The organism is Variovorax sp. KBS0712, assembly GCF_006323185.2.
GTDB classification, from domain to species: domain Bacteria; phylum Pseudomonadota; class Gammaproteobacteria; order Burkholderiales; family Burkholderiaceae_C; genus Variovorax; species Variovorax boronicumulans.
The window spans coordinates 279,612-390,880 of sequence record NZ_VCCD02000005.1; the positions used below are offsets into that span (position 1 = coordinate 279,612).

Consider the following 111,269-nt stretch of genomic DNA (forward strand, 5'->3'; position numbering starts at 1 on the left):
GTGCGCCGCCAGCTCGACCGCCACCGACGGGCTGTGCGTGACCACCGTGGCCTGCAGCGCGAGCGGCAGGTGGCGCGCCAGCTGCACGGCGGTGGTGCCGCCGTCGATGAACACCACCTGCCCCGGTTTCACGAGGCGCGCGGCGGCACGGCCGATGGCCACCTTCTCGTCGGGCGCGAGCTGCTGGCGCCCGCTGAAGTCGGCCTCGGCCGCCGCGACCGGCAGCGCGCCGCCGTGCACGCGCTGCAGCAGCCCTTCGGCCGCGAGCTCGCGCAGGTCGCGGCGGATGGTGTCTTCGGACAGGGCCAGTTCCTCGCTGAGCGCCTTGGCGACGACCTGGCCGTCGCGCCGCAGGACCGAGAGGATGTGTTGCTTGCGCGGTCGGGTGAGCATGGGTCGATGGTAACGTGTTTGCACGTTATTGCACGAATATTCTTGATATTGCACGAACTCGCGCCTATGCTCGCCGCCATGACCATTCACGACCGCGTCCGGGTGCACGAAGTCACCCTCCTGTCCGACAACTGGTACACGCTGCGCACCACCGCCTTCGACTGGCGGCGCAATGACGGCGAGTGGCAGCGCATGCACCGCGAGACCTACGACCGCGGCAACGGCGCCACGCTGCTGCCCTACCACCTGGGCCAGCGCACGGTGCTGCTCACGCGGCAGTTCCGCTACCCGGCCTTCGTCAACGGCCACGACGACTTGCTGATCGAGGCGGCTGCGGGCCTGCTGGACAACGCGGCACCCGAGGAACGCATCCGCGCCGAGGTGGAAGAAGAGCTGGGCTACCGGCTCGGCACCGTGCAGAAGGTGTTCGAGAGCTTCATGAGCCCGGGCTCGGTGACCGAGAAGCTGCACTTCTTCGTCGCGCCCTACGAGGCCTCGATGCGCGTCGGCGCAGGCGGCGGGCTGGCGGAGGAGGGCGAGGACATCGAGGTGCTCGAGCTGGGCATCGACGAGGCGCTGGCCATGGTGGCCGACGGCCGCATCGCCGACGCCAAGACGATCATGCTGCTGTACCACGCGAAGCTGCACGTTTTCGCGCCGGGATAATCCGCGGATGCCTCTTGCCTTCCGCCCTGCGCCCCTCGCACTGACCCTCGCCCTGCTGGCCCCGGCCGGCGCCCTCGCCCAGCAAGCCCTTCCGCCTCAAGTCGATGCCGCCCTCGCGCGCGCCAAGGTGTCGCGCGAGGCCGTGACCCTGCTCGTGGCCGATGCCGACGCGGGCCGCGCGCCGCGCCTGGCCTGGCGCTCGCAGGTGCCGGTGAACCCGGCCTCGATCATGAAGCTGGTGACCACCTACGCGGCGCTCGACCTGCTCGGCCCGGCCTACAGCTGGAACACGCCGGTCTACGTCGAGGGCTCGGTGGCCAACGGCGTGCTCAACGGCAACCTCTACATCAAGGGCCAGGGCGATCCCAAGCTGGTGCTGGAGCGCGTGTGGCTGCTGCTGCGCCACGTGCAGGGCCTGGGCATCACCACCGTGAGCGGCGACATCGTGATCGACCGCAGCGCCTTCGAGACCACGGTCGAGAACGACCCGGCCGCCTTCGACGGCGAGCCGCTGCGCCCCTACAACGCCTCGCCCGATGCGCTGCTGGTGAACTTCAAGTCGGTGAACATGACCTTCGCGCCCGACCGCGCGGGCCAGCTCGCGCGCGTGAGCTACGAGCCCCCGCTGGCCAGCGTGGCGATGCCGCCCACGGTGCCGCTGGCGCCCGGCGAATGCGGCGACTGGCGCGGCGCGCTCAAGCCCGACTTCAGCGACGTGAACCGCATCCGCTTCAACGGCGGCTTTCCCACCGGCTGCGGTGAGAAGAGCTGGGCCGTAGCGTACGCCGATCCGCGCACCTACAGCCTGCGCGCCATCGGCGGCATGTGGGCCGAGATGGGCGGGCGCGTGGGCGGCCAGATGCGCGAGGGCCGCGTGCCCGCGGGCCTGAAGCCGGCCTTCGACTTCGAATCGCCGCCGCTGGCCGAGGTGGTGCGCGACATCAACAAGTACAGCAACAACGTGATGGCGCAGCAGGTGTTCCTCACGCTGGGCCTCACGCAGAAGCAGCGCGGCACCTTCGAGGCCTCGCGCAGCGCGCTGGGCCAGTGGTGGCGCGAGCGCATCGGCACCGGCGAGGCGTCGCCGGTGTTCGAGAACGGCTCGGGCCTGTCGCGCGACGAGCGCATCAGCGCCGCCGCGCTCGGCAAGATGCTGCAGGTGGCGTGGCGCTCGCCCGTGATGCCCGAGCTGGTGGCCTCGCTGCCCGCGATGGGCGTGGACGGCACGCTGAAACGGCGCACGCTGCGCTCGGGCGGCGCGGCGCACCTGAAGACCGGCACGCTGCGCGACGCCTCGGGCGTGGCCGGCTACGTGCACGGCGCGAGCGGCCGGCGCTACGTGCTGGTGGCCATCGCCAACGGCGAGAACGCCGGCGCCGCGCGCGCCGCCTTCGATGCGCTGATCGACTGGACCGCGCAGGACCAGTGACTCGGACGGGGCCCGAGCCGCCCCGCTACTGAATAGGTTCTGCTCGCAAACGCTGCTTGCGCGCGGCCATGGCGCTGCCCAGAATCGGACGCTCGTTCGTTTTCGATACAACTCCAGGAGACGCGCCTTGACCTTGCAGCACCCACGGCATTCACAGCCCTCGTCCTTCCCGGCCCGCCAGGTCACCGCCACGGCGACGCTCGTCGGCGCCACGCTGTTGCTCGCCGCCTGCGGCGGAGGCGGCGGGGGTGGGGGTGGTATCGGCATCGGCTTTCCGCCGCCGGGCGGCGGCAGCGACACCGGGCGCGGCTCGGTCGTCACCAGCCCGCCCGAGCAGGGCACCAAGCTCACGGCCGACCAGTTCAGGGCCAGCCTGCAGGCCTCCGACCAGGGCAAGGCGCTGCTGCAGGTCACCGGCGCGCCCAAGTGCGGCGTCGACATGCGCTACCTCGAGTACCGCACCGTCGGCGGCAAGAACGAAGCCACCAACGCCACCGCCGCGATCATGGTGCCCTCGGGTTCCGACGTCGCCTGCAGCGGCGCGCGCCCCGTGGTGCTGTACGCGCACGGCACCACGCCGGCGCGCAACTACAACCTCGCCAAGTGGACCGACACCACCCAGCCGGCCGCCGGCGAGGGCCTGATGGTGGCCGCCATGTTCGCGGCGCAGGGCTACATCGTGGTGGCGCCCAACTATGCGGGCTACGACAAGTCGACGCTGCCCTACCACCCCTACCTCAACGGCGAGCAGCAGGGCAAGGACATGGTCGATGCGCTCACCGCGGCGCGCAAGACCTTCTCGGACATCGGCGCGAACGACGCCGGCTCGCTGTTCATCACCGGCTATTCGCAGGGCGGCTACGTGGCGATGGCCGCGCACCGCGAGATGCAGGCCACCGGCAAGATGGTGACGGCCTCGGCCCCGCTGGCCGCGCCCTCGGCCATCAGCCTCTTGACCGACTACACCTACCTGGGCTGGCCGGCGCTGGGCGCCACGCTGTTCGTGCCGCTGCTGTCGACGAGCTGGCAGCAGCAGTTCGGCAACGTCTACAACAGCACCAGCGACGTCTACGAAGCGCAGTACGCCACCGGCATCGACACGCTGCTGCCCACCCTCACGCCGGGCACGCTGTTCTCCAGCGGCAAGCTGCCGCAGCTGGCGCTGTTCCCGGCCGACGGCAAGCCGGGCCCGGTGAGCCCCGAGCTGGCGATCTTCTATGGGGCCAACAACCTCATCAAGCAGAGCTTCCTCACGCAGGCGGCCACCGACATCCAGTCGGCCCCCTGCCCCGGCAACGCGCTGCCGGCCACGGCCGCGTCGCTCGGCTCGGCCACGCCGCTGGACTGCAAGCCCGCCACGGGCTTCCGCAAGGCGGCCATCGCCAACGACCTGCGCAACTGGGTGCCGACCAAGCCGATGCTGCTGTGCAGCGGCGCGAACGACCCGACCGTGAACTTCCTGAGCACGCGCGCCACCGCCGGCTACTTCCGCGCCAAGGGCATGCCCGCCGCCGCGCTCGCGGTGGTCGACCTGGAAGACCGCGGCACCACCGACAGCTACTCGGCGGCACGCGCCGGCTTCGCGCAGGCCAAGGACCTGCTGGCACAGAGCACGCCGGGCAGCGCCACCGACAAGGCGCGCGCCGTGACCGCGGCCTACCACGGCACGCTGGCGCCGCCGTTCTGCCTGGCGGCAGCGCGCGGGTTCTTCCAGGGTGTGCTGGCGGCCGGAGGCTGAGCCCCGCAGCCTGAGAGGCGTTGATCAGGCCGCTGCAGCGCGCTGCAAGCGGTCCTTGACGCCTTCCCACTCGGGCGTGTCGGGCGGCGTCTCGACCCAGATCAGCTTCACGCCCTGCGCGTCGAACTCGCGCAGCACCGCGAACAGCTGCTGCGCGGTGGCTGCGGCGTCGTCGGGCATGCGCCGCAGCAGCACGCGCTGCGAGCGGCTGCGCACGCTGCTGCGCGTCCACACGGCGATGTGCGCGGCGTTGGCACCGAGCACATCGAGGCCGGTCTGGATGGCCTTGGGGTCCATCAGCCGCACCTTGGCGTCGGGCGCGTAGTGCGCCTCCAGCGTGCCCGAGGCGCGCGGGTCAGGCGTGTCGAGCACCTCGCGGTCGCGCAGCGGCTCGCCGACGGCGGCCTCGATCTGGTCGCGCGTGATGAGGCCCGGGCGCAGCAGCACGGGCGCGCCGCGGCTGCAGTCGACGATGGTCGATTCGATGCCCACTTCGCAGGCGCCGCCGTCGACGACGAGCAGCGCGTCGCCGAATTCGTCGTGCACGTGCTGCGCCGTGGTCGGGCTGACGCGGCCGAAGCGGTTGGCGCTGGGCCCCGCCAGGCCGGGCACGCCCTGCTCGGCGCAGGCTTCGAGCAGCGCCTGCGCCACCGGGTGCGCGGGGCAGCGCAGGCCGATGGTGTCCTGCCCGCCGGCCGCCGCCGTGCCCACGCCGGGCTGGCGCGTGACGATCAGCGTGAGCGGGCCGGGCCAGAAGGCCTGCACGAGCTTCTGCGCGAAAGGCGGCAGCGGCTGGGCGAAGCGCGACAGCGCCTGCGCGCCCTTGGCGCCCGCCGCCACATGGACGATCAGCGGATGGTCGGCCGGCCGGCCCTTGGCCGCGAAGATGCCGGCGACGGCGGTGTCGCTGCTGGCGTCGGCGCCCAGGCCGTAGACGGTCTCGGTCGGGAAGGCGACCAGCCCGCCCGCGCGCAGCACGCGCGCGGCCTCGGCGATGGCGTCGGGAGCGTGGCCGTCGAGGATCATGCGAGCGCCGGCAGGCCCAGCAGCAGCGCGGCCTGCGAGGCATTGGCGCGCACGCTCTCGAGCGTGGCGCCGGTGAGGGTCAGGTGGCCCATCTTGCGGCCGCGGCGCGGCGCCAGCTTGCCGTACAGGTGCAGATGGGTGCCGGGCAGGGCGAGCACCTCGCTCCAGCGCGGCGCGACCGGCTTGGCGCCGTCGCCTTCGCCGCCCGGGAACCAGAGGTCGCCCAGCAGGTTGAGCATGACGGCGGGGCTGTGCTGGCGCGGCGCGGTCAGCGGCAGGCCGGCGAGGGTGCGCACCTGCAGCTCGAACTGCGACACGTCGCAGGCTTCCATCGTGTAGTGGCCGCTGTTGTGCGGACGCGGCGCCATTTCGTTGACCACCAGCGAGCCGTCGGCCAGCGCGAAGAACTCGACGCACAGCACGCCCACGTAGTCCAGGCCGCTGGCGATGCTCTTGGCGGAATTGACCGCGCCCTGCGCCACGGTCTTGGGCATGTTCTGCGGGTGCACCTCGGTCACGGCGAGGATGCCGTCGCGGTGCAGGTTGCGCTGCGGCGGGAAGTGCACGATCTGGCCGTCGCGGCCGCGCGCCAGGATCACCGAGCACTCGAACTCGAGCGGCAGCATCTTCTCGAGCACGCAGGGCACGCAGCCGGCGGCCTGCCAGGCCTCGACCAGCTCGGCGCGCGTCTTCACGCGCTGCTGGCCCTTGCCGTCGTAGCCCAGGCGGGCGGTCTTGAGGATGCCGGGCAGCAGCTGGTCATCGACGGCGGCCAGTTGCTCCGCCGTCTCGATGACGGCGTAGGGCGCGCAGGGCACGCCGCAGCGCGTGAAGTGCGCCTTCTCGGCGATGCGGTCCTGCGCGATGGCGATGGCCGAGGCGGCGGGCGACACCGGCCGCGCCACCGCCAGGTGCTCCAGCGAGGGCGCGGGCACGTTCTCGAACTCGGTGGTCACCGCGTCGGCCAGGCCGGCGAGGCGGGCCAGGCCGTCGACGTCGGCGTAGTCGGTGTGGATGTGGTGGTGGCTCACGCGGCCGGCGGGGCTGTCGGCGTCGGGGTCGAGCACCGCAGTGAAGTAGCCCATGCGCTGGGCCGCGTGCGCGAACATGCGCCCGAGCTGGCCGCCGCCGAGCACGCCGAGCGTGGCGCCCGGGAGGATGGGCAGGTCACCCGAATGGCCGGTGCTCACAGCGCACCCCCGCCTTGCGGCGAGAAGGGCGACACCGCCGCGCCCGCTTCGGGCGGCGGCAGCACCATGGCCTCCGCGGCGGCGGTCTGGGCCGTGCGGAAGGCGTCGAGTTGGGCGCGCAGCGCCGGGTTGTTCACCGCCAGCATCGCCACGGCGAACAGCGCCGCGTTGGCCGCGCCGGCGGTGCCGATGGCAAAGGTGGCCACGGGCACGCCCTTGGGCATCTGCACGATGCTGTAGAGGGAATCGACGCCCTGCAGGTGGCGGCTGGCCACCGGCACGCCGAGCACCGGCACCGTGGTTTTCGACGCCAGCATGCCCGGCAAGTGGGCCGCGCCGCCCGCCCCGGCGACGATCGCCGTGAGCCCGCGCCCGGCGGCGCTTTCGGCGTACGCGAACAGCGCATCGGGCATCCGGTGGGCCGAGACCACCTTCGCTTCGTGGCTGATTCCGAATTGCTGGAGAATCTCGACCGCGTGGCGCATCGTCTCCCAATCGGAGTTCGAGCCCATCACTACACCGACCTGAATGGTTTCGTTCATGGTTTCAATTTTACGTTTCACCCCCAGCTGTTCCCGATGATCGACATCACTCTCGAAAATTTCCAGGCCGAGCTGATCGAAGGCTCGGTCGCCACGCCGGTGCTGCTGGACATCTGGGCCGAATGGTGCGGCCCCTGCAAACAGCTCGGCCCGGTGCTCGAAAAGCTCGAAACCGAGTACGCCGGCCGCTTCACGCTGGCCAAGCTGGACGCCGACAAGGTGCCGCAGATTTCCTCGCAGCTGTCCGAGATGTTCGGCGTGCGCAGCATCCCGTTCTGCGTGATGTTCAAGGACGGCCAGCCGGTGGACGGCTTCGTGGGCGCCATTCCGGCCGAGAAGATCCGCGAATTCCTCGACAAGCACGTGCCGGGCGCGGACGAGGCCGAAGCGGCGTCGGAAGGCGCCGCCGCGCAGGAAGCGCTGGCCGAGGGCGACACCCTGGGCGCGCTCGAGAAGCTGCAGCACGCGGTGGCCACCGACCCGGCCAACGACGACGCGCGCTTCGACTACATCAAGCTGCTGCTGCAGGAAGGCCGCGTGGACGACGCCAAGGTCGCCTTTGCCCCGGTGATCGCCAAGACCACGCTGGTGCGCCGCTTCGATTCGCTGCAGCGCTGGATGGACGCCATCGATTTCGCCGCACCGGTCACCGGCTCGGCGCCGACGCTGGGCGACTTCGACGACAAGATCGCGGCCAACAAGCGCGACTTCGACGCCCGCTTCAACCGCGCTCGCCTGCTGATGGCTGCCCAGCGCTGGACCGACGCGATGGACGAACTGCTCGACATCCTCATGCGCGACAAGACCTGGAGCGAAGACCTCGCGCGCAAGACCTACATCGCGATCCTCGACGTGATCGAGCCGCCGAAGGTGAAGGTCGCCGACGGGCAGATTCCGCCGGACGATCCGGTCGTTGCGACGTACCGTCGCCGCCTGAGCAGCGTGGTGCTGAGCTGAGCGGCTGAACGACGCATTGCGCCTTTCAGTGCGCAATTGAACAAAAAAGCGACCTGTGGGTCGCTTTTTTTGTTGCCGCCACCACCTCATATAGATAGCATTGCTACTCAATTTCCGATAGAAGCGTATTGCAATGCTCCAACTGACCGAAGAACTCGAAAAAGCCCGCAAGGCCGGCGGCCTGAGCCAGGAGGCGCTGGCCACGCGCGCCGGGCTGTCGCGCATGACGGTGCAGCGCATCGAAAGCGGGCAGATCGATCCGCGCCTGTCGACGCTGCTCGAAATGGCGCGCGTGCTGGGGCTCGAGCTGATGCCCGTGCCCGCCAGCCTGCGCCCGCAACTCGAAGACTTCGTGCGCTCGGGCGGCCGCCTGCTCGGCCAGCCGGCGGGCGTGGGCGCGCCGCCGTCCATCGCGCAGAGCCTGGCCGACGAGAGCCGGTGAGGCGGTGAGCACGCGCGCCGCCTTCAACACGGGCATCCGCTACCTGCGGATGCACTTGCACCTGCCCGGTGGCGGGCGGCGCGCCATCGGTTACCTCTCGCAGTACGGCGACATCCTGCGCGTGTCCTTCGACGAGGCCTACATCGCCGATGCGGGCCGGCCCACGCTGTCCCTCGCGTACCGCGGCGCCGACGAGACCGCCACGCGGGCGATCCTGGCGTCGGCGCGCGACGCCCGCGTCTCGCGCAGCGACGGCCGCTGGCCCAGCTACTTCCAGAACCTGCTGCCCGAGGGCCACAACCGCGAGCGCCTCGCGCAGCAGCGCGGTTGCGCAGCCGACGACGAGTTCGAGCTGCTGGCCGCCGCCGGCCACGACCTCATGGGCGCGCTCGAGGTCGAGCCCGTGCCCACGTCCGAGGGCATTCCCGACACCGTGCGCCACTGGCACACGGCGCTGGGGCTCGACGTGCTCGAACCCGGCTTCGTCGAGATGCCCGTGGAAGACGCCGCCGCCATCCCCGGCGTGGTGACCAAGTTCTCGGCGGTGCAGGACGGGCGGCGCTACGTGGTCAAGCGCCACGGCGCGGCGGGCTCGTTCATCCTCAAGCTGCCGAGCACGCGCCACCCCGACCTGGTCGCCAACGAATACACCGGCTACCGCCTGTGCGGCGCGCTCGGGCTCGACTGCGCGCAGGCCCACGTGATCGACCGCGCCGACGCCGACCTGCCCGAGCAGGTGCCCTTCGCGCAGATCCTGGCGGTGCGCCGCTTCGACCGCACGCCCGAGGGCGGGCGCATCCACATGGAAGAGTTCGCGCAGGTGCTGCAGTACGAGCCGCGCCAGAAGTACGGCCGCGGCCTGGCCACCGACTGGCCCGCCATGCTGCGCGTGCTCGACCGCCTGTCGCCGAACCCAGTGGCCGACGTGCGCGAGTGCGTGCGCCGCCTGGTCGCTTTCATCCTGCTGGGCAACAGCGACGCGCACCTGAAGAACTGGGCGCTGCGCTACCCCGACGGCGTGGCGCCGGTGCTCGCGCCGCTGTACGACCCAGTCTGCGTGGCCGCCTTCTTCGAGGACGTGCCGGCGCGCGACTACGGCGTCAACCGCGCCATCGACGCCACGCTGCGCGCCTTCGACGGGGCGGCGCTGGAGGCGCTGCTGCGCGCGGCCGGGCTGCTGCGGCCGGCGCGCCTGATGGCCATCGCGCGCGACACGGTGCGCCAGGCCCAGGCCGAGTGGCCCGCGCTGCTGGCGCAGGACGGCACGCCGGCCAGCGTGCGCCGCTGCGTCGAGGCGCGCCTCGCGGGCGGCGTGGCCCTGGCGGCCCTCGGGGCCTGAAGAAGCCCGGATGCGCCATCGGGCCTGTCTTCGCACCGGCCACGGCGTCGCATACGATGGCGCCGGTTTTAACTTGTTGCAGATTGAAAAGGAAAATTGGCCATGCGTTCCTTCGCCCGCCGTACCGCGCTCCCCGCCGTTGCCTCGGCCGCGCTGCTGCTGACCGCCCTGACCGGTTGCGGCAGCGGCATCAGCCTCGACGAGCCGATCGAAGGGCCGGTGTGGCGCCTGGTGCAGCTGGGCGACGAGCCCATCGCGCCCGGCGGCGATGCGCAGCTGCAGTTCGATCGCAACAGCGGACGGGTCAGTGGTTCAGGCGGCTGCAACCGCGTCACGGGATCGTTCACGCGCGCGGGCGTGTCGCTCAAGCTCGGCCAGATGGCCGCGACCCGCATGGCCTGCGCGGACCCGGTGCGCGGCGCCAACGAGGCGCAGTTCCTGTCGGCGCTGCAGAACACGGCCAGCTACCGGCTGGCGCCGGGGCGGCTCGCGCTGCTCGATGGCAGCGGCCGCACGGTCGCGCTGCTCAGCAGCGGCAACAGGTAGGAACTCCCCCAGGCTTCGCGCACTTCGTGTCGCTACGCCAACCCCCTCACCGGGGGCGACACCTGCGGCCCGGCGAAGCCGGTTCCGCGGTGTCTCGCGAAAGGCTCACTCCCCTTGATGCATCGGGGGCGTGCACAGCGCCGTGAGCCATGGGGAAAGAGCGACCTGAATCAGGTCAGCCGTGGGTGAGGCGGTCCAGCGCCTCGCGGTACTTGGCGGCCGTCTTCTCGATGACTTCGGCCGGCAGGCGCGGCGCCGGGGGCGTCTTGTCCCAGGGCTTGCCGTTGATCTTGGTGGCTTCGAGCCAGTCGCGCACGAACTGCTTGTCGTAGCTCGGCGGGTTGGTGCCGGCGGCCAGCGCGGCCTCGTAGCCCTCGACCGGCCAGTAGCGCGAGCTGTCGGGCGTGAGCACCTCGTCCATCAGCACCAGCGTGTCGTTCTCGTCCAGGCCGAACTCGAACTTGGTGTCGGCAATGATCATCCCCTTGGCGAGCGCGATCTGGGCCGCCGCCTCGTAGATGGCGATGCTGACCTCGCGGATCTGCTGGGCCAGCTTGGGGCCGACGACCTCGACCACGCGCTCGTAGCTGATGTTCTCGTCGTGCTCGCCAGCCGCGGCCTTGGCTGCGGGCGTGAAGATCGGGCGCGGCAGCTTGCTGGCGTTGGTCAGGCCCTCGGGCAGCGGCACGCCGCAGACGGCGCGGTTGTCCTGGTATTCCTTCCAGCCGCTGCCGGCCAGGTAGCCGCGCACCACGGCCTCGACCGGGATCGGACGCAGGCGCTTGACCAGCATCGAGCGGCCCGTGACCTGCGCCACCTCGTCGGGCTGCACCACGCTCTCGGGCGCTTCGCCCGTCAGGTGATTGGGGCACAGCGCGCCCAGGCGGTCGAACCACCACAGCGCCATCTTGGTGAGGATCTCGCCCTTGCCGGGGATGGGCTCGCCCATGATCACGTCGAAGGCGCTGAGCCGGTCGCTCGCGACCATCAGGATGCGGTCTTCGCCGACGGCGTAGTTGTCGCGCACCTTGCCGCGCGCAAGCAGGGGCAGGCTCTGGATGGAAGAGGTGTGAACGGTGGTCATGGACGGATGCTCGGCTGGGAAACGGTGACGGGAAAAGCGGATTGTGCGCGCAGAAAAAAGCCACCGCGAGCGGTGGCCTGCGGCGCGCAGTCGGTCTTCGTTAGATGACTTGCTGCGCCAGGTCGCCCTTGGCGTACTTGGCGGCAACGACCTGCAGCGTGTCGCCCTTGATCTTGGCGCCCTGGCCTTCGCAGCCGAATTCGATGTAGCGCTGCTTGCAGATCTGCTTGGCGGCTTCGCGCGCGGGCTTGAGCCACTCGCGGGCGTCGAACTTCTCGGGGTTCTCGGCCAGGAACTTGCGCACCGCGCCGGTCATCGCCAGGCGGATGTCGGTGTCGATGTTGATCTTGCGCACGCCGTACTTGATGGCTTCCTGGATTTCCTCGACGGGCACGCCGTAGGTTTCCTTCATGTTGCCGCCGTATTTGCGGATGATTTCCAGCAGGTCTTGCGGCACCGACGACGAGCCGTGCATCACCAGGTGGGTGTTGGGCAGGCGGGCGTGGATTTCCTTCACGCGCTGGATCGACAGGATGTCGCCCGTGGGCTTGCGCGTGAACTTGTAGGCGCCGTGGCTGGTGCCGATGGCGATGGCCAGCGCGTCCAGCTGCGTGGCCTTCACGAACTGCGCGGCTTCTTCGGGGTCGGTGAGCAGCGACGCGTGGTCGAGCACGCCTTCGGCGCCGATGCCGTCTTCTTCACCGGCCATGCCGGTTTCGAGCGAGCCCAGGCAACCCAGCTCGCCTTCGACCGTGACGCCGACCTTGTGGGCCAGCTCGACCACCTTGCGGGTCACGTCGACGTTGTAGTCGAACGAGGCGGGCGTCTTGCCGTCTTCGTGCAGCGAGCCGTCCATCATCACGGACGAGAAGCCCAGGTCGATGGCGCCCTGGCAGATGGCCGGGCTCTGGCCGTGGTCCTGGTGCATCACCAGCGGGATGTTCGGGTACTGCTCGATGGCGGCCTGGATCAGGTGCTTGATGAAGGCTTCACCCGCGTATTTGCGGGCGCCGGCGCTGGCCTGCAGGATGACGGGCGCGCCGGTTTCCTTGGCAGCCTCCATGACGGCCTGGACCTGTTCGAGGTTGTTGACGTTGAAGGCCGGAATGCCGTAGCCGTTGGCGGCGGCGTGGTCCAGCAGTTCGCGCATCGAGACGAGTGCCATGGGAAATACCTCGTGGGAATAGAAAAAGACGGGAAAAAGAGAAGGCGGAAAGTCGGGAGAAAACTACCCCGATTCTACCGAGCCCCCTTGTGGGACAGGGCCGACGCCACCCCGGGCGCCACGGGTACTGGCGCGCAGCTCTTTTTCAACTTTTTCAGATCGGCAACTGCGTGGTCGACAGCACCTGCTTGAGCACCACGAAGGTCCGGATCTGCCGCACGCCCGGCAGGTACAGCAGCTGCTCGGCGTGCAGGCGGTTGAAGCTGTCGTTGTCGCGGGTGCGCACGAGCATGAAGTAGTCGAATTCGCCCGTGACGACGTGGCATTCGAGGCAGCCCGACACCTTCTGCGCCGCCTTCTCGAAATCGGCGAAGGAGTCGGGCGTGGAGCGGTCGAGCACCACGCCGATCATCACAAGCATGCCGACCTCGAGCGCGTCGGGGTCCAGCAGGGCGACCACGCCCTTGATGAAGCCCGCGGCCCGCAGCCGCTCGACCCGCCGCAGGCAGGCCGGCGCGCTGAGGTTCACCTTGGCGGCCAGCGCCACGTTCGACACCGAGGCGTCGCGCTGCAGGGCGCGCAGGATGGCGCGGTCGGTGCGGTCGAGCTCCGTCGGGGCCCGCAACTTTGTTGTGCTCATGGCTTCCTTTCCGGATGAAAAGCCTTCTGTATGGCGATCCTGCCTTCTTTTGAGCGACGAAGCCAGCCAACTTCGCAAGCACATTGCAAAGCCTTCTTCCTACGATCGACAGCTTCAACCCTCACCGCTTTTGGAGCTGCGTCGATGAACCTGAAGAAATTCCCCCGCCACGCCCTGACCTTCGGCCCCACGCCGATCCAGCCGCTGAAGCGCCTGAGCGCCCACCTGGGCGGCAAGGTCGACCTCTACGCCAAGCGCGAGGACTGCAACAGCGGCCTGGCCTTCGGCGGCAACAAGACGCGCAAGCTGGAGTACCTGATCCCCGAGGCGCTTGAAGGCGGCTACGACACGCTGGTGTCGATCGGCGGCATCCAGTCGAACCAGACGCGCCAGGTGGCGGCCGTGGCCGCGCATCTGGGCCTGAAGTGCGTGCTGGTGCAGGAGAACTGGGTCAGCTACTCCGACGCGGTGTACGACCGGGTCGGCAACATCGAGATGTCGCGCATCCTCGGCGCCGACGTGCGGCTGGACGCGGCGGGCTTCGACATCGGCATCCGCCAGAGCTGGGAACAGGCGATGGCCGACGTGCGCGCGGCCGGCGGCAAGCCCTTCCCGATCCCGGCGGGCTGCTCGGAGCACCCGCGCGGCGGCCTGGGCTTCGTGGGCTTTGCCGAGGAAGTGCGCCAGCAAGAGGCCGAGCTCGGCTTCAAGTTCGACTACATCGTGGTCTGCTCGGTCACGGGCAGCACGCAAGCCGGCATGGTGGTGGGCTTCGCGGCCGACGGCCGGGCCGACCGCGTGATCGGCATCGACGCCTCGGCCAAGCCGCAGCAGACCTACGAGCAGATCCTGCGCATCGCCAGGAACACGGCCGAGCTGGTCGAGCTGGTCGAGCTGGGCCGCGACATCACGGAGAAGGACGTGGTGCTCGACCGCCGCTTCGGCGGGCCCGAGTACGGGCTGCCGAACGAAGGCACGCTGGAGGCGATCCGGTTGAGCGCGCGCTTCGAGGGCATGCTGACCGACCCGGTGTACGAGGGCAAGTCGATGCACGGGATGATCGAGAAGGTGCGGCTGGGCGAATTCCCGGCGGGCTCGAAGGTGCTGTATGCGCACCTGGGCGGTGTGCCCGCGCTGAACGCCTACAGCTTCCTGTTCCGCAACGGCTGAACCAGACGGCGCAATGAAAAAGGCCGGCATGTGCCGGCCTTTGCTTTGCTGCGAACGATCTCAGCTCGCGCGGCAGATCTTGAGCATGTTGGTGCCGCCCGGCGCGCCCATCGGCTCGCCGCAGGTGATGGCGTACACATCGCCGCTTTGCACGATGCCGCGCTTCTTCAGATGGCTCTCAGCTTGGCGCAGCGCGGTGTCGCGGTCGCTTTCCGAATCCATGAGCAGCGGGCGCACGTTGCGGTACAGCGCCAGCTTGCGCTGCGTGGCCAGGCGCGAGGTCAGGGCGTACATGGGAATGTGCGCGCGGTGGCGGCTCATCCACAGGATGGTCGAGCCCGACTCGGTCAGCGCCACGATGGCCTTGGCGCCCAGGTGGTGCGCCGTGAACAGCGCGCCCATCGCGATCGACTGGTCGATGCGGCTGTAGGTCTTGCCGCTGAAGTCGGCGTCGAGCGTCTTGTCTTCGGCGGCCTCGGCGGCTTCGCAGATGCGGCTCATTTCCTGGACGGTCTCGAGCGGGTAGCGGCCCGAGGCGGTTTCAGCGGAGAGCATCACGGCGTCGGTGCCGTCGAGCACGGCGTTGGCCACGTCGCTCACCTCGGCGCGGGTGGGCACGGGGTTGGTGATCATCGACTCCATCATCTGGGTCGCGGTGATGACCACCTTGTCCATGTCGCGCGCCATGCGGATCATCTTTTTCTGCAGCGCCGGCACGGCGGCGTTGCCCACTTCCACGGCGAGGTCGCCGCGGGCGACCATGATGCCGTCGCTGGCGCGCAGGATTTCTTCCAGCTTCGGAATGGCCTCGGCACGCTCGATCTTGGCGATCATGCCGGGCTTGTGGCCGTACTCGGCGGCCGCCACGTTGCACAGCTGGCGCGCCATTTCCATGTCGGTGGCGTTCTTGGGGAAGCTCACGGCCACGTAGTCGGCCTGGAAGCTCATCGCGGTCTTGATGTCTTCCATGTCCTTGGCCGTCAGCGCGGGCGCCGTGAGGCCGCCGCCCTGCTTGTTGATGCCCTTGTTGTTCGACAGCTCGCCGCCCAGCTTGACGGTAGTGTGCACCGCTTCGCCCTTGACGCCGTCGACCGTGAGCACGATCAGGCCGTCGTTCAGCAGCAGCTTGTCGCCGGGCTTCACGTCGCGCGGCAGGTCCTTGTAGTCGAGGCCCACAGCGTCGACGTCGCCCAGCTCGGTGCGCGAGGCGTCGAGCACGAACTTGGCGCCCGGCTCCAGCCAGATCTTGCCCTGCGCGAACTTGCCGACGCGGATCTTCGGACCCTGCAGGTCGGCCATGATGGCCACTTCCCGGCCGGCCTTGCGGGCCGCCTCACGCACCATGGTGGCGCGGTCGATGTGGTCCTGCGCCGTGCCGTGGCTGAAGTTCAGCCGCACCACGCTGACCTTGGCCAGGATCATCTGTTCCAGCAATTCCGGCGTGCTGGAGGCGGGGCCGAGGGTGGCGACGATCTTGGTGGCGTGGCGGGGGATGCGGTCCGAGCTCATGAAGGGGGTCTCCGTTTTGTATTCGCTACTGTATACACTTTGTGTGTCGAACGGAAGTCAGTCGCCACGGGGGATTTCCCTCCCGTGGCCGGACCGCCGCCGGAATCAGCCCGCCGCGCGCTTGGCCAGGATCTCGAAGGCCGGCAGGGTCTTGCCCTCCAGCACCTCGAGGAAGGCACCGCCGCCGGTCGAGATGTAACCGACCTGCTTTTCGATGCCGTACTTGGCGATGGCCGCCAGGGTGTCGCCGCCGCCGGCGATCGAGAAGGCGCTGCTTTCGGCAATGGCTTGCGCGATGGCCTTCGTGCCGCCCGCGAAGGCGTCGAACTCGAACACGCCCACGGGGCCGTTCCAGACGATGGTGCCGGCTTCGCGCAGCTGCGCGGCCAGGATGGCGGCCGTCTTCGGGCCGATGTCCAGGATCAGGTCGTCCTCGGCCACGTCGGTGGCGGCCTTGACGGTGGCGGGTGCGTCGGCCGCGAAGGTCTTGGCCGTGACCACGTCGACCGGAATCGGCACGTCGGCGCCGCGCGCACGCATGGCGTCGATGACGGCCTTGGCCTGGTCGAGCAGGTCGGGCTCGGCCAGCGACTTGCCGATCGACAGGCCCGCGGCCAGCATGAAGGTGTTGGCGATGCCGCCGCCGACGATCAGCTGGTCGACGTTGGCCGACAGGCTCTTGAGGATGGTGAGCTTGGTGCTGACCTTCGAGCCCGCCACGATGGCGACCAGCGGGCGCTTGGGCTGGGCCAGTGCCTTGGTGATGGCGTCGATCTCGGCCGCCAGCAGCGGGCCGGCCGCGGCCACCTTGGCGAACTGGGCGATGCCGTAGGTGGTGGCTTCGGCGCGGTGGGCGGTGCCGAAGGCGTCGTTCACGTAGATGTCGGTGAGCGCGGCCAGCTTGCGGGCCAGCGCTTCGTCGTTCTTCTTCTCACCCTTGTTGACGCGGCAGTTCTCCAGCAGCACGACCTGGCCGGGCTTGACGTCGACGCCGTCGACCCAGTTGGCCACCAGCGGAACCTCACGGCCCAGCAGCTCGCCCAGGCGCTGGGCGACGGGCGCCAGCGAGTCTTCGGGCTTGAACTCGCCTTCGGTCGGGCGACCCAGGTGCGAGGTGACCATCACGGCCGCGCCGGCATCGAGCGCCAGCTGGATGCAGGGCACGGAGGCGCGGATGCGCGTGTCTTCGGTGATGCGGCCGGCATCGTCCTGCGGCACGTTGAGGTCGGCACGGATGAAGACGCGCTGGCCGGCGGCCTTGCCTTGCGCACAGAGGTCGGTGAATCGAATGACGTTCATGGGTCTGAGGATGGTGAAAGACGGGACTGCCCGCATTGTAGTTTTCGCCCTCTGGCGCCCCTGCGCGTCTCTTGCGGGGCGCCGATGCTTTTTCAGGCCTTCGGCTGCGCGGTCGCGAACTGCTCCAGGATGCCGACGAAGCTCGCCGCCGCGGGCGACAGCGAGCGCCGCGCCGCGCTGTACACGCAGACCTCGCGGTGGAAGTCGGGCGACTCGAGCCGCACCATCTGCAGCCCGTGCGCGCGCACCAGCGACGCCGAGTAGGTCGGGCACACGGTCAGCCCCAGCCCCGAGGCCACCATGCCCAGCGCGGTGGTCATGTACGACACCTCCTGCGCGCCCGGCCGCATCAGGAAGGCGCGCTCCTCGGCCCCCAGCTCGGGCAGCACGCGCTGGCGGAAGTCGCGCGTGGGCGCGATGAAGGTGTAGGGCCCCAGCTCGTGCCAGCGCACCTTGCGGCGCTTGGCAAAGGCGTGGCCGGGCGGGCAGATCAGCCAGTGGCGGTCGCGGAACAGCGTGCGGCGTTCGATGGCGGCGGCGTCCACCGCCACGTCCTGGCCCACGGCCAGCTCGACGTCGCCGGCCGCCACGCCCAGCAGCAGGTGCTCGGGCAGCGTGTCGGCCAGGCGCACGTCCACGTCGGGGTACGCCTCGCGGTAGGCGGCGATCACGCGCGGCATCAGCGTGCAGGCCATGAGCTGCGGCGCTGCAAGCCGCAACAGCCCTTTCTTCTTGTCACGCAAATCGGTCACGCCCGCGACCGCGCTCGTGAGGTCGCCGAGCAGCCGGTGCACCGACGGCAGGAACTCGCGCCCCGCCTCCGACAGCTGCACGCGCCGCGTGTTGCGGTCGAGCAGCTGCACGCCCATCTCGCGCTCGAGCTCGCGCACCAGCACGCTGAGCGCCGACTGCGTGAGGTGCAGCTGCCCGGCGGCGGTGGTGAAGCTGCCGGTTTCGGCCACGGCGGCGAAGGCGCGCAGCTGGCGCAGGGTGAGGTTCATATATATGGTTATTTCATCAATCGATGAATTAATTTCGATTGCATCATAAGACGCGGCATTGCCCAATCGCGGCCTCAACGGAGACACGACATGCCGACGACCGCCACCCCCACGGCGCCCCCACCCATTCGCGGGCTGCACCATTTCGCCTGGCGCTGCCGCGACAGCGAGGAAACCCGCCACTTCTACGAAGACCTGCTGGGCCTGCCGCTGGCCCACGTCATCAAGAACGACCACGTGCCGAGCACGGGCGAGTACTGCCCCTACGTGCACATCTTTTTCCAGATGCGCGACGGCGCGTACATCGCCTTCTTTGACCTGGGCGACGACACCGCCGCGCTGCCCTCGCCCAACACGCCTTCGTGGGTGAACCACATCGCGCTGCGCGTCGACTCGGTGGCCGACCTGCTGGCCGCCAAGGCGCGGCTCGAAGGCGCGGGCGTCGAGGTGCTGGGCGTGACCGACCACCACATCATCGAGTCGATCTACTTCTTCGATCCCAACGGCATCCGCGTGGAACTCACCACGCCGACCGTGCCGCAAACCGAGATGGACGCGCACGCGCGCCATGCCCATGCCGACCTCGACGCGTGGACCGCGCGCAAGGCGGCGCTTCGCGCAGCGAAAGGCGCGTCGCATGTCTGAGCTGCAACTCGCCGTCATCGACGTGAAGCCAGGCGCGGCCATGGACAGCCAGTCGGGCCTGCAGCTGCTGCGCCCGCGCATCTACGGCGCCTTCCGCGCGCCGCCGGGGCCCAAGAAGATCGCGGCCATCGTGATGCACCCGACCAGCAACTTCATGGGCCACTACCTCATCGGCCCGCTGGCCGAGCGCGGCATCTGCTGCATGGGCCTGAACTCGCGCTTCGTCGGCAACGACACGGTGCTGCTGATGGAGCGTGCGATTCAGGACCTGGGCGCCGGCGTGCAGTACCTGCGCGCGGCCGGCTACGAGAAGGTGTTCCTGGTCGGTAACTCGGGCGGCGCCGCGCTCTCGGCCTTCTACCAGGCGCAGGCCGAGCAGCTCACGGCCACGCACCTGCCCGACGGCGACCCGACCCATCTGCACCCCAGTGACCTGCCGCCCGTGGACGGCCTCGCGCTGTGCGCCGCACACCTGGGCCGCACGCGGCTCATGCGCGACTGGATCGACCCCTCGGTCACCGACGAGCACGACCCGCTCTCGGTCGACCCCGAGCTCGACATGTACGACCCGCGCCACCGCGTGCCCTACGAGGCCGACTTTCTCGCACGTTTCAGCGCGGCGCAGAAGGCGCGGCTGGACCGCATCGAGCAGTGGTGCCTCGAACGCCTCGCGCTGCTGCGCGGCACACCCGGCGCGCCGCGCGACCAGACCTTCGTCGTCTACCGCACGCACGCCGATCCGCGCTGCGTCGACCTGTCGCTCGATGCGAACGCGCGCCTGCCCGGCAGCGTCTGGGGCGATGCGCGGCAGGTGAACTATGCGGCCAACGCGATGGGCCGCACCACCTCGCTCACCGCCTTCCTCTCGCAGTGGTCGTCGCGCTCGCAGGCCGACGGGCCCACCAACCTCGCGCGCACCACGGTGCCCCAACTGCTGCTGACCTACACCGGCGACCAGTCGACCTTCCCGAGCACGCGCGACGCCTGGATGGCCGCGGGCGGCGCGCGCATCCGCAACGTCGACATCGTCGGCGGCAACCACTACCTGGCGGGCCAACCCGAGCTGATTCCGCAGGCGGCCGACGCCATCGCCGAGTTCGCACACGCGCTGTAGAAGAGCCATGGAAAACTTTGCATTCGCACCGGCCTACGAGTTGCCGGTCTGGCCCTTCACGCCACCGCCCGAGCTGAACGGCACGACCGTCGTGCGCCACCCGGTCGTGATCGTCGGCGCCGGCCCCTCGGGCCTCACGCTGGCCTGCGACCTCGCGCAACGCGGCGTGCGCGCCGTGCTGCTCGACGAGGACGACACCGTGGGCGTGCGCGGCGCCTCGTCGCGCGGCATCTGCTATGCGCAAAAGAGCCTGGAGATCTTCGCGCGCCTGGGCATCTGCGAACGCATCGCGGCCAAGGGCGTCACCTGGTCGTTCGGGCGCACCTTCTCGGGCGACGAAGAGGTCTACAACTTCAACCTGCAGGCCAACAGCGTCTCGACGCAGCCGCCGTTCATCAACCTGCAGCAGTTCTACATCGAGTGGTTCCTGGTCGATCGCCTCCTCGAACTCGGCGTGACCGACCTGCGCTGGAAGAGCCGCGTGACGCGCGTCGAGCCGCTGGCCGACGGCGTGCGCATCGACATCGAGACGCCCGCCGGCAGCTACACGATCGAGGCCGACCACCTGATCGACGCCACGGGCGCAAACAGCCCGATCCGCACGCAGCTCGGCGTGGCTTCGCACGCCTCGCGCAGCACCGACCGCTGGTGCATCAGCGACGTGCGCTTCGAAAAACCGTTGCCCACTGAGCGCTGGACCTGGGTCGATGCGCCCTTCAACGAAGGCCGCGGCGTGTGGCAGCACCTGATGGCCGACGGCGTGTGGCGCATCGACTACCAGATGCCAGAAGACTGCGACCCGGCCGAGATCAGCCGCCCCGAGGTGGCCGGCGCGCGGCTGCGCGAACAGCTCGGGCCCGACGTGGCCTTCGAGTTCGTGTGGATCGGCCCGTACGGCTACCGCGACCACCTGCTGGAGCGCTTTCGCCACGGCCGCGTGTGCTTCATCGGCGATGCCGCGCACGTGGTGAGCCCCTTCGGCGCGCGCGGCGGCAACACCGGCATCCAGGACGCGGCCAACCTCGGCTGGAAGCTCGCGCTGGTCGCGCAAGGGAGGGCCGGCGATGCGCTGCTCGACAGCTACGACGCCGAGCGCCGTCCGGCCGCGCAGGAGAACCTGACGGTCACGAGCCGATCGGCGCGCTTCCTCGCGCCGCGCTCGCCGGCCGAGCACACGCTGCGCCGCGCCGTGGTGGCGCTGGCCAAGCGCCACACCTTCGCGCGGGCGCTGGTCAACACGGGCCGCATGTCGGTCTCCAACGACTACCCCGCCGCGCCGCTGCTGCCCGAAGGCGGGCGCACGGTGCAGAACCTGCCGCTGCGCTGGGCCGACGGGCGCCAGACCACGCTGATGCAGCTGCTGGCCGAGGGCACGCAGTGCCTGGGCCTGTGGTTCGCGCCGACGCGCGCACAGGCGCAGGCCGCGAGCGATGCCACGGCCGCACTGCCGCTGCGCCTGCTGGCCGTCGGCGGCGACAGCGGCCTGCCTACCTTGCAGGCCGACGAGACGCTGGCACGCCACCTCGGCATCGACCCCAGTGCAGCGGGCGGCTTCGTGCTCGTGCGCCCCGATGCCTACCGCGCTGCGCTCCTTGTGCAACCCACCCCCGACACGGTCACCGCCGCCGTCCGCACGGCGCTCGCACTCCCCGCTTCGTCCTCATGATCACCGAGCCCCGCATCCCCGACCCCGACGGCTTCTACGCCGCGCTGCTGGCTGCGCACGAAGGCCGCACCGAGGCGCAGAGCGCCGACCTCAACGCCCGCCTCGTGCTGCTGCTGGCCAACCAGTGCGCCGACCAGGCCGTGCTGCTCGCCTGCATCCGCGCGGCGGCCGAGGCCGACGACGACATCCCCACGACCACGACAACACCTCCATGACCGCCACCGTCTCTTTCGCTTCCGCCTCCGACACCCGCGAGCAGAAGCCCCGGCTGCAGGAACTCGCCCCTGGCGCCTACGGCTACATCAGCGACTTCGATCCCAACTGCGGCTTCGTCGTCGGCGACGAGCAGGTGGTGCTGATCGACACCCGCCCCACGCCGCGCATGGCGCGCGACTTTCTCGCGGCGATCCGCAGCGTGACCGACAAGCCGATCCGCACCATCGTGCTCACGCACTACCACGCGGTGCGCGTGATGGGCGCGAGCGCCTTCGACGAGGTGCAGGAGATCGTCGCCAGCAACGGCACGCTCGACTGGATCCGCACGCGCGGCCAGGCCGACTTCGAATCGGAAGTCGGCCGCTTTCCTCGCCTGTTCGCGGGCGTGGAAGAGATTCCGGGCCTGACCTTCCCGACCACGGTCTTCGAGCGCGAGATGACGCTGCCGCTCGGCGGTGGCCGTGAACTGCGGCTCATGGCGCTGGGCCGCGGCCATTCGGGCGGCGACACCGTGGCCTGGCTGCCCGACAGCGGCGTGCTGTTTGCGGGCGACGTGGTCGAGAACCACTGCGGCGTGTACGCGGGCGACGCCTACATCGGCGACTGGGCCGGCACGCTCGACGCGGTGCGCGCGCTGCAACCGCGCGTGCTGGTGCCCGGGCGCGGCGCGGTGCTGCAAGGCGAAGCCGCCTGCGCCGAGGCGATCGGGCTCACGAAAGACTTTCTCTCGACGCTGCTCGACAGAGTGCGCGCGGGCATCGCCGCGGGCGAGACGCTCAAGGGATGCTTCGCGCGCGCCGAGGCGGCCATGACGCCGCACTTCGGCGGCTGGCCGGTGTTCCAGCACGTGCTGCCCTTCGACGTCTCGCGCGCGTACGACGAGCTGCGCGGCATCGAGCACCCGGTCGTGTGGACCGCCGAGCGCGACCGCGAGCTCTGGCAGGTCCTGCGCGGCACCTGAGCCGCCCCCTTTTTCAACAAAGCAACGGAGACAACAAACGATGAAACGCTTCCTTCCCCTGCTGGCCGCGACCCTCGCGCTCGCCGCCGCACCCTTCGCGTCGGCGCAACTGGCGGCCTACCCGAGTCAGCCCGTGAAATGGATCGTGCCCTACGTGGCCGGCGGCGGCACCGACAACCTCGCGCGCTCGCTGGCCGAGGCCATGCAGCCCTCGCTCGGCCAGCCGCTGATCATCGACAACCGCCCCGGCGCGTCGACCAACATCGGCGTGTCGGTGATGATGCAGGCCAAGCCCGACGGCTACACGATCATGCAGGCCGAAAACGCGGCGCTGCTGTTCAACGAGCACATGTTCGCCAAGCTGCCCTACAAGCCGGCGACCGACTTCACCTACATCGGCACCATCGGGCGCTTCCCGGTGGCGCTGGTCGTGCACCCCGACTTTCCCGCGAAGAACGTGGCCGAGTTCGTGCGCTACGTGAAGGCCAACCCCGACAAGGTGAGCTACGCCTCGCCCGGCAACGGCTCGCCGCACCACATGGCGATGGAGCTGTTCAAGCAGAAGGCGGGCCTCACGATCACCCACGTGCCGTACAAGGGCGCCGCGCCCGCCATGACCGACGTGATGGGCGGCCAGGTGCCGACGATGATGCTCGACCTGGCCTCGGGCCTGCCGATCATCAAGTCGGGCAAGGTGCGCGTGCTGGCCATCGCGCTGCCGCAGCGCGCCAGTGCGTTGCCCGAGGTGCCGACCTTCGTCGAGGCCGGCTTCAGCGACGTCAACGCCTACGCCTTCCACGGCCTGATCGGCCCGGCCGGCATGCCGCCCGAGGCCGTGGCGCGCATCAACACCGAGCTGCACAAGGCGATGAAGGCACCGAAGGTGGTGAAGCTGTTTGCGGAGTTCGGCTTCGAGGCGCTGCCCGGCACGCCGCAGGACTTCTACAAGCTCTCGCGCGCAGAAAGCGAGCGCTGGGGCAACATCATCAAGACCGCCGGCGTGAAGCTCGACTAGTCTGAGCCGATCACCAGCCCAGGCCGAGGTGCAGGGGCAGGTAGACGGCCATGCCGGCCAGCATCGTGCCGAGCACGCCGCGCCGCCAGAAGTAGTAGGCGCCGCCGACGATCGCCGCGTAGAGGCGGGCGTCGTGCAGCGTGGTGATCAGGTGGCCCTGCGTCATCACGATCTCGGGCGCGATCACGCCGGCCAGCGCGGCGGCCGGCGCGTAGTGCAGCGCGCGGTGCGCCCACTCGGGCAGGCCCCAGGGCCGGTCGAGGATGAAGAAGAAGCAGCGCGTGAGCACGGTGACGCCGGCGAGGCCGGCGATCACGGCCAAAGACCACCAGTCGGTGCCGCCGCTCACTTGTCGTCCTCCGCGTCGGGGTCGAGCCCGAACTGCTTTTCGAGCCAGAAGCACAGCAGCACGGCCACGCCGATCGCGACCACGATGTTGAGCTTGAGCGGCAGCGCGTAGGCCGCGACCGCCGTGGCGCCCGCGATGAGGGCGGCCAGCACGCGCAGCCGCGTCGTCGCCATCGAGCAGACGATGGCCACCAGGCTCAGCACGCCTGCAAAGCCCAGGCCCCAGGTCTGCGGAATGAAATTGGCCAGCGCGATGCCCAGCAGGCTCATGCCCATCCACGCGCACCAGGTCACGAAGTAGTTGCCGGTGAGGTAGGCCTCTTGCGACAGCCGCTCGACGGACGTGGTCGGCGGGGCCGTGTACTGCTTCGTGAAGAGCGCGTAGCTCAGGTCGGCCGTCAGGTAGCCGTGCAGCAGGCGGCGCCAGCGCGGCATGTGCATGAGGTAAGGCCGCAGGTGCAGGCTGAACACCACGAAGCGCAGGTTGACGCAGAAGCCCGTCGCCAGGATCACCCAGGCCGGCGCGCCCGCGGCCAGCAGCGGGATGGCGGCCAGCTGCGAGCTGCCGGCGTAGACGAACAGGGTCATCGCCACGGCCTCGAGCACGCTCATGTCCGACTTGACCATGGCCACGCCGGTCATCAGGCCCCAGGCGCCGATGCCGAGCGCGGCCGAGGCCATGTCGCGCATGCCGGCGCGGAACTCGGGCTGGCGGCGCAGCGTGGGCGAGAGGAACATCAGCCGAAGACCTGGCCGGCCTTCAGGTCGAAGCCGCGCAGGAAATCGGCCGCGGGCAGGCGCTTGCCGCCCGGGCGTTGCAGTTCGGTGAGCACCACGGTCGCATCGGCGGCCGCCACGGCGACACCGGTAGCGTCGGCCGAGACGACGGTGCCGGGCGCGGCGCCTGCAGGGCCGGGCGCCACGTGCGCGGCCCAGAGCTTGACCGTCTCGCCGCCGAGCGGACTGTTGGCACCGGGGAACGGATCGAAGGCCAGCACGCGGCGCACGATGGCCGCGGCCGGCTGCGTCCAGTCGATCAGCGCTTCGTGCTTCTCGACCTTGTGGGCGTAGGTGATGCCTTCGGTGGGCTGCGGCGTGCGGTTGAGTTGCCCGATCTGCGCCAGCGCCTCGACCACCATGCGGCCGCCGAGCGCGGCCAGGCGGTCGTGCAGGCGGGCGGTGTTCTCGCCGGGTGCGATGTCGATCGCCTCGCGCAGCAGCATGTCGCCGGTGTCCAGGCCCGCGTCCATCTGCATGATGGTGATGCCGGTCTGTGCGTCGCCGGCCTCGATGGCGCGGTGGATCGGCGCCGCGCCGCGCCAGCGCGGCAGCAGGCTGGCGTGGATGTTGAGGCAGCCGTGCGTCGGCAGGTCGAGCACCCACTGCGGCAGGATCAGCCCGTAGGCCGCGACCACCATCACGTCGGGCTGCCACGCGAGCAGCGTGTCGCGCGCGGCCGTGGCCTCGTCGGGGTACTTGCCGTCGAGCCGCAGGCTGCGCGGCTGGGCCACGGGCCAGTTGTGGGTCACGGCGCACTGCTTGACGGGCGACGCCTGCAGCTTCATGCCGCGACCGGCGGGCCGGTCGGGCTGGCTCATCACGCCGACGATGTCATGGCCGGCGGCGGCGATGGCCTCCAGGGCGACGCGCGCGAACTCGGGCGTGCCCGCAAAAACGACTTTCAACGCGCTCAATCCCGGATCCGTTCGAATTCGAGGTCATCCCCCGTGTGGTACCGGCGCACCACGCCGGTGGGGTCAATGTAGATATAGAGCATGCGGCGCTCGTTGATGGCCTTGTAGCGCCAGGTCCAGACGGTGCCGTCGAAGGAGCTGACGCGGCTGATTTCGTAGGGCTTGCCGTAGAAGGCCAGCACCTCGTTCTGGCGCCAGCGGTCGACCTGGATGTCGTGGCCGAAGCGCGCCTCGGTCAGCACCTGGGTCACCGAGACGACCTTGCCGGAGGCGTCGAGGTCGATGTCGACCACCTCGAAGCCGGCCGGCATGCGCGAATACTGCAGGCGCTCGCCGCCGCCGTTGAGCGGGTAGCGACCGGTGGGCGCGCCCAGGCGCTGCAGGGTTTCGGCGGCGGAGGTGCCGGGCTGGATGCGCGTGGGTTCGCTGACGCAACCCGCCAGGAACAACAGTCCGGCGGCGGCCAGCGAGGACCACGCAGCCCGGTGGCTCATGCCCGTGCTTCTTTCATGTCCTCGCGCTGCTGCTTGAGGAGCTTGCTCTTGATGCGGTTGCGCTTCAGGGGCGACAGGTATTCGACGAACACCTTGCCCATGAGGTGGTCGAGCTCGTGCTGAATGCACACGGCCAGCAGGCCGTCGGCCTCGATGGTGTGGGTGTTGCCGTCGGCGTCGAGCGCCTGGACCTTCACCGAGGTGGAACGCATCACGCCGTCGTAGATGCCGGGCACCGAGAGACAGCCCTCTTCATTCAGCACTTTTTCGTCGCTGGCCCAGGTGATTTCGGGGTTGATGAGCACGATCGGCTCGTTGCGCTCTTCGGAGACGTCGATCACGACCACGCGCTCGTGCACGTCGATCTGGGTCGCGGCCAGGCCGATGCCGCTCGCGTCGTACATGGTTTCCAGCATGTCGGCGACCAGCGTCTTGATGCGCGCGTCCACGCCCTGCACCGGCTTGGCCACCGTGTGCAGGCGCTTGTCGGGGTAACTCAGAATGATTCGTTTGGCCATGAAATCGGGGGGAAGTTGTGGCTATTTTCGCCAATTCCGCGACGCGTCGCGGCGCATTGGCGCGAAAACGTTGCCCTTGCAAGGGCTTCGGGCGCAGAATTCGTAGCAAATTGTGAGATTCGTATGCGCCACGATACTTCGTGCGCTCACCCATCCAGACATGACACAGCCCAGCTCCACCGAACACCAGCGCCCGACCCTTTTTGCCTTCTGGACGGCCGCCCTGGCAGTGGCCGGCAGTTGCGGCGCCACGGCGGCCTGGGCGCAGACGACCTACCCGGTCACGCCCCAGCAGCGCGCCACCGCCCAGCAGACCGCCCAGGCCGGCGTGCCGCTGAGCGAGCTGTCGCCGAAGGCGCCCGACGAGTACACCGTCAAGCCCGGTGACACGCTCTGGGCCATCTCGCGCCTGTACCTGCTGCGCCCCTGGCGCTGGCCGGAGCTGTGGGGCATGAACATCAACGAGATCCAGGACCCGCACCGCATCTACCCGGGCCAGGTGCTGTACCTGGACAAGAGCGGCGGCCGCGCGCGCCTGACCACCCGCCGCAGCGTGGGCGGTGTCGACGGCGGCACCATCAAGCTGTCGCCGCGCACGCGCTTCGACTCGCTCGCGGGCATGGCCCTGCCCACGCTCAACCCGAGCCTGATCGAGCCCTTCCTCAGCGAACCCATCGTGGTCGATGCCAACACGCTCGACGCCGCGCCGCGCATCGTGGCCGGCAACGACAGCCGCGTGCTGCTGTCGCGCGGCGACCGCGCCTATGCGCGCGGCAATGCCGAATCGCCGCTGGTCGAGAAGCCGGGCCCGGTGCAGCACTACCGCATCTTCCGCAGCGCCACGCCGCTGAAAGACCCCGGCACCGGCGAGATCCTCGGCTACGAGGCGCAGTACCTGGGCAAGGCGCAGCTGCAGCGCGGCGAATCGACCACCATCGAGACGACCGGCGACAAGGACGTCATCACGGTCGTGCCGGCCAGCATCGACATCATTGCGTCGCGCGAGGAAATGCGCGCCGGCGACCGCCTGCTGCCCGAGCCGCCGCGCCAGCTGCTGAGCTACGCACCGCGCGCGCCCTCCACCCAGGTGGATGGCCGTATCGTGTCGGTCTACGGCAATGCCGTGCAGTACGCGGCGCAGAACCAGGTCGTGGCCATCAACAAGGGCACGCGCGACGGCGTCGACAACGGCCATGTGCTGGCCATCTTGAAGAACGGCGAGACCATCCTCGACCGCACCGGCGCACGCAAGGAAACCATCAAGCTGCCGAACGAACGCATCGGCCTGCTGATGGTGTTCCGCACCTTCGAGAAAGTCTCGTACGCACTCGTGCTCGAAATCAACGACACTCCCCGCGCCGGCGACTTCCTCGTCAATCCCTGACACGCGCCTGAGGCTTCTTTCTCGCACACTCGTTTGGAACGCGCAGAACTCGCAGGCTGGCTGCGACTTTCACTGACCCCAGGCGTCGGCGACGGCGCCGCACGCCGCCTGCTCGCGGCCTTCGGGCTGCCTGACGCGATCTTCGCGCAGCCCGAGGCAACGCTGTGCGAAGTCGTCAGCACCGCCCAGGCCGCCGCGCTCAAGCAGCCGCCCTCCGGCCTGCAGGCGCAGGTCGACCAGACCTGGCAATGGCTGCACCCCGCAGACGACCCCACCGGCGGCGCCATCACGCGCCGCGTCGTGACGCTCGGCGACGCCGGCTACCCGGGTTCGCTGCTCGAAATGGTCGACCCGCCGTTGATGCTCTACGTGCTCGGCGCCGCCGCCTTCGACCTCACGCAACTCGGCCGCAGCCTTGCCGTGGTCGGCAGCCGCAACCCCACGCCGCAGGGCGCCAGCCATGCGCGCGCCTTCGCACGGGCGCTGGGCGAAGCGGGCCTGCCCGTGGTCTCGGGGCTGGCGCTCGGCATCGACGGCGCGGCGCACCTGGGCGCGCTCGACGCGGCGGGCGACGCACCGGTACTCGCCACGGTGGCGGTGGTCGGCACCGGCCTGGACCGCGTGTACCCCGCGCGGCACCGCGACCTGGCGCACCGCATCACGCTGCAGGGGCTGATCGTGAGCGAGCTGCCGTTGGGCACGCCGCCGCTCACGCAGAACTTTCCCAAGCGCAACCGCCTCATCGCGGGCCTGGCGCGCGGCACGCTGGTGGTCGAGGCGGCACTGGCCTCGGGCTCGCTCATCACCGCGCGGCTCACGTCGGAGCAGGGCAAGGAAGTGTTCGCGATCCCGGGCTCGATCCACTCGCCGCAATCGCGCGGCTGCCACGCGCTGATCCGCCAGGGCGCAAAGCTGGTCGAGTCGGTGAACGACATCCTCGAAGAGCTTCCGCCGCTGGCACCGGCCGCTCGCACGCCTTCCACCGACACGCCTTCGCCGGCCCCGGAGCATCCGCTGCTCGATGCCCTCGGCTTCGACCCGGTGAGCCTCGATGCGCTGAGCGCACGCACCGGCTGGAGCGCGGCCCAGCTGCAGGCGAAGATGCTCGAGCTCGAGCTCGACGGGCATGTCTCGCGGTTGCCCGGCGGCCTGTTTCAAAGAGCAGCCGTCGGCTGACGCACGAAGTGCACGAAAGCCTGGGGACACACGACAGATTCCTCGGCTATATTGGGCCCATGTTCGAAGTGCTCGTGTTTGTGTATGAAAACTACTGGCGCGGCGATGCCTGCCCCGAACCCGAACAGCTGGGCCGCAAGCTCAGTGCGCACGGTTTCGAGGCGGACGAAATACGCGACGCCCTGCAGTGGCTCGACGGCCTGAGCCTTGCCACGCAAGGCCTGCAGTTTGAGCACCAGGCCAGTGAAGGCGATGACGACAACGCCATCACCACTGCCCGCGTCACGCTGGGCGGCGCGCCCGATGCGGCGCTGCCCCAGTCGAGCCAGTCGATGCGCGTGTACTCGCCGTCGGAACAGGAGCACCTCGGCGCCGAGTGCCTCGGCTTCATCCGCTTTCTCGAACTGTCGAACGTGCTGCCCTGCGGCCTGCGCGAGATCGTCGTCGAGCGCGCGATGGCCGCACCGGGTGACCCGGTGGCATTGGACGAACTCAAGATCATCGTGCTGATGGTGCACTGGAGCACCGGCATCGAGCCCGATGCGCTGGTGCTCGACGAGCTTTGCGAGAGCCGCGAAGGCCGTACGGCACACTGAGCTCGCCTCCGAGCTGCGCGCACTTCCCCACAGACGAGAACAGCCGCGCGGCTGACTAGTTCAGCAGTCGCTCGGGATTCGCGTCAAGCTTCGCCAGCGCCTCTCGCGTGGCGCGCGCGGTGAGCGTCTCTTCCTCGGCCGGCACCAGCAGGCCGGCCTGCAGGTACATCGCCAGCCGTCCGGCCTGGATGAGGAAGCTACGGCCGTCGGCCGAGGCGAACAGGTGCAGCTGCTTGCGGTCGCTGCGCCAGACGAACTGGACCTGCGTGACGCGGTCGTTGTGGTCCAGCATGAACCAGTTGCCGACCTGCAGCTCGTGGGTCCACGCGAGCATGTCCTCGGCCACCTTGACGCCGGCGGTGTCGGAAATGACCTCGATCGCGGTCGCGTCCACGCCGAGCAGCAGCTCGATGCTCTGCGCGTCCAGCGGCAGGCTGGCGGCGCTGCCGTCGTCGGTCACGAAGTCTTCCAGGTGCGCCAGCCGCTCGGCCATGGCCTCGATCTTGGCCTGGGGAATGGCCTCGGTCTTCGACATGAAGGCGTCGGTGAGCGTGGCGCCGATGGTCTTGATGTGTCCTTCCTGCGGCTCACCGACGATGCCCAGCAGGTCCATGCCCTGACGCAGGCGCTGCAGCAGCTGCGGCAGGTCCTGGATCACGCGGGCGCGGTCGGCGCGGTTGGGCTTGGCGCTCGCGGCCCAGACCAGCTCGGAGGCCACGCGCTTGAGCATCACGGTGTGCTCGCCCTGTGCGCCGTAGCGCAGCGCGGCGATGGCCAGCACCTCGGCCCAGACCTTGAACAGGAACTCGCGGATCTCGTCGCGCACCGGCATGTCGTTGAGCATCTTGCGCAACTCGATGGTGTACTGGATCGCCATCGTCTCCTTCTGCTCGACCTGCTGCGCCACGCTCATGACGCGCTGCGTGGCGTCGCTCTGCGTGAGGTAGCGGCTGAGAAAAGCGACGAACTCGTCGAACACCAGCTTGAACACGCGCTGGCCGGTCTCGGGGTACTGCTCGATCACCTGCACCACGCGCTTGATCTCGTTTTCGAGCGCGCTGCCGGTGATGGCGGCGGCGTCGAAACCCATCACGCACGAGCCCATGCGGTCGATCAGCATGCGCGCGGGGTGCTGCAGGGTGCCGAAGAATTCGGGCTCGGCGATGGCCACGCGCAGCACGGGCATCTGCAGCCGCGCGAACCACACGCGGGCGGAGAACGGAATGCGTTCTTCCGCGAGGATGGCCTGGAACATCAGCGCCACGATCTCGACCGTGGCCTTGTCGGCCGTGGTGGGCGCGCGCTTCTTGAGTTCGGCGGTGCGCCGGCGCAGGTCGACGGCGGTCTGCTGGATCAGCGTGGCCTGCTCGCCGCCGCCATCGATGTACTGCGTGGCCGCCATGCGGTAGGCGACCTCGGCATCGGCGATGGCGCCGGCAAAGGTGCGTGAAAACACGCGGGGCGCGGCCACGCCGCCACCTGTGCCGGTCGTGCCCCCGCCCGGTTGCGAGGCGCCGGCCTCGCCGCCGATGCGCGCGGCGACAAAGCGCTTGAGGCTCAGCAGCGCGGTCTGCGCGCGCTGCCGCGCGAAGGCGAGCGGCGAGCTGCCCATCATCGAGCTGGAGGCCGGCCCCGACGACGGCACGGACGCCGCATGCGAGGCCTGGAAAGCGAAGCCCGGACGCTGCTGCTGCTGCGATGGCTGCTGGCCGTGCGGCACCGCCGCACCCGCCGGCGCGCCCTGCCCCATCGGCATGCTCGACGACACCGGCATGCCCATGGACGACGGGCCGCCGCCCGAATCGCCCGTGCGGCGCACGAAGCTCTTGAGGTCGATTTCGGGCATCACGCCCTGCGCGATCAGGAAGGCGTTGGCGCTTTCGTAGGCCTTCACGACCACATCCGCCAGGGCCTGCTGCGCCGTGCCCTGCACGCGGCCCCAGGCCTCGCGGCTCAGGCCGGCGGCCAGCCACTGCTCCACCAGCAGCTTGGCCAGGGTCTCGGGTTTCAGCACGTCCCGGGCGTCGAACTCGTGCGTGCCTTCGAGGTGCTGGATGCGCAGGCGCAGGTCGCTGAGTTCGAAGCTGGCCTTGTCGTGGATGGTCTGTGCCAGGCGCGAGGCGAGGATGTTGCTCTCGACCACCTCGTCGCCGATGAGCTCCAGCCGCAGCGCCGCGGGGGCCGACGAAGTGGCACCCACCGGGCCCGTGCCCAGCGCCTTGCGCCAGCCGGTCTGCGCCAGCGACACCCACTGCGAGGCATGGCCCTGGAACGCCACGAGGTCGTCGCGGCTTTCCTGCATGGTGCGCGCGCTGCCGACATCGGAGGCCACCGCGGTCAGCCGGTCGCGAATGGCCTGGGCCAGCGGAGCGATCGCACCTTCCGTGGCCGCCACGAAACGCTCACGCGCCTCGCGTGCGAGCTGCAGGGAAGAAGCGGACCGCGCAGTGCTCATTGATGGATCGGAAAGGCCGGAGAGAACGGTTCATCGGCGACAGCCCCGAGCTTGCATCGGGATGCGCCACCGCACAAGTGCGGGTGACGCGAAGCTGGCGCCGAAGTATCCCTCAGACGACGGCGCCGGCGTTCGGGTCGTCGCCGCCGGAGTCGCCGTCGCGCTTGACCGGCGGGCCCTTGATCAGGTCCTCGCGCTTCACGCCCAGCCACATCGCGATCGCGGCGGCCACGAAGCACGATGAGTAGATGCCGAAGCAGATGCCGATGGTCAGCGCCAGCGCAAAGTAGTGCAGCGTGGGGCCGCCGAAGAAGAACATCGACAGCACCACGAGTTGCGTGGAGCCGTGGGTGATGATCGTGCGGCTGATGGTCGAGGTGATCGCGTTATCGATGACTTCGGTGGTCGTCATCTTGCGGTAACGGCGGAAGTTCTCGCGCACGCGGTCGAAGATCACGACCGACTCGTTCACCGAGTAGCCCAGCACCGCCAACACCGCCGCCAGCACCGCCAGCGAGAACTCCCACTGGAAGAAGGCGAAGAAGCCCAGGATGATCACCACGTCGTGCAGGTTGGCCAGCACGGTGGACAGCGCGAACTTCCACTCGAAGCGGAACGCCAGGTAGATCATGATGCCGATCACCACCATGGCCAGCGCCTTGATGCCGTTGGAGGTCAGCTCGTCGCCGACCTGCGGCCCGACGACCTCGATGCCGCGCTGCGTGGCCGACGGGTCGACCGACTTCAGCGCCTGCATGACCTGCGCGCTCTGCTGGTCGGAGCTCATGCCCTTCTGGGTGGGCAGGCGGATCTGCACGTCGCGCGAGGTGCCGTAGTTCTGCACCTGCACTTCGGGATATCCGAGCTTGGTGACGGCCTCGCGCACCTTGCCGATGTCGGCCGATTGCTCGTAGGCCACTTCCATCACCGTGCCGCCGGTGAACTCCACCGACAGGTGCAGTCCGCGGTGGAACAGGAAGAACAGCGCCAGCGCAAAGGTCGCGAAGGAAATGATGTTCAGCACCAGGGCATGGCGCATGAACGGGATGGTCTTGTGGATGCGGAAGAATTCCATGGCGATGGTCCTCGGCCGTTACTTGGTGTCGACCACGGCCGTGCCGTCGGTCTTGGGCCGCCAGACGGTGCCGATCGACACAGACTTGAGCTTCTTCTTCTGGCCGTACCAGAAGTTCACGAGGCCACGCGAGAAGAACACGGCGGAGAACATCGAGGTGACGATGCCGATGCAGTGCACCACCGCGAAGCCGCGCACCGGGCCCGAGCCGAAGGCCAGCAGCGCGATGCCCGCGATCAGCGTGGTCACGTTGGAGTCGAGAATCGTGCCCCAGGCGCGGTCGTAGCCCGCGTGGATGGCGGCCTGCGGCGAGGCGCCGTTGCGCAATTCTTCGCGCACGCGCTCGTTGATCAGCACGTTGGAGTCGATGGCCACGCCGATGGCCAGCGCCATGGCCGCGATGCCGGGCAGCGTGAGCGTGGCCTGCAGCATCGAGAGAATGGCGACCAGCAGCATCAGGTTCACGGCCAGCGCGATCGACGAGAACAGGCCGAACAGCGCGTAGTAGGCACACATGAAGACCATGATGGCCAGGAAGCCGTACATCACGCTCTTGAAGCCTTTTTCGATGTTGTCGGCGCCGAGCGTCGGGCCGATCGTGCGCTCCTGGATGATCTCCATGGGCGCGGCCAGCGAGCCGGCGCGCAGCAGCAGGGCCAGGTCGCTGGCTTCGGCCACCGTCATCGAACCCGAGACCTGGAAGCGGTTGCCCAGTTCGCCGTTGATCGACGGGGCCGTGAGCACTTCGCCCTTGCCCTTCTCGAAGATCAGCATGGCCATGCGCTTCTTGTAGTTCTCGCGGCTGACGTCACGCATGATGCGACCGCCCTTGGCGTCCATGGTCAGGTCGACCTTGGGCTGGTTGCTCTGCTGGTCGAAGCCGGGCTGGGCGTCGGTGAGGTTCTCGCCGGTGACGAGCACCTGCTTCTTCACGATCACCGGGCGGCCACCGCGGTCGAGGAATTTCTCGGAGCCGAAGGGCACGGGCGCGCCGCTCAGTTCGGCCGCGCGGCCTTCGGAGCTTTCGTCCACCATGCGCATTTCGAGCGTGGCGGTGCGGCCCAGGATTTCCTTGGCCTTGGCCGTGTCCTGCACGCCGGGCAGCTGCACGACGATGCGGTCCAGGCCCTGCTGCTGGATCACCGGCTCGGCCACGCCGAGTTCGTTGATCCGGTTGTGCAGGGTCGTGATGTTCTGCTTGAGCGCGGCGTCCTGCAGGCGGCGGGCCGCCTCGGGCTTGATGGTGGCGGTCAGGCGCCAGTTGGTGCCGTCTTGCGTGTCGGTGGTGCTGAGGTCGGGGAACTGGTCCACGATCAGGCGCTTGGCGGTCTCGAGCGAGGCCGCGTCGCGGAAGGTCACCTCGACGGTCTGGCCGTTGCGGCTGACCTGGGTGCCGCGGATGCTCTTGTCGCGGAAGGTGGTGCGCAGGTCGCTCGCGAACGATTCGGCCTTCTTGTCGATGGCGCCCTTCATGTCGACCTGCAGCAGGAAGTCGACGCCGCCGCGCAGGTCCAGGCCCAGGTACATCGGGAACGCATGCAGCGACGTGAGCCACTTGGGCGAGCGCGACAGCAGGTTCAGCGCCACCGTGTAGGGCGGATCGCTGGCGTCGGGCACCAGGGCGCGCTGCACGACGTCGCGCGCCTTGAGCTGGTCGTCGGTGGTGGTGAAGCGGGCGCGCAGCGAACCAGCGTCCAGCGTCACCAGGTCGGGCGTCAGGCCGGCCGCCTTCAGCGCCTCCTCGACCCGGGTCTGGGTGGCGGCATCGACCTTGACGGTCGTCTTGGCCGCGGACACCTGCACCGCGGGCGCCTCGCCGAAGAAATTGGGCAGGGCGTAGATGAGCCCCACGAGCAGCACGATCACGATGATCGTGTACTTCCAGACCGGGTAACGGTTCATGAGAAGGCGCTTTTCACAAGCGTTTCAGAAATGGAACACGGCGTGACTTGGGGCCCTGCGCCCTGAAGCGCAAGGTTCAGCTCACGCTTTTATTGCTTGACGGCGCCCTTGGGCAGCACCTGGACCACCGCGCTGCGCTGGATCTTGATCTCGACGCCGTTGGCGATTTCCAGGCCGAGGTACTGGTCGTTCAGCGAGGTGATCTTGCCGAGCACGCCGCCGGCCGTGGCGACTTCGTCACCCTTGGCCAGGGCTTCGATCATGGCGCGGGCCTCTTTCTGGCGCTTCATTTGCGGGCGGATCATGACGAAATACAGCACCACGAACATCAGCACCAGCGGCAGCATGCTGCCCAGCGAAGACAACATGTCGCCACCACCGGCGGCTGCGGGCGCGGTTTGAGCGAAAGCAGAGGAAATGAACAAGAGAGTCTCCAGCAGAGGGAAGAGAGAAGAAAAAGACTTCAGATGCGCGGGCCGGGCCCGCGGTTCCGCGCCCACGAGGGATGCGGGCCGCAAGTCAAAGGCTCGGCGGGGGAGGCCGCGCGCAGTCGGGCATTGTATTCGGCGCGGATGGCCGTTTCGCGCCCTTATCCGGCGCACCCCCGAGGGCTTTCAGCTATGGTTTAAATAGCAAAGAGCGCCGCAGGGGCGCTCTTTGTCAGGGGAAACGGGCCTGGCGGATCAGGCCGCCGCGCGCTGCACCTGGGGGTTGCGCCACTTGCCCATCAGCTCGGTCCAGCGGGTGCGGGCCGCCGCGAGGTTGCGCTCCTTGACGTGGCCGTAGCCGCGGATCTGCTCGGGCAGGCTCGCGATCTCCAGCGCCAGCGCGTGGTTGTCGGCGCGCAGGCCCTTGAGCACTTCCTCGATGCTGGCGCGGTACTCGCCGATGAGGGCGCGCTCGGTCTTGCGCTCTTCGGTGCGGCCGAAGACGTCGAGCGCCGTGCCGCGCAGGCCCTTGAGCTTCGCCAGGAAGCGGAAGCCCGTGAGCATCCAGGGGCCGAACTTCTGCTTCTGCAGCTGGCCCTTGGTGTTCTTCTTGGCCAGCAGCGGCGGCGCCAGGTGGTAGTTGAGCTTGTAGTCGCCTTCGAACATGCCCTCGACGCGGTCCAGGAAGGTGCGGTCGGTGTGCAGGCGGGCGACTTCGTACTCGTCCTTGTAGGCCATGAGCTTGAACAGGTAGCGCGCCACCGTTTCGGCCAGGCCCGTGCTCTTGCCGACGGCCGACTCGACCTGCTGCACGCGGCCGACGAAGGCCTTGTATTCCTCGGCGTAGGCGGCGTTCTGGTAGCCGGTCAGGAATTCGGCGCGACGAGCGACGAGGGCCTCGACCGTCTCGCGCTTCTTGAACTCGATGACCTGGCCCGGGCGCACGCGCTTTTGCAGCTCGTCCGGACGCACGGCGGCCTGGCGGCCCCACTCGAAGGCGGTCTTGTTGTTCTCGATGGCCACGGCGTTCAGCTCGATGGCGCGCATCAGCGACTCGTGCGCCAGCGGCACCCAGCCCTTCTGCCAGGCGTAGCCCAGGATCATCGGGTTGACGTAGATGGTGTCGCCCATCAGCGCGGTGGCGGCGGCATCGGCGTCGAAGGCGCCCAGGCCGTCGATGCCCACGGCGCGTGCAATTTCAGCGGCGCAGGCGTCTTCGGGGTTCTGCCAGTTGGCGTTGCGCACGAAGGCAGCCGTGGGCGCGCTGTGGCTGTTGAGCGCCACGTGCGTGCGCCCTTCGCGCATGCGCGCCATGGTCTCGGCGTTGATCGTGACGAGCGGGTCGCAGGCCAGGATCAGGTCGGCCGCTGCGGTGCCCACGCGGGTGGTGCGGATGTCGTCCTGCGTGTCGCCGATGAGCACGTGGCTCCAGGTGGCGCCGCCCTTTTGCGCCAGGCCCGCCGCGTCCTGCGTGACGATGCCCTTGGCCTCGATGTGCGCGGCCATGCCCAGCAGCTGGCCGATGGTGATCACGCCCGTGCCGCCAACGCCGGCCACCACCACACCCCAGACCTTGCCGCCCGCGAGCGACGGAATGGCGGGCTCGGCCAGCAGGCCGAACTCGGCCGGCGTGGCCGCCTTGTTCTTGCCCTTCTTCTTGAGCTGGCCGCCCTCGACGGTGACGAAGCTCGGGCAGAAGCCCTTCAGGCAGCTCATGTCCTTGTTGCAGCTGCTCTGGTTGATGGTGCGCTTGCGGCCGAATTCGGTCTCCAGCGGCTCCACCGAGAGGCAGTTGCTCTGCACGCTGCAGTCGCCGCAGCCTTCGCAGACCAGCTCGTTGATGACCACGCGCTTGGCCGGATCGACGGCCGTGCCGCGCTTGCGGCGGCGGCGCTTCTCGGTGGCGCAGGTCTGGTCGTAGATGATGGCCGTGGTGCCGGCCATGGCGCGGAACTCGCGCTGGATGTCGTCGAGCAGGTCGCGGTGCTTCACCTGCACGTGGTCGCCCGGAATCGAGACGCCCTCGTACTTCTCGGGCTCGTCGGTGACGATGACGACCTTCTTGGCGCCTTCGGCGTGCAGGCTCTCGGCAATCTGCAGCACCGAGTGGCCCTCAGGGCGCTCGCCGACCTGCTGGCCGCCGGTCATGGCGACCGCGTCGTTGTAGAGGATCTTGTAGGTGATGTTCACGCCCGCCGCGATGCTCTGGCGGATGGCCAGCAGGCCGCTGTGGAAGTACGTGCCGTCGCCCAGGTTGGCGAAGATGTGCTGGTCGGTCGTGAAGGGCTGCTGGCCGACCCATGGCACGCCCTCGCCGCCCATCTGCGTGAAGCCGATGGTGGAGCGGTCCATCCAGGTCGCCATGAAGTGGCAGCCGATGCCGCCCATCGCGCGCGAGCCTTCAGGCACGACGGTGCTGGTGTTGTGCGGGCAGCCCGAGCAGAACCAGGGCTGGCGCGTGGCGTCGGCCACGCTGGTGGAGGCCTGCTGCACCACCATCGCGCGCTCCTTGGCCTCGAGGATGGCCAGCTGCGCGTCGATGCGGGCGGCCATGTCGGCGCCGGCGGCAGCCAGCAGGCCGGTCTTCTTCAGGCGCGCGGCGATGGCCTTGGCGATGAGCGCCGGGTTCAGGTCGGCGTTGGCGCGCAGCAGCGTGTGCGAGGTCGGGTTGGGCATCGACCATTCGCCGCCGGAGTAGCCGTCGTCCGTGGAGCTGGCGCCTTCGTCGAACTTGCCGACCACGTTGGGGCGCACGTCGGAGCGCCAGTTGTAGAGCTCTTCCTTGAGCTGGTATTCGATGACCTGGCGCTTTTCCTCGACCACCAGGATTTCCTGCAGGCCGGTGGCGAATTCGCGCGTGAGCTGCGCTTCGAGCGGCCACACCACGCCCACCTTGTGCAGGCGGATGCCCAGCTGGCGGCAGGCCGCGTCGTCCAGGCCCAGGTCGATGAGCGCCTGGCGCGTGTCGTTGTAGGCCTTGCCGCTGGCCATGATGCCGAAGCGGTCGTTCGGGCCTTCGATCACGTTGTGGTTCAGGCGGTTGGCGCGGATGTAGGCCAGCGCGGCGTACCACTTGTAGTGCATGAGCCGGGCTTCCTGCTCCAGCGCATGGTCGGGCCAGCGGATGTGCAGGCCGCCGGGCGGCATCTCGAAGTCGGTGGGAATGACGATGTCGACGCGCTCGGGGTCGATCATGGCCGTGGCGCTGGACTCGACGATCTCCTGGATCGTCTTCATGCCCGACCACACGCCCGAGAAACGGCTCAGCGCGAAGGCGTGGATGCCCAGGTCGAGGATTTCCTGCACGTTGGCCGGGAAGAACACCGGCGTGCCGCAGGCCTTGAAGATGTGGTCGCTCTGGTGCGCGGCCGTGCTGCTCTTGGAGATGTGGTCGTCGCCGGCCACCGCGATCACGCCGCCCCAGGCGGTGGTGCCGGCCATGTTGGCGTGCTTGAACACGTCGGAGCAGCGGTCCACGCCCGGGCCCTTGCCGTACCAGATGCCGAAGACGCCGTCGAACTTGTTGGTGCCCTGGGGCGAGAAGCCCAGTTGCTGCGTGCCCCACAGCGCCGTGGCCGCGAGCTCTTCGTTCACGCCGGGCTGGAAGACGATGTTCTGTTCCTTGAGGAACTTGCTGGCCTTCCACAGCGCCTGGTCGTAGCCGCCGAGCGGGGAGCCGCGGTAGCCGCTGATGAAGCCGGCGGTGTTCTTGCCGACCTGCTTGTCGCGCAGGCGTTGCAGCATCGGCAGCTTGACCAGGGCCTGCACGCCACTCATGAAGGCGCGCCCGTAGTCGAGGCTGTATTTGTCGTCGAGCGTGACGGTTTCTAGCGCGCGGCGAATGTGCTCGGGCAGCGGGGCGTTCATGTTCTCTGTCTCCGTATTGGCAGGGCTTTGTGGGCCTGGCTGAGGGGTGTGGGTCTGTGCCCGGTAGGGCGCAAGCCCATGGTGACGCAAAGTGTATGCCGGGGTCTGCGACAGGTGTTTGCGTTTTTTGCCTCGAAAAAACGACTTTCAGAAAGAATCTTGCTTAACATCCACCCCTATGGAAAGCATTGACAAGTTCGACCTAGCTATCCTGCAAGAACTGCAGACCGATGGCCGCCTCACGAACGCCGAGCTGGCGCAGCGCGTGGGCCTGTCGGCGGCGCCCTGCTGGCGCCGCGTGCGGGCGCTGGAAGACGCCGGCTTCATCAAGGGCTACCGCGCCGAGATCGACCGCCACAAGATCGGGCTGGGCGTGCTCGCTTTCGTGCGCGTGGACACCGAGCGCGTGACCCACGAAGCCACGCGCAAGCTCGAAGACGCGATCCGCAAGATGCCCGAGGTGGTGGCCTGCCACTACATCAGCGGCACCGGCACCTTCGAGCTGCAGGTGGTGGCGCAGGACCTGAACGGTTTCTCGGCCTTCGCGCGGCAGAACCTCATGAACCTGCCGAACGTGAAGGACCTGCACACCAGCTTCTCGCTGGGCGAGGTGAAGGCCAACAGCGCGCTGCCGCTGGGGCACCTGGCGAAGTAGCCGCCCCAAAAAAAGAAAAGGGCCGCCTCCCGCGAGGGAGCCGGCCCGACGGCGATGCGCCTTGGCGGACTGATTAGAAGGTGATGTCCTTCTCGACGTCCTGCAGCTTGCGGCGGGCCAGCGCCAGGTTCGACTTCGCCTTGTCGAGCACGAAGTAGATGAACACGCCTTCCTTCTGCGCCATCGGGCGCAGCAGGTGGTACTGCTTGCCCAGCGTGATGAGGATGTCTTCGATGGTGTCGCTCAGGCCCAGCGCGCGCATCGTCTTGAGCTTGGCACGCATCACTTCGGTGTTGCCGGCGGCGGCCACTTCGAGGTCCACGCCGGAGCCGGCGGCGCCCAGCATCATGCCGCTGGCGGAATCGACCACGGCAGCGCACAGGGCGCCGTCGGCGGTCAGGAGGGTGTCGAGGCTGGTCTGGATCGAGGCCATGTCAGTAAGTCCTGTGAGTGAAATTCATGCGAATGAAAAAAGAGGGTGGAGACGTCGCATGCCAATCCGTCCCCGCCCGTGAATTCGTGGGTGAGGCCTAGGGCTGCGGCGCCTCGAGCGCCCGCACGCAGGCCGCCGTGCGGTACATCGCCTGCGCGAGCACCGCGTCGGCGTCGGCGATGACGTTCACCACCAGCGAGGTCTCGCCGCTGTGCACCGGGCTGACGAGCGCAAAGCCGTTGTCGGTCGCGACCGTGATGCAGGTGCAGCGACCCAGGCGCGCCTCCTGCGACACCACCGCGCCGATGGCGGCGATCGAGCTGGCCATGGCGGCGATGCGTGCGGGCTCGACGTCGCGCCGCGCGACGCTGGCGATCTCGAAGCCATCGGGCGTGGCGATCACCACCGAGGCGATGCCCGTGACCTCGTCGAGCACGCGGCGGGCCTCGACTGCGGCGCGCAGCTTCAGGGCGTGGGGGATCTTCATGGCGTGGCCTCCTCGTCGAGCACTTCGATCTGCATCAGCAGCGTCTCGATCAGCGCGACCACGTCGTCCTTGCGGCGCGGGTCGACCGCCAGCAGCGGCAGCACCAGCCCGCGCGCCGCCAGGGCCTGCGCGTAGTCGTCCAGCGTGGGGGTGGGGTGCGACGGCAGGCGGCTCACGCCCACGGCGCAGGGCATGCGCTCGAGCGCGCCGGCGAAGCCGTCCAGGTACTGGGCCAGGTCGGCCATCGGGTCGGGGCGGCTGTTGTCCAGCAGGATCGCCAGGCCCAGCGCGTCGCGCACCAGGATCTTCCACATGAAGTCGAAGCGGCTCTGGCCCGGCGTGCCGTACAGGCGCAGCCGGTCGCCGTTGTCCAGCGTCACCTGGCCGAAGTCGAGCCCCACCGTGGTGGTGGCCTTGGCGACCGAGGTGTCGGCGTTGGCGACCTCGGTGGCGATCGGCGCGGTCTCGCTGATGGCCGCGATGGCCGTGGTCTTGCCCACGCCCATCGGGCCCGTGAAGACGAGCTTGAAGTCCCTCATGCCGGCGCCCCGTTCAGGCCAACCCGAGGCGTCGGCGGATGCGCGAGAGCAGGCCCCGCTTGTGCTGCGCGGCCTCGCCGCCGGCGCCGGCCCCCGAGGGGCGCGGCGCGCGGGCTTCCTCCGACCAGGTCAGTGCGCCTTCCTCCTCCAGCAGGCCGAGGAAGGTGCTGCACTCCTGCACGTCGATGCGGCCCAGCACGCTCAGGCTTTCGGCCGACTGCGCGCTCTTGGACAGGGCCGCCGCCAGCCGCACGTAGATCGGATGGCGCTGCAGGGTCACCTGCGAGGGCCAGCGGATCAGCGAGGCGCGCGCGCGGATCGAGCGCACCATGGCGCGCGCCGCGTCGCCCGAGGCCCCGCTGGGCGCGACCTGATTGAGCAGCGCGACCAGCTCTTCCGCATAGATGGGACGTGCCAGCGTGCGGCGCGCGGGCGCGGCGGCCACGGCCTCGCCGCGCGCCACCATCGGCACCACGAAGCGCGCGGCCGGCGTCTGCCGCTCGGCGGCGGGCGCATCGCCGTCCACCAGCAACAGGTCGCAGGGCTGCGACTCGCTGACCGTCCACAACGACCGGAGATTGGAGCTGAGGCGAACGATGATCCGCAGGAGCTCGACCTCGACCTGAGGGAGCCCCATGACGCCCAAAACCAATGGCATACCTTCTTCCCTGAGCAATTGTTCTTAATAGTTCCTTATTGTTATATGTGTTAACTAATTGATGCGTTGTGTATCGAGTCGATGCCCAAATTTGGACGCGCACCGAGAAGTAACGCACAGGCTGGGAGCGCCGGGCCGGCGGCGCGGCCCTTCGCGAGACCTCTGGGACACTGGGGCCCATGAATTCCGAAGAAGCTGGCCCACGGGCCCTGTCGCACCTGCACACCCTGGGCCTGCTGACCGACGCCGAACACGCGCAGGCGCTCGCGCACCCCGACCTGCCCAACACGCCGCTGCGCACCCCGAGCGAAGCGCTGGGCTGGGCGGCCGCCAAGGGCATCGTCGCGGCGGAGGCCCTGCCCGGCCTGCGCAGCCGCGCCGCACCCGGCGCGCAAGACGAGGCGCACCGCACCGTGGCGAACGCCGTGGCCATGGTCAGCGGCCAGGCGCCGGCCTGGGTGCTGTTCGAGATCAGCCTCATGGCGAACCGCCTGGAAGACGGCGTGACCGAGAGCGCCCTTGATCAACTGCAGGCGCTGCAGCTGGTCGACCCCGCGCAACATGCACAGGCCCTCAGCCTGCTGCCCGCACAGGAACCCGAATGGGCAGCGCCCGCCTCCCCGGCCGCCACGCTCGCCTGGGCCGTGCGCACCGGCGTGCTGACGCCGGCGCAGCTGCAGGCGCTTGCATCGCCGATGTCCGCGGTCTCGCCGGAAGGCCGGCAGGTCGTGGCCGACGCGCTCGTCCGCACGGAACGCAGCAGCGGCGGGCGCACGAAGACCGTACGCACCCGCAGCGTGACGTGGAGTTCCACGGGCGCCTCCGGCTCGCCCCGCGCGGGCAAGGTGATCGCTGTCGTGGCCGTGGTTGCCGTCGCGCTCTACCTCCTGTTCGCCCGATAGGCGGCAAGGGGTCCCGATAGCGACCGCCTAAAATGCTCGCCCACCGCTTCCCGCCGGGCGGCAAGACACAAGGACCCCGAATGAACTCTCTACGCCGTGCCCTGGCCCTCGGCCTCGCTGCCGCCACGCTCGCCTTCGGTGCCCAGGCCCAGAACCGCGAACTCACCGTGGCCTCCAGCGCCACCTACGCGCCGTTTGCCTTCGAGAACAAGGACAAGCAGATCGTCGGCTTCGACATCGACATCATCAATGCCATCGCCAAGCAGCAGGGCCTGAAGATCAAGATCGTCAACACGCCCTTCACCGGCATCTTCGGCGCGCTGAACAACGGCGACGTCGACCTCGTGATCTCGGGCGTCACCATCAACGAGAAGCGCAAGCAGAGCTACGACTTCACGCCGCCGTACTTCGCGGCCCGCCAGCTGATCGCGCTGCCGAAGAACAGCACCGTGGCCTCGCTGAAGGACCTCACGGGCAAGAAGATCGCCGTGGTCAGCGCCTCCACCGCCGACGACATCGCCTCGCGCGAGTTCGGCAAGACCAGCCCCAACATCCGCCGCTTCGAGAGCACGCCGCTCATCATTTCCGAGCTGGCCGGCGGCGGCGTCGATGCCGCCATGGGCGACAACGGCGTGATCGCCTACCGCGTGGCACAGCACCCCGAACTGAAGACGCTGGACGACAAGTCCTTTCCCGAAGAAGGCTTCGGCATCGTCGTGAAGAAGGGCGACAAGGCGCTGCTCGACAAGCTGTCGGCCGGCCTGGCGGCCATCCGCGCCGACGGCAGCTACGTGACGATCTACAAGAAGTGGTTCAACAAGGACCCGAACGTGCGCTGAGCCGCACGGCATTTTCCTGAACACGGCCGCCCTCACGCGGCCGTTTCGTTTTTTCGCTGACCGACAGATAGACAGAGAGTTGAGGACGCAAGCATGGAACAACCAGTGCTGCTTTTCGGATGGTTCCGCTGGGACATCCTCGTGGAATACAAGGACCTGTTCTGGCAGGGCGCCTGGATGACGCTGCGCATGACCGTGGTCTGCGTGCTGCTGGGCGCGAGCTGGGGCCTGTGCCTGGCGCTGGCGCGGCTGGCGCAGGCGCGCCACGCGCCGTGGACCTGGCTCACGCGCCTGCTGCTGCGCTGGCCGGCCACGGTGTACGTGAGCTTCTTCCGGGGCACGCCGCTGTTCGTGCAGATCCTGCTCATCCACTTCGCGGTGATGCCGGTGTTCATCCACCCGAGCACGGGCATCCTGATCGACGGCGAACTCGCGCGCACGCTCAAGCAGGAGCACGGCGCGCTGATCTCGGGCGTGGTCGCGCTCACGCTGAACTCGGCGGCCTACATCTCCGAAGTGTTCCGCGCCGGCATCCAGTCGATCTCGCGCGGGCAGTTCGACGCCGGCCGCTCGCTGGGCCTGAGCCCCGCGCAGGTGATGCGCTACGTGGTGCTTCCGCAGGCCTTTCGCCGCATGCTGCCGCCGCTGGGCAACAACGCGATCGCGCTGCTCAAGGACACCTCGCTGGTGTCGGCCATCGGCCTGGCCGAGCTGGCCTACGCCGCGCGCACCGTGGCCGGCGCCTATGCGCGCTACTGGGAGCCGTACCTGGCGATCTCGGTGGTGTACTGGGTGATGACGCTGGTGCTGACGACCTTGCTTCGCCGTCTCGAACACCGTCTCGCGCGCAGCGACCGGGGCTAGGCGCGCCGCCTCGCGCCACAATAGCGCGACATGCCGCCCATATCCCCCGAAGAGACACCCCTCCCGCCGGCCCGGCCGCAGCCCTCGAACCTCGCGGCGCTCGAGCCCCTGAAGCTCCCCGTGTTCCGCATGCTGTGGAGCACCTGGCTCATCGCCAACATCTGCATGTGGATGAACGACGTGGCGGCGGCGTGGATGATGACCTCGCTGACCACCTCGCCGATCTGGGTCGCGCTGGTGCAGTCGGCCTCCACTCTGCCGGTGTTCCTGCTCGGTCTTCCGAGCGGCGCGCTGGCCGACATCCTCGACCGCCGGCGCTGGCTGGTGGCCACGCAGTTCTGGCTGGCCGGCACCGCCGTGGTGCTGTGCGCCGCCATCGCGCTCGACGTGATGACCGCGCCGCTGCTGCTGGCGCTCACCTTCGCCAACGGCATCGGGCTGGCGCTGCGCTGGCCGGTGTTCTCGGCCATCGTGCCCGAGCTGGTGCCGCGCCAACAACTGCCGGCGGCCCTGGGCCTGAACGGCATCGCCATGAACGCCTCGCGCATCGTCGGCCCGCTCACGGCCGGCATGCTGATCGCGAGCGCGGGCAGCGTGTGGGTGTTCGCGTTGAACGCCGTGCTGTCGGTGGCCTCGGGCTTCGTGGTGCTGCGCTGGCGCCGTGAGCACACGCCCAACCCGCTGGGGCGCGAGAAGCTCATCAGCGCGATGCGCGTGGGCGTGCAGTTCGTGCGCCAGTCGCAGCGCATGCGGGCGGTGCTCACGCGCGTATCGCTGTTCTTCTTCCATTCGACGGCGCTGCTGGCGCTGCTGCCGCTGCTGGCGCGCAACCTCCAGGGCGGCGGCGCCGGCACCTTCACGCTGCTGCTGGCCGCCATGGGCACGGGCGCGATCATCGCGGTGCTCTTCCTGCCGCGGCTGCGCCAGGCGCTGGGGCGCGACCAGCTGGTGCTGCGCGGCGCCATGCTGCAGTCGGCCGCCACCGCCGTGATGGCCGTGGCGCCCAACGCCTGGGTCGCGGTGCCGGCGATGTTCTTCGGCGGCATGGCGTGGATCACGGTGGCCAACTCGCTGTCGGTGTCGGCCCAGCTGGCGCTGCCCGACTGGGTGCGCGCGCGCGGCATGTCGACCTACCAGATGGCGATCATGGGCGCGAGCGCGATCGGCGCGGCGCTGTGGGGCCAGGTGGCCACCGTCACGTCGCTGAAGCTGAGCCTGGCCATCGCCGCCGTGAGCGGCACGCTGCTGATGCTCGCGGCCATGCGCTGGGTGACCGATGTGAGCGGCGAGGACGACGTGCGCCCGGCCCAGGCGGGCTGGGCCACCGGCCCGCCGGCCGAGGCGCCGCAGGAAGACGGGCGCGTGGTGATCACGGTCGAGTACCTGATCGACCCGTCGCGCGCCGCGGCCTTCCACCTCGTGATGCAGCAGACCCGGCGCGCGCGCCTGGGCCAGGGCGCCATCGGCTGGGAGCTGCTGCACGACATCGCGCAGCCCGAGCGCTACGTGGAGCAGATCGTGGACGAGTCGTGGACCGACCACCTGCGCCGCTTCAACCGCGCCACGGCCGCCGACATGGCGCTGCGCGAGCGCCGGCTGGCCTTCCACCTGGGCGAGTCGCCGCCGGTGATCACGCGCTTCGTGGTGCGGCGCTGAGCAGGGCCGTCAGCGGAAGAACGCCAGCCGCGCGAGGAAGGTGTGGTCGGCCTCCGCCGCCATCAGCCCGACCAGCACCAAAAGGCACAGCGGCGGCAGCAGGATCGCGTAGACCAGCGCCATCCGCTCCCACGCCATGTGCATGAAGACCGCGACGATGAGCCCGGCCTTGAGCAGCATGAAGACGATGATCAGGCCCCAGCGCAGGTAGCTCTGCACATGGAAGTAGTCGACCATGTACGACATCGCGCTGAGCACGAACAGGAGCCCCCAGATCTTCAGGTACAGGCCGATCGGGTGCTGCTGGCCGGTGGTGGCGTGGGTGGTGTTCATGATGATGGTCCTCACCAGAGATAGAACAGCGCGAAGATGAAGACCCACACCAGGTCGACGAAGTGCCAGTACAGGCCCACGATCTCGACCACCTGGTAGTTGCCGGCCTTGTCGTAGTCGCCGCGCATCAGCTTGAAGGCCACCGTGAACAGCAGCACCACGCCGGCCGACACGTGCAGCCCGTGGAAGCCCGTGATCATGAAGAAAGCCGCGCCGAACTGCGCCGCGCCCATCGGGTTGCCCCAGGGCCGCACACCCTCCTCGAGGATCAGCTTGGACCACTCGAAGGCCTGCATGCCCACGAAGAGCTCGCCGAAGGTGGCGGTCACGAGCATCAGCGTGGCGGCGTTCACGCGGTCGCCGCGGTAGGCGAAGTTGACCGCCATCGCCATCGTGCCGCTGCTGCTGATGAGCACGAAGGTCATGATCGCGATCAGCAGGAGCGGCACGTCGGCCCCGCCCACGTGCAGCGCGAACACCTCGCTCGGGTTCGGCCACGCCGCGGTGGTCGAGACGCGCACCGTCATGTAGCCCGTGAGGAAGCAGCTGAAGATGAAGATGTCGCTCAGCAGGAAGATCCACATCATCGCCTTGCCCCACGAGACCTGGAAGGCCTGGCGGTCGGACGACCAGTCGGCCACCAGCCCGCGCCAGCCGCTCGCGGCGACGGCGGAGCCGGTGAGGGTTGCGGTGGTGGGGTTCATGCGAAGCCTCCTCACGCCGTGCCGCAGAGGACGCGCGCCACCTCCGGCGTCACCCACCCCAGCAGCGCGAACAGTGCCAGCCACACGGCCAGCATGAAGTGCCAGTAGCGCGCGCACAGCGCGATGCGCCATCCGGCCCGGGCGGGATCGGCCCACGCGACGCGCGCCGCCATCGCCCACCCGACCAGCCCGCCCGCCAGGTGCAGCCCGTGCATGGCGGTCAGCAGGTAGAAGAAGCTGCCCGACGGGTTGCCGGCCGGCAGCACCTGCGCGTGCGCCATCGCGGCCCAGGCCCACAGCTGCACGCACAGGAAGCCCACCGCGCACAGGCCGCCGGCCAGCAGCAGGCGGCGCATGCGCACCGGGTCCACGCGGCGCGAGGCGGCTTCCAGCGCCACGCTGCCCGCCGCCAGCAGCGCCGAGCTGAGCCACAGCTGCCACGGCAGCGCGAGCGCGACCGCGTCGCCGCTGCTCATGCGCATCACGTAGGCCACGGTGAAGAGGGAGAACAGCGCGGTGACCACGCCCATGAAGACCCACAGGCCGATTCCCGCTGCGCTCGCGTGCGCGTCGCGCAGCCGAACGTCACGCGGCAGGCCGCGCAGGCGCAGGGCGGCGTCCGCGTTCATGCCGGGGCTCCCCGCGCGCCGCGCACCGGCACGTCGTTCTCGTCGTCGCTGGCCTGCGGCGGCGCGTTCTGCGCGATGAAGTCTTCCGCCGCGCCCGGCACGCCGTAGGCGTAGGCCCAGCGGTAGGCCACGGGCAGCCGCGGCCCCCAGTTGCCGTGGCCGGGCGGCGTTTCGGGTGTCTGCCATTCGAGCGAGGCGGCGCGCCACGGATTGGCGCCGGCCGGCCGGCCACGCCAGGCGCTCCAGGCCAGGTTGGCGATGAAGAGCAGCTGCGCCGCGCCGACCACCAGCGCGACCACGGTGATGAATTCATTCAGGCTGAAGGCCGACGGCGGAATGAACTTGTAGCCGTCGAAGTTGTAGTAGCGCCGCGGCATGCCCAGCACACCGAGGTAGTGCATCGGGAAATAGATCGCGTAGGTGCCCAGGAAGGTGATCCAGAAGTGCAGCCGGCCGATCCGGTCGTCCAGCATGCGCCCGGTGATCTTGGGGAACCAGTGGTAGATGCCGCCGAACACCACCAGGAGCGGCGCCACGCCCATCACCATGTGGAAGTGCGCCACCACGAAGTAGGTGCCCGACAGCGGGATGTCCACGCTCACGTTGCCCAGGAACAGGCCCGTGAGCCCGCCGATGACGAAGGTGCACATGAAGGCCAGCGCGAACAGCATCGGCACCGACAGGTGGATGTCGCCGCGCCACAGCGTGAGCAGCCAGTTGTAGACCTTGATCGCGGTGGGCACCGCGATGACCAGCGTGGTGGTCGCGAAGAAGAAGCCGAAGTACGGGTTCATGCCGCTCACGAACATGTGGTGCGCCCACACCACCACGCTGAGCCCGCCGATGGCCACGATGGCCCACACCATCGTGCGGTAGCCGAAGATGCGCTTGCGCGCGTGCACGCTGATCAGGTCCGACACGATGCCGAAGGCCGGCAGCGCCACGATGTAGACCTCGGGATGGCCGAAGAACCAGAACAGGTGCTGGAACAGCAGCGGGCTGCCGCCCTTGTAGCCCGTGACCTGCCCCATCGACACCAGCGCCGGCATGAAGAAGCTGGTGCCCATCGTGCGGTCGAGCAGCAGCATCACGCCGCTGACGAACAGCGCCGGAAAGCCCAGCAGCGCCAGCACCGTGGCCACGAAGATGCCCCACACCGTGAGCGGCATGCGCAGCAGCGTCATGCCCCGGCAGCGCGCCTGCAGCACGGTGGTCGCGTAGTTCAGGCCGCCCATGGTGGTGGCCACGATGAAGATCAGCAGCGACACCAGCATCAGCACGATGCCGCCGCCGTGGCCCGGCGTGCCAGGCAGGATCGACTGCGGCGGGTACAGCGTCCAGCCCGCGCCGGTGGGGCCGCCCGCGACGAAGAAGCTCGCCATCAGCACCACCACCGACAGCAGGTAGACCCAGAAGCTCAGCATGTTGAGGTAGGGAAACACCATGTCGCGCGCCCCCACCATGAGCGGGATCAGGTAGTTGCCGAAGCCGCCGAGGAACAGCGCCGTGAGCAGGTAGATCACCATGATCATTCCGTGCATGGTCACGAACTGGTAGTAGCGCTCGGCGTTGATGAACTCGAACTGGCCCGGAAAGCCCAGCTGCAGCCGCATCAGGTTGGACAGCACCAGCCCGACCACGCCCACCGCGATGGCGGTGCAGGCGTACTGCACGGCGATCACCTTGTGGTCCTGGCTCCAGACGTAGCGGCGCAGGAAGCCCTGTGGCGCCGGGTGGCCGGCGTCGTCGTCATGGTCATCGGCATGAGTGAGCACAGCAGCGTCGGTCATCGCGCGGCCTTCTGTTCGGTGGCAGCCTGCGCCGGCGGGCTGCCCAGACTCTGGATGTAGGCCACCAGCGCGGCCAGTTCCTCGTCGCTCAGGTCGATCTTCGGCATCACCGGCGGGAAGCCCTTCACGTGGCGCGCCTGCGGGTCGCGGATGAAGCTGCGCAGATAAGCCTCATCGACCCGCGCCGTGCTGCCGTCGGCCATCGACTCGTTCTTGCCGTACAGGCCCTTCCAGGTCGGCCCCACGCGCGCGCTGCCGTCGACGGTGTGGCAGGCCACGCAGCCCTTGGCGTCGGCCAGCGCGCGGCCCTGGTCGACGCGGCCGCCACCGCCGGCCGGTGCCTGGGCAGCCTGCGTCGCCTTGGCCGCTTGCGCCAGCTGCATCGCGCCGAAGGTCGGCAGCGCCGTGCGCCAGGCGTCGTAGGCCGCCGCGTCCTCCACCACCACGAAGCCGCGCATGTTCGGATGGCCCACGCCGCACAGCTGCGCGCACAGCGCCTCGTAGCGGCCCGCGACGGTCGGCGTGAACCAGAAGCGGCTCACCTGCCCCGGCACGATGTTCATGCGGGCGCGGATGGGGGGCACAAAGAAGTCGTGCAGCACGTCGTGGGAGCGCATCAGCACCAGCACCGGCTGGCCGATCGGCAGGTGCACCTCGTCGCCGGGGACCAGCAGGTCGTCCCGCCCCGCCGCGTCGGCCGGGTCGAGCCCGAACGGATTGCCGGCGCTGACGAAGCGCGCATCGGTCGCGCCCAGCTTGCCGTCCGCGCCCGGCAGGCGGAAGCGCCACTGCCACTGCTGGCCCAGCACCTCGAGCACGCGCGCGTCATGCGGCGTGCGCACGTAGTTCGCGTACACCACGAGGCCGGGCGCCAGCAGCGCCATGATGCCGACGGTGGTGGCGCCGATCAGCCAGCGCTCGAGCGTCTTGTTCTCAGGCGCATGCGGCGCCACGCGGCGCCCTTCGCGGTGGCGAAAGCGCACCACGGTGTAGGCGAGGAACACGTTGATGACGACGAAGAACAGGCCCGTGATGACCAGCGTGATGGTCAGCGTGTCGTCCATGCGCTGCCAGTTGGAGGCCAGCGGCGTCGTCCACCACGGGTTGACGAGGTGGAACGCCACCGAGGCCCCCACGATGAGCAACAGGACGACGGCGATGGTCATGTGCTGCGCTCCCTGGGGTGGCCATCGGGGGTTCCGGGGATCGCATGCGCGGCGGCTTCAGCGGATCGCCGGGATCCGCGGCTCTTCGCCCTCGAAGCGGGCCTCGGGGTGCGTGGCCTCCAGCATCGCCTCGACCTCGCGCACGCGCGACGGCGGCAGGTCGACCATCAACAGGACCTGGCCCTGCGCGATGGCGCTTTCGAAGCGCGCCAGCCGCGGGCTCGGGATCGACACGCCGACCATGGTGGCCGACCACGCGCCCACCACGCCGCCCAGCAGCGCCAGGCCCACGGCCACGGCCCATTCGGGCTCGTCGCCGAACACGGGGAACAGCAGCGCGGCCAGCAGCCCGACGACCACGCCGCAGGCGGTGCCGAGCACCCAACCGGTCTTGGCGGCGTGAACGAGGTCGGAGGTCTGCCAGACGTTGGCCGCATGGAGCCCGGCCATGTCCTGGCCTTCGCGTGCGGCGAAATGCAGGTGCGCGATGTCGACACGCGCCTGCAGCAGATCGTGCATCGCCTGCCTGGCACTCGCCAGGTCCGGCAACAGCCAATAGATGCGTCTTTTCACGGCGCCTCCTTTCCGTCTTGCGACGAGCAAGAGACCATGCTTGAGTTATAGGCTCAACAAGGGCCGCATTCAAGTCGGCGCGCCATCGGGACCGACCCGGTGAGTACGGAAGTTCGTCGGTTTCCAGAAGGGCAATTGCACTGAATAATCCGCCGCTCCAGGCCCCCACGGCCTCATGAAAAACAAGAAGGAGCAGACGACATGCGCATGGAGCGAGGCCCCCGGTTTTCCCACTTTTCTCGGTTTTCTTTTCCCCGCCGTCATCCGGCATCCCCCCTTCCCTGGCTCGCGGCCGCCCTTGCAGGGCTCGCAGGCGGCGCCGCGCACGCGGCCTGCGGCCCCACCGCCACGCCGGTCACCGGCGACACGGTGGTCTGCGACGGCACCACGACCGTATCGCCCAGCGTGATCGCCACGCCGGGCAGCACCGGCGTCACCATCACCGTGAACAGCGGCGCCACGCTGACCACCAACGCCACGCAGGCGCTGCTGGTGCGCGATGCGAGCACCATCACCAACAACGGCACGATCACGGTGTCGGGCGGCTCGGGCTCGGCGCGCGCGGCGATGGTCGCCACGGGCAACGACAACACGCTGACCAACAACGGCACCCTGAGCACCACGAGCAGCGGCACCGCGGGCATCCTGGTGACGTCGAACAGCAGCACGCGCACCCTCATCACCAACAACGGCAGCATCGGCACCACGGGCCTCAGCTCGCACGGTATCTCGTTGCTGGGCCCGGGCAACACGGTGGTCAACAACGGCAGCATCTCGACCATCGGCACCTCGGCCAAGGGCGTGTACCTGCAGGGCGGCAACCTCGTGGCCAACCTGCTGGTGAACACCGGCAGCATCGCCACCACGGGCGCCAACTCGCCGGCGGGCGGCGCCGACGCGGTGCATGCGAACACGCTCGGCGGCAGCTTCTTCTCGCGCGTGGAGAACCGGGCCGGCGCCACGCTCTCGAGCGCCAACGGCTACGGCTACCGCGGCCAGAACGGCAACGACGTGATGGTCAACGCCGGCACCATCGAAGGCCACGGCGGCACCGCCAGCACCGACGCGATCTACATGGGCGCGCTCGGCAACGGCACGTTGATATTGCAGACCGGCTCGGTCATCAAGGGTGGCGCCGACGGCGGCGTCGGCAAGACGGCCAGCACCTTTCTCGAAGGCAGCGGCACGGTCGACAACGCCTTCCGCAACTTCCAGCACCTGACGATGCGCGGCACCGCGTGGTCGTGGCAGACCGACGCGAGCTTCTCGGATTCGATCCGCGTCGAGTCCGGCCGCTTCACCCTGCCCGCCACGCTGACCAGCCCGGTCATCGCGGTGTTGCCCGGCACCACCGTGGCCGGCACCGGCACCTTCGCGGGCAACGTCACCAACCAGGGCACGCTGCTGCCCGGCCCGAACGACGGCGTCGGTTTCGGCGCCTTCACGGTGCGCGGCAACTACGTGGGCGGCAGCGGCGCACTGCTGCAGGTCAACACCGTGCTGGCGGGCGACAACGCACCCTCGGACAAGCTGGTGATCGACGGCGGCGCGGCCACGGGGTCCACCGGCCTGCGCGTGGTGAACCGCGGCGGCCTGGGCGCGCCCACGCTGGCCGACGGCATCCTGGTGGTGCAGGCCGTCAACGGCGGCACCACGGCCGACCACGCGTTCTCGCTGACCCATGCGGTGGAGGCCGGTGCCTACAACTACCGGCTGTTCCGCGGTGGCGCGACAGGCGGCAACCGCGACAACTGGTACCTGCGCAACAACGGCTACCTCGTGGGCGGCACCGTGGTGGGCTCGCTGGAAGAAGCCGCCGAGGTGATCGCCGAGTCGGGCTCACCCGCGACGGTGGAGCAGGTCAAGCTCTACCGGCCCGAGGTGCCGCTGTACAGCGCCCTGCCGATCGCCGTGCGCCGCCTCGGGCTGGCGCAGCTGGGCACCTTCCACGACCGGCAGGGCGATGCGCAACTGCTCGCGGACGGTGAAGGCCGGCAGGCCTCGTGGGGCCGCGTGTTCGGCGAAAGCACGCGGCAGCGCCTGCGCGGCGATGCGAATCCGCAGTTCGACGGCAGCGTCAGCGGCCTGCAGCTGGGCCACGACTTTCTGGCGACCACCGACGGCGCGGGCGGACGCCACCGCGTCGGCGTGCTGGGCGGCTACACGCGGGCCAGCGGCCACGCGAGCGGCGTGGCCGGCGGCGCCACCAACGAGGCGGCCGGCCGGCTCACCGTCGAGGGCTACAGCCTGGGCGCCTACTGGAGCGCGCATCGCGCGCAGCGGCTGGTACAGCGACGCCGTGCTGCTGGCCACGCGCTACAAGGCCGATGCGCGCTCCACCTTGGGGCGCGGCGGCCGCCCGCACGGCACCAGCGTGACCGCATCGCTGGAGGCCGGCTACCCGCTGGCGCTGAGCGACACCGTCACGCTGCAGCCGCAGGTGCAGCTCATCTGGCAACGCAGTTCGCTCGACGACTTCGACGACGGCCTCGCGCGCGTGCGCTTCGAGCGCGACAACGCCGTCACCGGCCGGCTCGGCGCGCGGCTCGAAGGCCGCTTCGAGGCGGGCGGCGGCGTCTGGAAGCCCTACCTGAAGCTCAACCTGTGGCACACCTTCAGCGGCAGCAACGCGATCTACTTCGGGCCGAGCGATCGGGTCGCCAACCGCCGCAACGCGAGCGCCCTCGAAGTGGGCGGCGGCATCGTCGGGCAGGTGAACAAGACGCTGTCGGTCTACGGCGGCCTGGCCTACACCAGCGCCATCGGCATCACCGAGCAGACCGGCGTGCAGGGGCAACTGGGGCTGCGCATGCGCTGGTGACCCCGGGGCGCCGGGCGCCCGGACGGCTCGACTTTTGACCGTCCGTGTAAATTTGATGGCATGCGGTTTGCTTGATAAATATCAACGGGTATCCACGGATAGCCAGTCTTTTTTGACCGTATGGATAATTTAGCCCATCATCCCGTCCGCCCGCCACGAGGTACACCCCGATGAATCACCCCCCCTTGCGCAGCCGCTTCTGGTCCGACCTGACCAGTGAAGAGTTCTCCCGCCTCGACCGCGAACGGCTGATCGCCGTGCTGCCGGTGGGGGCGACCGAACAGCACGGCCCCCATTTGCCGATGTCGACCGACACCGCCACCATCGACGGCATGGTGCGCGCCAGCCTGCCCTACCTGCCCGACGACCTGCCGGTGCTGTTTCTGCCCACCGTGCCCTACGGCAAGAGCAACGAGCACTCGCGCTACCCGGGCACGCTCACGGTGTCGGCGAACACGCTGATCTCGCTGTGGAAGGACGTCGGCGCCTGCGTCGCCAAGGCCGGCGTGCGCAAGCTGGTGCTCTACAACAGCCACGGCGGCCAGATGAGCGTCATGGACATCGTGGCGCGCGACCTGCGCGAAGAGCACGACATGATGGTCGTGGCCGCCAACTGGTACACGCTGGGCCTGCCCGAGGGCCTGTTCACCGCGCACGAAGGCAAGCACGGCATCCACGCCGGCGACCTCGAGAGCTCGGTGATGCTGCACCTCACGCCCGACTACGTGCGCAAGGATCAATTCCAGAACTTCGGCTCCATGACCGAGCAGCTGGCGGCCGAGAACAAGTTCCTGTCGATCACGCCCAGCGGCAAGCTCGGCTGGCAGATGCACGACATCAACCCGGCCGGCGCCGCCGGCGACGCCACCCGCGCCAGCGCCGAGAAGGGCGCCGCGGTGCTCGACCACGTGGGCCAACGCTTCGTCGAGCTGCTGCACGAGATCGACCGCTTCCCGCTCTCGCGCCTGGCCAACGTTCCGGCCTGGCGCTGACGCCAAGGAGTCCCATGGAAAGCACCACGCCATCCACGCCGCCTCTGGTCCGCCTGCGCAACGTCGGCAAGCGTTTTGCCAATGGCACGCTCGCCCTGCAGGGCATGACGCTCGACATCGGCGAGCACGACTTCGTCAGCTTCCTGGGCCCCTCGGGCTGCGGCAAGAGCACCGCGCTGCGGCTGATTGCCGGGCTCACCCGCATCAGCTCGGGCGACATGCAATGGTCGGGCGCCAACACCGGCAGCGCCAAGGACAGCAAGAGCGACCGCGACCTGGGCTTCGTGTTCCAGGAGCCCACGCTCATGCCCTGGACCAAGGTGTTCGACAACGTCTGGCTGCCGCTCAAGCTCGCGGGCATGAGCCGCGACGAAGCCGCGCCGGTGGTGCAGCACGTGCTGGAGCTGGTCGGCCTCTCGCGCTTTGCCGACGTGTACCCACGCGAGCTCTCGGGCGGCATGAAGATGCGCGTGTCGATCGCGCGCGCGCTGGTCACGCACCCGCGCCTGCTGCTCATGGACGAGCCCTTTGCCGCGCTCGACGAGATGACGCGCATCAAGCTCAACAACGACCTGCTGGCCATCTGGCGCGAGCACCGCTTCTCGATCGTGTTCGTCACGCACAGCGTGTACGAGTCGGTGTATTTGTCGAACCGCATCGTCGTGATGGCGGCGCGCCCGGGCCGCGTGATCGACGAGATCGCCATCGACGAGCCTTACCCGCGCGGCGAGGCCTTCCGCACCTCCAGCCGCTACAACGCGCACTGCACGGCTGTTTCGCAATCTCTGCACGGAGCGCTCCATGGCCTCGACATCGACCATTGAAACCGTGATGCCCCTCGACACCAACGAAGCCACGCCGTCCGCCGAGACGCTGCGCGCGCACGAAGACAAGCTGCGCCGGCGCGAGGCCACGCTGCGCATCGTCGTCCCGGTCGTCATCGTCGCCGCGCTGCTGCTGGTGTGGGAATGGATGGTGCGCGCCAACGACATCCCGCACTACATCCTGCCCGCGCCTTCGCTGATCCTGCGCACGCTGTTCGACAACTGGGGTTCGCTCTCGGGCGCGCTGTGGTTCACGGTGAAGCTCACGCTGCTCGCGCTGGGCGCCGCCATCGTCGGCGGCGTGCTGCTGGCGATTGCCTTCGCGCTGTTCAAGTGGGTGGAAATCGGCCTGTTCCCGATCGCCGTGATCCTGCAGGTGACGCCGATCATCGCGATCGCGCCGCTCATCTTGATCTACGTGTCGAGCACCACCGCGGCGCTCTTGCTGTGCGCCTGGATCGTGGCCTTCTTCCCTATCCTGTCGAACACCGTCATCGGCCTGAAGAGCGCCGACAGCAACCTGCGCGACCTGTTCCAGCTGTACAAGGCCTCGCCCTGGCAGACCTTCCGCTACCTGCTGGCGCCCAGCGCGCTGCCGTACTTCATGGCGGGCCTGAAGATCGCCGGCGGCCTGAGCCTGATCGGCGCGGTGGTGGCCGAGTTCACGGCCGGCACGGCGGGCAAGGAAACGGGGCTGGCCTCGCGCATCCTCGAATCGAGCTTCCGCACCGAGATCCCGATGATGTTCGCGGCGCTGCTGCTGGTGTCGCTGCTTGGCATCGTGATCTTCATCGTGTTCGCCGCCCTGTCGCGCCTCGTGCTCGGCCACTGGCATGAAAGCGAAATGCGCCGTGAACGCTAGAACCCCGCTGTCCACCGTCGACTGGGACGCCGTGCGCGACGAGCTGCACGGCCTGAACGTGATCGCCACGCCCAGCCAGCGCAAGCAGCTTTCGAAGGACTTCTACTGGTACAGCCCGATCCTCACGGCGCAGCTCGCGGGCTGCGTGGCCGACCTCGTGGTCAAGGTCAGCACCGAGGACGACGTGCGCCAGGCCGCGGCCGTGGCGGCCAAATGGAAGCTGCCGCTCACCGTGCGCGCCGGCGGCACCGGCAACTACGGCCAGTGCGTGCCGCTCGAAGGCGGGCTCGTGCTCGACGTGACGCAGATGTGCCGCGTGCTCGACCTGGCCGACGGCCGCATCCGCGTCGAGGCCGGCGCGCGCATGCACGACATCGACCTGGCCGCGCGCGAGACCGGGCAGGCGCTGCGCATGTGGCCCTCGACCTGGCACGTGGCCAGCATCGGCGGCTTCATCGCGGGCGGCTTCGGCGGCATCGGCTCATTCCGCCACGGCATCCTGCGCGACCCCGGCAACCTGCTGCGCGCGCGCGTGATGACGGTGGAGCGCGAGCCGCGCGTCATCGAGCTGGTGGGCGACGAGATCCAGCAGGTGCACCATGCCTACGGCACCAACGGCGTGATCCTCGACGTGGAAGTGGCGCTGAGCCCGGCGGTCGACTGGGTGCACTGCACGGCGCTGTTCGACACCTACCGCGGCGCGCTCGACTTCGGCATCGCCGCGCAGGCGCCCTCGCTGGACATCTTCCTGCTGTCGACCGTGGAGGCGCGCTTCTCGCCCTACTACACGGCCATGGGCGATCGCTTTCCGCCCGACCGGCACGCGGTGTTCACCATGGTCTCGCCCGACTCGATGGCCGAGTTCCGCGCGCTCGCGGCGGCGCACGGCGGCACCCTGTCGGTGGCCGGCACCGAGGCCGAGCTGCAGGCCGAGGGCCTGCCGCCGGCCTACGAGTGCGCCTTCAACCACACGACGCTGCAGGCGCTGAAGGCCGACCGCAGCTGGACCTACCTGCAGGTGGCCTACGCCCAGCCCTTCGACCCGGCCGTGGTCGAGCGCCACATGCAGATCTTCGGCGACGACGTGCTGCAGCACCAGGACTTCGCGCGCGCCAACGGCGAATGCGGCACCTTCGGCATCCTGCTCGTGCGCTGGAAGGGCGAGGCCCACCAGTACGAGGTGATGCGCGAGATCGAGTCGCAGGGCGGCGCGCAGATCTTCAACCCGCACGTCTTCACCATCGAGGACGGCGGCATGAAGACCATCGACACGCAGCAGATCGAGTTCAAGAAGCGCAGCGACCCGATGGGCCTGATGAACCCCGGCAAGACGCGCGGCTGGACGCCCGACATGGCCGTCGAGCGCTGAGAAACAATTAGTCTTCGCATCCCGTCCCCACCCCAACCTCCACAGGAGTCCGTCCCCATGCGCATCCCCGCTTTCTCTCTTCGGCCGCTGGCCTTCGGCCTGGCCCTCGCAGGCGCCGCCTTCGCCGCACAGGCCCAGGACAAAGTGGTGTTCGCCACCAACTGGAAGGCGCAGGCCGGCCACGGCGGCTTCTACCAGGCGCTGGTGGACGGCACCTACAAGAAGTACGGGCTCGACGTGGAAATCATGCAGGGCGGCCCGATGGTCAACAACCGGCCCATGCTGCCAGCCGGCAAGGTCGACTTCCTCATGACCGGCAACCTGCTGCAGTCCTTCGACAACGTGAAGAACGGCGTGCCCACCGTGGTGGTCGCGGCCATCTTCCAGAAAGACCCGCAGGCCATGTTCGCCCACCCGGGCCAGGGCTACGACACCTTCAAGGACATGACCAAGGCGCCCGTGGCCTTCATCGGCAAGGACGGCCAGTTCAGCTTCTGGCAGTGGATGAAGTCGGAGCACGGCTTCAAGGACGCGCAGCTCAAGCCCTACACCTTCAACGTGGGCCCGTTCCTGGCCGACAAGAAATCCATCCAGCAGGGCTACGCCATCTCGGAGCCGCTGTCGATCAAGGCCCAGGCCGGCTTCGACCCGGTGGTGCACCTGCTGGCCGACCACGGCTTCTCGACCTACGCCACCACCATCGAGACCCGCGCCGACCTCATCAAGACCAAGCCCGAGACGGTGCGCAAGTTCATCGAGGCCTCGATCGTCGGCTGGAACAACTACCTGTACGGCGACAACAAGGCCGCCAACGAACTCATCGCCAAGACCAACCCCGACGCCACGCCGGCCGCGCTGCAGGGCTCCATCGACCTCATCAAGAAGATGGGCATCATCGACAGCGGCGACTCGCTCACCAAGGGCATCGGCGCCATGGACGAAGCACGCGTGAAGGACTTCTACGAGAAGATGGTCAAGGCCGGCCTGTACAAGCCGGGCGAGATCGACCTGTCGAAGGTCGCGACCACGCAGTTCGTCAACAAGGGCGTCGGCGTCGACATCCGCAAGAAGCTCACCGGCAAGTAATTCGCTTCGTTTTTTCCCGTGGGTCGCGCGGGGCTTGCGCCGGGGTCAGATGCCGGCGCCTGGGTTGCCATAAGGCACTGCGCGGCCTTTCACTCCTTGGGCTCTGACCCCGTCTCGCCGAACAGGCGAACCGGCCCGAACATGAAAACGCTCGTCGTCCATTGCCATCCGAACCCTGACAGCTTCAACCACGCGCTGTACCGCACCGCCCTCGAGGCCCTCACGCCGCGACACCCCGTCAAGGCCATCGACCTGTACGCCGAGGGCTTCGACCCGACGCTGACACGCGAAGAGCGCATCGCCTACCTCGACAACCCCGAACTGATCCGCGAACGCGTGAAACCCCACGTCGAAGCGCTGCTGTGGGCCGAGCACCTGGTGTTCGTCTACCCCACCTGGTTCCATGGACCGCCGTCCATGCTCAAGGGCTGGCTCGAGCGTGTGTGGCTGCCGGGCGTGGCCTTCCTGCCCGCCGAGCGCAAGGGGCAGCTCGCGAAGTCGGGCATGCGGCACATCCGCCGGCTCACCGTGGTAACCACCGGCGGCTCGCCGCGCTGGTTCGTGATGGCCATCGGCGACCCGGGGCGGCGGTTGTTCACGCGCGCGCTGCGCGCGCTGTTCGCGTGGCGCTGCAAGGTGACGTGGCTGCAGCTGCACGACATGAACGCCGTCACCGACAGCGACCGCACCCATTTCATCGCGCGCGTGGCGCGCACGCTGCACAACATCCAGTAGACACGCAGGGAGACACACACCATGAGCCTCGAACGCACGCTGACCGTCCGTGTCGAACGCATCTCGCGGCAGACGCCGGAAATCCTGGCCTTCGAGCTGACGCACCCGTGGGGCCGCGCACTGCCCGGCTACGAGGCCGGCGCGCACATCGACGTGCACATGCCCGGCGGCTTCTCGCGCCAGTACTCGCTGGCGCGCGCGCCCTCGGGCACCGGCGGCTACGTGATCGGCGTGAAGCGCGAGCACGCCAGCCGCGGCGGCTCGGCCTCGATGCACGAGCGCGTGCGCGAGGGCGACCTCATTGCGATCAGCGCACCGCGCAACACCTTCCCGCTGCGCGCCGAAGCCCGCCGCCACCTGCTGCTGGCCGGCGGCATCGGCATGACGCCGCTGCTGGCCATGGCGCAGGCGCTGGCCGCGCGCGGCGCCGATTTCACGCTGTGCGTGTTCGCGCGCAGCGAGGAGCACCTGGCCTTTGCCGAGGCGCTGCACGCGCCCGCGCTGGCGCAGCACCTGAAGCTGCACCTGGACCAGGGCGATGCGACGCAACGCATCGACCTGCGCGCGCTGCTGGCCGAGCGCGCGCCCGACACCCACCTGTACGTGTGCGGCCCCGGCGGCTTCATGCAGGCGGTGCGCGAGGCCGCCGCGCACTGGCCCGAAGATGCACTGCACACCGAGTACTTCGCCGCGCCCACGGGCACGGCCGCCGCCACCACCGGCCTGCCCTTCACGCTGAAGCTGGCGCGGCGCGGCATCGAGGTGCCGGTGGCGGCCGACCAGACCGCGGTCGATGCGCTGCACGAAGTCGGCATCGATATCCCCGTGTCGTGCCAGCAGGGCCTTTGCGGCACCTGCGTGGTCGAGGGCGACGGCGAAGGCGCCGAGCACCGCGATTTCTGCCTCACGGGCACCGAACGACGCACCAAGGTGGCGCTGTGCTGCTCGCGCGCCAAGGGCCCCGACCTGGTGCTGCAGCTGTGAGCGTGACGGACACCGACAGCGAAGCCCCCGCCACGCGCGGGCGATCGCGCAAGTACACGCAGGTGCTGGGCCTCATCAACCAAGCCGCCATCGAGGTGTTCGCCAGCGAAGGGCTGGCCGGCGCGTCGACGCAGGCCATCGCCGACAAGGCGGGCCTGTCGAAGGCGCAGCTGCACTACTACATCGAGAGCAAGGAGGCGCTGTACCGCCAGGTGCTGCAGGACATCCTGACCGACTGGATCGTGGTGTTCGGCTTCAGCGACGAGGCCTTCGGCCCGCGCAAGGTGCTGGGCGACCTGATCCAGCGCAAGATGATGTTCTCGTTCGAGCACCCGCTGCGCTCGCGCATCTTCACCGCCGAGATGATGCGCGGCGCGCCCGTCATCAACAGCATGATGGACACGAGCAAGCAGCGCACCGACCAGGCCGCCGCCGTGATCCAGAACTGGATGAACCAGGGCTTGATGGACAAAGCCGACCCGATGCTGGTGCTGTTCCACATCTGGGCCGTGACGCAGTTCTACGCCGACCACGCCACGCAGGCCGCCTACTACCGCAACACGGCGCAGCAGGGCGAGGACAAGGACCGGCGCTACCTGATCGAGCAGGTGACGGAGTTCCTGCTCAAGGGCGCGGGCGTCAAGTAGCCGCGCGCTGCGGCAGGTACATGGTGGCTTCCACCTCGACGAGCACCTCGTCGCCCGGCAGGAAGCGCGACACCTCGACCACCGTGCTCACCGGCGGCTCGCCCGGATAGAACAGGCCGCGCACGCGGTTGTAGAAGGCGTAGTGCGGCAGATGGCGGAAGTACTGCACCAGCTTCACCACGTCTTCCATGGTGCCGCCGTGCTCGGCGGCGATCTGGCGGATGCGCTCCAGCACGAACCAGCTCTGCGCCACGATGGGCGCCTCGAAGACGTCGACCGACATCTGGCCCGTGGCGTAGCCCACACCCTGCAGCGCGGTGCGCGCGGCTTCGGGAATGGCGTCGTAACCGGCCACCGCGCGGCGCGTGGCCGGGTCGACGGCGACCACGCCGCTCATGAAGACGAAATCGCCGACGCGCTTGGCGGCGGCATAGTTGGCCATCGGCTTGCCCATGCTCATGGTGTGTTCTCCAGTGCCCGGCCTGCGCGGTAGACGGTGCGTTGCCGTCCGCGCGGGCCGATGAGTTCGTGTTCGTCGGTGGCGGCCAGCACCACCAGGTCGGCCGGGCAGCCCGGCGCGATGCGGCCGTCCCACGCGAGACCCAGCGCCTTCGCGGGGTTCACGGTGATGGTGTCGAGCCAGTCGGCGGCGGGCGCGAGGTGCGCCATCTGCACGCCCAGGCCGAAGGTCTCGAGCAGGTCGTAGCTGCCGTAGGGATAGAAGGCGTCCTGCACGTTGTCGGTGGCCAGGCTCGCGCGCAGGCCGTGCGCCGCGGCCTCGCGGATGCGCGTGATGCCGCGCGCCACGGGCGTGCGGTCCCACGCGCCCTGCAGGTAGAGGTTGGTGGTCGGCAGCGCGACGAGGTGCAGCCCCGCGCCGGCGCACAGCGTGAGCGTTTCGGCGGCCACCGCGTCGTCCTGCACCGAGAGCGAGCAGGCGTGGCCGCAGACCACGCGGCCCTTGAAGTCGCGCGCGCGCACCAGCTGCGCGATGCTGCGCAGGCCGCTGGCGTCGGTGTCCAGGCCTTCGTCGACATGGAAGTCGAGCCCCAGCCCGTGCTGCTGCGCGAGGTCGAACACGCGGCCCAGCTTGGCGAAGAGGCCGTCGTTGCGGTAGATGAAAGCGCCCAGCGAACCGCCCGCGCGCTTCACGTCGCGCGCGATGCGCTCGCCGGCGGCGGGGTCGGCGAACACGTCGAGCGGCACGAGCGCGACGAACTGCAGCTCGATGCGGCCGGCCCATTCTTCGCGCAGCGCCTCGAACACGGCCAGCGCGGCCGGCGGCTCGGGCTCGACCCAGTCCAGGTGCGTGCGCAGCGCGCGCGTGCCGGCGCGCCAGGCCTCGTGCAGCGCGCGCTCCATGCGCAGGCGCAGCGAAGCGCCGGTCCAGCTCGCGCGGTGGCGGCCCATGCGTTCGATGGCGGTGAACAGGTCGCCCTGCGCGGCGCCGACGTCCTGCACGATGAAGTTCTTGTCGATGTGCGCGTGCGCCTCGACGAGCGCGCTCAGCAGCGTGCCGCGCGCTTGCGTCTGCGAGGCGCTGGGCGCGATGGCCGCGACCTTGTCGCCGTCGATCGTGACGTCGAAGACCTGCGCATCGCCCGCTGCAGCAAAGCCCCGCAGCGGCGCCGGAATGCGCAGCGCTTCGAGCGTCGTCGTCGTCATGCGCGCTGGCGCCAGTCGCGCAGCCAGCCCAGGCCGGCCGAGGTGCCGCCGGGCTCCATGCCGCGGCGCGGGCGGTATTCGCAACCGACCCAGCCTTGCCAGCCACACTGCGCCGAAACCTCGTCGATCACGCCGAAGAGGTAGTCGTAGTTCTGCTCGCCCACATCGGGCTCGTGGCGCTCGGGCACGCCCGCGATCTGCAGGTGGCCGACGCGGCCGGTCGGCAGGTACTGGCGCAGCTTCATCGCCACGTCGCCTTCGACGATCTGGCAGTGGTACAGGTCCATCTGCACCTTGAGGTTGGCGGCGCCCACGGTCTCGACGATCTGGTGCGCGTGGTCCTGGCGGTTGAGAAAGAAGCGCGGAATGTCGCGCGTGTTGATCGGCTCGATCAGCACGTCGCGCCCGGCCTTCGCGGCCTCGGCCGCGGCCCAGCGCAGGTTCCCGACATAGACGGCCTCTGCCGCCTCGCGCGTGAGGTTGTCGGGCACGAGGCCGGCCATGACGTGGATGCGCGGGCAGTCGAGCGCCACGGCGTAGTCGATGGCTTTCGCAATGCCTTCGCGGAACTCGCCCTCGCGCCCCGGCAGGCAGGCCAGGCCGCGTTCGCCGCCGGCCCAGTCGCCGGGCGGGCCGTTGAACAGCACCTGCTGCAGGCCGTTGTGCTTCAGGCGCGCGACGATCTCTTCCTTGCTGAAGTCGTAGGGGAAGAGGTACTCGACGGCCTGGAAGCCGTCTTTCGCGGCGGCGTCGAAGCGGTCGAGAAATGCGAGCTCCGGATAGAGCATCGAGAGGTTGGCGGCGAATTGGGGCATGGGGTGTTTGTACTACCAGCGCGCACCGAAAGTGCGGCGCAGTTCATCGATCTGGTCGGGGGCGAGCGGTGCGGGCCGGGTGGCCTGCGTGAGCATCTGCAGGCGGGCGGTTTCTTCCAGCTCTTCGAGCACGGCCATCGCGGCGGCCGGCGTCTCGTGCCAGACGTTGGGGCCCAGGCGCGCGAGCATCGCCGCGCGGATCGGCGTGCCGGCCGCGCCGTAGCGCGCGATGGTGTGTGCCACCTGTTCGGCCGCTTCGGGCGCACCGGGGCGGTGGTACGGGATGACCGGCACATGGCCGACCTTCATCACGAAGTAGGGCGTGAGCGCGGGCAGCAGTTCGGCCTGCGGGTTGCCCAGGGTCAGGGCGACGCAGTGCGTGCTGTGCGTGTGGATCACGCAGGCCGTGGCGGCGTCGAAGCCGCGCGCGGCGGCGTAGATGCGCGTGTGCAGCGCGATGGTCTTGCTGGCGCGGTCGCCGCCGGTCTGCACGCCCTGCGCATCGAGCCGTGCGAGCCGCGCTGGGTCGAGAAAGCCCAGGCAGGCGTCGGTCGGCGTGATGAGAAAACCGTCGTCCAGCCGCACGCTGATGTTGCCGGCCGTGGCGTGCACGTAGCCGCGCTCGAACAGGCTGCGGCCGACGCGGCAGATTTCGTCGCGGGCTTCGTTCTCGGTCATGCGAGCACTGTAAAAGCTTTGGTGAAGAAATCGTCGCTGCCGAAGTTGCCCGACTTCAGCGTGATGTGCAGCCCGGCTTCGGGCGCCGCGTCGCAGCGCGCATGGCACCACGGCACGCCGGGGTCGATCTGCGGACCGATCTGCATCTGCGCAATGCCCAGCGCCTGCACGCAGGCGCCCGAGGTCTCGCCGCCGGCCACCACCAGCTGGTGCACGCCGCGCTCGACCAGGCCGCGCGCAATGGCGGCGATGGTGCGTTCGACCATCGCACCGGCTTCTTCCACGCCGAGCCGCCCCTGCACCGACTTCACGGCACCGGCTTCGGCGGTCGAGTAGACGAGCACGGGGCCCCGGTCGATCAGCGGTGCGGCCCAGGCCAGCACTTCGGCGGCCACATCGACGCCCGCCGCGATGCGCAGCGGGTCGATGGCCATGGCCGCGCCGCCGCGCTGGATGAAGTCGAGCACCTGCCGGTTGGTGGCGAGCGAGCAGCTGCCCGAGACCACCGCGGTCTTGCCGCCGGCCTTCGGCAGCGCGCTGGCCTGCGACGACGGCGCGAGGCCGAAGTTGGCCGGCAGGCCGATGGCCACGCCCGAGCCCGCCGTGAGCAGCGGCAGCTTCGCGAGCGCCGGGCCCATGCGCAGTAGGTCGTCGTTCGAGACCGCGTCGACGATGGCGATCGACACGCCCTCGGCCTTCAGCTGCGCGATGCGTTCTTCGATGGCCGCTGCGCCGCGTGCGACCACCGCGTGGTCGATGAGGCCCACCTTGCGCGTGCACTGCGCCTGCAGCACGCGCACGAGGTTCGGGTCGGTCATCGGCGTGAGCGGATGGTTCTGCATGCCGCTCTCGTTGAGCAGCACGTCGCCCGCGAACAGGTAGCCCTTGAACACGGTGCGCTTGTTGTCGGGGAAGGCAGGCGTGGCAATGGTGAAGTCGCATTGCAGCGCGTCCATCAGCGCCTCGGTCACGGGGCCGATGTTGCCCTGCGCCGTGCTGTCGAAGGTGGAGCAGTACTTGAAGTAGATCTGCTGCGCGCCCTGCGCCTGCAGCCAGCGCAGCGCATCGAGCGACTGCGCGATGGCCTCGGCCGGCGCGATGGTGCGCGACTTGAGCGCGACCACGACCGCATCCACGTCCGCATCGAGCGGGCCGGCGGGCACGCCGATGGTCTGCACCACGCGCATGCCGGCGCGCACGAGGTTGTTGGCCAGGTCGGTGGCGCCGGTGAAGTCGTCGGCGATGCAGCCGAGCACGAGCTTCGCCATCGCTCAGCCCTTCAGCGCCAGCGTGACCGCCTGCGCGTTCTCGCGCACGTAGTCGCGCAGGATGGCGTCGAAGCTGGCGTCGGCCTTCAGGCCCAGCGCCTCGGCGCGCGCCGCGTGGATGCGGCTGGGCCAGCTGGTGACGATCTTCGCGATGGCGGCGTCGGGTTCCCAGTCGATGAGGGCGGTGGCCTCGGTGCCGGCGATGCGCTCGAGCGCCTGCGCCATCTCGCGCACGGTGGTGGTCAGCGCGGGCAGGTTGACGGCGGTGCGCGCGCCCCATTCGGCGGCGCCGGCGGTGGCCGCGCGCACGATGCCCGCGACGGTGTTGCCGGGCGAGGCCAGCGCGACCGGCGTCTCGGGCGCCACGGGGCAGCGCGCGCGCACGCCGGCCAGCGGCTCGCGCAGCATGCCGCTCAGGAAGCTGGAGGCTGCGCCGTTCGGGCGGCCCGGGCGCACCGACACCGTCATGAGCCGCACGTTGCGGCCCTGCACGAAGCCCTTGCGCGTGTAGTCGGCCACCAGCTGCTCGCCGATGAACTTCTGGATGCCATAGCTGTTCTGCGGCGTGGGCAGCGTGGTGTCTTCGATCACCGCGGGCAGGCGCTGCTCGGGCGAATCGCCGAACACGGCGACGGAGCTGGAGAACACGAACACGGGCGCATGGCCCGCGCTGCGGCAGGCGTCGAGCAGGGCGCGCGTGGTGTCCAGGTTGCTGCGCATGCCGAGGTCGAAGTCGGCCTCGCACTCGCCGCTCACGGCGGCGGCGAGGTGGAACACGGCGTCGGTGTCGGCCAGCGGCAATGCACCGTTGGCAGCCTGTTCGTAGAGATCGCCCTGCACGAACTGGATGCGCGCGTCGGCCGCGAGATCGGCGGGCGGCGGCACGCGGTCGGCGAGCGTGATGCGTGCGATGTCTTGAGGCTGGCCGCCGGCCAGTGCGAGCGGGCCGCCGGCGAGCAGGGTGCGGGCGAGGCGGGCGCCGAGGAAGCCGCAGCCGCCGGTGATGAGAACGTTCATGGTGTGTGTCTTTCCTGGGTCGGTGGAGCGCTGGCGCTCGATGCTATTTTTTCGATTCTTTCGCAGCAGGCAGTTCGATGCCCGGGAAGATCTTGATGACCGCGCTGTCGTCCTCGCGCGCGAAGCCGGCCGTGGAGGCCTGCATGAACATCTGGTGCGCGGTGGACGACAGCGGCAGCGGAAACTTGCTGGCGCGCGCCACGTCGAGCACCAGGCCCAGGTCCTTCACGAAGATGTCGACGGCCGACAGCGGCGTGTAGTCGCCCGCCAGCACGTGGGCCATGCGGTTCTCGAACATCCAGCTGTTGCCGGCGCTGTGGGTGATGACCTCGTACAGCGCGTCGGGGTTCACGCCTTCGCGCAGGCCCAGCGCCATGGCCTCGGCCGCGGCGGCGATGTGCACGCCGGCCAGCAGCTGGTTGATGACCTTCACCTTGCTGCCCGCGCCGGCCGAATCGCCCAGGCGGTAGACCTTGGCGGCCATCGCGTCGAGCATGGCGCCGGCCTTCTCGTAGGCGGCGGGCGTGCCGGCGGTCATCATCGTCATCTGGCCGCTGGCGGCCTTGGCGGCGCCGCCGGAGATCGGTGCGTCGAGGTACAGGATGCCCTGCTGCGCCAGGCGCGCTTCGAGCGCCACCGACCAGTTCGGGTCGACGGTGGAGCACATCACGAACAGGCTGCCGGGCTTCATCGATGCCGCGCAGCCGGGCGTGGTGCCGTCGCCGAACAGCACCGATTCGGTCTGCGCCGCGTTGACGACCACGCTGACCACGATGTCGCACTGCGCGCCGAGCGCGGCCAGCGTGTCGCAGGCGGTGCCGCCTTCGCGCGCGAAGGCTTCGGCGACGCCGGGGCGCACGTCGAACACATGCGGCGCATGGCCCGCGCGGCGCAGCGATTGCGCCATGCCGCTGCCCATGGCGCCCAGGCCCACGAGGCCAACGACGGGGGTGTTGCTGGAAGAAGAAGTCATGTCGTGCGTCCTTCGATCAGCGGTTGACCAGTTGCTTCGGGGTGAGCCACACGCCGATGGCGCCGAGCACCAGCGCGCCGGCCAGCACGTACATGCCGATCTGCGTGCTGCCCGTGAGGTCCTTCAGGTAGCCGATGAGGTACGGGCTCACGAAGCCCGCGAGGTTGCCCACCGAGTTGATGACCGCGATGCCGGCTGCCGCCGCCGTGCCCGAGAGGAAGGCGGTGGGCAGCGACCAGAACAGCGGTGCGCAGGTGAGCACGCCGGCCGCGGCGAGCGACAGGAAGGTCAGCGACACGACCGTGTTCTGCGTGTACGAGGCCGCGACCGTGAAGCCCACGGCGCCCATCATCGCGGGGATGATCAGGTGCCAGCGGCGCTCGCGGCGCGCGTCGGCACTGCGGCCGAACAGGTTCATCGCGACGATCGCGCACAGGAACGGAATGGCACTGAGCAGGCCGATGTTGAAGTTGCCCTGCACGCCCGTGGCCTTGACCAGCGTGGGCAGCCAGAAGGTCAGCGCGTACTGGCCCATGACGAAGGCGAAGTAGATGAGCGCCATCCACCACACGCGCGCGTCACGGAACATCGCGCCCACCGAATGCGGGCCCTTGGCGCCGTGCGCCTGGTCGCGGTCGACCTCGCGCTGCAGCAGCTGCTTCTCTTCAGGCGAGAGCCAGCGCGCGTGCTTGATGCCGTTGTCCAGGTAAAACAGCACCATCACGCCCACCAGCACGGCGGGAATGGCTTCGATGATGAACATCCACTGCCAGCCATGCATCGACGACACGCCATGGAAGGCGTCCATGATCCAGCCCGACAGCGGGTTGCCGAAGATGCCCGCCACGGGAATCGCCGACATGAACACCGCGATGATCCGCGCGCGCCGGTGCGACGGGTACCAGTGCGTCAGGTACAGGATCACGCCGGGGTAGAAGCCCGCCTCGGCCACGCCGAGCAGGAAGCGCAGGATGTAGAAGCTGGTCGGCGTTTCCACGAACACGAAGCAGGCCGACAGCAGGCCCCAGGTGATCATGATCCGCGCGATCCACACGCGTGCACCCACGCGGTTGAGCAGCAGGTTGCTGGGCACCTCGAACAGGAAGTAGCCCAGGAAGAAGATGCCGGCGCCCAGGCCGAACACGGTTTCGCTGAAGCCGAGGTCCGCGCCCATCTGCAGCTTGGCGAAGCCGACGTTCACGCGGTCGAGGTACGCGACCACGTAGCACAGCATCAGGAAGGGCACGAGGCGCCAGAACACCTTGGCGTAGGCGCGTTTTTCGAGCGCGGCGTCGGGCGCGTCAGCCGCGAGGGGCGCGCCGGCCTGGAGGGTGGAAGTCATTGGGAGGGAGTCCGCTGGATGAAAAAACGGGGCCGTCCCGTCACCCTGCGGCGCGGTCGCCCCTTACTTGTCAGGTCATCATACAAATTTAAGACAAGCTCCCGGATACGGGATAACCCGCACATTTTGCCCTCTTCAGAAAACCGTAAGCGTGGGCTTACTTGCCCGCAGGCCAGCCTTCGACCAGGGGTCGGGCGAGCTGGGCGCCTTCCTGCTGCCAGAAGGCCGGGTCGGCCTGCTCGATGCGGCGGATGGCGTTGTCCATGTGGGCCTTGGCGGCTTCGCGCGCGGCCAGCGGGTCGCCGGCGTCGATGGCCTCGACGATGCGCGCGTGCTCCTGCGCCACTTCGCGCACGAAGTCGGCACGGCGCGCCTCGTTGGCGCGCGTGACGCGGGTGGCGCCATGCAGGAACTGCCGCAGGTACTGCAGCGTCCCGATGAGGAAGGGGTTGCGCGCGGCCTCGGCGATGGCGCGGTGAAAGCGCACGTCCTCGTCGGCCCCGTTGCCACCCATCGACACCGCCGCGTGCAACGCATCGATGGCGTCGCGGATGCGCAGCATGTCCTCGGGCGTGCGGCGCTCGGCCGCGAGCGCGGCCACCTCGGCCTCGAGCGCGCGGCGCAGCTCGACCATCTGCACCACCGCTTCGCGCGAGGCCACATGCGGCATCTCGAAGCGCAGCGGCTCCACGCCAGCAGCGCGCACGTACACGCCGCTGCCCTGTCGCGAATCGACCAGCCCGAGCGACTTCAGCCGCGACACCGCCTCGCGCACCACCGTGCGGCTCACGCCGAACTGCGTGGCCAACGCGGTCTCGGTGGGCAGCCGGTCGCCTTCCGACAGGCGCCCGCTGCGCACCTCGGCCACGAGCGCTTCCGCCACCTGGTCGGCCAGGCGGACGGCGGGGGCAAGGGACTGGAAACGGGGGGTCATGGGCGCGGGAGGGCGGTGGGGCCTGCGACTCTAACGCAGGCACCGCACCGTCACGCCGCATGGCCGCGCTGGCGTCAGGCGCCGAGCGCGTGCCGCGCGGCCCGCGCGATGCTCGCTGCGTCCACGCCGAAGAAACCGCGCAGCGCGGCGCGCGTGTCGCTGCGACCGAAGCCGTCGGTGCCCAGCGTGAGGTAGCGGCGACCTTCTGGCAGGAAGGCACGCACGCTCTCGGGCAAAGCGCGCACGTAGTCGGTGGCGGCCACGATCGGGGCCTTGCCGCCTTTGCCGAGCTGCTGCGCGACGAAGGGCGTGCCGGCGTCTTTCTCGCCGGCCAGCGCGCGCTGCTCGCAGGCCTGGCCGTCGCGCGCGAGTTCGCTCCAGCTCGTGACGCTGAACACCTCGGCCGCGATGCCTTCGTCGGCCAGCTGCTGCGCGGCCTTGATGACCTCGGTGAGGATCGCGCCCGAGCCCAGCAGCGTGACGCTTTGCTTCGCCTTGCCCGATGCCGGCGCATACGTGCCGAAGCGGTAGCAGCCGCGCAGGATGTCGGCCTCGGCGCCGGCCGGCAGATCGGGCTGTGCGTAGTTCTCGTTCATGAGCGTGACGTAATAGAACACGTCCTGCTGCTCGACCATCATCTCGCGGATGCCCGCGTCGACGATGACGGCCATCTCGCCCGCGAAGGCCGGGTCGTAGGCCTTGCAGTTGGGAATCGTCGCGGCCACGAGGTGGCTGCTGCCGTCCTGGTGCTGCAGGCCTTCGCCGCCGAGCGTGGTGCGGCCCGACGTGGCGCCCAGCAAAAAGCCGCGCGCGCGCTGGTCGGCCGCCGCCCAGATGGCGTCGCCCACGCGCTGGAAGCCGAACATCGAGTAGTAGATGTAGAACGGCAGCATCGCCAGGCCATGCACGCTGTAGCTGGTGGCCGCGGCCGTCCAGCTGGCGATGGCGCCGGCTTCGCTGATGCCCTCTTCGAGGATCTGGCCGTCGGTGGCTTCGCGGTAGCTCAGCACCGAGCCGATGTCTTCCGGCGCATAGCGCTGGCCCACGCTCGAATAGATGCCGACCTGCTTGAACAGGTTGGCCATGCCGAAGGTGCGCGCCTCGTCGGCCACGATGGGCACGATGCGCGGGCCCAGCGCCTTGTCCTTCATGAGGTTGCCCAGCATGCGCACGAAGGCCATGGTGGTGCTCATCTCCTTGCCCGCGGCGGCCGTGGCGAACTGCGCGTAGGCCGCGATGTCGGGCTTGGGCACGACGTCGCAGGCGGTCTCGCGGCGCGGCATGGCGCCGCCGAGCGCTTCTCGGTGCTGGCGCAGGTAGCGCATCTCGGCGCTGTCTTCGGCCGGGCGGTAGAAGTCCATCGCGGTGGCCTGCGCGTCGGTGAGCGGCAGGTTGAAGCGGTCGCGGAACTCGAGCAAGTCGACGTCGCCCATCTTCTTGTGCGAGTGCGTGGTCATCTTGCCCTGCGCGGCGCTGCCCATGCCGTAGCCCTTCTTGGTGTGGGCCAGGATGACGGTGGGCTGGCCCTTGTGCGCAGCAGCGGCGGCGTAGGCGGCGTGGATCTTCACGAGGTCGTGGCCGCCGCGCTTCAGGCGGTCGATCTGCTCGTCGGTCATGCCTTCGGCCAGGCGCGCGAGCTCGGGGTTCTGGCCGAAGAAGTTGTCGCGGTTGAAGCGGCCGTCCTTCGCGGCGAAGGTCTGCATCTGGCCGTCGACGGTTTCGGCGAACACGCGCGCGAGCGCGCCGCTCACGTCCTGCGCGAACAGGCCGTCCCAGTCGCTGCCCCACACGAGCTTGACGACGTTCCAGCCAGCGCCGGCGAAGAGCTTCTCGAGCTCGTCGATGATGCGGCCGTTGCCGCGCACCGGGCCATCGAGGCGCTGCAGGTTGCAGTTGACGACCCACACGAGGTTGTCGAGCTTTTCGCGCGCGGCGAGCGTCAGCGCGCTCATCGATTCGGGCTCGTCCATCTCGCCGTCGCCGAACACGCCCCAGACCTTGCGGCCTTCGCAGTTCAGCAGGTTGCGGTGCGTGAGGTAGCGCATGAAGCGCGCGTGGTAGATCGAGCTGATGGGGCCGATGCCCATCGAGCCGGTGGGGAACTGCCAGAAGTCCGGCATCAGGTACGGGTGCGGGTAGCTGCACAGGCCGCGCGCGCCGCTGCCGTCGGTGAAGGCCGGTGCGGTGAGTTCCTGGCGGTAGTGGTTCAGGTCTTCTTCGCTCAGGCGTCCTTCCAGGTACGCCCGCGCATACACGCCGGGCGCGCTGTGCGGCTGGAAGAACACGAGGTCGCCGCGGTGCGCCGGGCTGCGTGCATGGAAGAAGTGGTTGAAGCCGGTTTCGAACAGGTCGGCCGCGCTCGCATAGCTGGCGATGTGGCCGCCGAGTTCGCCATACGCCTGGTTGGCCTTGGCCACCATGGCGAGCGCGTTCCAGCGCATGAGCGAGGCGAGCTTTTCCTCGACGGCAAGGTCACCCGGGAACGGCGGCTGGTCGGCCGCGGCGATGGTGTTGACGTACGGCGTGGCCAGCTCGGGCTGCCAGCCGATGCGCTGCTGCCGCGCCAGGCGCGCCAGCTCGGCCAGCATCTGGCGCGCGCGCTGCGGACCTTGCGTCTGCGCCAGCGCCAGGAAGGCGTCGCGCCATTCGGCGGTCTCTTCGGGGTCGGGGTCGTGCGACGGCGGCGTGTCGAGCAACAGGGCGCGCATCTGGTCGGCGGAGATCGGGGCGTTCATGCCAGCACTTTAAGCCGCCTTGCGGAAAATTAGCTACCGGCACCTGCGACTTCATGGCTATTCGCAAGCATAAAATGCCGCGACCCAAGCGCTTCACGGAATTTCATGGAACTCGACGCCATCGACCTGCGCATTCTCGACGAGCTGCAACGCGACGGCGCCCTGTCGAACGTCGAACTGGCGCGCCGCGTGCACCTGTCGCCCTCGCCCTGCCTGGCGCGCGTGAAGGTGCTGGAGACCAGCGGCGTGATCGACCGCTACGTGGCGCTGGCAAACGCCAAGGCGCTGGGCCTGGGGCTCAACGTGTTCATCTCGATCAGCCTGACCACGCAGAGCAAGCAGTCGCTGGCCGACTTCGAGCAGCGCATCGCCGAGCACGACGAGGTGATGGAGTGCTACCTGATGACCGGCGACAGCGACTACCTGATCCGCATCGCCGTGGCCGACATGGCGGCGCTGGAGCGCTTCATCATGGAGCAGCTCACGCCGATTCCAGGGATCGAGAAGATTCGCTCGAGCTTTGCGCTCAAGCAGGTGAGATACAAAACGGCGCTGCCGTTGCCAGCAGCGCCGTTGTAGTTGGTACTCCCCCAGGCTTCGCGCACTTCGTGTCGCTGCGCCAACCCCCTCGCCGGGGGCAACACCAGTGGCCCGGCAGAGCCGGTTCCACGGTGTTTCCCGAAGGGGGTTGAGGGCGGTTACAGGCCGATCAGGCCGCCGTCGTTCTTGGTGATGACCACGGTGGCCGAGCGCGGGCGGGACGTGCCGCCGTCCGGCCAGTGGCTGTTCGGCACCGCGACATCTTTCGTGTCTTCACCGGGGTGCTGAATGTTCACGAACAGCGCGCGACCGTCGCCCGATTCGGCGATGCCGGTGATCTCGCAGTCCTTCGGACCGACCAGAAAACGGCGCAGACCATCCGTGCCGGGCGCCTTGCCCACGAAGGTGTTCTGCGTGCGGGTGGTGGCGCCGTCGACGTTGGTGATCGCCTTCGCGCCGCCGTCGCCCACCTTGCCAGGCAGAGCCGCCAGCAGCATGCAGTTGGTGACGTCGGTGTAGGCGCCGTCGTCGGTCTCGAGCCACAGCAGGCCGGGCGCGGCCTGGCTGAACCACATGCCATCGGGGCTGGACAGGTCGTTGTCGGCCGTGAGCTGCGAGAGATTGACGTCGGCCGAGGCCGTCGAGCGCGCGCCAAAGAGGTACACGTCCCACTTGAAGCTCAGCGAGGTCGGGTCGGCGTTGTCGTCCGCAAAGCGCACGATGTGACCGTTGGGGTTGCCCTTCTGGTCGGCCGCGCCCTTCTTGTCGTTGTAGAAGCGAGGGTTGGCCGCGTCGGTGCTGCCGATCGGGCGCGCGCTGGCATTGGTGTTGGTCAGCGTCACGTAGACATCGCCGGTCTTCGGATTGACGGCGGCCCACTCGGGGCGGTCCATCTTGGTCGCGCCCGCGGCGTCGGCGGCCAGGCGGGCGTTGGTCACGACGTCGGCGGCATCGGCGAAGGCGTAGGTCGAATTGCTGGAGGTGATGCCGTTCACGCCGAGCTTCAACTCGAGCCACACGCCCGTGCCGTCGGCGTTGAACTTGGCCACGTAGAGGCGGCCGTCATCCATGTACTTGTCGCCCGCGGCGATGCCGCCGCCGATGTCGGCCGCGTCCCAGTTCTTGGTAGAGACGAACTTGTAGATGTACTCGTTGCGCGAGTCGTCGCCCATGTACCAGACCAGCGGCTTGCCGACCACGACCGGGCCGAGGCAGGCGCCTTCGTGGCCGAAGCGGCCGAGGGCGGTGCGCTTCTTCGGCGTGCTCGTCGGGTTGAACGGATCGATCTCGACCACCCAGCCGTAGGTGTTGTGGCCGTTGCGGTAGTCGGCGACGGCGGAGGCGCCAAGGACCTCGGTGTTCCAGCGGCCGTAGAGGTCATCGCTGGTGTCAGGCGTCGGCGTGGCCCACAGTTCACGCCCCGTCGCGGTGTCGACACCGTTGGAGTTTTTCGATCCGATACCGTAGCGCTTGAAGGAAGCCAGCTCCTTGACGCTGCGCTTGGCATCGTCGTTGGCCGTGATGCGGCGGAAGTAGCCCGCCCAGTTCTCTTCGCAGGTCAGGTACGTGCCCCAGGGCGTGGTGCCGTTGGCGCAGTTGTTGAGCGTGCCGCGGGTCTTGCTGCCGTCGGTCGAGTACTTGGTCTTCAGGTAGTCGGTCTTGGCGGCCGGGCCTGAGAAGGTCATTTCCGTCAGCGTGTGGACGCGGCGGTTCAAGCTCGAATCCTGCTTGTAGCTCCAGGCGTTGCCGCTCTTGTTGACCTCGATCACGCTCACGCCGTGCAGGTAGAACTCGCGCAGCACTTCGTCAGTGCTGGTGCGAACCGCAGCCACAGCGGTACCGGAGATGGTCTGCCCCTTGGGATGCAGAAACAGCGGCGTGATGGCTTCATGGTTCATCACCAGCAGACCGCGCGAAGGGTTGGCCGCGTCCCACTTGTTGCTCGCGTTCATGCCGAAGAAGGTCATGCCGTCGTGGTGGTCGCCGGCACGACGATCGTAGGTGACTGGATCGTCGGTGCCGTCGTTCTTGTACGCGGCCACGCCGGCGGCGATCGGATCGCCCAGGCGATAGAGCACGCTGGCGGTGTAGCCGGCGGGCACAGTGACCACGTCGTCGAGGCTCTTCGCGACGGCGTTGAAGCCCAGCTTCATCGGCGAGGGGGCCGGGACGGGAGCCGGCGCCGGCGCGGGGGCCGGTGCGGGCGGAAGGATCGGGAACGCGGTGCCACCACCGCTGCCGCCGCCGCAGGCCTGCAGCAGTGCGGTGCCGGCGGTACCGACGCCCAGGCCGAACAGATGGCGGCGGCTCAGGCGCGACGCGACCAGGTCGGTGAAGGACGGGTTCGGGGAATCGTTGGTGCCGACATCGTCGAGATCGACGCCGTTGGCGTCCGTGCGGGTGTTTGCGGTCATGCGCAATATCTTTCGTGGGTTGGGATTGAAACCAGCCCGCGAAGTTAGGCACTTCGCATGACATGCCTGTGAAACGCTCGGCCGCTGGTTGGGGTACGGCGAGATTTCGTCAAAAAACCTTCACGCCCGCGCCACACATGGCAGCGCGGACGCTGCGCCCCTCAGGGCGCCGGCAACTGCCTCGGCCACAACGCCCACAGCCGCAGCGGCTGGTTCACGCTCGCGGCCAGCCGTCCGGCCTCGGCGCCGGTGCCGGCGAAGTAGTCGGCGCGCACGGCGCCCAGGATGGCGCTGCCGGTGTCCTGCGCCACCACCAGCTTCTGCAGCTGCGCGGTCGGGCCGTTCGAGGCGAGCCACACCGGCGTGCCGTAGGGAATGCTCTCGCGATCGACCGCGATGGAGCGCCCTGCCGTCAGCGGCACGCCCTGCGCGCCGCGCGGGCCGAAGGCGGCGTCGAGCTCGCTCATCGTCTCTTCGCGGAAGAACACGTAGCGCGGATTGCTCCACAGCAGCTGCGACACGCGCTGCGGGTTCTGCGCCACCCAGGCCTTGGTGTCGTCGGGCCACTTGCCGACCTTGGCGACGCCCTGGCTCATCAACCACTGCTGCACGCTGCGATACGGCTGCTCGTTGGTGGCCGCATAGGCCACGCGCACGGTGTGCTGGTAGCCGTTGGCCTCGGTGATGCGCAAGCGGCCCGAGCCCTGGATGTGCAGCATCAGCGCGTCGATGGGGTCGGCCATCCAGGCGATCTCGCGACCGCGCAGCGCGGCCTGGGCCTCGGGCAGGGTCTCGATTTCCTGGCGCGTGAACCAGGGGCGCTTGGGCACGAGGCCGTCGGGCGCCTGGTACAGCGGCACGCTGAAGCCGGCCGAGGGCACGCGCGAGGCTTCGTACACGGGCTCGTAGTAGCTGGTGAGCTTGCCTTCGCTCTGGCCCGCGAGCGATTCGACGCGGTAGGGCTGCAGCCGGTCGGTCATCCAGCGGCGCTGCTCTTCGGGCGTGGCGATGGCCAGCTGGCGCACCTCGCGGCACAGCGGCGCGAAGGCGGCGTTGGGGCGCGCGCAGTTGGCCAGCAGCGCGATCCATGCCTCGTGCAGCGGGTCTTCGCTGAAGCCCGGCAGCTCGGACCAGCCCACGGGCACCCAGCGGCTTTTCGGATGCGCGAGCGATCCGGTCAGCGGACCGAGGTCGCGCGGCGGGGTGACGGTGGGTCGGGTGGGGGTGTCGGGGGCGCGGGGGCCGAGGGAACAGCCGGCAAGCGTTGCTACGATCGCAAGCCCGACCAGCCACTGGAGTCCATTTCTCATGGGTTTGATTCTGCTTGAAGCCCTCGCCGCGGGACTCGTCCTGATCTTGATCATCTGGTGGACCATGTTTTCCGGGCGCAACAAGGGTGAATTGCATGACGACCCCGACGCCGAGCGTGAGGACAAGGATTCGCCGCCCAAAGTGTGAATTGCTCGTGTAGCCACACGGCGCGGCCCACTGTCGGACAAGCACCCTATTGCTACAACTTTAGTAGCAATCATCGCAGCATTCACGGGCGATGGCGAAAGTTTTCTTATTTTCCGTAGGGCTTTGAGCACGTACCATCGCATACCCGCCGGGGGCTAAGCTGTGGCCCGCTTGATTCAACCTTGAAAGGGATCGCCATGAAAAAGTTCGTTCTTGCAACCACCGCAGCTGCCCTCGTTTTGTCCGGCTGTGCCGGCGGAATGACCGACACCCAGCGCAACACCGGCATCGGTGCCGGCATCGGCGCGCTCGGCGGCGCCGCCATCGGCTCGGCCACCGGCGGCAACCGCGGTGCCATCGGCACGGGCGCGGTGGTCGGTGCGGCGGCCGGCGCACTCGGCGGCTACCTGTGGTCGCAGCGCATGGAAAACCAGAAGCGCCAGATGGAAGCCGCCACCCAGGGCACCGGCGTGGCCGTGACGCAGACGGCGAACAACGAGCTCAAGCTCGCCATTCCGAGCGACGTGTCGTTCGACGTGGGCCGCTCCAACATCAAGTCGAACTTCGCGCCCGTGCTCGACCAGTTCGCCAACGGCCTGCGCAACAACCCGAACGCCGAGGTGCGCATCATCGGCCACACCGACAGCACCGGCTCGGACGCCATCAACAACCCGCTGTCGGTGGACCGCGCCGCCAGCACGCGCGACTACCTGGTGGCACGCGGCGTGAGCGCCGCGGCGTTCCGCATCGAAGGCCGTGGCTCGCATGAGCCGGTGGCCGACAACAACAGCGACGCCGGCCGGGCACAGAACCGCCGCGTCGAGATCTACGTGGGCGAGCGCGCACCGCGCGGCTGATCGCAGCCCCAGCGGGAAACCGGCCGCCGCATCGAACGGCCGGTTCCCGCACCCGTTTTCATTGGTCCAAGCAGAGGGAAAATTCATGAGGAAGTTTGTTGTGTCTAGTGCGGCGATGGCCGCTGTGTTGTTCATCGCGGGGTGCGCATCGTCGACCCCGCCGGCCGAAGCACCGGCCGCACAGCAGGCCGCACCGGCCAACAGCTGGACCGCCCGCCTGGACGCGCTGAAGGCCGAGCTCGAAAGCTCCACCAAGGGCACCGGCGTGGTGATCTCGCAGACCGCCGACAACCAGCTTCACGTCGTGATTCCGAATGAACTCTCGTTCGACACCGGCCGCGCCAACGTCAAGCGCAACCTGGCGCAGGTGCTGGACAAGGTCGCCGAAGGCCTGAAGAGCGCCACCACCGCCAGCCTGCGCGTGGTCGGCCACACCGACAGCACGGGCAGCGAGGAAGGCAACGAACGCCTCTCGGTGAGCCGCGCCGACAGCGTGCGCAACCACCTGGTGGGCCGCGGCGTGTCGACCACCGTGATCACCACCGACGGCCGCGGCTCGCGCGAGCCGCTGGCGGACAACGGCACGGCCGCCGGCCGCGCGCAGAACCGCCGCGTCGAAATCTTCGTCGCCGAGAAGATCTGAGCGCAGGTGCTGCGCGCACGGCGCGCGGCACCGTGAGGAAATCCCGCATGAGGGCACGGCACCGCCGGCCCTAACATCGCGCGGCCTGCACGCGGCGCGCGCACCGCGCGCCGGGCGGACACGAGAGGAAACTCCGATGAACGCCTTCGCGCCGGCCCCATCGCACGTCGCATCCCATTTCGCGCCGGACATCATTGCCGAGGGCACCGGCGCGCGCCCGAACTACCTCGTGACAGGCGGCGACCAGCTGTTCGCCGCCCGCTGGCAGCAGGACGCGTGCTGGCTGCCCTTCCACGGCGCGGCGCATCACGTGCTGGTGCTGCACGAGAACGGCAGCACGGCGGTGCGCAAGTACGAGCGCGGCAAGCTCGTCGCCTCGCGCTCGCGGCTAGGCAGCGTGAGCTTCATCCCCTGCGACGGCACCGAATGGGAGATCGGCGGGCGTTGCGGCGTGGTGCACCTGTACATCGGCCAGGCGCTGATCGCGCGCGTCGCCGCCGAGGAAGGCCTCGGGCCGGCGGTGGAGATCGACCCCTTCTTCGCGATCCGCGACCCGTGGCTGCAAGGCTTCTTCCAGATGCTGGTGAGCGAGGTGGAGCTGTACGGCGCCGTGCCCCTGAGCCCCGATTCCTTGCTGCTCTCGCAGAGCCAGCACCTGCTGGCCCATCACCTCGTGCGACGCCACTCCGCGTCGGGCCGCGGTGCGCTGCTGCACACGGAGGGCGCGCGCCGGCAGCCGGCCCTGACCCCACAGCAGTTGCGCCGGGTGACCGAGCACATCGACGCGCACCTGGCCACGCCGCTGAGCCTGGCCGACCTGGCCGCGCTGGTGCACCTGTCGCAGGACCACTTCATCCGCAGCTTCAAGGCGGCCAGCGGCATGGCGCCCTACCAGTACCTGCTGCGCCGCCGCCTGGAAGGCGCCGCCGAACTGCTGCGCACCAGCGACCTGCCCATCGAGGCCGTCGCCAAGCGCATGGGCTTTGGCAGCCCCGCGTACTTCTCCACGCGCTTCCGCGCCTTCCTCGGCGTGGCGCCGGGCGCCTACCGCCGCATGCGCTGAACCGCGCAGCAACTTGCGCAAAAGCGCGCCACTTTCGACATCCCGTGCTTCGTTCGGGCCAACAGGCCATGGCGTGAGAAGCCGCTCCTAGACTGGCTTCGCAGGCCGATCCCGGCCGCATCACCCACGGAGACACCATGACCCTGACCGCCCTGAAAGCCACGCCGCCCGCCAGCGCCGCCCATGCGCGCATCACGCTGCCGTACCCGCATTTCCAGAAGCTCGAGCGCTATCCGTGGAAGCCGTGGGTCATGCCCGGCGTGGCCTACAAGCTGCTGAGCATCAACCGGCGCAGCGGCGGCTTCACCTGCCTGCTGAAGGTCGATCCCGGCACCGAGGCACCGGTCCACCATCACCTGGGCGCCATCGAAGTGATCGTGCTCGAGGGCGACATCTACTACGAGCGCAACGACATCGGCCGCCCCGGCGACTACATGCACGAGCCCGCCGGCGACATCCACCAGCCGCGCTCCGACGGCGGCTGCGTGCTGTTCTGCGTGTTCGAGGGCGCGATTGCCGGGCTGGGCGAGGACGGCAACGTCGTCGGCATCGTTGACGGCCGCAGCATGCTGGAGATGGCCACGCGCGACGGCGCGGCGCAGCACGTGCACAGCTGAGGCCCGACCTGCGGTGCGGGCTAGAGGTCGCGCAGGCGGTTGGCCAGCTCCACCGCCGACTTCACTTCCATCTTCTCGAACACGCGCGCCCGGTGGACCTCCACCGTGCGCACGCTGATCGCGAGCTGGTCGGCGATGAGCTTGTTCGGCAGGCCCTCGACCACGAGGCGCATCACGTCGCGCTCGCGGTCGGTCAGCTCGGCGATGCGGTCGGCCAGGCCGCGGCGCACGCGCTGCACCTCGAGCGCGCGCTGCGACATGCCCAGCGCCTGCTCGATGCGGTCGACCAGCGCGTTGTCCGAGAACGGCTTCTCGCAGAAGTCGAAGGCCCCGCGCTTGACCGCCTCGACGGCGGTGGGCACGTCGGCATGGCCGGTCAGGAAGATCACCGGCATCTCGGCCAGCAGGCCGCGTTCGGCCAGCCGGTCAAACAGCACCAGCCCGCTCATGCCGGGCATGCGCACGTCCAGCAGCAGGCAGCGCGGCTGGTCGGGCAGCGGCGCCTCGTCCAGGTACTGCTCGAAGGCCTCGGCGCTGCCGAAGTGCTCGCTGGCCAGGCGGCGCGAACGCAGCAGCCAGGCCAGCGCCTCGCGCACGCTGGCGTCGTCGTCCACGATAAAGATCAAGCCATCGATCAGCGGTTGCATGCCATGAGGTCCAGCGGAACAGAGAAAACGAAGAAGAGAAAAAGGCGGCTATCCCGCAGCGGGAAGGGTAAACCTGAAGACGGTGCCCCGGGGGCGGTTGGGCTCGAACATCAGCGCGCCGCCGTGCTGCTCCACCACGGTGCGGCACAGGCTCAGGCCCAGGCCCATGCCGTCGGGGCGCGTGGTGAAGAAGGGCGTGAACAGGCGCGCCGCCACCTCCTCGCTGATGCCGCAGCCCAGGTCGGCCACGGAGAACTCGAGCCAGCGCCGGCCGTCGGCCGGCACGGTGGCGCCCACCGGCAGGGCGCGCGCCACGCGCAGGCGCAGCACGCGGCTGCCGGGCGCGTGGTCGGCGCCGTCCATGGCCTGCATGGCGTTGCGCGCCAGGTTCAGCAGCACCTGCTCGACCAGCGTGCGGTCGCACACCACGGCGGGCAGGCGCTCTTCGCACACGATCTCGATCGTCACGTCGAGCTTGCGCGCCTGCAAGCGCACCAGCGGCAGCACGGCGTCGATGAGCGCCTGCGGCGCCACGGCCTCGCGCATGCGGTCGCGCCGGCGCACGAAGTCGTGCACGCTGCGGATCACCTGGCCCGCGCGGTCGGCCTGCTCGGCGATGCGCTTCACGGCCATGGCCACCTCGGCCTGCTCGCCGCGCGCCTCGGGCCCGATCAGGTTGAGCGAGCCGGTGGCGTAGCTGGCGATGGCGGCCAGCGGCTGGGTGAGCTCGTGGCTCAGCAGCGAGGCCATCTCGCCCACGGTGGCCAGCCGCGCGCTGGCCTGCAGGCGCTCCTGGCTGGCGCGCGAGAGTTCCTCGACACGGCGCTGCTCGCTCACGTCGATGAAGGCGCTCATCCAGCCGGTCTGCACCTTGTGCGCGTTGATCAGCGGCGCCTCGAAGATGAGCACCGGAAAACGCGTGCCGTCCTTGCGCATGAAGACCGACTCGAAGCCCTCGCGCGGCGGCAGGCCGCCCGCGAAGCGGCGCGTCTGGCGTAGGTGGTACTCGTGCGCCAGCTCGGTCGGCCAGTAGGGCGCCTCGACGCTGTCGGCCATGAGCTCTTCGGGCGTGAACCCGACCATTTCGCAGAAGGCCGGGTTGACGTAGGTGATGCGCCCCTGCAGGTCGCGCGCGCGCAGGCCGGTGATGACCGAGTCTTCCATCGCCTTGCGAAAGGCCAGCGCGTCGGCCAGGTCGCGCTCGGCGCGCAGGCGGCGGCGGGTGTCGCGCGCCAGCAGGATCAGCACCGACACGAGCGCGATCGAGATCGCCGTGACCAGCGCCGTGAGCATGTTCGGGAACAGGTCGGGCGCGGCGCGCCAGCCGTCCACGCGCAGCATGAGTGAGGCGCCCGGCAGGTCGATGCGCTGCTGCGAGGTGAACACGCGCGTGCCGATGCGCCGCGAGGTGCCCAGCGCCACCAGCCGCGTGCCGTCGGCCTCGGTGAAGGCGACCTCCTGCCCGCGCGTGAGCGTGGGGCCGACCAGCTCGACCAGCGTGTCGCGCAGCGAATAGCTGGCCACCAGGTAGTCACCGGCGTCCATCGGCAGGCACAGCTCCATCACCTCGACGCCGCCGCCGCCGGCCACGGGCACGTAGTGGCTGGGCGAATAGGCGGGCGCACCGGCCTTGCGCGCGGTGGCGCAGGCCTGCGCCACGTCGGCCTGCGCGGGACCGCGGTTGCTCTCTTCGAGGATGCGCGTGCGGTAGGGCGTGTTCACGGCCTCGATGGGTTGCAGCTGCGCATCGCGCCACTCGAGCCGCAGCCATTCGCGGTGCTCGCGCAGCTGCGCCGCCGCGCGGTCGGCCCAGTGCGTGCGCTCCATGCCCGGCGCGAGCGTGGCGCGCAGGCTCTGGGCGTTGCGCTGCAGGCCGCTGCGCAGGTCGACGACGGCGTCGGCGGTGTCGCGCTCCAATGCCGCCTGCACCTGCTCGACCTCATGCCGGCCGGCCAGCCACACGACGGTGACCAGCAGCGCCGACACCAGCACCGCCAGCAGCAGCCAGAGGAACCAGCGCTTCCACAGCGAGCGCAGGCGCGCGAAGGCGACGACCCAGGCCCGGCGCTGCGGCGGTGCGGAAACCTCGAGCGCCTCGTCGGCCATCGTCAGGCGAGCACGCGGTGCGACAGCGCGGGCAGCTGGGCGCGCGTGCGCTCGACCTGCCGGGCGTCGAGGTCGAACAGCACCACGCCCTCTTCGGCGGCCTGCTGCGCCACCACCGTGCCCCAGGGGTCGATGACGAGCGACTGGCCCCAGGTCTGGCGGCCGTTCTCGTGCGTGCCGCCCTGCGCGGGCGCGACCACCCAGGCCAGGTTCTCGATGGCGCGCGCGCGCAGCAGCACCTCCCAGTGCGCGGCGCCGGTCGTGCGCGTGAAGGCGCTGGGCACCAGCAGCAGGTCAGCGCCCTGCCCCGCCAGCGCGCGGTACAGCTCGGGAAAGCGCAGGTCGTAGCACACGCTCATGCCCACGCGCCAGGCGTGGCCGTCGCGCGAGGGCAGCTCGAACACCACGGGCTGCGCGCCGGGCGCGATGACGCGGCGCTCGTCGTAGCGCTCGGTGCCGTTGTCGAAGAAGAACAGGTGGATCTTGTCGTAGCGCGCCACGCACTTTCCTTCGGGCGAGAAGGCCAGCGAGCTGTTGAAGACGTGGTCGGCGTCGTCGCTCTCGATGGGCAGCGTGCCGCCCACGATCCACAGGCCGAACTCGCGCGCCGCGTCGGCCAGGAAGCCCTGCACCGTGCCGGCGCCGGCAGTTTCGCGCAGGCCGAGCTTGTCGGTGTCGCGCGCGCCCATCATGCAGAAATACTCGGGCAGCACCGCAAGCTCGGCGCCGTCGCGCGCCGCCTGCCCGAGCAGCGCATGGGCGCGCACGAGGTTGGCTTCGCGGGCGATGGCGGACACCATCTGGATGGCTGCGACTTTCATTGCGTGGTCTCCGTTTTCTTGCCTTCGCTGGCGCCCGTGGATGTCGATCCACCCGGCAGGCCGGGCAGCAGCTGCAGCGAGCGCGGCACCTTGGCGATCTTGGGGTCGGCCCAGGTGCCTTCGACGTGGAACTCCTGCGTGGCGGCTGCCGCGAGCGGCTTGCTCAGCACCCACTGCGCGAGGAAGGTGCCCAGGCCGATGGCCGGGTTGATGGCCGTGGCCACCAGCGCGGCCGTGCCGGCGTTGATCTCGGGCACCACCACGACGCGCAGGTTCTGCGTCTCGCGCACGATGTCGGCCGAGCCGTCCATGAGCGCGGCGGCGTTCACGCCCTTCATCTGCAGGTTGTTGGTGCTGGCGATGCCCTTGTTGATCTTTGCGTCGCCGCGGATGAAGTCGAAGGCGAAGCCCTGGCTGAACACGTCGCGGAAGTCGAGCGTGAGCCGGCGCGGCAGCGCCTGCAGGCTCAGCACGCCCAGCAGCTTGGCCAGGCCCGGGTCGGCCTTGAGGAACTGGCCCTGCTCCACGTCGACCTGCAGCTGGCCGCCCAGGCTGGGGTAGTCGAGAGAGAACGGCGAGCCGCGCCAGTTCACCTCGCCCTCGAGCCGCCCCTTGCCGCGGCGCAGCACGCCCGGCATGCCGAAGCGCGTGAGCAGGTCGCCGGCGTCGGCGATGTCGAGCTTGAAGTTCATGGCCGTGGTGCGGCGCTGGCCGGCGCTTGCGCCGCCGCCCGCCGGCGCGGCCCAGGTGCCCTTGGCGGTGAAGGTGGCCTCGGGCACGCTGAAGGCGAGCTTGTTGAGCAGCCATTCACGCCCGCCGCGGTTGACGGCGTCGATCTCGGCGCGGCCCAGGCGCTTGCCGAGCAGCTCGAAGTCGTCGACCACGATGTCCAGCGCCGGCAGGGTGCCGGGTTGCTCGTCGAGCAGGGTCTCGACCTGCGTGGCCTCGGCCGGCGCGATCTTCAGGCGCGCGAGCCGCGCATAGAGCCGGCCGGCCTGGCTGTGGCTGTACTCGGCGTAGCCGCTGAGCTCGGAGGCGTCGACATTGGCGCGCCACAGCGCGCCTTCGCGCGTGCCGCCGAGCACCACGTTGTGCAGGGTGCGCCCCGCGATGCCCAGCTGCTGCGCGCGCACCGCGATGCGCGTGGGCAGGTAGGCCAGGTCGGGATCGTCGGCGCGCTCGCCGCCGCCGACCACCGCGGCGGTGCCCACCAGCGTCTGCCAGGCGCCCATGTCGAGCTTGGCCACGTTGACGTTGGCGAACACGCCGCGGTCGGGCGGCAGTGCCGTCTCGCCGGGCGCCAGCCCGATGCCGATGCCGCCGCGCAGCACGTGCGCCTGGCCGTTGGCCGACAGCTCGCGCACGTACTGCACCGAACCGACGCGGCCGAGCTCGAGCGTCAGCTGGTCCTGCGTGGCGCGGCGGGCGTCGCGCGCCAGCACCTTCTTCTCGATGCGCAGCGGCATCAGCTCTTCGGCCGTCTTGACCAGCGGCGTGGGCAGCGCCAGCGCCAGCCCCTGCAGGCTGCTGGTGAGCGAGAACTCGGGCGTGTCGTCACGCATCGAGAAGGTGGCGGCGTAGGGCGCGCTGCCGGTGGCGTGCTTGGCCAGGCGCGCGAGCCAGTCGACCTCGCGCGCGCCGCGCAGGCCTTCGGCGCTGGCCGTGCCCTGCGCCTTCAGCGCCAGTTCGCGCTGCGGCCCGCTGAAGCGGCCCTTGCCTTCGACGCGCACCTCGCCGCCCAGCAGGCGGGCCTGCACGCCGGCCAGCGAGAAGCCGGTGTCGGTGAAGTTGAGCGTGCCGCGCGCCTGCGTGAACGGCGGCGCCTCGGGCACCACCTGCAGCTCGTTGTCGGCCAGCGTCACGGTGGCCTGCACCTTGGTGCTGTTGACGTTTTCCAGCGGGAGATCGAGGCGCAGCTTGTAGTCGGCCGAGCCGGTGGCGCGCGCGCGCTGCAGGAAGGGCCCGGCCTCGCCGGCCAGCGGCGCGCCGGCGCGCAGCACCTCGCCCAGCGGGCCCTTGGCCTGCGCATCGACGCGCAGCAGCGCGGCGTGGTGTGACATGTCGGCGATCTGCGCCTCGGCCTTCGTGACCTCGACGCCGGGCGCGCCGGCAATGCGCCCGCGCGCATTGCGCACCAGCATGCCCGCGCGCTCGAACACCAGCTCGCCCGACACGCCGGTGAGCGCCGGCCACACGGGCGGCGGCGCGGCGGGCGGGCCGGTGCGCGACGCCGGGGTCGCGGGCGCGGCGGCGGAGGCCGCGAGCGAGGGCGGCACGTAGGCGTAGTGCACGTCCGACACCTTGGCCGCGATGCGGAACTCGCCCTGCTTCGGGTCCATGAAGGGCATGTCGTGCAGGTCGCCGCGCACACGGAAATCGACCGTGCTGGCGGTGCCCTTGACGACCGACTCGCGCACGTAGTCGCGCGTGTGCTGCGGAATGTCGAGCGGCAGGTAGCGGAACACGCGGGTGCCGTCGGCGCGCGTGAGCTTGCCCTGCAGGTCGAGCACGCCGGGGTGCTGCGCGCGGCTGCTCGAGGTGGCCGGGTCGCTGGTGCGCCAGTGGGCTTCGGCCTCGCCCTCGGCGTCGGCGTTGGCGAAGCGCAGCTTCGACACCTGCACCTGCATGGCGCCGTTGTCGAGCTTCCACTGCAGCTGGGTCGAGAGCCGGTCGATGGGGATCACCGGGTCTTCGAACACGCCGGGGAACTCGAGCGTGCCCTTGGCCATGGCCAGCGTGGCGGTGCCGCCGGTGTGGCTGGCGTCGAAGTCGAGCGTGGCGCCGCTGAGGCCGGGGGTGCCGGGGTGCACGCGCGGCGGCGCGGCGGGCGTGCCGGCCGGCGCCGGGGTGCTGGGCGGTGGCGGCCGGCGCCGGCTGCGAGGCGACGCGCAGGCCGCTGACCCGGCCCTTGGCCTGGTAGCGCGCGATCGCGTCGGGCGCGCCCTGCCAGTTCATGTCGATGCGCTCGACCAGCCCGCGCGGCGCGTAGGCGCCCAGCACGCGGTGCGTGGCCTCGCCCAGCGGCAGGCGGTCGGCGATGAGCGCCAGCGCCGCGAGGTCGAGCCGGTCGGCCTTCAGCGCGCCGTGCTCGGGCGTACGGCCCTTGGCCGGCGTGTGCTGCAGCCACAGGTTGCCGCCGGGCCAGCGCAGGCCGTCGACGGTGTCGAACTGCAATGCGGTGGTCGAGAACTCGAAGGTGTCCGCGTTCATCTGTCCCGCCAGCCGGCCGGTGACGGCGCGCAGCACCAGCGGCTGCAGCCCCTTGCCGAGCGAGGCGTCGATGCGGTTCAGCCCCAGGTCGGCCGCGCCGCCGACGATGCGCCCGTCGTCCACGTCGGCCCACAGGCGCAGCGCGCCGTTGCCTTCGCGGATGCGCGCGTCGAGCGAGACGTACTGGCCCAGGCGCGTGACGTCGATGTAGGGCAGGTCGGCATAGAGCTGGCCGTCCCAGGTCTGCCAGTGGCCGCTGCGCAGCGACAGCAGCGGCTGGCGGAACTGGCCGCGCAGCGTGAAGCGCTCGCCCCAGCCGGCCGGCGGCGTGGCGTCCAGCCGCAGGCCGTGGCGGCGCGCACCGTTGCGGGACACGAAGCGCACGTCGGTCAGCAGCAGGGGTTCGGCGCCGCGCTGCTCGTCGGTCCAGCGCACGGTGCCGCCTTCGATGACGAACTCGCGCTGCGCGAAAAACCAGTCGGCGGCGCGGGTTTCTCCGGTCGTGTCGGTCTCCATGTGCAATCCAGCCACATGGAGTTTTCCCTGAGTGTCGCGGCGCACGTCGAGCTGCGGGCCCTCGATATAGAGCTGCTCGAAATTCAGGCGCCACAGCGACCGCGGCGACACGCTCGCCACCACCCGCACGAGGCGAAGGGCCTCGCGTTGGTCTGCGTCCTGCAGCACCACGTCGCGCAATTCGAAGGCCGGAAATAGCCCTTCGGAGCGGGCGGTGATGGCGCCGATGCGCACCGGGACACCGATGGCCTTGCTAGCCTGCGCCTCGAGTGCACCGCGAAAATCGCCGATTCGCGGCACAATCCACGCGTGCAGGACCACGACTGACAGCGCCAGCAGAAGCCACGCAGCGAAGAGCAGACCCAATAGCCAGCGCGCTGTCACAGCGGTGATTTGGAGCAGACGTGAAGGGGAAGACGCCGTGTCGTTCATTGAGGATCGCGCTGTGTCGGGAATTATGACCGCCAGCCTAGAGCCGGGTTCCGCGCCAACCCACACCAGTGTGAATCAGTTGCCATCCAATCCGACGCCTTCCGCGTTTTCTTCCAGTTCCCGATTCGTCCAGCGGCTGCGCCGCCGCTATGCGGCCGAGCTCGAATTGCTGCCGCCCGGCGAGCCCCGGCGCGAATCGATGACCGTCGCCTACGACGCCCTGCGCGCACGCGGCGTGGCCGTGGGCGATGCGTTGCGCATCGTGCGCCAGCTCACGATGGAACGTCTGGTCACACTCGACTGCGACCAGCAGGCCCCGCTCGCGGTGGTGACCACCGCCGTGACCGAGCTGGCCGAACTGGCCCTGGACATCGCCTGCCAGGACGCCTGCCATGAACTCGACGCCCAGCACGGCGCGCCGCTCGGCCCCGAAGGCCAGCGCTCGCAGCTGTGGGTGATCGGCATGGGCAAGCTCGGCGCGCGCGAGCTCAATGTGTCCAGCGACATCGACCTCATCTACCTGTACGACGTGGACGGCGACACGGCCGGCGATGCCGACGGGCGCGGCAAGCTGTCGAACCAGGAATACTTTGCGCGGGCCGTGAAGCGCATCTATGCGCTGGTGGGCGACGTGACCGAGCACGGCTTCGTGTTCCGCGTCGACCTGGCGCTGCGGCCCAACGGCAACTCGGGGCCGAGCGTGGTCTCGCTCGACGCACTCGAAGAATATTTCCAGGTGCAGGGCCGCGAATGGGAGCGCTTTGCCTGGATGAAGAGCCGCGTGGTCGCGCCGCGCGCCGTGGTGCTCGGCGGCCAGGCCCAGGCGCTGCGCAACGTGGTGCTGCCCTTCGTGTTCCGCCGCTACCTCGACTACAGCGTGTTCGACTCGCTGCGCATCCTGCACCGCCAGATCCGCGAGCAGTCGGCGCGCCGCAGCGCCGGACGCCCCGAGCGCGCCAACGACGTGAAGCTCTCGCGCGGCGGCATCCGCGAAATCGAATTCACCGTGCAGCTGCTGCAGGTGGTGCGCGGCGGCCAGTTTCCCGAGCTGCGCACGCGCCCCACGCTCGACGCGCTGCAACGGCTGGCGCGCGCCAACCTCATGCCGCAGGACACGGCCGACACGCTGGCCGCGGCCTACGAGTTCCTGCGCCGCGTGGAGCACCGCATCCAGTACCTGGACGACCAGCAGACCCATGTGCTGCCGGTCAACGACGACGACCTGCGCTGGATCGCGCAGTCGATGGGCTACGCCGACTGCTGCCCCTTCCTCGAACAGCTCGACACGCACCGCGAGTTCGTGGCCCAGGAGTTCGACAAGCTGCTGGGCGGCGAGAAGCCCTGCAACGGCAAGTGCAACGGCAAGAAGGCCGCGGCGCCCGCCGACCTGGTCGACCTGCTCGACGACCTGCCGCCCGTGTTCGCCGAGCGCATCCGCGACTGGTGCGAGACGCCGCGCGTGCTCGCCCTGCGCGAGGAAACCCGGGGCCGCCTGCGCCAGCTGGTGCAACGCACCGGCCAGTGGCTGAAGGAGCCCGACGGCGAGGGCGCGGGACAGACGCCGCGCCACGTCGATGCCGCCATGCGCTGGGCCGACTGGATCGAGCCGCTGATGCGCCGCGAGAGCTACCTGGCGCTGCTGGTCGAACGCCCCGCCGTGCAGGAGCGCCTGCTGCGCCTGCTGGGCGCCGCGAAATGGCCGGCGCGCTACCTCATGCAGCACCCGGGCGTGATCGACGAGCTCGCGAGCGACGAAATGCTCTCGGGCCGCTTCATCGCCGACGAATTCGAGCGCGAACTCGAAGCGCGCCACACCTCGCTCACCCGCACCGGCGAGGCCGACGAAGAGCGTTTGCTGAACCTGCTGCGCCACGCCCACCACGCCGAGGTGTTCCGCACGCTGGCGCGCGACGTCGATGGCCGCATCACCGTCGAGCAGGTGGCCGACGACCTGAGCGCGCTGGCCGACACCACGCTGCGCGTGACCGCGCGCTGGTGCTGGCCGCACGTGCGCAACCGGCACCGCGAGGTGCCGCAGTTCGCGATCATCGGCTACGGGAAACTGGGCGGCAAAGAGCTGGGCTACGGCAGCGACCTGGACATCGTGTTCGTCTACGACGACGACGACGAGCGCGCCGGCGAGGTCTATGCGGCCTACGTGCGCAAGCTCATCAACTGGCTCACGGTGAAGACGCGCGAGGGCGACCTGTTCGAGATCGACACCGCACTGCGGCCCAACGGCAACTCGGGCCTGCTCACCACCAGCTTCGAGGCCTACGAAAAGTACCAGCTCGGTCGCGGCAGCAACACCGCGTGGACCTGGGAGCACCAGGCCATGACGCGCGCGCGCTTCGTGCTGGGCAGCGCCGACCACGGCGCCGAGCTGGGCGCGCGCTTCGACCAGGTGCGCGAGGCCGTGCTGGTGGCGCCGCGCGACCGCGAGGCGCTGAAGGCCGAGATCATCGGCATGCGCAACAAGCTGCGCGGCGCCCGTCCCGTGAAGGCCGACCGCTTCGACGTGAAGCACAGCCCCGGCGGCATGGTCGATGCCGAGTTCGCGGTGCAGTTCCTGGTGCTGTCGGCTTCGGGCGCGCACCCCGAGCTGATTCCCAACCTGGGCAACATCGCGCTGCTGCTGCGCGCCGAACAGGCCGGGCTGCTGCCCGAAGGCGTGGGCCGCAACGCCGCCACCGCCTACCGCGAGCTGCGCCGCGTGCAGCACACCGCACGCCTGAACGAAGAGCCCACGCAGGTCACGCCGCCCGCCCTGAGCGCCGAACGCGACGCCATGCTGGCCTTGTGGAAGGCGGTCTTTGGCTGACCGCGCCCTCGCCTCCCGCACGCTGACGGCCTGTGCCCTGGCCGCGGCGCTCGTGCTGGCCGGCTGCGCCAGCGGACCGCGCAGCAGTGGCGGCGGCGTCGCCAGTGGCCGCGACGGCCCCGGCAGCAACATCCCGTCGGACCTCGACCGCGTGCCCGATGCCGAACCCCGCATCGAGGCGATCCGCAGCAGCGGCGGCACCAGCAAGCCGTACACGGTGCTGGGTCGCGGCTACGTGCCGATCACCGACGACCGGCCGTTCCGCGAATCGGGCATCGCCTCGTGGTACGGCCGCAAGTTCCATGCAGCCTCGACCGCCAGCGGCGAGCCTTACGACATGTACGCCATGACGGCCGCGCACAAGACGCTGCCGCTGCCGAGCTACGTGCGCGTGCGCAACCCGGCCAACGGCCGCGAGGTGATCGTGCGCGTGAACGACCGCGGCCCCTTCGTGGACGGCCGCGTGATCGACCTGAGCTACACGGCGGCGCTGAAGCTCGACCTGCTGCGCGGCGTGGCGCCGGTGGAGATCGAGCGCATCACCAACGAGGACATCCGCACCGGCGCCTGGCGCCGCGATGCGGGCACGGCCTATGCCGCGGCGCCTGCGCCTGCGCCTGCGCCCGTCCGGGTGGCGGCGGCGCCAGTGGCCGTGCCATCGGCCTGGGTCGCGCCGGTCGCGATGACCGCCGCTGCAGCCCCCGCCGCGACGATGCCCGTGGCACCGCAGACGCCGGTGATGGCCGCGGCACCGTCGGAACCCGAGGCCCCGGCCGGGCCGCGCGAGGCGATGGTGGTGACCGACCTTGCGCCGCTGGCCCCGCTCGCCGCGCCGGCCACGTCATCGGCGCCATCGGCGCCCTCTTCCGCTGCCGCCGGTTTCTGGGTGCAGCTCGGCGCGTTCCGTGAACGCGACGGCGCCGAGACCCTGAGAAGCCAGGCCGCGCGCGGCCTGCCCACGCTGGCACCGCAGCTGCGCGTGTTCAGCGAAGCCGGCACGCACCGCCTGCAGGCCGGTCCGTTCCCGTCGCGCAATGCGGCGGGCGAGGCCGTCACGCAGCTGCGCGACAACCTGCGCATCGCGCCGATGGTGGTCGAGCGGCGCTGAGGTTCAGGGCATCGCCTTGGCCACGACCTGCGAACGCAGGCCCACGCCGAGGCGGTTCCAGGCGTTGATCTGCGCCACGGCGAGCGAGAGCTCGACGATTTCCTGGTCGCTGAACACGGCCTTCAGGGCTTCGAACTCGGCATCGCGATCGGCGTGGTGGTCGGCCAGGCGCGTGAGCGTTTCGGCCCAGTCGAGTGCCGCACGCTCACGTTCGTTGAAGAGGCTCACCTCGCGCCAGGTGGCGAGGCTGTTGATGCGCTGCCAGTCTTCGCCCTGCACGCGCAGGTCGCGCACGTGCATGTCCAGGCAGTAGGCGCAGCCGTTGATCTGCGAGACGCGGGCAAAGACGAGGTCGATCAGCACCTTGCCGAGCGTGCTCGACTCGAAGCTGCCGTTGACGGCGATCATGGCCTGGAAGGACTTGGGGGCGAACTTGGTCCAGGCGAGACGGAGGGCGGGAGCTTGGCTCATGAGATGTACTCCAGGGTGGTTGAAGGAAAACAGCGAAATCTGCTTGCTACACCCTGAAGACGCGCCAGCCACCGGCCCTGTGACAGGCCGCCCGAATTTTTTCTTCAGGCGCCCCGTTTGGCCGCGAACAGCTGGGCGATGCGCGCCAGCTTGTCGGGGTTGCGCTGGGCGCGGATGCGCACGATGCGCTCGCCCTCGATCTCGAAGGTCTGGGCCGATTCGAGTTCGCCGTCGAGAAAGCGCAGCATGCCGGGCTCGCCGTTGAGCTCGACCAGCTCCATGCGCACGCCGGCGCCCATGCGGCGCCAGAGCGAGAAGTACAGCTGCGCCAGCCGCTGGCTGCCGCGCAGGATCTTGCTGAAGGTCTGCACCTTGCCGCCGCCGTCGCCGATGAGTTCGACGTCTTCCGCCATCAGCGCCTTCAGGTCCTGCATGCTGCCGCGCGCAGCCGCGTCGGCGAAGGCGCGCAGCAGGCGCTGGTGGGTCTCGCGCGACACCTGGAAGCGCGGGCGGGCCTCCTGCACCTGGGTCTTGGCGCGGTGCACCAGCTGGCGGCAGGCGGCCTCGCTCTTGCCCAGGGTCTGGGCGATCTCGTCGTAGTCGGCGTCGAACACCTCGCGCATGAGGAAGGCGGCGCGCGCCTCGGGCGCCAGGCGCTCGAGCACGGCCAGGAAGGCGACGGAGATGTTGTCGACGCGCGCTAGCGTTTCCTCGGGCGTGTCGGGCGACCCGGTGAGGGTGGGCTCGGGCATCCACGGGCCGATGTAGTGCTCGCGCTGGACCTTGGCGCTGCGCAGCCGGTCGATCGACAGGCGCGTGACGACGGTCACGAGCCAGGCTTCGGCGCTGTCGAAACTGGCCTTGTCGGCCTCGTGCCAGCGCAGCCAGGCGTCCTGCACCACCTCTTCGGCCTCGGCAACGGAGCCGAGCATGCGGTAGGCGATGCCCTGGAGGCGGCGGCGGTGGCTGTCGAAGGTGAGGGTCGGGTCGTCCATGCCCGATTAGACGTTTGAGGTCGCCGCGTTGTGACAGCTCGCGCCCAAAAAAAATCGCCCCGGCATGCGGGGCGATTTGTCGGGTCGCGGGGGCGGCTCAGGCGCCCTGGTACTCGGGCTTGGGGCCTAGCGTGGCCGAGACTTCCTTGCGGTAGCGGTTCAGCTCCTGCACGGTCTTGAAGCTGCGGTTCATCAGCAGGCTCAGGTTGTGCAGGATGCGCTCGCCGACCTTGGTTTCCCAGCCGGCGTCGAACTTGATCTGCTTGTCCAGCCAGTGCTCGAGCCAGTCGGGATCGGGCATGCGGCTCTGGATGGTGTCGTTCGGGAACAGCGCCTTGTTCACGTGCAGGTTGGTCGGGTGCAGCGCCTGGGCGGTGCGGCGCGCGCTGGCCATGAGCACGCCGACCTTGGTGAAGGCGGCGCGGGCTTCGTCGCCGAACTTTTCCATGGCGCGCTTCATGTAGCGCAGGTAGGCGCCGCCATGGCGGGCTTCGTCCTGGCTCAGCGTGGTGTAGATGTGCTTGATGACCGGCTCGGTGTGCCACTGGGCGGCGCGGCGGTACCAGTGGTTCAGGCGGATCTCGCCGCAGAAGTGCAGCATGAGGGTTTCGAGCGGGGGCGCCGGGTCGAAGTCGAAGCGCACCTCGTGCAGCTCCTGTTCGGTGGGCGCGTGCTGCGGGCTGAAGCGCTTCAGGTACTCCATGAGCACCAGCGAGTGCTTCTGCTCTTCGAAGAACCAGATCGACATGAACGCCGAAAAGTCGCTATCGTGCCGGTTGTCGCGCAGGAACATCTCGGTGGCCGGCAGCGCCGACCACTCGGTGATGGCATTCATCTTGATGGTCTGCGCCTGCTCTTCAGTCAGCAAGGAAGCGTCGAACGACTGCCAGGGGATGTCCTTGTCCATGTCCCAGCGGACGGATTCGAGTTGTCTGAAGAGTTCCGGGTAGAGCATCAAAGTCTTTCAATGGCCGCCGATTTTAGTCGGGCCGTTTGGCGCGCCCGTGACAGACGCGCGATGATGTGCTTACGCGCGCGCCCGCGCCATAGATGCACACCCCCCTTTTCGATCCAGGAGCCCGTCATGCGAACCCCCGCCCGATTGTCGATGCTGCGACGTTGCGCCACGGCCTTTTCCCTCGTGGCGGGCCTGTCCGCCGCCCTGTCGGCGAGTGCCCAGACGGCCCCCGCCGCCCCTGCTGCGCCCGCGGTGGGCGGCGGCGCCGGGTGCCCGGCGATCCTGCAGCACAGCTTCCCGCGGCTGCAGGATGAAAAGCCCCAGAACCTGTGCCAGTACTCCGGAAAAGTGGTCCTGGTGGTCAACACGGCCAGTTTTTGCGGCTTCACCCCGCAGTACAAGGGGCTGGAGGCGCTGGACATGAAGTACCGCGCCCGCGGCCTGGTGGTGCTGGGCTTCCCGTCGAACGATTTCTCCCAGGAATCGGGCTCCAACAAGGAAATCGCCGACTTCTGCGAAAGCACCTTCGGCGTGAAATTCCCGATGTTCGCCAAGTCGTCGGTGCGCGGCACCGACGCCAACCCGCTGTTCAAGCAGCTCGCGCAGGCCTCGGGCACGACGCCGAAGTGGAACTTCTACAAGTACCTGATCGGGCGCGACGGCAAGGTGGTGCAGGCGTGGTCGAGCATGACGGCGCCCGATGAGAACGGCTTCATCCAGGTGATCGAGAAACAGCTCGCCCCCAGCGGCGACTGACCGGCCCTGCAATGTGAACTTTGAGTCACAAACGTTTACCACTCGAACGGGAACCGTGCGGCGGCACCGCGCTCATACTTGAGCGTGGGCGGCCAAGGCCCACAGGTTTTCATGTTGCGAGGTCTTCCGGGCGCCTGCCGTCCGGTTGAAATCCCGAGGCGATTCTTCTCCTCCTCCCTCCCTCCTTCGTGTCGGGGCGCCTCGCAGCATTTTTGTCTTCCCGCCGAAAGCGGGGCCCGCGATGACGCAGCGCCCCCCTCGGCCTTCCTGTACGCGGTGGCCCGAACGGCCCCAAGAAAAAAGCGCCCCGCGGGGCGCTTTGTCGTTTCAGGGCTGGGTGTCGATGAAGCTCGGCCGCAGCATGAGCTTGTCGTACAACTTGGCCAGGTTGGCGTGGTCGCCGCGCCAGTCGATCTCGGGAAAACGCAGCCCCAGCCAGCCCAGCGCGCAGCCGACCGCGATGTCGGACAGGCTCAGGTGGATGCCGCTGCAGAAGGGCTTGTCGCCCAGGCCCTTGGCCATGGCGGCCACGCCGGCGTGGACCTTGGCGCGCTGGCGCTCGATCCAGGCGGCGCTGCGCTCGCCGTCGGCGCGGCCGGTCCAGGTGGCTTCGAGGCGCCAGAGCACGCCGGCGTCCATGACGCCGTCGGCCAGCGCTTCCCAGGTCTTGACCTCGGCGCGCTCGCGGCTTTGCTGCGGAATGAGCTTGCCCACGGGCGACAGGGTGTCGATGTATTCGACGATGACGCGCGAGTCGAACATCGCCTCGCCGCCTTCCATGATCAGGCACGGCACCTTGCCCAGCGGGTTCGAATGGGCGATCGTGGTGTCTGCGGACCAGACGTCTTCGATCACGAACTGGTAGTCGAGCCGCTTTTCGGCCAGCACCACGCGCACCTTGCGCACATACGGGCTGGCGGCGGATCCGATCAGTTTCATGAAGGCTCTCTCCCCATCGCTTGTTAACGTTTGTTCGCAGGCATTTTAGGTGAAGGGAAAAAGACGGCGCCCGAATTCCCCCGCGGCGCGGCCACCCGGCGGCCGCCTAAAATTCGGGCATGAGCTTTTCCACCGTCTCCGCCCTCTCCCCCCTTGACGGCCGCTATGCGGCCAAACTCGCGGCCTTGCGCCCGCTGATGAGCGAACAGGGCTATATGCACCGTCGCGTGCAGGTGGAGGTGGCCTGGTTCATCGCGCTGTCCGACTGCGGCTTTGCCGAGTTCAAGCCCCTCACGGGCGGCGCCCGCAAGTACCTGATGGGGCTGGTGTCGCACTTCTCCGAGGCCGACGCCCTGGCCATCAAGGACATCGAGAAGACCACCAACCACGACGTGAAGGCCGTCGAATACTGGATCAAGTCGAAGTTCGAAGCCCGGCCGGAGCTGCTGGCCGCCGCCGAGTTCGTGCATTTCGCCTGCACCAGCGAAGACATCAACAACACCAGCCACGCCCTGCAGATCCAGGCCGCGCGCGACACCGTGGTGCTGCCGGCCATCGACGGCCTGATCGCCAAGCTGCGCGAAATGGCGCACCAGTTCGCCGACGTGTCGATGCTCTCGCGCACCCACGGCCAGACCGCCAGCCCGACCACCGTCGGCAAGGAAATCGCCAACGTGGCGGTGCGCCTGACCAAGGCCCGCGCACAAATCGCCGCCGTGCAGCTGCTGGGCAAGATGAACGGCGCGGTCGGCAACTACAACGCCCACCTGGCCGCCTGGCCCGAGTTCGACTGGGAAGCCTTCAGCCGCAAGGTCGTCGAGACGCCCGCGCCGCTGGGCCTGGGCCTGAGCTTCCAGCCGTACAGCATCCAGATCGAGCCGCACGACTACATGGCCGAACTGTTCGACGCCGTGGCGCGCGTCAACACGATCCTGGTCGACTTCTCGCGCGACATCTGGGGCTACGTGAGCCTGGGCTACTTCAAGCAGCGCCTGAAGAAGGGCGAGATCGGCTCGTCGACCATGCCGCACAAGGTCAACCCGATCGACTTCGAGAACGCCGAGGGCAACCTGGGCCTGGCCAACGCGGTGCTGCGCCACCTGAGCGAGAAGCTGCCCATCAGCCGCTGGCAGCGCGACCTGACCGACAGCACGGTGCTGCGCAACATCGGCGTGGCCTTCGGCTACGCCACGCTGGCCTACGCGAGCCTGGCCACCGGCCTGGGCAAGCTCGAGATCAACCAGGAAGCGCTGGCCGACGACCTCGAGGCCTCGTGGGAAGTGCTGGCCGAGCCGATCCAGACCGTGATGCGCCGCTTCGGCGTGCAGGGCGCCTACGAACAGCTCAAGGAAGTCACGCGCGGCAAGACCGTGACGGCCGAGGCGCTGCACGGGCTGATCCGCTCGCTGGCCATTCCTGAAGAGGAAAAAACCCGCCTCCTGGCCATGACGCCGGCCAGCTACACCGGCAAGGCCGCCGAGCTGGCCCGTAGAATTTAGGCTTCCCCCGCGACGATCCGCCGGCCCGTGCCGCCCACGGCCGGTGCGCCTCGTTCGCCCATCGATACCTCCCAGCCAACGTGCCCCGTTTGGGGCACGCCAGCCGACAACCCTGACGGGACGCCTCGACGTCCCCGTTGTTCATGCGGCGCGCCCCACTGAGACGCCTCTGGCTCACGCTCCACCGATGGATCGGCCTCACGCTCGGGCCGCTGCTCGCCCTCACGGCGCTGCTGGGCGCCGTGCTGGTGGTGGCGCTGCCGCTCGACCGCGCGGCGCATCCTGAGCTCTTCGTCGCGCACAGCAACAGCAGTGCGGCCCCCGCGCCGCTGGAGCCCCTGCGCCAGCGCCTGCTCGCCGAGTTCGGCCCCGACACCAACCTCACGCTGCGCCCGCCGCGCCAGCCCGGCGACACGCTCTGGGTGCTGGTGCGCGGCCCGTGGGACGGCACGCTCTACCTCGACCCCGCCACCGGCGCCGAACAGGGCCGCCGCGGCACGCACGAAGGCGCCTACAACCTGCTGTTCGAGCTGCACAGCAGCCTGCTGCTGGAAGACACGGGCAAGGGCATCCTCGCCATCGCCGCGCTGGCGTACCTGTTCCTGCTGGTCACCGGCGTGGTGCTGTGGTGGCCGGCGCGCTGGCCGCCCTCGCTGCGCATCGTGCTGGACCGCGGCCTGCTGCGCGGGCTGTTCGACCTGCACCGCACGGGCGGCGCCGTGCTCGGACTGCTGATCGCGGTGTCGGTCTTCACCGGCGCCTACATGGCCTGGCGACCGCTGGGCGGCTTCATCTCGACCGCGCTCGGACAGACGCCTGTCAAGGCACCCGTCGTGCCCAAGGGCACTTCCACCGGCCCTCGCCTGCCGCTCGACGACCTCGTCGCCCGCGCGCAGGCCGTGTTCCCCGGCCAGCCCATCGGCTACGTGCAGGTGCCCGGCCGCGCGGACCGGCCGCTGCGCGTGCGCTTCCGGCTCGCCGACGACCCGCACCCGAACGGCATCGGCTCGGTGTGGGTGCATCCGGTCACGGGCGAGCTGCTCGGCGTGCGCCGCTGGCAGGACATGGACACCGGCAACGGCGCGGTGGCCGTGATCTATCCGCTGCACACCGGCGTGCTCGGCGGCGTGGTGCACCAGGCGGTCACCGCGCTGCTGGGCCTGGCGCTGACCGGCCTCGGCCTGAGCGGCGTGTGGCTCTGGTGGCGCCGGCGCGCCGTGGCTGCGGCCGCCCGCAGCCAGGCGCTGTCGCGCGGCACGGCGCCCTGAACGACACACACATCCCATCCCTTCATCCATCACAAATACATCGAGGAGGACTCCCCTTGTTCCCGCACAAAAAGACCGCCATCGCCCTGGCCCTGCTGCCCCTGAGCCTGCACAGCTTCGCGGCCGACGCCGAGCCGTCGAAGTCGCTCGAGGCCATCACCGTCACCGGCGACTGGCTCGGCACGCCCACCGAGACCAAGGTGCTCGAGCACGCCGGCGCGCGCAGCATCGTCGAGCGCCAGCAGATCCAGGAAAGCGGCTCGGTCAGCGTGCGCGACGTGCTGCGCCAGGTGCCCGGCGTGCAGGTGCAGGAGAGCAACGGCACCGGCGGCAGCGACATCTCGCTCAACGTGGGCGTGCGCGGCCTGACCTCGCGGCTGTCGCCGCGCTCGACCGTGCTGCTGGACGGCGTGCCGCTGGCCTACGCGCCCTACGGCCAGCCGCAGCTGTCGCTGGCCCCGGTGTCGCTGGGCAGCCTCGAGGCCGTCGACGTGGTGCGCGGCGCGGGCTCGGTGCGCTACGGCCCCCAGAACGTGGGCGGCATCATCAACTTCGTGACGCGCTCGATCCCCAAGCAGTTCGCAGGCGAAATCGGCGTGGGCGTGGAGAGCGCCGGCCACGGCGGCGGCACCAAGAGCACGCCCAGCCTGTTCATCGGCGGCACCAACGAGAACGGCCTGGGGCTGGCACTGCTTTATTCGGGTACGCACGGGGACGGCTTTCGCCAGAGCAACGACAAGACCCGCATCGACGACCTGATGCTCAAGGGCGCCTACCGAATCTCGAAGACCGACGACATCGCGATCTCGCTGCACCACTTCGAAGGCAAGGGGCGCATGCCCGGCGGCCTGACGACGGCGCAGTTCGCGGCCAACCCGTTCCAGTCGGACCGCCCCTACGACGAGTTCACGGGCCGCCGCACCGACGGCTCGCTCAAGTACACGCACAACGACGGCGTGAACAAGTTCGAGATGCTGACCTACTACACGGACTCGTACCGCAGCAGCTACCTCGAGCAGGAAGGCACGGGCGCCAACGCCAACCGGCGCCGCCTGACCACCGCGCCGCGCAACTACAAGACCTACGCCTTCGAGCCGCGCTACTCGCGCCTGATCGACTCGGGCAGCGTGGTGCAGGAGATCAGCATCGGCGCGCGCTACCTGAAGGAAGAGGCCTCCGAGGTGGCCACGCGCAGCAGCTACTACCGGCCGGCGCCGAGCTTCGACGCCTACGCGCTCGCGCAGCCCGCGTACCAGACCAGCAAGGGCGGCACGACCGCGCACGCGTTCTACATCGACGACCGCATCGACTTCGGCAACTGGACGGTCACGCCCGGCGTGCGCTACGAGTCCTTCCGCTCGCACAACGACGTGTTCACGGTGGCCAACAACCGCATCACCAACGCGATCTACCCGAAGATCGATTCCAACGAGGTGCTGCCCACGCTGTCGGTGCTCTACCGCATGAGCGAGCGCTGGACGCTGTTCGCCAATGCCGGCGTGTCGTTCGGGCCGCAGCAGTACGCCCAGCTCGCGCAGTCGACCACCAGCCTGCACCCCGAAAAGGCCAAGACCTACGAGATCGGCACCAAGTACAAGGGCGAATCGTGGAGCGGCGAGCTGACGCTGTTCAACATCAACTTCGACAAGGAGCTGCAACTGGCGCGCTCCATCACCGGCGACGTCGGCCAGTGGACCGACCTGGGCGCCACGCGCCACCGCGGGCTGGAGTCGGCGCTGCGCTACGACCTGGGCAGCCTGAGCGACGCGCTCAAGGGGCTGTCGGTGTCGGGCACCTATACGTACACGCAGGCCACCTCGAAGGCCGGCGCGTTCGCGGGGCGCGACCTGCCCTTCTACTCGCGCCATGTCGCGACGCTCGGCGCGCGCTACGAGCGCGGGCCGTGGACGCTCAACGCCGACCTCTACGCGCAATCCAAGCAGCGTTCGCCGGGCTCGCCGGACGACGGCGCGAAGTACATCACCGTGGAAGACCCGAGCGGGCGGCTGGGCGACATCCCGGGCTACGGCACGGTGAACCTGCGCGCGGCCTACGACTTCGGCCCCTCGCTGAGCCACCTGAAGCTGGCCGTGGGCGTGAAGAACCTGTTCGACCGCCGCTACTACAACCGTTCGGTCGACAACAACGGCGGCAAGTACGTGGGCCAGCCGCGCACGCTGTACCTGCAGGCGTCGCTGGCGTTCTGAGGCCGGAGGGGCGCGCGCATACACTCGCGCACCCATGGCTCTCAAATCCACCATCTTCAAGGCCACCCTCGCGGTGGCCGACATCGACCACGGCTACTACGCCGACCATGCGCTGACCCTGGCGCGCCACCCCAGCGAGACCGACGAGCGGATGATGATCCGGCTGGTCGCGCTCGCGCTCAACGCGCACCAGCTGCAGGACATCTGCAATGGCGACGGCACGCTGGCCTTCGGCGCGGGCCTGTCGAACGTCGAGGAGCCCGACGTGTGGCTGCGCGACTTCACGGGCCAGACCAAGATCTGGATCGAGGTCGGCCAGCCGGAAGACAAGCCCATCATCAAGGCCTGCGGCAAGGCGGACGAGGTGATCGTCTACTGCTTCAACCACGCGGCCGAGATCTGGTGGCGCGGCATCGAGAGCAAGCTCACGCGCCCGCAGAACCTGAAGGTCTACCGCGTGCCGACCGAGGCCTCGCAGGCGCTCGCCAGGCTGGCGCAGCGCAGCATGCAGCTGCAGGCGACGATCCAGGAAAGCACGCTGACGCTGGGTGACGGCACCCACAGCATCGACGTCGAGCTGCTGCGCTGGAAGTAATGCGCCCGGGCGGCTAGGCCGCCGGCATCATCTCGCCGCACTGCCAGCACTGCTCGAAACCGCCTTCGACCTGCTCGCCGCACACGCACAGCCAGCTGCGTTGCGGGCGGTTCTGCAGTTCGTGCAGCAGGCGCTTCGCGAGCTCGTACTGCGATTCGTCGTCGATCCAGATCTCGGGCAGGCACTGGTCGGGCGGCAGCTGGCCCATGACCGCGCCGAGGAATTCGCGCTGCACCGTCGCGGCCACGCCCTCCTCGCGCAAGGCGTGCGCCCACACGGTCGCGATCGCGAGGTTGGGGGCTTGCGCGAGGCGGCGCATGGTCAGGGGGCCCAGTTCTTCTCGTCGTCCGGGTCGAACTCGGTCTCTGCAGCGGTCGGCTCGGCTTCGCGTGCGCGCTCGGCATAGCGGTTGAAGCGCCAGGCCGAGTCTTCCATGGTGATGCGGCGCCAAGTGACGCGCTTTTCGACCGGCGTCATGGCCGGCCAGTACTGCACCTCGTCGAAGGTGCGTCCGCAGCCCTTGCACTCGTCGTCGCCCTGGCTGGTCGAGCAGATCGCGATGCAGGGCGTGTCGGGCGTGCTGTGGTACCAGTCGAGCCACGCGGCCCAGGCCTTGGCGGGAAAGCCGACCTCGTCGACCTCGTCTTCGTGGTGGAAGACCATGAGCGCGTAGACCTCGGCCAGCGCGCGCAGCTCGGGCGCCAGCGTGATGCCGTCGGGCGAGGGAGACTTCTCGCGCCAGTGGTTGATGGCGGCCTCGATGTCGGTGATGTGGATGGCGGCCATGGAGAGTGAAAAAACAGCGAGCGGCGATCATAGTCCCGCAATGTCCCGCTCCTTCCTAGGGCCATAGGCGCTCCCAAAAATGGAGCATCAAGTGCCCGCTGCATGCGCCCCTCCGGACCTTTGCCCTTAAATGTAAAGAAAACTTTTGGTTGCCTCGGCGCGGTCTTCAATGCTCTAATCCCGCCCACGAAGGGGAGTAGCTCCCGATCGCTGTCCCCGGGCAGCGTGAATCGTCAGGTCGTCAATACGAAGCACAACACTTCCGGCCTGTCGGGCGACACACGCGCGGACGCAGGTCGGCGCGCTTGCTGTTGTCGAGCGAGACCTTCGATTTGAACCTGCGCAGGTTTGGTCGAAGCGTTCGCAAGTCCCCGGTGTCACCCGGCCTTCGCTCCCCCGCTTTCGACCGCACCCGCGCAGGGTGAATCGAAACGCATCGGCATGCCGCTGCCCGTCGTGGTCCCCATCAGGGAGCTGCGGGCGTGGCGCCAAGACAAAGAGGAATCTATGGAACAGTTCATGGCCCCGGAATTCTGGGTCGCGGTCGGTCAGATCATCATGATCGACATTCTTTTGGGCGGCGACAACGCCGTCGTCATCGCGCTGGCCTGTCGCAAGCTGCCGCCCGCGCAACGCACCCAGGGCATCCTGTGGGGTACCGCCGGCGCCATCGTGCTGCGCGTGATCCTGATCTTCTTCGCGCTCACGCTGCTCGCGATTCCGTTCCTGAAGCTGGTGGGCGCGATCCTGCTGCTGTGGATCGGCGTGAAACTGCTGGCCCCCGACCATGACGACGCGCACGGCAACATCGCCGGCAGCGACCGCCTCTGGGGCGCCGTGAAGACCGTGATCGTGGCCGACCTGGTCATGAGCGTGGACAACGTGATCGCCATCGCCGGTGCCGCACAAGGCGCGGGCGACGGCCACCAGATGCCGCTGGTGATCTTCGGTCTGCTCGTGAGCATCCCGATCATCGTCTGGGGCAGCCAGCTGGTCATCAAGCTGATGGACCGCTTCCCGATGATCATCACGTTGGGCGGCATGCTGCTGGGCTGGATCGCCGGCACGATGGCCGTGTCCGACCCGGCCCTGGCGAACCCCGCCAACTGGACCTGGGTGCCGAAGGTGCCGCAGACCGACACCATCAAGTACGCCGCCGGCATCATCGGTGCGCTGCTGGTGCTGGCGATCGGCAAGTGGGTGGCTTCGCGCAAGCCGGCCCCCGCCACCCCGGCCCACTGAGCGTTCGTTGAACGATAAACGCCCCGCACTGAAACTTCTTGCATCAATCCGGTCTCTGTCACTCTAACTATCAAAGGAGAGCACTCATGGAAAAGATCATTCTTTACGTCGACGACGCCGTCTATGCCAGCGAGCAGTTCGCCGAACTGGCGCCGGATGCCGACAACGTCGTGGCGCGCCATTGGGTGCTCGTGGCCTGCGCGCCGCGCATGACACACCGGATCAGCAAGTGGGTGAGCCACAGCGCGCGCGAGAACTGGCGCGCCAAGTGGTTCAGCAAGGTGCAGGCGCAGATGCTGCCGCTGCTCGAACGCAACGGCGGCCAGGTGACGGCGGTGCTGGCCAAGGGCCCGCTGACCGACCTGACGCAGCAACTCAAGCGCGAGCACGCGGCCACCCACGTGGTCGATGCGCGCCGCCCGAAGATCGGCGTCGACCTGGAACCGGTCACGCCCGACCAGACCCCGGCCAAGCAATCGGGCTGGGCCTTTCCCGGCGCCGTGATGGGCATGGGCGCGCTGCTGGTGCTGGCCAACGAGCTGGCCGAGTAAGCCTGATCAAGGCCGCACGCCCTCCGAACCGACACAAGCCCCGCTGCGGCAACGCAGCGGGGCTTGTTCTTTTGTGCAGGTCCGTGGGGTATCCTGCGACGCATGCGCATCCTCCTCAAATGGCTGCTCAGCGCCGTCGCGCTGCTCGCGGTCGCCTACCTCTACAGCGGCGTCCAGGTCCAGAGTTTCGGTTCGGCGCTGCTCGCGGCCGCCGTGATCGGCCTGCTCAACATGGTCGTGCGGCCCGTGCTGGTGATCCTGACGCTGCCGGTCACCATCGTCACGCTCGGGCTGTTCCTGTTCGTGATCAACGCCCTGCTGTTCTGGGCCGCATCGGGCCTGCTCGGCGGCTTCCATGTGAACGGCTTCCTCGCCGCGCTGCTGGGCTCGCTGATCTACTCGCTGCTCGGGCTGCTCATCGAGAGCGCGCTGGGCGGGCTGCTGTCCTCCCGGCGCTGAGCGCCGCCCCTCGTCGCTTCACTACTTCAGCGGCGGCTCCTCGGCCTGCTGCTTGACCAGCACGTCGACGGCGCGTGCGCGCGTGTCGATGATCGATGCCTCGTAGTGGTCGATGGGCGCACCCGACTTGCGGACCAGCTCCTGTGCCGCCTTGAAGCGGTCGCGCGCCGCCGGGTAGTCGAGGATCGCCACGTTGGCCTCGGCATCGGCACGAATGGCGCGCAGCGTGTCGTTCTGCGCCCCGTACAAATTGGCCAGCGTGCGCCAGGCCGTGGCATCGCGCGGATGGACGACCACCCAGTCGCGCAGCACGGGCACCATCGGCGCAGGCTGGCGCTGGGCGATCGCCGCTTCGGCTGCGAGGATCATCTCGGGCCGCTCCTTCGACTTGGCGTCGAGCAGTGCCGCCGCGCGAGAAGCGCCGCCGGCCGCGAGTTCGATCTCGGCCTGCAGCCAGCGCGCCTGCTTGCTCGCGGCCGCATCGTCGGCCGTGCGGGCCACGAGCCGCTCGGCCAGCGCGCGCGCCGCCTTGAAATCGCGCAGCTCCTTGGCCGCCATCGCCGCCGCGTAGAGCGTGCCCGCCTGCTGGGCGGGTGAACTGCCCGCGAACTCGCCGCTCGACGCCGCATTGACCCACAGCCGCAGCACGTCGACGCCCGGGCGCGTGAGCACGCGGGCGCGCGAGGCGACCATGGCGTGGTCCATGACCAGCGGCACCACCGGCGGCGCCGCTTCGGCGCGGAACTGGAACCGGCCCTGCATGTCCGAGATGCGCTCGGTCGTCAGCGGGTGGCTGCGCAGGTAGGGGTACGAGCCGTTGTCGTTCAGGCGCGAGGCGTACTGCAGCTTCTCGAACATCGCCGCAGCACCCTGCGGCGCAAAGCCCGCCTGCGTCATCACGCCGAAGCCGATGCGGTCGGCCTCGCGCTCCATGTCGCGCGAGAAGCTCAGCTGGTTCTGCATGAACAGCGCCTGGCTGCCCATGATCACCGCCTGGCCGGCGTCGGCGTTGCGGCTCTTGCTGGCGGCGATCATCCCGAGGATCAGGCCGGCGATCATCAGGGGCATCTGCTTGCCCTGCTTGCTCATGATGCGCGAGATGTGGCGCTGCGTGACGTGCGACAGCTCGTGCCCGAGCACCGTCGCCAGCTCGTCGCGGCTGCCGACCGCGGCCAGCAGCCCCAGGTTCAGCCCGAGGTAGCCGCCCGGCAGCGCGAAGGCGTTGATGTTGCGGTCGCGCCCCAGCAGGATGGTCCAGGCGAAACGCTCGTCGAGCTCGGGCGTGAGCTCGCCGCGCGAGCGCGCGGCGGCCAGCAGCCGCTGCCAGATGTCCTGCACGTAGGCGGCGATCACCGGGTCGTCGATGTAGTCGGTGTCGCGGTACAGCTCGCGCACGATCTGGTCGCCCAGCCGGCGCTCGGCGCTGGCCGTCATCTCGCCGCCGTCACCGAGGCCCGGCAGGATCTGCTGCACCTGCGCCAGCGCGGGGGCCGGCAGCAGCACCTGGGAAGCTATCAAAAAGGTAGCGCACACCGCATGCCGGAGGGGCGTCGGGCGGGTTTTCTTGTGGGGAGAGGGAGTCAAGCGCGGCATTCCTCGTCTGTGGCTCGGGCTCGTATGATGCATCTTCAAAACGAACGTTCACCGATGAGCACCCTCACCCATTTTGACGCCCAGGGCCAGGCCCACATGGTCGACGTGGCGGCCAAGCCCGCCACCCACCGCGTGGCCGTGGCCACCGGCCGCATCGAGATGCAGCCCGCGACGCTGGCGCTGATCGAATCGGGCACCGCCAAGAAGGGCGACGTGCTGGGCATCGCGCGCATCGCCGGCATCCAGGCGGCCAAGAAGACCAGCGACCTGATCCCGCTGTGCCACCCGCTGGCGCTGACCCGCGTGGCCGTGGCCTTCGCGCTCGCCGAGGGCGGCCAGGCGCCGCAGGTGGCCTGCACCGCGACCGTCGAGACCGTCGGCCCGACCGGCGTGGAAATGGAAGCCCTGACCGCCGTGCAGGTCGCGCTGCTCACCATCTACGACATGTGCAAGGCCGTGGACCGCGGGATGCGGATCACCGACGTGCATGTGCTGGAGAAGCACGGCGGGAAGTCGGGCAGCTACGTCGCGACTGCGGGCTGAAATCCAGCGGCTACAGCTCGGGCGCGTCGTCCGGGCGGTTGTCCAGCCAGCGGGCGAACGCGGCCGGGAACGCCACCCGGAAGCGCTCGGCCCACGCATGCGCCTCGGCATCGCGGCCCAGCAACTCGGCGCTTTCGATCAACTTCACGATGACGCGCGGCTCGGGCGAAAAATGCAGCACGCGCCCGGCCAGTTCGTGCATGTGCGCGGCATTCGCCGGCGTGACGGCTGTCAGCGTCACCTCGGCGAAATCCACTTGGCGTGAGAACAGCCAGGAGCCCTGGAGCTTGGCGAGCGTGTCGTCGCGATAGGCCGGCATGCGGGCCTCGCGCGGCAGGTAGATCTGGCTGATGCGGGTGTAGTCCCAGGCGGCGTAGCCGATGACGACGACCCAGGCCGCGGCGGCTGCGAATGCGGCGCGCTTTCTGCCGCTCGCTTCCGGGCGCTTGGGCGACGCCGGCCACAGGATGCCGAGGCACAGGCCGAACACCAGCTGGAACGGGCCGTACCAGAGCGGGTACTCGAGCAGGCTGTGCACGAGGATGACGCCGAGCAGGCCCCAGGCCATCAGCCGCAAGGGATCGCGCTCGCGCCACGGCTTCGCCGCACCCACTATCCACAGAAAGCCGCCGCAGATGAGCAGCGCCGCCGGAATGCCCAGCTCGACCGCGAGGTGCAGCGGCAGGTTGTGGGCGTTGTCGAGGATCACGGGGAAACGCGGGCCGTTGTACAGCGTGGCGAAGTGCGCGAAGCTGAGTTCGCCCCAGCCCCAGCCGGTGAGGGGGCGCTCGCTGATGAGCGAAAGCACGTTACGCCACAGCGTCACGCGGCTGTCACCCCCGAGAGCAGCGGGTTCCAGACGCTGGACCAGGGCGCCAGCTGAAGCAAGGACGTTCGCGCTCCCGCTGGCTGCCAACCGGGGCAGCAACCAGTTCGCGGCGAAGTAGAGCGGGAGCATGGACAACAGCGCGAGAGGATGCGGCAAGCTGAACGTTCCAGACTGGCGCTCCGTACGGCGCTGCCGCCACGCCACAAGGCTGGCCCCGCCAGCAATCAGCACGATTTGCAGCAGACCGGTGCGCGAGCCCGAAGCAGCCGTCGCAACCAGAAGGAGCACGCCGACACCGCTTACCAGCACTGGCTCGCGCCGCGATTTGCGAGCCGCATGGAGCCACAGCGCGGCCACAAGCCCGAGGCTGATCAGCGTGGCAAATTGGTTGCGCTGACGCAAGGTCCCCCAGGCTCGGCCCGCCGTCGGGGAGGTGACCCAAGGAAGGAGCGTCTCGGCAAGGTCGAAGTACTGGAGCAGGCCGAGAACGGCGTTGATGACCGCGGCAGCCAGCACGCCCCAGGCCAGCGCCTCCCGGGCGAGGGGCATTCGAACCAGAGCAGCCCCCGTCAAGGCTGACACCCCGATGGCCGCCAGCACGGCGCAGGCCAGCAACCTGGCATCCACGGCGCCTGGGCCCGACAACGCGACGGCGGCGACGCACAAGCCCAGCCAAGCCATCAACCCCCGGGACATCGAGCCGCAAGCCGGAGACAAGAACAAGAACAGCGCAGCACACAGGCCGGAGGCGAACAGTTGCCAAGCGCCGGCAGAGGGACCTGCGACGAACGGGCACAAGAACGGGAATGCCACCAGACACGCACCAAGGATCCGACTCGCGTGATCGCGCGAAGGAGATGGGACAGAGGCCGCGGCGAAGGTCATTGGACGCGCCCGTCCTTGGCCGCCAAACGCACCTCGGCTCGCCGCATCGATGACCGCTGGACCCGACAAGCGGCAGGCCGTCGAGGACGGGCGGAATTCTCAATCGCCAACAAATAAAGACAATTCTTCACCAATTGTTTCCAAATCTATTCGCTCGTGCATCCGAGCAAGGCGCCGGAACGGGGCCCTCTTTCCGAAAGGTACGACTTTGCAATCGACATCCTCCCACCTGCGTCGCGCCTCCGGTTTCACGCTCATCGAAGTGATGATCACCATAGCCATCATCGGCATCCTGGCGGCCATTGCCATTCCAAGCTATCGCGAATACGTATTGCGCGGCCAGATCGTGGACGCCACCAATGGCCTAGCGACCATGCGCGCCAATATGGAGCGCCACTTTCAGGACAACCGGACCTACGAAACCGTCGGCACCGGCGCCACCGCTGTCACCGCGCCCTGCGCGGTGGATGCATCCAAGCGAAAGGCCGGCACCTTCACGCTGGCCTGCAAGACCGGCACGCCCACCGCTACCACCTATGTGCTCGAGGCCACTGGCAGCGGCAGCACCAGCGGCTTCGTCTACAGAATCGACCAAGCGGACAGCCGCTCGACGACCATCACGGGCGTTTCGGGCTGGAATACCTGTGCCTCCGCCTGGGTGTTGAGAAAGGGACAATGCTGATGCACACAAGCGGACGGAGCGCCGATCAGCATGGGAACCTAGGCTTCACGTTGATCGAACTCCTAGTCACCGTGACCTTGCTGGCCATTCTCATGATGCTGGCCGCGCCGTCGATGATGGAGTGGGTACGCAACAGCAAAGTGCGGGCCGTCGGTGAGGCGCTTCAGAATGGCCTGCGCGAAGCACAGAGCGAGTCGCTTCGACGCAGCCGCCAAGTCGTCTTCGCGTTGACCGACAGCAAATCCACCTCCGCCAGCCCTGCATTCACGGCAAAGGCTGACGGCAACCATTGGACGGTTCGCGCCCTGCCCTCGATTGCCGGCGAAAGCAGCGCGTTCGTTTCCTCGGGTGTCCTGACCGACGTTGGTGCTGGCGTGACGATCACCGGCCCTGCGGCCGTGTGCTTCAACTCCGTCGGTCGAATGGTGGCCAACGCCAGCACCGCGCTCACGACCCTGACGGGCGGGGAGAGCTGCAGCGTCGACATCGCAACACCGCCCGCCTACGACATCGCGCTCGAAGGCGCCGACCGCCCCTTGCGCGTTCTCGTGACACTCGGCGGGCAGGTGCGCATGTGCGACCCCAAGAAGACGATGTCCGATGCCAATCCTGACGGGTGTCCCGCATGACCATGCCTCGCTACTCGAAACATCAACGGGGCGTGGCCCTGATCGAAGTGTTGATGGCCGTTCTCATTTTTTCGGTCGGCATCTTGGGCCTCGTCGGCTTGCAGTCCCGTGCCATCCAGCTGTCGATGGACACCGAAGACCGCAACCGCGCGGCCTTGCTGGCCAATGAGCTCGTCAACGAGATGTGGTTGCGCCGCGCGCCCACGGTGCCTGCAGACGTCGTGACCGCGTGGAAGGCCAAGGTAGCCGCGACCACCCAGAGCGGACTTCCCGGCGGCGAGGGGGAGTATTCGGTGACCGGACGCCAAGCAGACGTGACCATCAAGTGGCAATCCCCCGGCGCCAGTGCCAAGAGCCAACTCACGACACGGGTGGTGCTGCCATGAAGGGCGCGAACTTGGATGGTCGCCGGCGCAACGGCGGCGTCACGCTGATTGAGCTTCTGGTCGCCATGGCCATCGGTT

The 111,269-nt window shown here is 69.2% G+C and carries 105 protein-coding genes and 2 pseudogenes (2 of these 107 cut by a window edge); 53 read left to right on the forward strand and 54 right to left on the reverse strand.

The annotated features are described in order from the left end of the window. Positions 1-393 carry the 5' portion of a DeoR/GlpR family DNA-binding transcription regulator gene (locus tag FFI97_RS31990; RefSeq protein WP_139700714.1) on the reverse strand. 375 nt of this gene lie to the left of the window's left edge, so the window shows 393 of its 768 coding nt (coding positions 1-393); its start codon is at positions 391-393; the stop codon falls past the left edge of the window. A gap of 78 nt (positions 394-471) precedes the next feature. Here FFI97_RS31990 and FFI97_RS31995 point away from each other — a divergent pair, with 78 nt between their 5' ends. From FFI97_RS31995 to FFI97_RS32005, 3 genes are all read left to right on the forward strand, one after another. Then, on the forward strand, positions 472-1,059 hold the full coding sequence (locus FFI97_RS31995; RefSeq protein ID WP_139700716.1) for a GDP-mannose pyrophosphatase: 588 nt from the start codon (positions 472-474) through the stop codon (positions 1,057-1,059). Positions 1,060-1,066: 7 nt separating this feature from the next. Continuing rightward, positions 1,067-2,488: a D-alanyl-D-alanine carboxypeptidase/D-alanyl-D-alanine-endopeptidase gene (dacB, locus tag FFI97_RS32000; protein ID WP_139700718.1), complete on the forward strand. Its 1,422-nt coding sequence runs from the start codon at positions 1,067-1,069 to the stop codon at positions 2,486-2,488. A 133-nt stretch (positions 2,489-2,621) separates the two neighbouring features. Further along, the gene (locus tag FFI97_RS32005; protein ID WP_139700834.1) at positions 2,622-4,226 is read left to right on the forward strand and encodes an alpha/beta hydrolase family protein; all 1,605 of its coding nucleotides are present in this window, start codon (positions 2,622-2,624) and stop codon (positions 4,224-4,226) included. Positions 4,227-4,250: 24 nt separating this feature from the next. On the opposite strand, the gene FFI97_RS32010 is transcribed toward FFI97_RS32005, so the two are convergent. Genes FFI97_RS32010 through purE form a run of 3 tightly spaced genes read right to left on the reverse strand, consistent with a single transcriptional unit; the run spans position 4,251 to position 6,984 of the window. Beyond that, entirely contained in the window at positions 4,251-5,252 is a 1,002-nt protein-coding gene (locus tag FFI97_RS32010) for an L-threonylcarbamoyladenylate synthase (protein WP_144004554.1), read from the reverse strand. Further along, positions 5,249-6,442, reverse strand: a complete 1,194-nt coding sequence (locus FFI97_RS32015; RefSeq protein ID WP_062481925.1) for a 5-(carboxyamino)imidazole ribonucleotide synthase — start codon at positions 6,440-6,442, stop codon at positions 5,249-5,251. The genes FFI97_RS32010 and FFI97_RS32015 overlap by 4 nt, the downstream gene beginning before the upstream one ends. Further along, positions 6,439-6,984, reverse strand: coding sequence for a 5-(carboxyamino)imidazole ribonucleotide mutase (gene purE / locus FFI97_RS32020; RefSeq protein WP_139700722.1), 546 nt, complete (start codon positions 6,982-6,984; stop codon positions 6,439-6,441). The genes FFI97_RS32015 and purE overlap by 4 nt, the downstream gene beginning before the upstream one ends. Positions 6,985-7,020: 36 nt before the next feature. Between purE and FFI97_RS32025 the strand changes: the two genes are divergently transcribed. From FFI97_RS32025 to FFI97_RS32040, 4 genes are all read left to right on the forward strand, one after another. Next, on the forward strand, positions 7,021-7,941 hold the full coding sequence (locus tag FFI97_RS32025; RefSeq protein ID WP_139700724.1) for a tetratricopeptide repeat protein: 921 nt from the start codon (positions 7,021-7,023) through the stop codon (positions 7,939-7,941). A gap of 133 nt (positions 7,942-8,074) precedes the next feature. Continuing rightward, the gene (locus tag FFI97_RS32030; RefSeq protein WP_095950502.1) at positions 8,075-8,383 is read left to right on the forward strand and encodes a helix-turn-helix domain-containing protein; all 309 of its coding nucleotides are present in this window, start codon (positions 8,075-8,077) and stop codon (positions 8,381-8,383) included. 49 nt (positions 8,384-8,432) lie between these two features. Further along, complete coding sequence (locus FFI97_RS32035) at positions 8,433-9,722, forward strand: type II toxin-antitoxin system HipA family toxin (protein ID WP_139700837.1); 1,290 nt, start codon at positions 8,433-8,435, stop codon at positions 9,720-9,722. Positions 9,723-9,824: 102 nt separating this feature from the next. Continuing rightward, a complete protein-coding gene (locus FFI97_RS32040) occupies positions 9,825-10,268 on the forward strand; it encodes an META domain-containing protein (protein WP_139700726.1) in 444 nt (147 codons plus the stop codon). 175 nt (positions 10,269-10,443) lie between these two features. On the opposite strand, the gene FFI97_RS32045 is transcribed toward FFI97_RS32040, so the two are convergent. The 3 genes from FFI97_RS32045 to FFI97_RS32055 all read right to left on the reverse strand — a co-directional run bounded on the left by FFI97_RS32045 (position 10,444) and on the right by FFI97_RS32055 (position 13,157). Then, positions 10,444-11,352, reverse strand: coding sequence for a phosphoribosylaminoimidazolesuccinocarboxamide synthase (locus FFI97_RS32045; RefSeq protein ID WP_062478299.1), 909 nt, complete (start codon positions 11,350-11,352; stop codon positions 10,444-10,446). 100 nt (positions 11,353-11,452) lie between these two features. Continuing rightward, positions 11,453-12,517, reverse strand: a complete 1,065-nt coding sequence (fba, locus tag FFI97_RS32050; RefSeq protein WP_062478296.1) for a class II fructose-bisphosphate aldolase — start codon at positions 12,515-12,517, stop codon at positions 11,453-11,455. Positions 12,518-12,671: 154 nt separating this feature from the next. Continuing rightward, positions 12,672-13,157 (reverse strand): Lrp/AsnC family transcriptional regulator, encoded by a 486-nt coding sequence (locus FFI97_RS32055; RefSeq protein WP_070063218.1) that lies wholly within the window; start codon positions 13,155-13,157, stop codon positions 12,672-12,674. 144 nt (positions 13,158-13,301) lie between these two features. On the opposite strand from FFI97_RS32055, the gene FFI97_RS32060 reads away from it, so the two are divergent. Continuing rightward, positions 13,302-14,327: a 1-aminocyclopropane-1-carboxylate deaminase gene (locus FFI97_RS32060; protein WP_139700728.1), complete on the forward strand. Its 1,026-nt coding sequence runs from the start codon at positions 13,302-13,304 to the stop codon at positions 14,325-14,327. 60 nt (positions 14,328-14,387) lie between these two features. Here the strand turns inward: FFI97_RS32060 and pyk are convergent, their stop codons facing one another. The 3 genes from pyk to FFI97_RS32075 all read right to left on the reverse strand — a co-directional run bounded on the left by pyk (position 14,388) and on the right by FFI97_RS32075 (position 18,136). Beyond that, positions 14,388-15,836: a pyruvate kinase gene (gene pyk / locus FFI97_RS32065; RefSeq protein ID WP_062478290.1), complete on the reverse strand. Its 1,449-nt coding sequence runs from the start codon at positions 15,834-15,836 to the stop codon at positions 14,388-14,390. A 105-nt stretch (positions 15,837-15,941) separates the two neighbouring features. Beyond that, positions 15,942-17,135, reverse strand: coding sequence for a phosphoglycerate kinase (locus tag FFI97_RS32070; protein WP_139700730.1), 1,194 nt, complete (start codon positions 17,133-17,135; stop codon positions 15,942-15,944). A 92-nt stretch (positions 17,136-17,227) separates the two neighbouring features. Beyond that, positions 17,228-18,136, reverse strand: coding sequence for a LysR family transcriptional regulator (locus FFI97_RS32075; protein WP_139700732.1), 909 nt, complete (start codon positions 18,134-18,136; stop codon positions 17,228-17,230). A 90-nt stretch (positions 18,137-18,226) separates the two neighbouring features. On the opposite strand from FFI97_RS32075, the gene FFI97_RS32080 reads away from it, so the two are divergent. Genes FFI97_RS32080 through FFI97_RS32105 form a run of 6 tightly spaced genes read left to right on the forward strand, consistent with a single transcriptional unit; the run spans position 18,227 to position 23,753 of the window. After that, entirely contained in the window at positions 18,227-18,781 is a 555-nt protein-coding gene (locus FFI97_RS32080) for a VOC family protein (RefSeq protein ID WP_139700734.1), read from the forward strand. After that, complete coding sequence (locus tag FFI97_RS32085) at positions 18,774-19,895, forward strand: alpha/beta hydrolase family protein (RefSeq protein ID WP_139700736.1); 1,122 nt, start codon at positions 18,774-18,776, stop codon at positions 19,893-19,895. Before FFI97_RS32080 ends, FFI97_RS32085 begins: the two co-directional genes overlap by 8 nt. Before the next feature lie 7 nt (positions 19,896-19,902). Beyond that, on the forward strand, positions 19,903-21,561 hold the full coding sequence (locus FFI97_RS32090; protein ID WP_144004555.1) for an FAD-dependent oxidoreductase: 1,659 nt from the start codon (positions 19,903-19,905) through the stop codon (positions 21,559-21,561). Continuing rightward, entirely contained in the window at positions 21,558-21,776 is a 219-nt protein-coding gene (locus FFI97_RS32095) for a DUF2783 domain-containing protein (RefSeq protein ID WP_139700740.1), read from the forward strand. The genes FFI97_RS32090 and FFI97_RS32095 overlap by 4 nt, the downstream gene beginning before the upstream one ends. Further along, the gene (locus FFI97_RS32100; RefSeq protein WP_139700742.1) at positions 21,773-22,738 is read left to right on the forward strand and encodes an MBL fold metallo-hydrolase; all 966 of its coding nucleotides are present in this window, start codon (positions 21,773-21,775) and stop codon (positions 22,736-22,738) included. Before FFI97_RS32095 ends, FFI97_RS32100 begins: the two co-directional genes overlap by 4 nt. 40 nt (positions 22,739-22,778) lie before the next feature. After that, complete coding sequence (locus FFI97_RS32105) at positions 22,779-23,753, forward strand: Bug family tripartite tricarboxylate transporter substrate binding protein (RefSeq protein ID WP_139700744.1); 975 nt, start codon at positions 22,779-22,781, stop codon at positions 23,751-23,753. Positions 23,754-23,763: 10 nt separating this feature from the next. Here the strand turns inward: FFI97_RS32105 and FFI97_RS32110 are convergent, their stop codons facing one another. From FFI97_RS32110 to def, 5 genes are read right to left on the reverse strand one after another with little or no spacing between them, the layout of a single operon-like run. Continuing rightward, positions 23,764-24,102, reverse strand: a complete 339-nt coding sequence (locus tag FFI97_RS32110) for an AzlD domain-containing protein (RefSeq protein WP_139700746.1) — start codon at positions 24,100-24,102, stop codon at positions 23,764-23,766. Further along, complete coding sequence (locus tag FFI97_RS32115; RefSeq protein WP_139700748.1) at positions 24,099-24,839, reverse strand: AzlC family ABC transporter permease; 741 nt, start codon at positions 24,837-24,839, stop codon at positions 24,099-24,101. Before FFI97_RS32115 ends, FFI97_RS32110 begins: the two co-directional genes overlap by 4 nt. Then, positions 24,839-25,795: a methionyl-tRNA formyltransferase gene (gene fmt / locus FFI97_RS32120; protein ID WP_139700750.1), complete on the reverse strand. Its 957-nt coding sequence runs from the start codon at positions 25,793-25,795 to the stop codon at positions 24,839-24,841. Before fmt ends, FFI97_RS32115 begins: the two co-directional genes overlap by 1 nt. Next, entirely contained in the window at positions 25,792-26,289 is a 498-nt protein-coding gene (locus FFI97_RS32125) for a hypothetical protein (RefSeq protein WP_056577158.1), read from the reverse strand. Before FFI97_RS32125 ends, fmt begins: the two co-directional genes overlap by 4 nt. After that, positions 26,286-26,807 (reverse strand): peptide deformylase, encoded by a 522-nt coding sequence (gene def, locus FFI97_RS32130; RefSeq protein WP_070063231.1) that lies wholly within the window; start codon positions 26,805-26,807, stop codon positions 26,286-26,288. The genes FFI97_RS32125 and def overlap by 4 nt, the downstream gene beginning before the upstream one ends. Before the next feature lie 160 nt (positions 26,808-26,967). Between def and FFI97_RS32135 the strand changes: the two genes are divergently transcribed. Genes FFI97_RS32135 through FFI97_RS32145 form a run of 3 tightly spaced genes read left to right on the forward strand, consistent with a single transcriptional unit; the run spans position 26,968 to position 29,963 of the window. After that, complete coding sequence (locus FFI97_RS32135; RefSeq protein ID WP_139700752.1) at positions 26,968-28,191, forward strand: LysM peptidoglycan-binding domain-containing protein; 1,224 nt, start codon at positions 26,968-26,970, stop codon at positions 28,189-28,191. Between the two features lie 33 nt (positions 28,192-28,224). Further along, complete coding sequence (gene dprA, locus FFI97_RS32140; protein ID WP_139700754.1) at positions 28,225-29,367, forward strand: DNA-processing protein DprA; 1,143 nt, start codon at positions 28,225-28,227, stop codon at positions 29,365-29,367. A 59-nt stretch (positions 29,368-29,426) separates the two neighbouring features. Continuing rightward, positions 29,427-29,963, forward strand: a complete 537-nt coding sequence (locus FFI97_RS32145) for a DUF494 family protein (RefSeq protein ID WP_139700756.1) — start codon at positions 29,427-29,429, stop codon at positions 29,961-29,963. 55 nt (positions 29,964-30,018) lie between these two features. Here the strand turns inward: FFI97_RS32145 and FFI97_RS32150 are convergent, their stop codons facing one another. From FFI97_RS32150 to FFI97_RS32170, 5 genes are all read right to left on the reverse strand, one after another. Then, on the reverse strand, positions 30,019-32,418 hold the full coding sequence (locus FFI97_RS32150; protein ID WP_139700759.1) for a DUF1631 family protein: 2,400 nt from the start codon (positions 32,416-32,418) through the stop codon (positions 30,019-30,021). A gap of 112 nt (positions 32,419-32,530) precedes the next feature. Further along, complete coding sequence (gene secF / locus FFI97_RS32155) at positions 32,531-33,493, reverse strand: protein translocase subunit SecF (protein ID WP_062478240.1); 963 nt, start codon at positions 33,491-33,493, stop codon at positions 32,531-32,533. Between the two features lie 18 nt (positions 33,494-33,511). Beyond that, positions 33,512-35,395, reverse strand: coding sequence for a protein translocase subunit SecD (gene secD, locus FFI97_RS32160; protein ID WP_139700761.1), 1,884 nt, complete (start codon positions 35,393-35,395; stop codon positions 33,512-33,514). Between the two features lie 89 nt (positions 35,396-35,484). Further along, positions 35,485-35,820: a preprotein translocase subunit YajC gene (gene yajC / locus FFI97_RS32165; protein ID WP_062478234.1), complete on the reverse strand. Its 336-nt coding sequence runs from the start codon at positions 35,818-35,820 to the stop codon at positions 35,485-35,487. A gap of 258 nt (positions 35,821-36,078) precedes the next feature. Then, complete coding sequence (locus FFI97_RS32170; protein ID WP_139700763.1) at positions 36,079-39,690, reverse strand: indolepyruvate ferredoxin oxidoreductase family protein; 3,612 nt, start codon at positions 39,688-39,690, stop codon at positions 36,079-36,081. Between the two features lie 178 nt (positions 39,691-39,868). Here FFI97_RS32170 and FFI97_RS32175 point away from each other — a divergent pair, with 178 nt between their 5' ends. Further along, positions 39,869-40,345 (forward strand): Lrp/AsnC family transcriptional regulator, encoded by a 477-nt coding sequence (locus FFI97_RS32175; protein ID WP_062478228.1) that lies wholly within the window; start codon positions 39,869-39,871, stop codon positions 40,343-40,345. Between the two features lie 73 nt (positions 40,346-40,418). Here the strand turns inward: FFI97_RS32175 and FFI97_RS32180 are convergent, their stop codons facing one another. From FFI97_RS32180 to FFI97_RS32195, 4 genes are all read right to left on the reverse strand, one after another. Further along, positions 40,419-40,778: a hypothetical protein gene (locus FFI97_RS32180; protein ID WP_062478225.1), complete on the reverse strand. Its 360-nt coding sequence runs from the start codon at positions 40,776-40,778 to the stop codon at positions 40,419-40,421. A gap of 97 nt (positions 40,779-40,875) precedes the next feature. Further along, a complete protein-coding gene (locus FFI97_RS32185) occupies positions 40,876-41,265 on the reverse strand; it encodes a roadblock/LC7 domain-containing protein (protein WP_139700765.1) in 390 nt (129 codons plus the stop codon). Continuing rightward, positions 41,262-41,804, reverse strand: a complete 543-nt coding sequence (locus FFI97_RS32190) for a GTP-binding protein (RefSeq protein ID WP_139700767.1) — start codon at positions 41,802-41,804, stop codon at positions 41,262-41,264. Before FFI97_RS32190 ends, FFI97_RS32185 begins: the two co-directional genes overlap by 4 nt. 13 nt (positions 41,805-41,817) lie before the next feature. Further along, positions 41,818-42,441: a hypothetical protein gene (locus FFI97_RS32195; protein ID WP_144004556.1), complete on the reverse strand. Its 624-nt coding sequence runs from the start codon at positions 42,439-42,441 to the stop codon at positions 41,818-41,820. A gap of 200 nt (positions 42,442-42,641) precedes the next feature. On the opposite strand from FFI97_RS32195, the gene FFI97_RS32200 reads away from it, so the two are divergent. The 4 genes from FFI97_RS32200 to FFI97_RS32215 all read left to right on the forward strand — a co-directional run bounded on the left by FFI97_RS32200 (position 42,642) and on the right by FFI97_RS32215 (position 46,723). Then, a complete protein-coding gene (locus FFI97_RS32200) occupies positions 42,642-43,364 on the forward strand; it encodes a hypothetical protein (RefSeq protein ID WP_139700770.1) in 723 nt (240 codons plus the stop codon). An 80-nt stretch (positions 43,365-43,444) separates the two neighbouring features. Beyond that, complete coding sequence (locus FFI97_RS32205; RefSeq protein WP_062479619.1) at positions 43,445-44,203, forward strand: basic amino acid ABC transporter substrate-binding protein; 759 nt, start codon at positions 43,445-43,447, stop codon at positions 44,201-44,203. Between the two features lie 93 nt (positions 44,204-44,296). Continuing rightward, complete coding sequence (locus FFI97_RS32210; protein WP_139700772.1) at positions 44,297-45,067, forward strand: amino acid ABC transporter permease; 771 nt, start codon at positions 44,297-44,299, stop codon at positions 45,065-45,067. Between the two features lie 30 nt (positions 45,068-45,097). Further along, a complete protein-coding gene (locus FFI97_RS32215) occupies positions 45,098-46,723 on the forward strand; it encodes an MFS transporter (RefSeq protein ID WP_095950483.1) in 1,626 nt (541 codons plus the stop codon). A 9-nt stretch (positions 46,724-46,732) separates the two neighbouring features. On the opposite strand, the gene FFI97_RS32220 is transcribed toward FFI97_RS32215, so the two are convergent. Genes FFI97_RS32220 through FFI97_RS32245 form a run of 6 tightly spaced genes read right to left on the reverse strand, consistent with a single transcriptional unit; the run spans position 46,733 to position 51,918 of the window. Then, positions 46,733-47,056, reverse strand: a complete 324-nt coding sequence (locus FFI97_RS32220) for a cytochrome C oxidase subunit IV family protein (protein ID WP_062479625.1) — start codon at positions 47,054-47,056, stop codon at positions 46,733-46,735. An 11-nt stretch (positions 47,057-47,067) separates the two neighbouring features. Beyond that, the gene (locus FFI97_RS32225) at positions 47,068-47,760 is read right to left on the reverse strand and encodes a heme-copper oxidase subunit III family protein (protein WP_139700774.1); all 693 of its coding nucleotides are present in this window, start codon (positions 47,758-47,760) and stop codon (positions 47,068-47,070) included. Between the two features lie 11 nt (positions 47,761-47,771). Next, positions 47,772-48,389 carry a bb3-type cytochrome oxidase subunit III gene (locus FFI97_RS32230; protein ID WP_139700775.1) on the reverse strand — a complete coding sequence of 206 codons (618 nt, stop codon included), beginning with the start codon at positions 48,387-48,389 and terminating at the stop codon, positions 47,772-47,774. Next, positions 48,386-50,179 carry a cbb3-type cytochrome c oxidase subunit I gene (locus FFI97_RS32235; protein WP_139700777.1) on the reverse strand — a complete coding sequence of 598 codons (1,794 nt, stop codon included), beginning with the start codon at positions 50,177-50,179 and terminating at the stop codon, positions 48,386-48,388. Before FFI97_RS32235 ends, FFI97_RS32230 begins: the two co-directional genes overlap by 4 nt. Beyond that, positions 50,176-51,345, reverse strand: coding sequence for a c-type cytochrome (locus FFI97_RS32240; protein WP_139700779.1), 1,170 nt, complete (start codon positions 51,343-51,345; stop codon positions 50,176-50,178). Before FFI97_RS32240 ends, FFI97_RS32235 begins: the two co-directional genes overlap by 4 nt. Before the next feature lie 57 nt (positions 51,346-51,402). Further along, entirely contained in the window at positions 51,403-51,918 is a 516-nt protein-coding gene (locus tag FFI97_RS32245; RefSeq protein ID WP_062479635.1) for a hypothetical protein, read from the reverse strand. A gap of 1,224 nt (positions 51,919-53,142) precedes the next feature. Here FFI97_RS32245 and FFI97_RS34225 point away from each other — a divergent pair. From FFI97_RS34225 to FFI97_RS32290, 10 genes and pseudogenes are all read left to right on the forward strand, one after another. Then, positions 53,143-53,622 (forward strand): annotated as a pseudogene (locus FFI97_RS34225) (autotransporter outer membrane beta-barrel domain-containing protein); the annotation flags it as partial. Between the two features lie 346 nt (positions 53,623-53,968). Beyond that, a complete protein-coding gene (locus FFI97_RS34230) occupies positions 53,969-54,739 on the forward strand; it encodes an autotransporter domain-containing protein (protein WP_260685259.1) in 771 nt (256 codons plus the stop codon). A 170-nt stretch (positions 54,740-54,909) separates the two neighbouring features. Next, positions 54,910-55,731, forward strand: a complete 822-nt coding sequence (locus FFI97_RS32255; protein WP_062479637.1) for a creatininase family protein — start codon at positions 54,910-54,912, stop codon at positions 55,729-55,731. Positions 55,732-55,745: 14 nt separating this feature from the next. Then, positions 55,746-56,555 (forward strand): ABC transporter ATP-binding protein, encoded by an 810-nt coding sequence (locus tag FFI97_RS32260; RefSeq protein WP_062479639.1) that lies wholly within the window; start codon positions 55,746-55,748, stop codon positions 56,553-56,555. Next, positions 56,533-57,417, forward strand: coding sequence for an ABC transporter permease (locus FFI97_RS32265; protein WP_216360118.1), 885 nt, complete (start codon positions 56,533-56,535; stop codon positions 57,415-57,417). The genes FFI97_RS32260 and FFI97_RS32265 overlap by 23 nt, the downstream gene beginning before the upstream one ends. Beyond that, positions 57,389-58,786, forward strand: coding sequence for an FAD-binding oxidoreductase (locus tag FFI97_RS32270; RefSeq protein ID WP_139700781.1), 1,398 nt, complete (start codon positions 57,389-57,391; stop codon positions 58,784-58,786). The genes FFI97_RS32265 and FFI97_RS32270 overlap by 29 nt, the downstream gene beginning before the upstream one ends. 57 nt (positions 58,787-58,843) lie before the next feature. Beyond that, positions 58,844-59,872 carry an ABC transporter substrate-binding protein gene (locus FFI97_RS32275; protein WP_095950475.1) on the forward strand — a complete coding sequence of 343 codons (1,029 nt, stop codon included), beginning with the start codon at positions 58,844-58,846 and terminating at the stop codon, positions 59,870-59,872. A gap of 141 nt (positions 59,873-60,013) precedes the next feature. Further along, positions 60,014-60,607: an NAD(P)H-dependent oxidoreductase gene (locus tag FFI97_RS32280; protein ID WP_139700783.1), complete on the forward strand. Its 594-nt coding sequence runs from the start codon at positions 60,014-60,016 to the stop codon at positions 60,605-60,607. A 21-nt stretch (positions 60,608-60,628) separates the two neighbouring features. Then, a complete protein-coding gene (locus tag FFI97_RS32285) occupies positions 60,629-61,591 on the forward strand; it encodes a PDR/VanB family oxidoreductase (protein WP_139700785.1) in 963 nt (320 codons plus the stop codon). Beyond that, complete coding sequence (locus tag FFI97_RS32290) at positions 61,588-62,238, forward strand: TetR family transcriptional regulator C-terminal domain-containing protein (RefSeq protein WP_095747278.1); 651 nt, start codon at positions 61,588-61,590, stop codon at positions 62,236-62,238. Before FFI97_RS32285 ends, FFI97_RS32290 begins: the two co-directional genes overlap by 4 nt. Here the strand turns inward: FFI97_RS32290 and FFI97_RS32295 are convergent. From FFI97_RS32295 to mdeB, 10 genes are all read right to left on the reverse strand, one after another. Beyond that, a complete protein-coding gene (locus tag FFI97_RS32295; protein WP_093242688.1) occupies positions 62,231-62,698 on the reverse strand; it encodes a RidA family protein in 468 nt (155 codons plus the stop codon). The two genes, FFI97_RS32290 and FFI97_RS32295, sit on opposite strands and share 8 nt — an antisense overlap. Next, positions 62,695-63,903 carry an amidohydrolase family protein gene (locus FFI97_RS32300; RefSeq protein ID WP_139700787.1) on the reverse strand — a complete coding sequence of 403 codons (1,209 nt, stop codon included), beginning with the start codon at positions 63,901-63,903 and terminating at the stop codon, positions 62,695-62,697. The genes FFI97_RS32295 and FFI97_RS32300 overlap by 4 nt, the downstream gene beginning before the upstream one ends. Beyond that, positions 63,900-64,718: a 2-oxo-tetronate isomerase gene (gene otnI, locus FFI97_RS32305; protein ID WP_139700788.1), complete on the reverse strand. Its 819-nt coding sequence runs from the start codon at positions 64,716-64,718 to the stop codon at positions 63,900-63,902. Before otnI ends, FFI97_RS32300 begins: the two co-directional genes overlap by 4 nt. 12 nt (positions 64,719-64,730) lie before the next feature. Continuing rightward, entirely contained in the window at positions 64,731-65,396 is a 666-nt protein-coding gene (locus FFI97_RS32310) for an aldolase (protein WP_139700790.1), read from the reverse strand. Then, complete coding sequence (gene otnK / locus FFI97_RS32315) at positions 65,393-66,664, reverse strand: 3-oxo-tetronate kinase (protein WP_139700792.1); 1,272 nt, start codon at positions 66,662-66,664, stop codon at positions 65,393-65,395. Before otnK ends, FFI97_RS32310 begins: the two co-directional genes overlap by 4 nt. 3 nt (positions 66,665-66,667) lie before the next feature. Next, the gene (gene denD, locus FFI97_RS32320; protein WP_070063257.1) at positions 66,668-67,681 is read right to left on the reverse strand and encodes a D-erythronate dehydrogenase; all 1,014 of its coding nucleotides are present in this window, start codon (positions 67,679-67,681) and stop codon (positions 66,668-66,670) included. A gap of 43 nt (positions 67,682-67,724) precedes the next feature. Further along, positions 67,725-68,654, reverse strand: a complete 930-nt coding sequence (gene ltnD, locus FFI97_RS32325; protein ID WP_139700794.1) for an L-threonate dehydrogenase — start codon at positions 68,652-68,654, stop codon at positions 67,725-67,727. A 16-nt stretch (positions 68,655-68,670) separates the two neighbouring features. Then, on the reverse strand, positions 68,671-69,996 hold the full coding sequence (locus FFI97_RS32330; protein WP_139700796.1) for an MFS transporter: 1,326 nt from the start codon (positions 69,994-69,996) through the stop codon (positions 68,671-68,673). Between the two features lie 157 nt (positions 69,997-70,153). Continuing rightward, entirely contained in the window at positions 70,154-70,930 is a 777-nt protein-coding gene (locus FFI97_RS32335) for a FadR/GntR family transcriptional regulator (RefSeq protein WP_062480778.1), read from the reverse strand. Positions 70,931-71,004: 74 nt separating this feature from the next. Continuing rightward, on the reverse strand, positions 71,005-73,665 hold the full coding sequence (mdeB, locus tag FFI97_RS32340; protein ID WP_139700798.1) for an alpha-ketoglutarate dehydrogenase: 2,661 nt from the start codon (positions 73,663-73,665) through the stop codon (positions 71,005-71,007). Between the two features lie 105 nt (positions 73,666-73,770). Here mdeB and FFI97_RS32345 point away from each other — a divergent pair, with 105 nt between their 5' ends. Continuing rightward, on the forward strand, positions 73,771-74,244 hold the full coding sequence (locus FFI97_RS32345; protein WP_062480783.1) for an Lrp/AsnC family transcriptional regulator: 474 nt from the start codon (positions 73,771-73,773) through the stop codon (positions 74,242-74,244). Positions 74,245-74,363: 119 nt separating this feature from the next. On the opposite strand, the gene FFI97_RS32350 is transcribed toward FFI97_RS32345, so the two are convergent. Beyond that, positions 74,364-76,619, reverse strand: a complete 2,256-nt coding sequence (locus FFI97_RS32350; RefSeq protein WP_139700800.1) for a PhoX family protein — start codon at positions 76,617-76,619, stop codon at positions 74,364-74,366. Positions 76,620-76,780: 161 nt separating this feature from the next. Then, entirely contained in the window at positions 76,781-77,929 is a 1,149-nt protein-coding gene (locus FFI97_RS32355; RefSeq protein ID WP_062480787.1) for a murein transglycosylase A, read from the reverse strand. Between FFI97_RS32355 and FFI97_RS33740 the strand changes: the two genes are divergently transcribed. From FFI97_RS33740 to FFI97_RS32375, 5 genes are all read left to right on the forward strand, one after another. Beyond that, entirely contained in the window at positions 77,928-78,077 is a 150-nt protein-coding gene (locus tag FFI97_RS33740; RefSeq protein WP_167395077.1) for a hypothetical protein, read from the forward strand. The two genes, FFI97_RS32355 and FFI97_RS33740, sit on opposite strands and share 2 nt — an antisense overlap. Before the next feature lie 197 nt (positions 78,078-78,274). Beyond that, a complete protein-coding gene (locus FFI97_RS32360) occupies positions 78,275-78,934 on the forward strand; it encodes an OmpA family protein (protein WP_056575284.1) in 660 nt (219 codons plus the stop codon). An 85-nt stretch (positions 78,935-79,019) separates the two neighbouring features. Continuing rightward, positions 79,020-79,577, forward strand: a complete 558-nt coding sequence (locus FFI97_RS32365) for an OmpA family protein (RefSeq protein ID WP_139700802.1) — start codon at positions 79,020-79,022, stop codon at positions 79,575-79,577. A 136-nt stretch (positions 79,578-79,713) separates the two neighbouring features. Beyond that, a complete protein-coding gene (locus tag FFI97_RS32370) occupies positions 79,714-80,640 on the forward strand; it encodes a helix-turn-helix domain-containing protein (protein ID WP_139700804.1) in 927 nt (308 codons plus the stop codon). A gap of 137 nt (positions 80,641-80,777) precedes the next feature. Beyond that, positions 80,778-81,257 (forward strand): 2,4'-dihydroxyacetophenone dioxygenase family protein, encoded by a 480-nt coding sequence (locus FFI97_RS32375; protein ID WP_062480797.1) that lies wholly within the window; start codon positions 80,778-80,780, stop codon positions 81,255-81,257. A gap of 20 nt (positions 81,258-81,277) precedes the next feature. On the opposite strand, the gene FFI97_RS32380 is transcribed toward FFI97_RS32375, so the two are convergent. The 4 genes and pseudogenes from FFI97_RS32380 to FFI97_RS32395 all read right to left on the reverse strand — a co-directional run bounded on the left by FFI97_RS32380 (position 81,278) and on the right by FFI97_RS32395 (position 88,989). Further along, a complete protein-coding gene (locus tag FFI97_RS32380; protein ID WP_062480799.1) occupies positions 81,278-81,904 on the reverse strand; it encodes a response regulator transcription factor in 627 nt (208 codons plus the stop codon). 48 nt (positions 81,905-81,952) lie between these two features. Then, the gene (locus FFI97_RS32385; RefSeq protein ID WP_139700806.1) at positions 81,953-84,010 is read right to left on the reverse strand and encodes a sensor histidine kinase; all 2,058 of its coding nucleotides are present in this window, start codon (positions 84,008-84,010) and stop codon (positions 81,953-81,955) included. Positions 84,011-84,012: 2 nt separating this feature from the next. Next, positions 84,013-84,831: a carbon-nitrogen hydrolase family protein gene (locus FFI97_RS32390; RefSeq protein ID WP_095747289.1), complete on the reverse strand. Its 819-nt coding sequence runs from the start codon at positions 84,829-84,831 to the stop codon at positions 84,013-84,015. Continuing rightward, positions 84,828-88,989 (reverse strand): annotated as a pseudogene (locus FFI97_RS32395) (YhdP family protein). Before FFI97_RS32395 ends, FFI97_RS32390 begins: the two are co-directional and overlap by 4 nt. 25 nt (positions 88,990-89,014) lie before the next feature. On the opposite strand from FFI97_RS32395, the gene glnE reads away from it, so the two are divergent. Then, complete coding sequence (glnE, locus tag FFI97_RS32400) at positions 89,015-91,810, forward strand: bifunctional [glutamate--ammonia ligase]-adenylyl-L-tyrosine phosphorylase/[glutamate--ammonia-ligase] adenylyltransferase (RefSeq protein ID WP_139705061.1); 2,796 nt, start codon at positions 89,015-89,017, stop codon at positions 91,808-91,810. After that, positions 91,803-92,918 (forward strand): septal ring lytic transglycosylase RlpA family protein, encoded by a 1,116-nt coding sequence (locus tag FFI97_RS32405; protein WP_139705062.1) that lies wholly within the window; start codon positions 91,803-91,805, stop codon positions 92,916-92,918. Before glnE ends, FFI97_RS32405 begins: the two co-directional genes overlap by 8 nt. 3 nt (positions 92,919-92,921) lie before the next feature. On the opposite strand, the gene FFI97_RS32410 is transcribed toward FFI97_RS32405, so the two are convergent. From FFI97_RS32410 to FFI97_RS32420, 3 genes are all read right to left on the reverse strand, one after another. After that, a complete protein-coding gene (locus FFI97_RS32410) occupies positions 92,922-93,389 on the reverse strand; it encodes a carboxymuconolactone decarboxylase family protein (protein WP_062475252.1) in 468 nt (155 codons plus the stop codon). A gap of 104 nt (positions 93,390-93,493) precedes the next feature. Continuing rightward, the gene (locus FFI97_RS32415; RefSeq protein WP_139705064.1) at positions 93,494-94,384 is read right to left on the reverse strand and encodes an RNA polymerase sigma-70 factor; all 891 of its coding nucleotides are present in this window, start codon (positions 94,382-94,384) and stop codon (positions 93,494-93,496) included. A 97-nt stretch (positions 94,385-94,481) separates the two neighbouring features. Further along, on the reverse strand, positions 94,482-95,339 hold the full coding sequence (locus tag FFI97_RS32420; RefSeq protein ID WP_062475258.1) for a hypothetical protein: 858 nt from the start codon (positions 95,337-95,339) through the stop codon (positions 94,482-94,484). Between the two features lie 129 nt (positions 95,340-95,468). Between FFI97_RS32420 and FFI97_RS32425 the strand changes: the two genes are divergently transcribed. Further along, positions 95,469-96,098, forward strand: coding sequence for a glutathione peroxidase (locus FFI97_RS32425; protein ID WP_139705066.1), 630 nt, complete (start codon positions 95,469-95,471; stop codon positions 96,096-96,098). Between the two features lie 327 nt (positions 96,099-96,425). Here FFI97_RS32425 and FFI97_RS32430 read toward each other — a convergent pair whose 3' ends face one another. Further along, a complete protein-coding gene (locus tag FFI97_RS32430; RefSeq protein WP_139705068.1) occupies positions 96,426-97,037 on the reverse strand; it encodes a glutathione S-transferase N-terminal domain-containing protein in 612 nt (203 codons plus the stop codon). 119 nt (positions 97,038-97,156) lie between these two features. On the opposite strand from FFI97_RS32430, the gene purB reads away from it, so the two are divergent. From purB to FFI97_RS32450, 4 genes are all read left to right on the forward strand, one after another. Then, entirely contained in the window at positions 97,157-98,536 is a 1,380-nt protein-coding gene (gene purB, locus FFI97_RS32435; protein WP_095950454.1) for an adenylosuccinate lyase, read from the forward strand. A 143-nt stretch (positions 98,537-98,679) separates the two neighbouring features. After that, the gene (locus FFI97_RS32440) at positions 98,680-99,804 is read left to right on the forward strand and encodes a PepSY-associated TM helix domain-containing protein (protein ID WP_139705070.1); all 1,125 of its coding nucleotides are present in this window, start codon (positions 98,680-98,682) and stop codon (positions 99,802-99,804) included. Between the two features lie 56 nt (positions 99,805-99,860). Further along, entirely contained in the window at positions 99,861-102,011 is a 2,151-nt protein-coding gene (locus FFI97_RS32445) for a TonB-dependent receptor family protein (RefSeq protein WP_139705072.1), read from the forward strand. A gap of 34 nt (positions 102,012-102,045) precedes the next feature. After that, on the forward strand, positions 102,046-102,606 hold the full coding sequence (locus FFI97_RS32450; RefSeq protein WP_139705074.1) for a YaeQ family protein: 561 nt from the start codon (positions 102,046-102,048) through the stop codon (positions 102,604-102,606). A gap of 13 nt (positions 102,607-102,619) precedes the next feature. Here the strand turns inward: FFI97_RS32450 and FFI97_RS32455 are convergent, their stop codons facing one another. Next, positions 102,620-102,925, reverse strand: a complete 306-nt coding sequence (locus FFI97_RS32455) for a putative signal transducing protein (RefSeq protein WP_062475276.1) — start codon at positions 102,923-102,925, stop codon at positions 102,620-102,622. Between the two features lie 2 nt (positions 102,926-102,927). Beyond that, complete coding sequence (locus FFI97_RS32460) at positions 102,928-103,392, reverse strand: DUF3717 domain-containing protein (RefSeq protein WP_139705076.1); 465 nt, start codon at positions 103,390-103,392, stop codon at positions 102,928-102,930. Between the two features lie 507 nt (positions 103,393-103,899). On the opposite strand from FFI97_RS32460, the gene FFI97_RS32465 reads away from it, so the two are divergent. The 3 genes from FFI97_RS32465 (at position 103,900) to FFI97_RS32475 (ending at position 105,644) form a co-directional block, all read left to right on the forward strand. After that, positions 103,900-104,634 (forward strand): TerC family protein, encoded by a 735-nt coding sequence (locus tag FFI97_RS32465; RefSeq protein ID WP_062475282.1) that lies wholly within the window; start codon positions 103,900-103,902, stop codon positions 104,632-104,634. Positions 104,635-104,720: 86 nt separating this feature from the next. Then, positions 104,721-105,185, forward strand: a complete 465-nt coding sequence (locus tag FFI97_RS32470) for a hypothetical protein (protein WP_070063278.1) — start codon at positions 104,721-104,723, stop codon at positions 105,183-105,185. A 102-nt stretch (positions 105,186-105,287) separates the two neighbouring features. Beyond that, positions 105,288-105,644 (forward strand): phage holin family protein, encoded by a 357-nt coding sequence (locus FFI97_RS32475; protein ID WP_095747298.1) that lies wholly within the window; start codon positions 105,288-105,290, stop codon positions 105,642-105,644. Between the two features lie 21 nt (positions 105,645-105,665). Here FFI97_RS32475 and FFI97_RS32480 read toward each other — a convergent pair whose 3' ends face one another. Continuing rightward, the gene (locus tag FFI97_RS32480) at positions 105,666-107,237 is read right to left on the reverse strand and encodes a M48 family metalloprotease (RefSeq protein ID WP_139705078.1); all 1,572 of its coding nucleotides are present in this window, start codon (positions 107,235-107,237) and stop codon (positions 105,666-105,668) included. Between the two features lie 54 nt (positions 107,238-107,291). Between FFI97_RS32480 and moaC the strand changes: the two genes are divergently transcribed. After that, positions 107,292-107,780, forward strand: coding sequence for a cyclic pyranopterin monophosphate synthase MoaC (gene moaC, locus FFI97_RS32485; protein ID WP_062475294.1), 489 nt, complete (start codon positions 107,292-107,294; stop codon positions 107,778-107,780). Between the two features lie 10 nt (positions 107,781-107,790). On the opposite strand, the gene FFI97_RS32490 is transcribed toward moaC, so the two are convergent. Beyond that, positions 107,791-109,494, reverse strand: a complete 1,704-nt coding sequence (locus FFI97_RS32490; protein ID WP_139705081.1) for a PglL family O-oligosaccharyltransferase — start codon at positions 109,492-109,494, stop codon at positions 107,791-107,793. Positions 109,495-109,543: 49 nt separating this feature from the next. Between FFI97_RS32490 and FFI97_RS32495 the strand changes: the two genes are divergently transcribed. The 4 genes in view from FFI97_RS32495 to FFI97_RS32510 are tightly spaced (at most 32 nt apart) and all read left to right on the forward strand, a layout consistent with a single transcriptional unit that may run on beyond the window. Beyond that, a complete protein-coding gene (locus FFI97_RS32495) occupies positions 109,544-110,176 on the forward strand; it encodes a type IV pilin protein (protein ID WP_313906337.1) in 633 nt (210 codons plus the stop codon). After that, positions 110,176-110,805, forward strand: coding sequence for a prepilin-type N-terminal cleavage/methylation domain-containing protein (locus FFI97_RS32500; protein WP_139705124.1), 630 nt, complete (start codon positions 110,176-110,178; stop codon positions 110,803-110,805). Before FFI97_RS32495 ends, FFI97_RS32500 begins: the two co-directional genes overlap by 1 nt. 32 nt (positions 110,806-110,837) lie before the next feature. Beyond that, positions 110,838-111,191, forward strand: coding sequence for a type IV pilus modification protein PilV (pilV, locus tag FFI97_RS32505; protein ID WP_409574660.1), 354 nt, complete (start codon positions 110,838-110,840; stop codon positions 111,189-111,191). Next, on the forward strand, positions 111,188-111,269 hold the 5' end (the start) of the coding sequence (locus FFI97_RS32510; RefSeq protein WP_139705126.1) for a PilW family protein. The gene runs 1,115 nt beyond the window's last position; 82 of the gene's 1,197 nt are visible here — the first part of the coding sequence; its start codon is at positions 111,188-111,190; the stop codon falls past the right edge of the window. Before pilV ends, FFI97_RS32510 begins: the two co-directional genes overlap by 4 nt.

Excerpts from the sequence above, each read along its gene's own strand:
- FFI97_RS31995 (WP_139700716.1), top strand. The coding sequence starts at position 472 with ATGACCATTCACGACCGCGTCCGGGTGCACGAAGTCACCCTCCTGTCC.
- dacB (WP_139700718.1), top strand. The coding sequence starts at position 1,067 with ATGCCTCTTGCCTTCCGCCCTGCGCCCCTCGCACTGACCCTCGCCCTG.
- FFI97_RS32010 (WP_144004554.1), bottom strand. The coding sequence starts at position 5,252 with ATGATCCTCGACGGCCACGCTCCCGACGCCATCGCCGAGGCCGCGCGC.
- purE (WP_139700722.1), bottom strand. The coding sequence starts at position 6,984 with ATGAACGAAACCATTCAGGTCGGTGTAGTGATGGGCTCGAACTCCGAT.
- FFI97_RS32025 (WP_139700724.1), top strand. The coding sequence starts at position 7,021 with ATGATCGACATCACTCTCGAAAATTTCCAGGCCGAGCTGATCGAAGGC.
- FFI97_RS32030 (WP_095950502.1), top strand. The coding sequence starts at position 8,075 with ATGCTCCAACTGACCGAAGAACTCGAAAAAGCCCGCAAGGCCGGCGGC.
- FFI97_RS32035 (WP_139700837.1), top strand. The coding sequence starts at position 8,433 with ATGCACTTGCACCTGCCCGGTGGCGGGCGGCGCGCCATCGGTTACCTC.
- FFI97_RS32040 (WP_139700726.1), top strand. The coding sequence starts at position 9,825 with ATGCGTTCCTTCGCCCGCCGTACCGCGCTCCCCGCCGTTGCCTCGGCC.
- FFI97_RS32045 (WP_062478299.1), bottom strand. The coding sequence starts at position 11,352 with ATGACCACCGTTCACACCTCTTCCATCCAGAGCCTGCCCCTGCTTGCG.
- fba (WP_062478296.1), bottom strand. The coding sequence starts at position 12,517 with ATGGCACTCGTCTCGATGCGCGAACTGCTGGACCACGCCGCCGCCAAC.
- FFI97_RS32055 (WP_070063218.1), bottom strand. The coding sequence starts at position 13,157 with ATGAGCACAACAAAGTTGCGGGCCCCGACGGAGCTCGACCGCACCGAC.
- FFI97_RS32060 (WP_139700728.1), top strand. The coding sequence starts at position 13,302 with ATGAACCTGAAGAAATTCCCCCGCCACGCCCTGACCTTCGGCCCCACG.
- pyk (WP_062478290.1), bottom strand. The coding sequence starts at position 15,836 with ATGAGCTCGGACCGCATCCCCCGCCACGCCACCAAGATCGTCGCCACC.
- FFI97_RS32070 (WP_139700730.1), bottom strand. The coding sequence starts at position 17,135 with ATGAACGTCATTCGATTCACCGACCTCTGTGCGCAAGGCAAGGCCGCC.
- FFI97_RS32075 (WP_139700732.1), bottom strand. The coding sequence starts at position 18,136 with ATGAACCTCACCCTGCGCCAGCTGCGCGCCTTCGCCGCCGTGGCCGAA.
- FFI97_RS32080 (WP_139700734.1), top strand. The coding sequence starts at position 18,227 with ATGCCGACGACCGCCACCCCCACGGCGCCCCCACCCATTCGCGGGCTG.
- FFI97_RS32085 (WP_139700736.1), top strand. The coding sequence starts at position 18,774 with ATGTCTGAGCTGCAACTCGCCGTCATCGACGTGAAGCCAGGCGCGGCC.
- FFI97_RS32090 (WP_144004555.1), top strand. The coding sequence starts at position 19,903 with ATGGAAAACTTTGCATTCGCACCGGCCTACGAGTTGCCGGTCTGGCCC.
- FFI97_RS32095 (WP_139700740.1), top strand. The coding sequence starts at position 21,558 with ATGATCACCGAGCCCCGCATCCCCGACCCCGACGGCTTCTACGCCGCG.
- FFI97_RS32100 (WP_139700742.1), top strand. The coding sequence starts at position 21,773 with ATGACCGCCACCGTCTCTTTCGCTTCCGCCTCCGACACCCGCGAGCAG.
- FFI97_RS32105 (WP_139700744.1), top strand. The coding sequence starts at position 22,779 with ATGAAACGCTTCCTTCCCCTGCTGGCCGCGACCCTCGCGCTCGCCGCC.
- FFI97_RS32115 (WP_139700748.1), bottom strand. The coding sequence starts at position 24,839 with ATGTTCCTCTCGCCCACGCTGCGCCGCCAGCCCGAGTTCCGCGCCGGC.
- FFI97_RS32125 (WP_056577158.1), bottom strand. The coding sequence starts at position 26,289 with ATGAGCCACCGGGCTGCGTGGTCCTCGCTGGCCGCCGCCGGACTGTTG.
- def (WP_070063231.1), bottom strand. The coding sequence starts at position 26,807 with ATGGCCAAACGAATCATTCTGAGTTACCCCGACAAGCGCCTGCACACG.
- FFI97_RS32135 (WP_139700752.1), top strand. The coding sequence starts at position 26,968 with ATGACACAGCCCAGCTCCACCGAACACCAGCGCCCGACCCTTTTTGCC.
- FFI97_RS32145 (WP_139700756.1), top strand. The coding sequence starts at position 29,427 with ATGTTCGAAGTGCTCGTGTTTGTGTATGAAAACTACTGGCGCGGCGAT.
- FFI97_RS32150 (WP_139700759.1), bottom strand. The coding sequence starts at position 32,418 with ATGAGCACTGCGCGGTCCGCTTCTTCCCTGCAGCTCGCACGCGAGGCG.
- secF (WP_062478240.1), bottom strand. The coding sequence starts at position 33,493 with ATGGAATTCTTCCGCATCCACAAGACCATCCCGTTCATGCGCCATGCC.
- secD (WP_139700761.1), bottom strand. The coding sequence starts at position 35,395 with ATGAACCGTTACCCGGTCTGGAAGTACACGATCATCGTGATCGTGCTG.
- FFI97_RS32170 (WP_139700763.1), bottom strand. The coding sequence starts at position 39,690 with ATGAACGCCCCGCTGCCCGAGCACATTCGCCGCGCGCTAGAAACCGTC.
- FFI97_RS32175 (WP_062478228.1), top strand. The coding sequence starts at position 39,869 with ATGGAAAGCATTGACAAGTTCGACCTAGCTATCCTGCAAGAACTGCAG.
- FFI97_RS32180 (WP_062478225.1), bottom strand. The coding sequence starts at position 40,778 with ATGGCCTCGATCCAGACCAGCCTCGACACCCTCCTGACCGCCGACGGC.
- FFI97_RS32185 (WP_139700765.1), bottom strand. The coding sequence starts at position 41,265 with ATGAAGATCCCCCACGCCCTGAAGCTGCGCGCCGCAGTCGAGGCCCGC.
- FFI97_RS32190 (WP_139700767.1), bottom strand. The coding sequence starts at position 41,804 with ATGAGGGACTTCAAGCTCGTCTTCACGGGCCCGATGGGCGTGGGCAAG.
- FFI97_RS32195 (WP_144004556.1), bottom strand. The coding sequence starts at position 42,441 with ATGGGGCTCCCTCAGGTCGAGGTCGAGCTCCTGCGGATCATCGTTCGC.
- FFI97_RS32200 (WP_139700770.1), top strand. The coding sequence starts at position 42,642 with ATGAATTCCGAAGAAGCTGGCCCACGGGCCCTGTCGCACCTGCACACC.
- FFI97_RS32205 (WP_062479619.1), top strand. The coding sequence starts at position 43,445 with ATGAACTCTCTACGCCGTGCCCTGGCCCTCGGCCTCGCTGCCGCCACG.
- FFI97_RS32210 (WP_139700772.1), top strand. The coding sequence starts at position 44,297 with ATGGAACAACCAGTGCTGCTTTTCGGATGGTTCCGCTGGGACATCCTC.
- FFI97_RS32215 (WP_095950483.1), top strand. The coding sequence starts at position 45,098 with ATGCCGCCCATATCCCCCGAAGAGACACCCCTCCCGCCGGCCCGGCCG.
- FFI97_RS32220 (WP_062479625.1), bottom strand. The coding sequence starts at position 47,056 with ATGAACACCACCCACGCCACCACCGGCCAGCAGCACCCGATCGGCCTG.
- FFI97_RS32225 (WP_139700774.1), bottom strand. The coding sequence starts at position 47,760 with ATGAACCCCACCACCGCAACCCTCACCGGCTCCGCCGTCGCCGCGAGC.
- FFI97_RS32230 (WP_139700775.1), bottom strand. The coding sequence starts at position 48,389 with ATGAACGCGGACGCCGCCCTGCGCCTGCGCGGCCTGCCGCGTGACGTT.
- FFI97_RS32235 (WP_139700777.1), bottom strand. The coding sequence starts at position 50,179 with ATGACCGACGCTGCTGTGCTCACTCATGCCGATGACCATGACGACGAC.
- FFI97_RS32240 (WP_139700779.1), bottom strand. The coding sequence starts at position 51,345 with ATGACCATCGCCGTCGTCCTGTTGCTCATCGTGGGGGCCTCGGTGGCG.
- FFI97_RS34230 (WP_260685259.1), top strand. The coding sequence starts at position 53,969 with ATGCGAATCCGCAGTTCGACGGCAGCGTCAGCGGCCTGCAGCTGGGCC.
- FFI97_RS32255 (WP_062479637.1), top strand. The coding sequence starts at position 54,910 with ATGAATCACCCCCCCTTGCGCAGCCGCTTCTGGTCCGACCTGACCAGT.
- FFI97_RS32260 (WP_062479639.1), top strand. The coding sequence starts at position 55,746 with ATGGAAAGCACCACGCCATCCACGCCGCCTCTGGTCCGCCTGCGCAAC.
- FFI97_RS32265 (WP_216360118.1), top strand. The coding sequence starts at position 56,533 with ATGGCCTCGACATCGACCATTGAAACCGTGATGCCCCTCGACACCAAC.
- FFI97_RS32270 (WP_139700781.1), top strand. The coding sequence starts at position 57,389 with ATGAAAGCGAAATGCGCCGTGAACGCTAGAACCCCGCTGTCCACCGTC.
- FFI97_RS32275 (WP_095950475.1), top strand. The coding sequence starts at position 58,844 with ATGCGCATCCCCGCTTTCTCTCTTCGGCCGCTGGCCTTCGGCCTGGCC.
- FFI97_RS32280 (WP_139700783.1), top strand. The coding sequence starts at position 60,014 with ATGAAAACGCTCGTCGTCCATTGCCATCCGAACCCTGACAGCTTCAAC.
- FFI97_RS32285 (WP_139700785.1), top strand. The coding sequence starts at position 60,629 with ATGAGCCTCGAACGCACGCTGACCGTCCGTGTCGAACGCATCTCGCGG.
- FFI97_RS32295 (WP_093242688.1), bottom strand. The coding sequence starts at position 62,698 with ATGAGCATGGGCAAGCCGATGGCCAACTATGCCGCCGCCAAGCGCGTC.
- FFI97_RS32300 (WP_139700787.1), bottom strand. The coding sequence starts at position 63,903 with ATGACGACGACGACGCTCGAAGCGCTGCGCATTCCGGCGCCGCTGCGG.
- otnI (WP_139700788.1), bottom strand. The coding sequence starts at position 64,718 with ATGCCCCAATTCGCCGCCAACCTCTCGATGCTCTATCCGGAGCTCGCA.
- FFI97_RS32310 (WP_139700790.1), bottom strand. The coding sequence starts at position 65,396 with ATGACCGAGAACGAAGCCCGCGACGAAATCTGCCGCGTCGGCCGCAGC.
- otnK (WP_139700792.1), bottom strand. The coding sequence starts at position 66,664 with ATGGCGAAGCTCGTGCTCGGCTGCATCGCCGACGACTTCACCGGCGCC.
- denD (WP_070063257.1), bottom strand. The coding sequence starts at position 67,681 with ATGAACGTTCTCATCACCGGCGGCTGCGGCTTCCTCGGCGCCCGCCTC.
- ltnD (WP_139700794.1), bottom strand. The coding sequence starts at position 68,654 with ATGACTTCTTCTTCCAGCAACACCCCCGTCGTTGGCCTCGTGGGCCTG.
- FFI97_RS32330 (WP_139700796.1), bottom strand. The coding sequence starts at position 69,996 with ATGACTTCCACCCTCCAGGCCGGCGCGCCCCTCGCGGCTGACGCGCCC.
- FFI97_RS32335 (WP_062480778.1), bottom strand. The coding sequence starts at position 70,930 with ATGACCCCCCGTTTCCAGTCCCTTGCCCCCGCCGTCCGCCTGGCCGAC.
- mdeB (WP_139700798.1), bottom strand. The coding sequence starts at position 73,665 with ATGAACGCCCCGATCTCCGCCGACCAGATGCGCGCCCTGTTGCTCGAC.
- FFI97_RS32345 (WP_062480783.1), top strand. The coding sequence starts at position 73,771 with ATGGAACTCGACGCCATCGACCTGCGCATTCTCGACGAGCTGCAACGC.
- FFI97_RS32350 (WP_139700800.1), bottom strand. The coding sequence starts at position 76,619 with ATGACCGCAAACACCCGCACGGACGCCAACGGCGTCGATCTCGACGAT.
- FFI97_RS33740 (WP_167395077.1), top strand. The coding sequence starts at position 77,928 with ATGGGTTTGATTCTGCTTGAAGCCCTCGCCGCGGGACTCGTCCTGATC.
- FFI97_RS32355 (WP_062480787.1), bottom strand. The coding sequence starts at position 77,929 with ATGAGAAATGGACTCCAGTGGCTGGTCGGGCTTGCGATCGTAGCAACG.
- FFI97_RS32360 (WP_056575284.1), top strand. The coding sequence starts at position 78,275 with ATGAAAAAGTTCGTTCTTGCAACCACCGCAGCTGCCCTCGTTTTGTCC.
- FFI97_RS32365 (WP_139700802.1), top strand. The coding sequence starts at position 79,020 with ATGAGGAAGTTTGTTGTGTCTAGTGCGGCGATGGCCGCTGTGTTGTTC.
- FFI97_RS32370 (WP_139700804.1), top strand. The coding sequence starts at position 79,714 with ATGAACGCCTTCGCGCCGGCCCCATCGCACGTCGCATCCCATTTCGCG.
- FFI97_RS32375 (WP_062480797.1), top strand. The coding sequence starts at position 80,778 with ATGACCCTGACCGCCCTGAAAGCCACGCCGCCCGCCAGCGCCGCCCAT.
- FFI97_RS32380 (WP_062480799.1), bottom strand. The coding sequence starts at position 81,904 with ATGCAACCGCTGATCGATGGCTTGATCTTTATCGTGGACGACGACGCC.
- FFI97_RS32385 (WP_139700806.1), bottom strand. The coding sequence starts at position 84,010 with ATGGCCGACGAGGCGCTCGAGGTTTCCGCACCGCCGCAGCGCCGGGCC.
- FFI97_RS32390 (WP_095747289.1), bottom strand. The coding sequence starts at position 84,831 with ATGAAAGTCGCAGCCATCCAGATGGTGTCCGCCATCGCCCGCGAAGCC.
- glnE (WP_139705061.1), top strand. The coding sequence starts at position 89,015 with ATGACCGCCAGCCTAGAGCCGGGTTCCGCGCCAACCCACACCAGTGTG.
- FFI97_RS32410 (WP_062475252.1), bottom strand. The coding sequence starts at position 93,389 with ATGAGCCAAGCTCCCGCCCTCCGTCTCGCCTGGACCAAGTTCGCCCCC.
- FFI97_RS32415 (WP_139705064.1), bottom strand. The coding sequence starts at position 94,384 with ATGGACGACCCGACCCTCACCTTCGACAGCCACCGCCGCCGCCTCCAG.
- FFI97_RS32420 (WP_062475258.1), bottom strand. The coding sequence starts at position 95,339 with ATGCTCTACCCGGAACTCTTCAGACAACTCGAATCCGTCCGCTGGGAC.
- FFI97_RS32425 (WP_139705066.1), top strand. The coding sequence starts at position 95,469 with ATGCGAACCCCCGCCCGATTGTCGATGCTGCGACGTTGCGCCACGGCC.
- FFI97_RS32430 (WP_139705068.1), bottom strand. The coding sequence starts at position 97,037 with ATGAAACTGATCGGATCCGCCGCCAGCCCGTATGTGCGCAAGGTGCGC.
- purB (WP_095950454.1), top strand. The coding sequence starts at position 97,157 with ATGAGCTTTTCCACCGTCTCCGCCCTCTCCCCCCTTGACGGCCGCTAT.
- FFI97_RS32440 (WP_139705070.1), top strand. The coding sequence starts at position 98,680 with ATGCGGCGCGCCCCACTGAGACGCCTCTGGCTCACGCTCCACCGATGG.
- FFI97_RS32450 (WP_139705074.1), top strand. The coding sequence starts at position 102,046 with ATGGCTCTCAAATCCACCATCTTCAAGGCCACCCTCGCGGTGGCCGAC.
- FFI97_RS32455 (WP_062475276.1), bottom strand. The coding sequence starts at position 102,925 with ATGCGCCGCCTCGCGCAAGCCCCCAACCTCGCGATCGCGACCGTGTGG.
- FFI97_RS32460 (WP_139705076.1), bottom strand. The coding sequence starts at position 103,392 with ATGGCCGCCATCCACATCACCGACATCGAGGCCGCCATCAACCACTGG.
- FFI97_RS32465 (WP_062475282.1), top strand. The coding sequence starts at position 103,900 with ATGGAACAGTTCATGGCCCCGGAATTCTGGGTCGCGGTCGGTCAGATC.
- FFI97_RS32470 (WP_070063278.1), top strand. The coding sequence starts at position 104,721 with ATGGAAAAGATCATTCTTTACGTCGACGACGCCGTCTATGCCAGCGAG.
- FFI97_RS32475 (WP_095747298.1), top strand. The coding sequence starts at position 105,288 with ATGCGCATCCTCCTCAAATGGCTGCTCAGCGCCGTCGCGCTGCTCGCG.
- FFI97_RS32480 (WP_139705078.1), bottom strand. The coding sequence starts at position 107,237 with ATGCCGCGCTTGACTCCCTCTCCCCACAAGAAAACCCGCCCGACGCCC.
- moaC (WP_062475294.1), top strand. The coding sequence starts at position 107,292 with ATGAGCACCCTCACCCATTTTGACGCCCAGGGCCAGGCCCACATGGTC.
- FFI97_RS32490 (WP_139705081.1), bottom strand. The coding sequence starts at position 109,494 with ATGACCTTCGCCGCGGCCTCTGTCCCATCTCCTTCGCGCGATCACGCG.
- FFI97_RS32495 (WP_313906337.1), top strand. The coding sequence starts at position 109,544 with ATGACCGCTGGACCCGACAAGCGGCAGGCCGTCGAGGACGGGCGGAAT.
- FFI97_RS32500 (WP_139705124.1), top strand. The coding sequence starts at position 110,176 with ATGCACACAAGCGGACGGAGCGCCGATCAGCATGGGAACCTAGGCTTC.